This is a genomic window from Amycolatopsis sp. NPDC051372, assembly GCF_040682095.1.
GTDB lineage: Bacteria > Actinomycetota > Actinomycetes > Mycobacteriales > Pseudonocardiaceae > Amycolatopsis.
In genome coordinates this window covers 1-105496 of record NZ_JBFBAF010000005.1, presented here as the reverse complement: position 1 = coordinate 105496, position 105496 = coordinate 1, and the positions used below count along the sequence as shown (strand labels likewise).

Genomic DNA, 105496 nt, shown 5'->3' with positions numbered 1-105496 from the left:
CACGCGGCGACCATGCCGATGCCGCCGGCGCGGGCGGGGCCGGCCAGGCGCGCGACCACGGGCTTCGGGCTGGTCCAGAGCTGCTCGAGGATCTTCGGGAACTCGTTCACGCCCTGGTCGCCGGCCCCGGCGCCGCGGGCCTCCTTGAGGTCCATGCCGGCGCAGAAGACCGGGCCGGTGTGCGTCAGGAGCACCACGCGCACGGCGTCGTCGGCGACGGCTTCGTCCAGCGACCCGGAGAGCTCGCGGCGCAGCTGCGCGGACAGGGCGTTGCGGTTGTGCGGGGAGTCGAGGGTGATCGTGGCGGTGCCGCCCACCACGTCGTAGTGCACCAGTTCGTCAACCATGGCACCACAATCGCACACGGGCCGGGGGGAGGGGCCTGTGACGTGCCTCGGGGCCGCCGGGACGTGGGCGGCCCCCGGGGCAGCCGATGGTGGTGGTCGCGAAGACCGGGCTCGGCGACGGGAAACAGCCGGGGGCGAAGGCGGCGAGCGCAGTTACGGGAACGATCTTGCGCAGCGCTGACTTGTGCCACCCAAAACGCGCATCGGATTCATCTTTATGCGCTGACCCGTGCAGGAGCGTGCTGCTAAAGCGGTATCCGGGTCACGACGTCCGCGTAGCGGTGCAGCACGGCGGAGGCCACGCGCGGGTCGGTGCCCAGCGGTTCGGCGACGAACACGGCGCGGTCGGCCTCGCGGGCGTGCACCGCGATGCGGTCCGGCAGCAGGCCGGGCGCGAGGAACCACGACGCGACGGCGATCCGCCGCACGCCCCGCGCCCGCAGCCGCGCCACGGCGGCGGGCACGTCGGGCTGCGCCGCGCTCGCGAACGCCTCGGTGACCGGCAGCCCCAGCTCGCCTTCCCAGCGCGCGGCCAGGTCGGCGACGGCAGCGTTGGCTCCGGCGTTCGACGAACCGACGGCGCTCACCACGACCCCGTCGCCGGGGCCCAGGCCGGCTCCGGACAGCCGGTCGAGCGCGACGCGTTCCAGCACCGGGTCGACGCCCAGGACGTCGGACACGCGCACGTCGAACCCCGGGCATTCCGCCCGGACTTCAGCCACCAGCGCGGGCAGGTCCACACGCGCGTGGAACGCGCTGCCGAGCAGGAGCGGCACCACGACGGCGGCGCGGTGCCCCTGCGTGTAGAGGCGCCGCAGGACGTCGGTGACCCGCGGTTGCGAGAGGTCCAGGAAGGACTCGTAGACCTCGATCCCCGGCGCCTGCGCGCGCACGCGCTCCACGAGCCCCCGCACGGTCGCGGCCGAGCGGGGGTCGCGGCTGCCGTGCGCGACGGGGACGAGAGGAGCCGTCACGGGAGCCGTTCGCCGACCAGCCCGGCGGCGAGCGTGTCGCCGTCCTTCGGGTCGATGACGAGGAACGCGCCGGTGCGGGGGCTGTCGGTGTAGTCGTCCACGCCCAGCGGTTCGGCCAGACGCAGCTCGACGCGGCCGATGTCGTTGAGGTCCAACGAGTCCGGATCGTCCACACTGGACAGCGTCTGCTCGTCGAAGCGGGCGGTGAGCTCGGTGACGATCGCCTGGACTGTGCGCGTGCCGTGCTTCACGAGCACGCGCGCGCCCGGCTTGAGCTGCTTCGACGAGAGCCAGCACAGTGTCGCGGTGAGCTCGTCGGTGACGCGGGGCTGACGGCCGGCCACGGCGATGAGGTCGCCGCGGGAGATGTCGAGGTCATCGGCCAGCAGCAGCGTCACGGACGTGCCGGCGCCCGCCTCGTCCAGCGGCCCGTCGGCGGTGTCGATGCGCTCGACCGTGCTGCGCAGCCCGGCGGGCAGCACCACGATCTCGTCGCCCGGCCGGATGGTGCCGGCGGCGATCTGCCCGGCGTAGCCGCGGTAGTCGAGGTACTCGGGCGTGCGCGGCCGGATCACGTACTGCACCGGGAAGCGGAACGCCGCCTCGTGCGGGTCCGACGCGACGGGCACGGTTTCCAGGTGCGCCAGCAGCGTCGGCCCGTCGTACCAGGGGGTGCGCTCGGAGGTGGTGGCGACGTTGTCGCCTTCCAGCGCCGAGACGGGGATGGTGACGACGGAGCCGTGGTCGTAGCCGAGGGATTCGGCGTGGGCGGTGAATTCCTTGGCGATGACGGAGAAGGTCTCTTCGTCGAAGTCGACGAGGTCGATCTTGTTCACCGCCAAGACCAGCCGCGGCACCCCCAGCAACGCGAGCACCGCGGCGTGGCGGCGGGTCTGTTCCACGACGCCCTTGCGCGCGTCCACCAGCAACACCGCCAGCTGCGCAGTCGAAGCCCCGGTGACGGTGTTGCGCGTGTACTGCACATGCCCCGGGGTGTCGGCCAGCACGAACGAGCGCCGCGGGGTGGCGAAGTAGCGGTAGGCGACGTCGATGGTGATGCCCTGCTCGCGCTCCGAGCGCAATCCGTCCACGAGCAGCGACAAGTCCGGTGTGGACAGTCCCTTGTCCACCGATGCGCGGGTGACGGCGTCGAGCTGGTCGGCCAGCACCGACTTCGTGTCGTACAACAGCCGCCCGACCAGGGTGGACTTGCCGTCGTCGACGCTGCCCGCCGTGGCGAGCCTCAGCAGCGAACTCATCAGAAGTAGCCCTCCCGCTTGCGGTCTTCCATGGCCGCTTCCGACATCCGGTCATCCGCCCGGGTCGCACCGCGCTCGGTCAGCCGCGACGCGGACACCTCGGCGATCACCTCGGCCACCGTGACCGCGGTCGACTCGATCGCACCCGTGCACGAGCCGTCGCCCACGGTGCGGTAGCGCACCGACAGCTCCTGCACCTGTTCGTCGGCACGGGGTCCGCCCCAGGGGCCTTCGGCCAGCCACATGCCGTCACGCTGGTAAACCTCGCGCTGGTGGGCGTAGTAGATCGAAGGAAGTTCGACCTTCTCCCGCGCGATGTAGTTCCACACGTCGGCTTCGGTCCAGTTGGACAGCGGGAAGACGCGGACCTGTTCACCGGGGCGGTGGCGGCCGTTGTAGAGGTTCCACAGCTCCGGGCGCTGCCGGCGCGGCTCCCACTGCCCGAAGGAGTTGCGCAGGCTGAAGATCCGCTCCTTCGCCCGCGCGCGCTCCTCGTCGCGACGGCCGCCGCCGAACACCGCGTCGAACTTGTTCTCCGCGATCGTGTCCAGCAACGGAGTCGTCTGCAACGGGTTGCGCAGGCCGTCGGCGCGTTCTTCGAGGCGGCCGTCGTCGATCCAGTCCTGCACCTTGGCCACCACCAGTCGCAGGCCGTACTTGTCGACGACGCGGTCGCGGAACTCGATGACCTCGTCGAAGTTGTGCCCGGTGTCCACGTGCAGCAAGCGAAACGGCACGGGCGCGGGCCAGAAGGCTTTGATCGCCAGGTGCAGCAGCAGCGTCGAGTCCTTGCCACCGGAAAAGAGGATCACGGGCCGGTCGAACTCACCCGCTACCTCGCGGAAGATGTGAATGGCCTCGGACTCGAGCGCTGCCAGGTTGTCGACCGCCGCGTCAACCGCGGGTTCTACTGTGGTCATCGGTCCCTTCCTCAGCCGTGCAGTCCGCACTCGGTCTTCGACTGGCCGGCCCAGCGGCCGCTGCGCGGGTCCTGCCCGGCCTCGACCTTCGCCGTGCACGGCGCGCAGCCGATGGACAGATAACCCACCGACACCAACGGGTTCTCGAGCACGCCGTGGTCGCGGATGTAGCCGTTGAACTCGTCGTCGGTCCACGCGGCGAGCGGGTTGACCTTCACCAGGCCGTTGCGCTCGTCCCAGGTGACGATCGGGGTGTTCGCGCGCGTCGGCGCGTCCACGCGGCGCACGCCGGTGACCCACGCCGAGTACTTCGCCAGCGTGTCGCGCAGCGGCACGACCTTGCGCAGGAAACAGCACTGGGTGGCGTCGCGCTCGAAGAGGTTCTTGCCGTACTCGGCGTCCTGCTCGGCCACGCTTTGCGCGGCCTGCGCGTTGACGATCGTCACGTCGGGGTAGACGGTCTGCACGGCGTCGCGCGTGCCGATCGTTTCCGGGAAGTGGTACCCGGTCTCGAGGAACAAAACGTCCACATCGGACTTGGCCTGGGTGGCCAGGTCGATGAGCACGGCGTCCTGCATGTTCGACGCGACGATGAAGTCGTCGCCGAACTGCTCGACGGTCCAGCGCAGGGCTTCGGCAGCCGTGGCCTGGGCCAGCTCTTTCTCCGCGCGTTCGGCCAGGGTCCGGTAGTCAGCTGTGGCCGTCATCCGAGCGTCTCCTCCGGTAGGGACAGTCCGTGGAACTTCACCGAGAACCCGCGCCGGCACGCACCGCAGAGCCAGCCGCCGTCTTCGGCGGGGCGCAGGTCCTCATCGCCGCAGAACGGGCAATAGTAGGGCACCGCTCGTTCTGTGGAGGTCACTGCAGCAGGCTTTCGTCGGCACGCCCGACCCACTGCGCGAAACGCTCGCCGGGCTCACGCCCGTCGAGGTAGGCGCGGACCACGCGCTCGACGTAGTCGACCAGTTCGTCGGCGACGACCTTGTGCCCGCGCAGCTTGCGGCCGAACCCGGCGTCGAGGCCGAGACCGCCGCCGAGGTGCACCTGAAACCCCTCGACCTGGCGGCCGTCGGCGTCGGTGACGATCTGGCCTTTGAGCCCGATGTCGGCGGTCTGGATGCGAGCGCACGAGTTGGGGCAGCCGTTGAGGTGCACGCTGACGGGGTTCTCCAGGTCGCCCTGGACGTCGGCGAGGCGCTTCTCGAGGTCGGTGACCAGCGCCAGCGCGCGGGCCTTGGTCTCGACGATGGCGAGCTTGCAGAACTCCAGCCCGGTGCACGCCATCACGCTGCGCCGCCACGGCGAGGGCTTGGTGTGCAGGCCCAGCTCCTTCAGCTCCGTCTCCAGGCCCGGGACCTCGGCCTCGGGCACGTCGAGGACCACGAGCTTCTGCTGCGGCGTCAGGCGCACGCGCTCGGACCCCGCGCGTTCGGCCGCCTTGGCCACGGCCAGCAGCGTCTCGCCGTTCACGCGGCCGGCGACGGGCGCGGCGCCGACGTAGAACTTGCCGTCGACCTGCTTGTGCACGCCGACGTGGTCGATCGGGGCGGGCGGCACCTCCGGTGCGGGGCCGTCGAGCAGCGGGCGCTTGAGGTACTTCTCCTCCAGCACCTCGCGGAACTTGGCGGCGCCCCAGTCCTTGACCAGGAACTTGATGCGGGCGCGCGAGCGGAGGCGGCGGTAGCCGTAGTCGCGGAAGACGCTGATCACGCCTTCCCACACGTCCGGCACCTCGTCGCGCGGCACCCAGGCACCGAGGCGCTGGCCGATCATCGGGTTGGTGGACAGGCCGCCGCCGACCCAGACGTCGAAGCCCGGGCCGTGCTCGGGGTGGTTCACGCCGACGAACGCGACGTCGTGGATCTCGTGCGCCACGTCCTGCTGGCCCGACACGGCGGTCTTGAACTTGCGCGGCAGGTTCGCGTACTGCGGGTCGCCGATGTAGCGGCGCTTGATCTCCTCGATGGCGGGGGTGCCGTCGATGATCTCGTCGGCCGCGATCCCGGCGACGGGCGAGCCCAGGATCACGCGCGGGCTGTCGCCGCACGCCTCCATGGTGGTCATGCCCGCGTTCTCGAGCTTCTGCCAGATCGTGGGGACGTCCTCGATCCGGATCCAGTGGTACTGGATGTTCTGCCGGTCGGTGATGTCGGCGGTGCCGCGCGCGTGCGTCTGCGAGATCTCCGCCAGCACGGCGAGCTGCTGCGTGGTGAGCAGGCCGCCGTCGAGGCGCACGCGCATCATGAAGTAGCGGGCGTCCAGCTCTTCGGGCTCGAGCGTGGCCGTGCGGCCGCCGTCGATGCCTTCCTTGCGCTGGGTGTAGAGGCCGAACCAGCGGAAGCGGCCGCGCAGGTCACCCGGGTCGATCGAGTCGAAGCCGCCGCGGGCGTAGATGTTCTCGATGCGTGCGCGGGCGTTGAGCGGGTTGTCGTCTTTCTTCGACCGCTCGTTGGGGTTCAGCGGCTCTCGGTAGCCGAGCGCCCACTGTCCCTCGCCGCGCTTCTGCCGCGGGCGGCTCTTCGCGGGGGTTTCGCGCGTGGGTGAGGCCATGAGGAGTCCTCCGGTTCGTGGCTCCGGACGCCGCTCCTGCCGGGCCGCTTCGTGGCGGGCAACGGGGGATCGCGGCGGGTCCGGCGCCTGCGGTCCAGCTTCGAGGGCTGAGCGTGGTGGGCTGGGTCGGGCGTCGGGAGTCAGTGGACAGGCCGGCAGAGCGCGCTCGCGACCCGCAGAAGGTCGACGTGGCGGCGCGCCACGAGAAGGACACCGGCAGGACTCACCGGCCCAGATAACCACGCGTCCAGAACGTGGTCCAAGCGCGTCCGGATCGTGGGAGGGCTCTTGCGGAGGGCTTGCGGGTGGGTCGCCGGTGTGGGTGATCGAGCTCGCTGCCTGCGGTTTTGCGGCGCGGCGGGGATTCTCTGGGCGGTCCCTCGGCCGGGGTTCGGGCCGGGCGGGGTGCCGGTGTGGTTCGTTCGGCCGCCGAACTTCCGCCCGGGTGGCCCAGGGCCGGGGGAACACCGCGGCAGGGCGAGGGACAATGGACGTCGTGCCTGACGTAGCCGAGCTGCCTGCCGAGACCGGATTGCCCGAAAGCGCCCTGGAGGGGCTGGGGCGGCGGCCGTTCGGCGTCTACGTGCACGTGCCGTTCTGCGCGACGCGCTGCGGGTACTGCGACTTCAACACCTACACCGCCGGTGAGCTGGGCTCCGCGGCGTCGCCCCGGTCGTGGCTCGACGGGCTGCGCCAGGAGCTGGACCTGGCCGCGCGGGTGCTGGGCGAGCCGCCGGCGGCCGACACGGTGTTCGTGGGCGGGGGCACGCCGTCGTTGCTGGGGGCCGACGGGCTGGCGGAGGTGCTGGACGTCGTGCGCGGCGCGTTCGGGCTGGCCCCGGGCGCCGAGGTGACGACCGAGTCCAACCCCGAGTCGACCTCGCCGGAGTTCTTCGAACGCATCCGGGCGGCCGGGTACACGCGGGTGTCGCTGGGGATGCAGTCGGCCGCGAAGCACGTGCTGCAGGTGCTCGACCGCGTGCACACCCCCGGCCGGCCCGTGGACGCCGCGCGCGAGGCCCGGGCCGCCGGGTTCGAGCACGTGAACCTCGACGTGATCTACGGCACGCCCGGCGAGCGCCCGGAGGACCTGCGGGCCTCACTCGACGCCGTGCTGTCCGCGGGCGTGGACCACGTGTCGGCGTACGCGCTGATCGTGGAGGAGGGCACCGCGCTCTCCCGCCGCGTGCGCCGCGGCGAGCTGCCCGCGCCCGACGACGACGTGCTCGCCACCGACTACGAGATGATCGACTCCGTGCTCTCGGCCGCCGGCCTGCGCTGGTACGAGGTGTCCAACTGGGCCACGAACGACGCGGCCCGCTGCCGGCACAACCTCGGCTACTGGCAGGGCGGCGACTGGTGGGGCGCGGGCCCCGGCGCGCACAGCCACGTGGGCGGCGTGCGCTGGTGGAACGTCAAGCACCCGGCCAAGTACGCGTCGCTGCTGGCCGAGGGAAACAGCCCGGAAGCCGGCCGTGAGCTGCTCACGGAAGAGGACCGGCACCTCGAACGCATCATGCTCGAACTCCGTGTCGCGGAAGGACTCGCGCTCGACGCACTCGACGCCGCGGGCATCGCCGAAGCCCGTGCCGCGGCGGCGGAAGGACTCCTGGAACCGTCCGTTCTGGACAGTCGCGGCCGCGCCGTGCTGACGGACCGCGGGCGGCTGCTCGCCGACGGTGTGGTCCGGCGCCTGGCCGGCTGAATTTTCGCTCAGCGGGCATAAACCCGGCGGATGGTTCGTTGGTCGAAGTATCGACGAGCGAGGGAGTCGCGCATGCCGCAGGCGGTCAGGTACAGCGAACACGGCGGGATCGACGTCTTGCGGGTGGAAGAAGTCGCCGGTCCCGTGCCCGGCCCCGGCCAGGTGCTCGTGGAGGTCAGAGCCGCCGGGATCAACCCCGGTGAAGCCGCCATCCGCGAAGGCGTGTTCGCGCAGCAATTCCCCTCGACGTTCCCGTCCGGGCAGGGCAGTGACCTCGCCGGCGTCGTCGCCGAGCTGGGTGCGGACGTCGAAGAGATCCAGGTCGGCGACGAGGTCATCGGCTTCGTGCACACGCGCGCCAGCCAAGCCGAGTTCGTGCTGGTCGACGCCGAAAACCTGACGCCGAAGCCCAGTGGCGTGTCGTGGGAAGCGGCGGGCGGGCTGTTCGTCGCCGGCACCACCGCGTACGCCGCGGTGCGCGCGACCGGCCTGCACGAGGACGACACCCTCGTGGTGTCCGGTGCCGCGGGCGGCGTCGGCTCCCTCGTCGTGCAGTTGGCGAAGCTCACCGGCGCGACCGTGGTCGGGATCGCGAGCGAGGCCAACCACGCGTGGCTGCAGGAGCAGGACGTGTTCCCGGTGGCCTACGGCGAGGGTCTCGAAGAGCGCATCCGCGAGGTCACCGAGGGCAAGGTCGACGCGTTCATCGACACCTACGGCGACGGGTACGTCGAGCTGGCGCTGCGCCTGGGTGTCTACACGGGACGGATCGACACCGTGATCGACTTCGCCGCCGCGCAGAAGTACAACGTGAAGACCGACGGCAACATGGCCGCCGCGAGCGCCGAGGTCATGCGCGACCTCGCCGCGCTGGTGGACAAGGGACTGCTCGAGGTGCCGGTCGCGGCCACGTACCCGCTGGCGCGGGTGCAGGACGCCTACCGTGAGCTGGAGCAGCGCCACACGCGCGGCAAGATCGTGCTCAAGCCCTGACGAGGCTCTGCAGTCCGCCCACGAACATCGCGAGGGCGAACTCGAAGCGGTCCTTGCTCGTCTCGCCGGTGAAGAACTGCCCGGACCGCAACAGGTTCGGGAACGCACCGGCCGGCAGGGACCGCATGTAGTCGGCCATCTGATGGCCGCGTTCGGCGACTTCCGCCTCGTCGTAGTCGCCGAACGTCCAGCTGCTCGCCTCGTAGGCGTAGGCCTTGGCGTACAAGCTCAACGCGTCGCCCGCGTACACCGCCTGCTTCAGATCCAAGCCCCCGGCGCGCAGGATCGCGAGCATCGCCTCGCCCTGGCGCAGCGAGTTGGGCGTGACGGGCACCGGCGTGTTCCACGCGACCTTCGCGATGCCGGGGTAGGCCACCATCGCGCGGACCTGCTGCCGCACCTGCTCTTTCACCTGCTCGGCCCAGTTTTCCGGATCCGGTTCCGGCACCGGCACGTCGCCGAGCACCGCGTCGAGCATGAGCTCGTCGAGCTCCTCCTTGTTGGCCACGTGTGCGTAGAGCGACGCGGGCCCGGTCTCCAGCTGCTGCGCGATCCGTCGCATCGACACGGCTTCGAAGCCTTCGGCGGCGAGCATCTGCAGCGCCGTCTTCACCACCAGATCCCGTGACAACACCGGCTTTTTGGCGCGCCGGCGGGGGCTCGGGCTACGGCGCCACGGCGGGGGCGGGACGGTCATGGACAGCAGCCTAGACGAATCGGGCCTTGACTCGAACGGCGTTCGTCGATAGAACGGTGTTCGTTAGAACGAACGCCGTTCGACAAGGAGTTCACCATGGCCGATCGAGAAGAAGTCCTCGCCGTGCTCAGCCGTCTCGCCGGCGCGTGGAACAGCGGCGACGCCGCCGCGTTCGCGAGCCTGTTCACCGAAGACGCCGACTACGTGACGTTCTTCGGGATGCAGCTGCCCGGCCGGGAGCTGATCGAGAGCTCGCACCGCGCGTTGTTCGAGGGGCCGCTGCGGGGTTCGACGATCGGGGGACCCGGCGACGCGTCGGTGCGCTTCCCGCGCGAGGACGTCGCGATCGTCGTGTCCGGCGGCGGTTCGGCGCTCGACGGGGGCGACGCCGTGGCCCAGGGGCGCGAGAGCACGGTGACGTTCGTGCTGGTCCGCGCGGAAGCGGGCTGGTTGATCACGGCGTTCCAGAACACTCGGGTCAGCGATCCGCGCGCGGCGGCGTGACGCGTTTCGCCGGAGGGCTGCGCTACGGTCTTGCCTGTGTTGATCCGTGATGTCCGGCCCTGGGGCGGCGAGCGCAGCGACGTCGAACTGACCGGCGACCGGATCGCGGCGGTCCGCCCGCACGACCCGGCGCCGGCACCCGGTGCGGTGAAGGGCCGGGGTCGGCTGCTGGTCCCGTCGTTCAGCGACGTCCACGTGCACCTGGATTCGACGCGGATCGGCCTGCCGTTCCGTCCCCACACCGGCGGCCCCGGCGTGTGGGCGATGATGACGAACGACCGCGAGAACTGGCGGTCGGCCGAGGTGCCGCTGCCGGAACGGGTGGCGGGCACGCTGGAGCGGATGATCGCGCACGGCACCACCCGGGTCCACAGCTACGCCCAGGTCGACGTCGACTGCGGGCTGGGAAGCTCGACGCCGTGCTGGCCGCGAAGGAGAGGTTCGCGGACCGGGCCGAGGTGCACGTGATGGCGTTCGCCCATGCGGGCATCCTCCGCGAACCGGGCACGCTGGACGTCCTGGACGCGGCGCTGCGTTCCGGCGCGACCGTGATCGGCGGCATCGACCCGTGCACGCTGGACCGCGACCCGAAGGGCCACCTGGACGCGGTTTTCGGCCTGGCGGAGAAGCACCAGGTCGAAGTGGACATCCACCTGCACGAGCCGGGCCACCTCGGCCTGTTCTCGACGGACCTGGTGCTCGAGCGCGTCCGGGCGCTGGACCTGCGCGGCAAGGTGACGATGTCGCACGCGTATGACCTGGGCTCGATCTCCGAGTCGGTGAGCCGCCGACTTCGCCGAACCGGACGTCGCGATGACCACGGTGGCGCCGTCGTCCACCGGACAGCTTTCCTTGCTGGACCTCGTTTCCGCCGGCGTGCGGATCGGGCTGGGCGAGGACGGGCAGCGTGACTACTGGAGCCCGTACGGCAACTGCGATCTGCTGGACCGGACCTGGCAGCTGGCGTTCACGCGCGGATTCCGCCGGGACGAGCACATCGGGCTGGCCTTGGCCGTGGCGACGATGGGCGGGGCGTCGATCATGAGCCACGACGTGTCCCGCCTGGCCGGGGTGTCGGACCGCCCGGGGCTCGCGGCAGGCGATCGGGCGGACCTCGTCCTGGTGGACGGGGAGACACCGACGAGCGCGGTGATGGACCGCGGCCGGGACCGGACGGTCCTGCACGACGGCGTGGTGGTGGCCGAGGGGCTTGCCGTTGCCTGACCTGCGACGTGACCAGTGCCGCTGGTCGGGACCGGGGAGGGGCGCGTACGGTGGGACCCGGATTAGGTAAGCCTTAGTGATTGGGTGGTGTCCGATGGCCGATGCTCCGGCGCGCAAGGGAAACCCGGGCGTGCGCTTGTCGGTTCTGCGCAAGGAGAACCTGACCCCGCACATGATCCGGATCGTGGCCGGGGGCGAAGGCCTGCGCGATTTCCAGCCCAACGCGTTCACCGACGCGTATGTGAAGGTGATCTTCAAGGTGCCGGGCGTCGAATACCCGGAGCCGTTCGACCTGCAGCGCATCCGCGCGGAGCTGCCGCGTGAGCAGTGCCCGCGGATGCGCTCGTACACCGTGCGGTCCTACGACGAAGCGGCCGGCGAGCTCGTGCTCGACTTCGTGGTGCACGGCGACGAGGGGCTGGCCGGACCGTGGGCCATGCGGGCGCAGCCGGGCGACGAGCTGCTGCTCTCGGGCCCCGGTGGCGTGTACGCGCCGCGCGCCGACGCGGGCTGGCACTTGCTCGTGGGTGACGAGGCCGCGTTGCCGGCCATCGCCGCGTCGCTGGAGGTCATGCCGGCCGGTGCCCGGGCGCACGTGTTCCTGCTGGTGTCCGACGCCTCGGAGGAGCAGCCGCTGGTGACGAAGGCCGACGCGCAGATCAGGTGGCTGCACCGGTCGTCCGGCGCGGACCTCGCGGCCGCCGTGAAGGCGCTGCCGTGGCCGGGGGAGGACGTGCACGCGTTCGTCCACGGCGAGGCCGGGTTCGTGCGCGAGCTGCGGCGCTACCTCTTCGCCGAGCGCGGCGTGCCGAAGGATTCGGTGTCGATCTCCGGGTACTGGCGCGAGGGCAAGAACGACGAGGCGTGGCGCGAGGAGAAGGCGGCCGAGCGGGCACGCGAGAGGGCGTAATGTCGCCGGCATGAACCTGGAGACCGACCCGTCTTCGGCGGGGTTCGACGCTGACCGTCTGAAGCGGATCGACCGGCTGTTCGACGCCTATGTGGACGACGGGCGGCTGCCCGGTTACCTCGCGGTGGTGAGCAGGCAGGGGCGGATCGTCCACGTCGCTTCCCACGGCAAGCGGGACGTCGAATCGGGTGCCCCCGTGGAACACGACACCATCTGGCGCATCTTCTCGATGACCAAGCCGATCACCTCGGTGGCGGCGATGACCTTCGTCGAAGAGGGCGTGATCGACCTCAACGACCCGATCTCCCGCTGGCTGCCGGAGTTCGCGGCGCCGCAGGTGTACGTGAAGGGCTCGGCGCTGAGCCCGCTGACGGTGCCCGCGACCGAGCCCATTCGCCTGTGGCACCTGCTCACCCACACCAGCGGCCTGACCTACGGCTTCCACCACACACACCCCATCGACACGATCTACCGCGCGGCGGGCTTCGAATGGGGCACTCCGCCCGGTCTGGACCTGGCCGCCTCGACCCGCGCCCTCGCCGAGTTCCCGCTCGTCTTCCAGCCGGGCAGCGAATGGAACTACTCGGTGTCCACGGACGTCCTCGGCCGCCTCGTGGAGGTGCTCGCGGGCAAGTCCTTGGACGAGGTCTTCGCGGAGCGGATCTTCGGGCCGCTGGGCATGACGGACACGGGCTTCTTCACCAAGGACACGGACCGGCTGGCGGCACTGTATGTCGCGCACCCGCGGACCAAGCTGCCCACCCGCAACGAGGCGTTCGGCTCTATCGGCGTTGCGCGCCCGGACTCGTTCTCGGGTGGCGGCGGGCTCGTGTCCACTGCCGCCGACTACCACCGCTTCACGCAGATGCTGCTGCGCGGCGGCGCTTTGGACGGTGCGCGGATCCTGGGGCCGCGGACGGTGTCGATGATGGCGAGCAACCACCTGCCGAGCCACGTCGACCTGGAGGCCTACGGTCGGCCGCTGTTCGCGGAGATGCCGTTCGACGGGTTCGGGTTCGGCCTGGGCTTCTCGGTGCTCGAGGACCCGGTGAAGGCGAAGACCCTGTCGAGCGCCGGTGAGTACGCGTGGGGCGGGGCCGCGTCGACCGCGTTCTGGGTGGATCCGGATGAGGATCTGACGGTGGCGTTCTACACGCAGCTGCTGCCGTCGAGTACGCATCCGATCCGGCAGCAGTTGCGGCAGTTGGTGTATCAGGCGCTGGTCGACTGACCGGCGTTCACTCGGAGAAATCCCACCGCGTGGCGCCGTGGGGTTCGGCTGTGGCGATGCCGAAGGCGGTGCGCAGGTCGAAGCGGTAGACGTACCAAGGCGGCGGACCCGCGCTCGGTGCGCTGTACGGCGCGGTGAAGGTGTCCCCGTCGGCGGTGACCGGCCAGCCGTTGGCGTGGTAGACGGCGGCGAGGTGGGCGACGGTGGCGGGGTCTGCCACGCGCGTCGCGGAGCCTTCCAGCGTCAAGTCGATGCCCTGCAAGCGAACGCCGACGCTGCAGGCCGCATTGGTTGCCAACAGACGCGACTTCAGGGTGCCCGGGCCGCTGGTGAAGTACAGCGCCTCGGAGTCCCACAGGGCGCCCACGCCGGCCGTGTGGGGGCGGCCGTCGGGGCGGACGGTGGTGAGGAAGAAGGTCAGGTCGACGCTCGCGGAGTCGCGGGCGAGCAGGTCGCGGGCGCGGCTCCAGGGGAGTTCGGCGTGGCCGTAGATGTCCAGGTTTCGGGTGCGGGTGGGTTCAGTCATGTCAACGCGTCGAACGGCGGCACCGAGAATCGACAGCCCTAAGCTGTGAGCTCGCCGACGATCTGCCCGCCGTACGCGGCGAGCGTCTTCTCGCGTTCGTCGTGCATCAGGTACAGGGCGAACTGGTTCACGCCCAGCTCCGCGAGCTCTTGCAGGCGCGCGATGTGCGCGGGGGCGGGCCCGAGCAGGCAGAACCGGTCGACGATCTCGTCCGGCACGAAGTCGGTGGACGGGTTGCCGGCGCGGCCGTGGTGGCTGTAGTCGTAGCCGGTGCGGGCGCGGATGTAGTCGGTGAGCTCGTGCGGCACCGGGCCGGAATCGCCGTAGCGCGCGACAAGGTCCGCGACGTGGTTGCCGACCATGCCACCGAACCAGCGCAGCTGCTCGCGCTGGTGGGCGAGGTCTTCGCCGACGTACGCGGGCGCGGCCAAGCAGATCGTGATGCCACCCGGGTCGCGCCCCGCGGCGCGCGCGGCCTCACGGACCGCGCCGATCGTCCAGCGCGCGATGGCCGGGTCGGCGCATTGCAGGATGAAGCCGTCGGCGTGCTCGCCCACGGTCTTCAGCGCCTTCGGCCCGTAGCCGGCCATCCACATCTCCAGCCGCCCGTTGCGGATCCACGGGATCCGCACGGCCGTGTCGTTCATCGTGACCTCGCGCCCCTCGGCGAGGTCGCGCACCACGCGCATGCAGTCGCGCACCGTGGCCAAAGTGGACGGTGGGTTGCCGACGACCCGGTGCGCCGAGTCGCCGCGGCCGATGCCGCACACCGTGCGGTTGCCGTACATGTCGTTGAGCGTGGCGAAGGTCGACGCCATCACCGACCAGTCGCGCGTGGCCGGCGAGGTGACCATCGGACCCACCACCAGCGACGACGTCTCCGCCAGGATCCGCGAGTAGATCACGAACGGTTCCTGCCACAGCACGCACGAGTCGAACGTCCAGCCGTACCGGAACCCCTGGTCCTCCGCGGCCTTCATCAGCCGCACGACGTCCGACGCCGGCGGGTCCGTCTGCAGCACGATCCCGAAATCCATCCGACCCTCAGCTCAAGTATTGGTTGAGTCCGCGCGACAGGAACTTCCCGTGCCCGGCCGAGCCGCTGAACCCGGCCGGCGACACCACGACCCGGCCCCGCGACAGGACAGTGTGGACCTTCCCGGCCAGCGAAAACCCTTCGTACGCCGAGTAATCCACATTCATGTGGTGCGTCGAAGCCGACAACGTCTGCGTCGCCGCGGGGTCGTAGATCACGATGTCCGCGTCCGACCCCGCCGCGATCACGCCCTTGCGCGGATACAGCCCGAACATCCGCGCCGGCGTCGCCGAGCACGTCTCGACCCAGCGGCCCAGCGTGATCTCGCCCGCGACCACGCCCTGGTGCAACAGGTCCATCCGGTGCTCGACGCCAGGCATCCCGTTGGGGATGGCGCGGAAGTCGTCGCGGCCGAGCTCCTTCTGGTCCTTGAAGCAGAACGGGCAGTGGTCCGTGGAAACCACCGACAGGTCGTTGGTCCGCAGCCCGCGCCACAGGTCCGCCTGGTGCGACTTGTCCCGCAACGGCGGCGACGCCACGAACTTCGCGCCCTCGAAACCCGGCCGCGCCAGGTCCTCGATCGACAGGTACAGGTACTGCGGGCACGTCTCGGCGAACACGTTCTGCCCGTCGCTGCGCGCCTCCGCCACGGCCGCAAGCGCTTGCGACGCCGAGAGGTGCACGATGTAGAGCGGGGCGCCCGTCACGGCCGCGAGCGTGATGGCCCGCGACGTCGCCTCGGCCTCCAGCTGCGGCGGCCGCGTGAGGCCGTGCTGCAACGGGTCGACGTTGCCGGACGCCACCGCCTGCGCGGCCAGCTGGTCGATCGCGATGCCGTTCTCCGCGTGCATCATGATCGTCGCGCCGATCTCACGCGCCTGCTGCATCGCGAGCAGGATCTCGCCGTCGGTCGAGTAGAACACGCCCGGGTAGGCCATGAACATCTTGAACGATCCGACGCCTGCGTCCACGCAGGACTGCATTTCCTTCAGTGTGGAGTCGTTCACGTCCGACATGATCATGTGGAACCCGTAGTCGATCGCGCAGTTGCCGTCGGCCTTCGAGTGCCACTTGTCCAGCGTGGACTGCAACGACGTGCCCTTGGCCTGCACGGCGAAGTCGATGATCGTGGTCGTCCCGCCCCACGCCGCGGCGGTGGTGCCGGTCTCGAACGTGTCCACCGAGTGCGTGCCGCCGAACGGCATCTCCATGTGCGTGTGCGCGTCGATCCCGCCGGGCAGCACGTATTTGCCGGTGGCGTCGATCGTCTCGTCGGCGCTGAGCACGCCGGGCGCGGCGACGGCGGCGATGCGCTCGCCGTCCACCAGCACGTCGGCGAGCACGGCGCCCGACGGCGAGACGACCTGGCCTCCCTTGATGAGCGTGGTCATCAGGCCTCCGTCAGCGGGCCGTAGCTGTCCGGGCGGCGGTCGCGGTAGAACGCCCACAGGTCACGCACCTCGGCGAGGTGGCCCATGTCGAGGTCGCGTACCACGATCTCCTCCTCGGTGTCCGAAGCGGCGTCGCCCACGAGCTGCCCGCGCGGGTCCGCGAAGTACGACTGGCCGTAGAAGTCGTTGTCGCCCAGGGGTTCCACGCCGACGCGGTTGATCGTGCCCACGTAGTACTCGTTCGCCACCGCGGCCGCCGGCTGCTCCAGTCGCCACAGGTACTCCGACAGGCCCCGGCTGGTCGCCGACGGGTTGAACACGATCTTCGCCCCCGCCAGGCCCAGCGCGCGCCAGCCCTCGGGGAAGTGGCGCTCGTAGCAGATGTAGACGCCGATACGGCCCACCGCCGTGTCGAACACCGGGTAGCCCATGTTCCCGGGCCGGAAGTAGAACTTCTCCCAGAACCCCTTCACCTGCGGGATGTGGTTCTTGCGGTGCTTGCCGAGGTACTTGCCGTCCGCGTCGATCACCGCCGCGGTGTTGTAGTAGACGCCCGGCTGCTCCTGCTCGTACATCGGCACCACCAGCACCACGCCGTGGCGCTCGGCCACTTCCTGCATGAGCTTCGTGGTCGGCCCGTCGGGGATGCCCTCGGTGTAGGAGTAGTAGTCGGCGTCCTGGATCTGGCAGAAGTACGGGCCGTAGAACAGCTCCTGCAGACACACGACCTGGGCGCCCTGCGAGGCCGCCTTGCCGATGGCGTCGACGGCGTTCGCGATCATCGAGTCCTTGTCACCCGTCCACCGCTGCTGGATCAATGCGGCTCGAACCAGGTCGCTCACTTGTCTCCTCCTTCTTCTTCGCAGGCAGGGCGAGCAGCACGTACACGAGGAATGCGCTGGCGAAGCCGATCGCCCAGTTGTAGTCGTAGAGCGGTTTGAGGAACGGGATGAGACCGTCCGCGGGGAACGGCCCGCCATAGGCTCCGCCGACGGCGAGCACCGCGCCCACCAGCGTCGCGACGAGGGCACGCCAGTTCCAGCCGCCGCGGAACCAGTAGATCCCGTCGCGGGTGTAGAGGTCGCGCAGCCGAAGCCGCGTCCGGTTGACCACCCAGTAGCCGGCCACGAGCACACCGGCGACGGCGCCGAGCAGGCCGCCGTAGAACCCGAGCCACGCGAAGATGTAGCTGCTCGGGTCGGAGTAGAGCCGCCACGGCTGGATCGCGATGCCGAGGATGCCCGTGATCAGGCCGCCGATCGCGAAGGTGATGCGCTTCGGGAAAGCGTTGGAGAAGTCGTAGGACGGGCTCACGACGTTGGCCGCCAGGTTCGCCGAGATCGTGGCCAGCACCAGCGCCACCAGCGCTACGACGACCACGACCGGGCTCGAGAAGCGGTCGGCGAGCTGCGCGGGGTCCCAGATGTCCTCGCCGTAGAGCACGTGCCCGCCCGACGTCGTGAGAATCGCAACGATCGCGATGAACGTCATCGTGGTCGGCAGGCCCAGGATCTGCCCGCGCACCTGCTTGCGCTGGCTGCCGCCGAAGCGCGTGAAGTCCGGCATGTTGAGCGAGAGGGTGGACCAGAACGCGATCATCGCCATGAGCGACGGCGCGAACACCTTCCAGAAGTCCGCGCCCCAGCCGAGCTTGCCGCCGTCTTCGAGGATCGGGCCGAGGCCACCGGCCTTGACGAGCACGTAGCCGAGCAGGATGAGGAACCCGACCGACACGAGCGGCGCCGTCCAATTCTCGAACTTGCGCACCGCATCCATGCCGCGCCAGATGATCAGCATCTGCACGATCCAGAACACGGCGAAGCTCAGCCACAGCGTCCAGTGCTGGCCCCACACCACCGTCGCGTCGCGCCAGCCGGAACCGGCCAGGCGCCCGATGATCACGTAGATCGCCTCGCCGCCCACCCACGTCTGGATGCCGAACCAGCCGCACGCGATGAACGCGCGCAGCAGCGCGGCCAGGTTCGCGCCGCGCAGGCCGTAGAACGCGCGGGCGAACACCGGGAACGGGATGCCGTACTTCGTGCCGGCGTGGCTGTTGAGCAGCATCGGCGCGAGCACCACGATGTTGCCGATGGTGATCGTGATGAGCGCCTGGACCCAGTTCATGCCGAGCGCGATGAGCGACGCGGCCAGGGCGTAGCTGGGGATGTTGTGCGCCATCCCCATCCAGAGCGCGAAGTAGTTGTACGTGGTCCAGGTGCGTTTGGCGACGGGGACGGGGGCCAGTTCCTCGTTGAAGAACCGGCTGACCGCGAGGGACCGCACATCGGCGAGGTCCACGCGGCCGTCGGCGTGTTCGCGTGTCGTCGGCTCCATTGCGGAATCCTGCGCGCCGGTCGAGGGCACGTGGCAGAGGCAGACTGTTCACTCTTCGCGTGCGCTCGGCGCAGACTGTCGATTGCGCTCCGCCGCCCGGCAGTGCATGACGTGCGTCACAATTTGCTCGTATCTTCGGTGCAAAGTGACCGAAACACGACGGGAGTTCTCCACAAGATCTCCACAGCTCGCCCGGATGGCCTCCACGCTGCTTCCCTAGAGTCAGCGGCATGGACAAAGGGGGACGGCGGGTGCTGGTCGTCGAGGACGACCTCACGATCGCCGCGTCGATCGCGGCCCGGCTGCGGGCCGAGGGGTTCACCGTGGACGTGGCCCACGACGGTCCGGCCGCGGTGGCGGCCGAAGCCGAGTTCGGCCCGGACCTCGTGGTGCTCGACGTGATGCTGCCGGGGTTCGACGGGCTCGAGGTCTGCCGCCGGATCCAGGCGCGGCGGCCGGTGCCGGTGCTCATGCTCACCGCGCGCGCCGACGAGACCGACCTGCTCGTGGGCCTCGGCGTGGGTGCCGACGACTACCTGACCAAGCCGTTCTCGATGCGCGTGCTCAGCGCCCGCGTGAGCGCGCTGCTCCGGCGGGTGGAACGGTCCGCGCAGGTCACGGCCCCGGAGCGGATCGTGCTGGGCGACCTGGAGATCGACATCGACCAGCGCCGGGTGGCCCGTGCCGGCGTGCCCGCGCAGCTCACGCCCATCGAGTTCGACCTGCTGGTGCACTTCGCGCGGCGGCCACGAGCGGTCCAGCCACGGGAACGGCTGCTCAGCGAGGTGTGGGACTGGGACGTGCCGACGGGCGGCGCCGGCACGCGCGCGGTCGACAGCCACATCAAGGCACTGCGGCGCAAGCTCGGCGCGGACCTCATCCGCACTGTCCACGGGGTCGGGTACGCGTTGGAGGTGCCGGCGTGAAGGCGCTGCTGTCGAAGGCCGTCGACTTCCTGCCGCGGCCGCTCGACCCGATCCGGTCGATCAAGCTCAAGCTGGCGATTCTCATGCTGGCCGCGGGGGCGATCGCGTTTCTCTTCTTCTGGTCCCGCATCGGCTGGCTGCCGCCCGCGACCACGATCACGGCCATGTTCATCGCGCTGGTCACGTCGCAGATCCTGGCCCACGGCATGACGCGGCCGCTGCGCGAGATGACCGCGGCGGCCCGCGCGATGGCGAAGGGTGACTACACGCGCCGCATCCGCGCGACGGCCCGCGACGAGGTCGGGTCGCTCGCCCAGGCGTTCAACCAGATGGCCGCCGACCTCGCGACCGCGGACCAGCAGCGGCGCGAGCTGATCGCGAACGTCTCGCACGAGCTGCGCACGCCCATCACCGCGTTGAGCGGCGTGCTGGAGAATCTCGTCGACGGCGTTTCCTCGCCCGACGCCGCGACGCTGCGCACGGCCCTGCACCAGAGCGAACGGCTGGGCCGGCTCGTCACCGAGCTGCTGGACCTCTCGCGCATCGACGCCGGCACGTTGTCGCTGGACCTTTCGCGTGTGGACCTGGAGGAGCTGCTGGCCGAGGTCGCCGCCGAGGCGGAGGCCATGGCCGCAGCGGCGGGGCGCGGCGTGCGCTTCGACGTGTCCGTGTCGCCCCCGGGTGCGTGTGTGCGGGTGGATCGCGAGCGGCTGTACCAGGTCGTGGTGAATCTGCTGGAGAACGCCGCCCGGCACGGTCCCGCGGGTGGTTCGGTGGAGGTCCGCGCCGTCGTGAACGCGGGGGAGACCCGCATCGAGGTCCGCGACGAAGGCCCCGGCATCCCCGCCGCCGACCGCGACCGCGTCTTCGAACGCTTCACCCGCGGTGAACGCGCCGGTGGCGGTGGGACCGGACTCGGCCTGGCCATTGCGCGCTGGGTTGTGGAGCTGCACGGCGGGACCATCGCCGTCGTCGAACCCCCGGCCGACGTCGTACCCGGCATGGCGCCGGGGTGCCGGATCCGCGTGACCTTGCCGACCTGATCTTCCTGGTGCGTCCCGGTGGGGGAGCTGCCACACTCGATGATTTGCCAACGCGAACACGGAGGCTGTTTCGTGACCGAGGAAAAGCCGAGACCGGCCCACGCGGTACCCCCGGAGAACGCGGTGGGTGGGGCAGGCGAGGGGGCTGCCCCACCCACCACGGACGCGGGCGGTGGCGTCGCCGTCGCCGAGCCGTTCACGCCGGTGCTGGTGCGGCCCGTGCCGAAGTCGGCGGTGGTGCCGATGGTGGCCGGGGTGTTGCCGGCCGTCGCGGTGGCCGGCGTGGTGACCGCGACGTTGGTGCCATTGGACCGGCCGGGGATCGGGTGGCTGCTGGCGGCGCTGGTGGTGACGGCGTTGATCGTGGTCGTGGATCGCCGCGCGCGGGCGGAGAAGAAGACCCGGCGGGCGAGCGTCGCATGGGCGGCGCTGGCGCTCGCGCTGGTGGCGGTCGGGGCGCTGCGGGCGTCGGAGTGGCTGTTCGGGCTGTGCGTCGTGGCCGCGTTGGTGGCCGGGTCGCTGGCGGTGGTGGGGCCGCGGTCGGTCAACTCGGCGCTCTACGACGCGCTCGCCGTGCCGCTGGAGGCGTTCCACGCGATCCCGTGGGTGGCGCGCGGGCTGAGGGGCCGGGGGACGCAGCGCGGCCGGGTGCTGGGGGCCACGCTCGGCGCGGCCGCGGTGCTGGCGGTGTTCCTGCCGTTGCTGACGAGCGCGGACGCGACGTTCGCGCACTTCGTCGGGGCGCTCGTGCCCGATCTGCGCGCGGATTCGGCCGTGCAGTGGGGATTCCTGTTCTGCGCCGGCGCGTTCGGCACGGCGGGGGCGTACCACGTGCTGGCCGCGCCACCGCGCCGGGCGATCGACGGCACCCGCAAAGCCCAGGGTGACAGTCTCCTGTGGACGGTCCCGCTCGTGACGCTGGTGGTGCTGTTCGCCGCCTACGTCGTGGTCCGGCTCGTGGAGTTGTTCGGTGGCACGGACTACGTGCTGCGCACCGGTGGCCTCACCTCGGCCGAATACGCTCGCGGCGGCTTCTGGCAGCTGTGCGCGTGCACGGTGCTCACCTTGGGCATCATCGCGCTGGCGTTGCGCTGGGCGCCGCGGGAGACGGCCGCGGAACGGTTGCGGCAGCGGGTGTTGCTCGGTGCGCTGGCGGCGCTGAGCCTCGTGCTCGTGGTGTCGGCGCTCAGTCGCATGTGGACGTACCAGCAGGCCTACGGCTTCACCGTGCTGCGGCTGCTCGTGGAGGTCTGCGAGCTCTGGCTCGGCTGCGTGTTTCTGCTCGTCGGGGCGGCGCTGGTCACCCTGCGCTCGTCCTGGTTGCCGCGCGCGGCCATCGCGACGGCCGCCGGCGCGCTGCTGGCCCTCGCCGTCGCGAACCCGGAAGCGCTCATCGCGGGCGCGAACATCGACCGCGCGCAGCACGGGAAATCGCTCGACCTGGCCTACCTGCGCGGGTTCTCCACCGACATCTTCCCCGTGGTCGCCGAACGGCTGCCGGACGCCGACTGCGTGCTGGGCCCGATGCTGCTGCGGCTGGACGACGACAGCTGGCCCGGCTGGAACCTCAGCCGGGCCAGGGCGCTCGACGTCGAGCTACCGCCGCCGGGACACTGCTAGAAGCCGACTGTGTTTCTAGAGGCCACTGTGTTTCTAGAAGCCACTGTGCTTCTAGAAGCCGAAGACGCCCGCGGTCTGGGCATCGGCCGCGCACTTGTTCGAGAACGTGGCGTGGAACGTGACGGGCTTGCCGTGCCACGTGCCGAAGGCGGCCGCGTCGACCGGCGAGTAGATCATCGTGCAGCGCTGCAGCCGCGGCTTGATGTGGGCGATGTCGCCGTCGACGCCCGTGAGGGTGGCACAGGCGGCGTCGGACTTGGGGTGGCTGCCGCCGGCCGGGTCGCAGGTGAGCGAAACCGAGCTGAGGCGGCCCGTCGTCTCGTGCAGGCTCAGCTGGAGCGTGGACGCGGGCAGCTGCGGGGCCGCGACACCACTGAGGCCGAGCACGCACGCGGCGATCGGAGCGAAGGAAGAAAACACCATACTTCGGCTATCGGCAGCCGGAAGCTGATCACTGTGCTGCACGTCCGGGTGAGTTTTCCTCCCCCGAAAGGGTGGGGTCACCGGTCAGGTCGTGGGCCAGGAGCGCGACGTAGAGCGACAACATCGACTCCGGGTCTTCCAGCCGCACGCCGAGGACCTGCTCGATCCGCGCGAGCTGCTGGTAGTACGCCGTGCGCGAGGTGTGAGCCGCGACGGCCGCCGCCGACTTGTTGCCGCCGTGGGCGCAGTAGTGCCGCAGCGCCTGCACCAGCCGGCTGCCCGAAGCGGCGTCGCGCTGCAGCAGCGGCCCCAGCTCGCGCGCGGCGAAGGACGTCACGCGCTCGTCGTCGGCCAGCAGGTGCAGCAGGCCGCGCAGCCGCACGTCGCGCAGCCGGTGCAGCGGCCGTTCGGTTTCTTCGCTCAACGCGGCCGCGGCCACCTGCGCGGCCTCGACCAGCGTCCGCCGGGCCTCGGCGGGCCCCGTCACGGTCGTGCCGACGGCGAGCACGGCGGGCGCGCTCGCGCGGGCCTCGTGGATGTCGGCGGCCAGCCGCTGCAGCACGGCGTCGGCATGCGCCTCGGGCGAAAGGGCGAGCAAGGCCCGTACGCCCGTCTCGTCGGTCGCGACGAGCGCCGACACCTTCGCCCGCCGCGCGGCCAGCGCCGTCGCCTCGGCCAGCTCCCGCAGCAGCAGCGGCGTCGACAGTGCCTGCCGCGTGGTGGCGGTGATGCGCGGGCGCACCGCGAGGCCGATCAGGCGCCGCCCGGTCAGCGGCACGGCCAGCGCCGACGCCCGCGCGAGCAGTTCCACCGACGGCGCCGGCGAAGCCAGCAGTTCCGTGACCACCGCCCGGTGGGCCAGGCGTTCCAGCGTGTCGGAGTCGCGGGCCACCAGCCGGTGCACGGCCAGCGCCGATGCCGCGCGTTCGGCCACCACGCGGTGGCGGTGCGGCGGCGGTTCCGCGCAGACGAGCACCAGCCGGCCCCAGTCGTGGCCGCGGGCGCCGACCACAGTCACGAGCCAGCCCGCGTTCGCGTGGTAACCCGTGCGTTCACCGAGCTGAACCACGCGCGAGCGCGCCGGCCAGCCCGTGAGCAGCTCGGCGGGATCCGTGCCGGCCGCGTCGTAGGCGAGCACCTCGTGAGCCAGCGTCTCCAGCACCACCGGCTGCTCGGTCAGCCGCGTGACCTCGCCGAGCACCACCCCGGGCTCCGCGCCCGCGACGGTGAGCGCGGTGAACGTCTCGTGCACCCGCTCGGCCGCGCGCAGCTCGGCCACCTGCGCGTCGACGATCAGCCCGTTCACGGCCTCGGTCACGGCGACGTAGCGGGTCTCGCGGGAGAGCGTGATCAGCGGCAGGCCGCGGTGCTCGGCCGCCTCGACCAGGGCGTTCGGCAGGCGGTCGCTCCAATGCCGGACCAGCTCCACCACCACGCCCGAGACGCCGACCTCGGCGAGGTCCGCGACGTAACGGGCGAGCGACGGGCCGTCGTCCGGCAGCGCGACGCCGGTGGTGAGCACCAGCTCGCCGCCGCGCAGGAGGTGGGCGATGTCGGCGACCTCGGCCACGTGCGCCCAGCGCACCGGCCGGTCGAGCCCCGCGCTGCCCGCCACGACGTGCGGCCGGCCCTGGCGCAGGGCCGGTAGCGCGAGCACCTCGGACACGGTCGGGTACATCCGGTTCTCGCCCCTCTTTCGCACACCGGCAGGCACAGACTGTACGGCCGGGCGCGGGACTCCGTACACGTTGCCGATGGCGTCCGCGTGGCGCGCGAGCCGAGACTCGGGAGAGACAAGTGCCCCCCGACGCGAGGAGCCGACGCTGTGACCGACCGCATCAGCCACTGGATCGACGGCAAGCCGTACACCGGCGTGGCCGGGCGCACCGGCGACGTGTACGACCCCGCGACCGGCGAGGTCCGGGCGAAGGTGGACTTCGCGGGCCAGGCCGAGGTCGACCAGGCGGTGGCGGCTGCCGCGGCCGCGTTGCCGGGATGGCGCGGCACGTCGCTGGCCGGGCGCACGCGCGTGCTGTTCGCGTTCCGCGAGCTGCTGTCGGCGCGCAAGCACGACCTGGCGAAGATCATCACGAGCGAACACGGCAAGGTCGAGTCCGACGCGGCCGGCGAGATCGCGCGGGCCATCGAGAACGTCGAGTACGCGTGCGGCGCCGCGCAGCTGCTGAAGGGCGGCTTCAGCGAGAACGCCTCCACCGGCGTGGATGTGTATTCGATCGCGCAGCCGCTGGGCGTGGTCGGGGTGATCTCGCCGTTCAACTTCCCCGCGATGGTGCCGCTGTGGTTCGTGCCCAACGCGCTCGCGTGCGGCAACACCGTGGTGCTCAAGCCGAGCGAGAAGGACCCGTCGGCGGCGCTGTTCATCGCGGAGTTGCTCGCCGAGGCCGGGTTGCCCGCAGGCGCGCTCAACGTGCTGCACGGCGACAAGGCCGCGGTCGACGGGCTGCTGGAACACCGCGACGTCAAGGCGATCTCGTTCGTCGGCTCCACCCCGATCGCGCGCTACGTCTATGAGACGGGCACCCGCCACGGCAAGCGCGTGCAGGCGCTCGGCGGGGCGAAGAACCACATGGTCGTGCTGCCCGACGCCGACCTCGACCTCGCCGCCGACGCCGCGGTGTCGGCGGGATTCGGGTCCGCGGGGGAGCGGTGCATGGCGGTGTCGGTGGTGGTGGCCGTCGACCCGGTCGGCGACGAGCTGGTCGCGAAGATCACCGAGCGGATGACCCGGCTGCGCGTCGGCGACGGCCGCGAACCCGAGTCGGAGATGGGTCCCCTCGTGACGAAGGCGCACCACCAGCGCGTGACGTCCTATGTGGACGCCGGTGTCGCCGAGGGCGCGGAGCTCGTGGTGGACGGCCGGGGGATCGAGATCGCGGGGGACGGGTTCTGGCTCGGCCCGACGTTGTTCGACCGCGTCGGACCCGGGATGTCGGTCTACACCGACGAGATCTTCGGCCCTGTGCTGTCGGTGGCGCGCGCGACGAGCTTCGACGACGCGCTCGGCCTGGTCAACGCCAGCCCGTACGGCAACGGCACCGCGATCTTCACCGGCGACGGCGCGGCCGCGCGGCGCTACCAGAACGAGGTGGAGGTGGGCATGGTCGGCGTGAACGTGCCCATCCCGGTGCCGGTCGGGTACTACTCGTTCGGCGGCTGGAAGGACTCGCTCTTCGGCGACACCCACGCGTACGGGCCCGAGGGCTTCCACTTTTTCACGCGCACCAAGGTGGTCACCTCGCGCTGGCCGGACACCTCGCACGCCGGGGTGAACCTGGGCTTCCCGAAGAACACCTGATCTCCTGGTCCGGGGCAGCTTCGCGGGGTGCTGCACCCGGGCCAGGTTGGCGGGCTCGCCGGAACGGGCGTAAAGTGAACTGTACGTTCAGTTCACTTTTGAAGGAGAACGTTCCATGTCAGCACAGCCCGCGAAGTCGTCCGGCACGTTCGCGATCGGCGGGGACCTGCCCGTCGTGCGGCTCGGGTTCGGCGCGATGCAGCTGCCCGGCCCCGGCGTGTGGGGCGAGTCGCGTGACCCGGAGGGGGCCGTGCGCGTGCTGCGCAGGGCCGTCGAGCTCGGGGTCAACCTCATCGACACCGCCGACTCCTACGGCCCGTTCGTGGCCGACCTGCTCATCCGCGAGGCCCTGCACCCGTACGCCGACGACCTGGTGATCGCCACCAAGGCCGGTTTCACGCGGCAGGGGCCGAACCAGTGGATCCCCGTCGGACGGCCCGAGTTCCTGCGCCAGCAGGTGGAGCTGAACCTGCGCCACCTCGGCCTCGAGCGCATCGACCTGCTGCAGCTGCACCGCATCGACCCGAAGGTGCCCGTCGCGGACCAGGTCGGGGAGCTCGCCACGCTGCAGTCGGAGGGGAAGATCCGGCACATCGGCCTGTCGGAGGTCTCGGTCGAGGATCTCGTCGAGGCCCAGAAGACGGCCACGATCGTCTCGGTGCAGAACCGCTTCAACCTGGCCGACCGCTACTCGGAGCCGCTGCTGGACCACGTGACCGCCGCGGGTATCGCGTTCATCCCGTGGTTCCCGTTGGCCACGGGTTCGCTGGCGGGTCCGGACAGCCCGCTTTCGCAGGTGTCGAAGGAGCATGGCGCGTCGCCTTCGCAGCTCGCGCTGGCGTGGCTGCTCAAGCGTTCGCCGGTGATGCTGCCGATCCCGGGCACCTCCAGCGTCGAGCACCTCGAGGACAACGTGGCGGCGGCCGAGATCGAGCTGACCGACGACGAGTTCGCAGCGCTGAGCGCGGCGGCTTCTCGGTGAGCGTCTGGTTCGTCACCGGCGCGTCGCGGGGTTTCGGCCTCGAGATCGCGCGGGCGGCGCTGGAGCGCGGTGACCAGGTGGTGGCCACCGCGCGCCAGGCGTCGGCCGTGGAGAAGGAGTTCCCCGGCGATCCCTCGGTTTTGGCGGTGGAGCTCGACGTCACCGACTCTGCTCAGGCGTCGGAAGCCGTCGGGGCGGCGCTCGACCGGTTCGGGCGCATCGACGTGCTGGTGAACAACGCCGGCCGCGGGCTGCTCGGCGCGGTGGAGGAGGCGTCGGATGCCGCGGTGCGCGCCGTGTTCGACGCCAACGTCTTCGGCCTGCTCGCGGTGACGCGCGCGGTGCTGCCGGTGTTGCGGCGCCAGCGTTCGGGGCACGTGGTGAACATCAGCTCGGTCGGCGGCTTCACGACCGGCCCGGGCTGGGGCGTGTACGGCGCGACGAAGTTCGCCGTCGAGGCGCTTTCCGAGGCACTGCACGGGGAACTGGCGCCGCTCGGCGTGCACGTGACGGTCGTCGAGCCGGGCTTCTTCCGCACGGACTTCCTCGACGCGTCGAGCCTGCACCGGGCGGACGAGGAGATCGCCGACTACGCCACCACCGCCGGCTCCATGCGCGCCGCGGCCGATTCCCGCAACCACGCCCAGCCTGGCGACCCGCGCAAGGCGGCGTCGGCGATCGTTTCTGTCGTGGCTTCTCCTTCGCCGCCGCTGCGGATCCAGCTGGGCGCCGACTCCGTGGCCCGCGTCGAAGCGAAACTGGACTTCGTCCGGGATGAACTTTCCCGCTGGCGCGAGCTTTCGGTGTCGACAGACCATGGCTGAGCCGGTGCTCTCGCCTCGCAGCGCGCGCGCCCACACGTGCGCGCTCGAGGCGGCGCGCGCCCTGCTCGCCGAGGGCGGCCTCCCGGCCGCCACGGTCGACGCCATCAGCGCCCGGTCCGGGGTCAGCAAGGCGACGTTGTACAAGCACTGGCCCAGCCGCACGGCTCTGGCCGCGGAAGCATTCGGCCGGGAGATGGCAGATGCCCTGCCGCTGCCGTCTTCGGGCGACCCGCGAGCCGACTTGGTCGAGCAAGTGCGGCGGGTCAGTGCTTTCTACGCGGGTTCGAAGGGGGAGGTCTTCGCGCAGCTGCTGGCCGCGTGCGTCACCGACCCTCCGGCCGCCCCGTTTTTTCGGGAGTTCTTTTTGGACGGTCGGAGGGCGGCTATTTCTGTTTTGTGGCAACGCTTGGTGGCCGCAGGTCTGGCTTCCCCGTCGGTTTCTGCGGAAACGGCCACGGACATCCTCTTCGGCCCCTTGATCTTCCGCCGCCTCACCGGACACGCGCCGCTGACCGAATCGGAAGCGGACGCCCTCTCGTCGGCGGCCTTGGAGGGCCTGCTCAGGCGGGAATGACGTTGACGATCTGCTTGCGGTGGGGGATGAGGACGATCGCCTTGTCCTCGTCGGGCCGGATTCGTGCGTGGAGGGTGCTAGGCAAGATCGGGCGCCGGTAGAGGCAGTACCGGGCACACAACGCCATGCCGACCCCGATCGCCACCGCGGCGACGATGATGTCGGTGGTGCCGTAGGGCAGCGTGGCCAATGCGAAGGCGCCGAACACGAATACGATCACCACGAGCCAGAAGGCGATGTTGACGATCTGCCGGTTCTGGGCCGATGCAGTCGGCCTTTGCGGTTGAAGTGGTCGGCTTCGGCCTCCTCGGCATTCACGTCGGGATCACGTTGATGATCAGCTTGGTCTTCGGGTACAGGCACAAAGTGTTGTTCTGCTCCGGCTTGATCTTCTCCCAGGTTTCGCGGTCGGTGAGGTAGGTCTTCCCGCCGACGCGGACTTCCCACCGGGCCAGCGTGCGAGCGCTGCCCGCAACGAAGCGCAAGCCGATCGGGTAGGCGTCGGTCGTCGGTGAGCTGCCGAAGTCGTGGCTCCAGCCGGTGACCACCGCGAGTGGCTTGTGCAGGTCGCGGTAGCGGCGGGCGCACAACCCCAGGCACACGAGAGCGAGCAGCACGATGAAGGGGTACGCACCGATCGACTCGGCGCGCTGCGGCCCTTCGAACACGTTGGTGGCCGTCGGCAACACCACGCACGCCACAGCCGCGATCCCGCCGACGACCAGGCAGAGCCAAAAACCGAAGTTGAGGACGATGTGGCGCTGAGACGGGTGGAGCCGCCCGGCGAGATTGGCCGCGGCGACCTCCGCCGCGCTGACCGGGGCGGTCACTCGCCACCGCCCTCGGGCTTTTCGCCGCCTTCGCCTTTACTCTCGTGCTCCTTCTCGTAGGCCTCGGAGGCCTCCTTGGAGCGGTCGATCTGTTCGTTTTCCTGCCGCCGTGCCTCTTCGCCCACGCCGATGGAGTCGGCCCTGTTCCACTTCGGGACGTCGCCGCCGGCCTTTTCCCACTCCTCGGGGTTGAGGAAGCTGCGCCCGGGCTCGGTGTACGGCTTGACCTTGGTCTGCAGGAAGTCGTGGCCAGGAACCTTGTCCGCAGCGCCGTCCTTCCAACCCTCGGCCTTCTCCTTGACCTTCGTGGCCTTCTCGGCGTCGGTGAGCTTGTCCCAGGCCGCGCCGGTCTCCTTGAGATCGTTGGCCTTCTTCTCGATGCTGACCGCGGCGTCGAGGCTCTTGTCCGAGATCTTGCCCGCGGTCTTGCCGAGCTTGTCGAGGATCTTGGCCGCTTCCTCGATGGCGCCCTTCGCCTTGCCCGCGCTCTGGGCCAGCTTGTCGAGCTTCTCCACGACCTGCGCGATCCGGGTGCTGATCTTCTCGGCGAGGATGCCGCCTTCGACGACCGCGTCCGCGATGAAGGCGGCAATGGTGCCGCCGAAGGTGAACCAGGAGGAGGCGAGCGCGGCGAGCGCCTTGATGATCAGGTTGCCGATGAACGACGAGACCATGTCCCGGATCAAGCCGCGTTCGGTGCCGACCAGCGCCCCGGCGACGTTCATCGCCACCGACGCGGCCTGGGCCTGTCCCGCCGCACCACGCAGCGTGGCGACGTAGCCCTTCGCCATGTTCTGGTACGCCTGGCCACCCGCGCTCTGGAACTCCGGGGCCACCTTCGACGCGGCCTGCTCGTACTGGCCGGCGCTCGTCGTGAGCTGCTTCGAGACATTGGTCCAGGTCACGGCCTTGGCCGTGATCTCTTCGGGGTTGCCGGCCAGCTTGTCCAGGCCGTCCTTCAAGAAGCTGATGTGCTCGATCAGCCAGCCGACTCCCGCGGCGGCCAGCGTGCCGAGCGGGTCGATGGCCGCACCCAGGATGTCGAGGCCGTCGGTGACGACGTCGACGCCCAGGTTGAGCCAGTCGCCGTTGCGGGCGTCGGTGATCGTGGAGGCGACATCGTTGAGCGCGCCGCTGCCGGCGGTCTGCGCGTTGATGTTGTTCATCTCTTTGTCCGACGAGCCCGTGTTCGACCAGAACCCGTTCGAGGGCTCAGCGGTCGCGACCAGCGGGTTCTCCTGCGTCTCGGTCATGCCGGGAGCTCCTTGCCGAACGAGGTGACCTTTTCCTTGGTGTTCTGCTCGTGCGTGTCGTAGTGGTCGTGCGCCTGCTGGAGCTTGTCGGCGATGTCGTCGGCGGATGCCGCGACCTTGTCGATGAAACTGCTCGCGATCGAGAGGTAGGCCTGGAGCGGGAGCGCGAAGACCTGCCCGACCAGCCCGAACGAGGTGTCCCCGAACGCCTGCGCGGACGCGGTCGCCTCGGCGGCGGTCTTCACCCCCGCCCCGATGTCCTGCACCTCACCCTTGTGCGTCTGCAGTGCCGTGAGGTTCACCTGCTGTGTGCCGGCCATCAGTAGCCCCTCCCCAGGATCGAGCCGCCGTTGTAGTAGTCGTCGTCATCGGAGTTGTCGGCCGGGGGGCGGGCCGGGCGCGAGGGCCGAGCGGGCGGCGCAGGCGGGGCCGGCGGACGCATCCCCGGAGCCGGCGGGGCCGGGGGCGGCGGAGGCACCGATCCGTCCTCGTCGCGATTGAAGAATTGTCGCGTATCCGCCGAGGCCGGGGGCTGTTCCTCGGGTACTTCCGGCGTCGGAATCTGCTCGTCGAGGAATTTCATCGCGTCGCTGTTTTCGCCGATGAGCGGGGCCATGATGGCGTGCAGCTGCTGGGCCGCCTGCGCCTGGGCGCGGTGGGCGGTGGCGACGACGGCCGCGGCGAGGGCGCTGCGCGAGATCTCCTCGGCACGGGGACCGAAGCTGAGCTGCTGCAACGCGCCGCTGGTGTTGACCGTCACGGTGACCGCGCCGTCGTTGCTCGTCGCGGTGGCGGCGACGCGCTTGAGACGCTCCTGGGCCTCCGCGGCTCGCTGCCCGATTTCGGCGATATCAGCGTTTTCGGCTGCGCGCCCGTTATTTTCCACGACTACCCTCGGCTCTTGGGGATTCACCACGTTCTTCTGAGGCAGCAAACCGGTTAACGGTTCCCCTAGCAAGCGAAGATTTGAATTGTCCGGTTTACCAGGATTAATGGTCGTTTGCCATTCTTTTACCTTCGGCCGCGCTGGGCCGCCGCAGCACGTCACGAGCCGGGTTGAGCGCCGGGCACTCAGGCTTCCGTAAACTCGTTGTGAGTAGCGGGTCGAAAGCAAGGAGGTGCCGGTGGCGAACACGGACGAGCGTCGCTTCGAGGTGCTGCGCGCGATCGTGGCCGACTACGTCTCGAACCAGGAGCCGGTGGGATCCAAGACGATCGTCGAGCGGCACAACCTGGGCGTGTCGAGCGCGACCGTGCGCAACGACATGGCCGCGCTCGAGGAAGAGGGGTACATCACCCAGCCGCACACCAGCGCGGGGCGGATCCCCACGGACAAGGGCTACCGGCTGTTCGTGGACAAGCTCTCGGAGATCAAGCCACTCTCGGCGGCCGAGCGGCGGGCGATCACCACGTTCCTCGACTCGGGCACCGACCTCGACGACGTGCTGCGCCGGTCGGTGCGGCTGCTCGCGCAGCTCACCCGGCAGGTCGCGGTGGTGCAGTACCCGATGCTGACCAACGCGGCGGTGCGCCACCTGGAAGTGGTCCCGCTCACGCCGGCGCGGCTCATGCTCGTGCTCATCACCGACTCGGGCCGGGTCGACCAGCGCACGGTCGACCTCGGCGACGTGCTCACCGAGGAGAGCGTGCTGCGCCTGCGGACCGTGCTCAACGGCGCGCTCGCCGGACGCCGGCTCGTGGAGGCGGCCGCACGCGTGGCCGAGCTGCCCGAGGTGGCGCCGAAGGAGCTGCGCGACAGCCTCACCCGCATCTGCACGGTGCTGGTCGAGTCGCTGGTCGAGCACCCGGAGGAACGCCTGGTGCTGGGCGGCACGGCCAACCTCACCCGCAACGTCGCGGACTTCCCCGGCTCGCTGCGCCAGGTCCTCGAAGCGCTCGAGGAGCAGGTGGTCGTGCTCAAGCTGCTGGCCGCGGCTCGCAACCCCGGTGCGGTGACGGTCCTCATCGGCGAGGAAAATGAAGACGAGCAGATGCGCAGCACCTCGGTCGTGTCGATCGGCTACGGCCGGGACGACATGCTGCTGGGAGGCATGGGCATCGTCGGACCCACCCGGATGGACTACCCGGGCACCATCGCGGCCGTCCGCGCGGTGGCCAACTACGTGGGGCAGATCCTGTCCGGCCGCTGACGGCGCGGGCAGAGCAGAAGGAGAAGGCAGAAAACGTGGCGAGGGACTACTACGGGATCCTCGGGGTGGCCAAGAACGCGTCGGATCAGGAGATCAAGCGCGCGTACCGCAAGCTGGCCCGTGAGCTGCACCCCGACGTGAACCCGTCGGAGGACGCGCAGCACAAGTTCGGCGAGGTGACCACCGCCTACGAGGTGCTCTCCGACCCGCAGAAGCGCAAGATCGTCGACCTCGGCGGCGACCCGATGGACTCGGCCGCGCGCGGCGGCGGTGGCGGCGACCCGTTCGCCGGCTTCGGCGGGCTCGGCGACATCATGGACGCGTTCTTCGGCGCCGCCGGCGGTGGCGGTGGCGGCCGTGGCCGGGGACCGCGCAGCCGCGTGCAGCCGGGCTCCGACGCGCTGATCCGCCTCGCGCTCACGCTCGAGGAGTGCGCCACCGGCGCCGACCGCGAAATCACCGTCGACACGGCCGTGGTCTGCGACCTGTGCCGCGGCGCTGGCACCGCGGAGGGCACCACCACCAAGACGTGCGACACCTGCGGCGGCGCCGGCGAGGTGCAGTCCGTGCAGCGCTCGTTCCTCGGCCAGGTCGTCACGGCCCGCCCGTGCCCGGTCTGCCGCGGCTTCGGCGAGGTCATCCCCGACCCGTGCCGGCAGTGCGGTGGCGACGGGCGCATCCGCGCGCGCCGCAACGTCACGGCGAAGATCCCGCCGGGCGTCGGCGACGGCATGCGCATCCGGCTCTCCGGCCAGGGCGAGGTCGGCCCCGGCGGCGGCCCCGCGGGCGACCTGTACGTGGAGATCGACGAGCTGCCCCACGAGGTGTTCGTGCGTGAGGGCAACGAGCTGCACTGCAACTTCCGCATCCCGATGACCACGGCGGCGCTCGGCGCGACCGTCCCGATCAGCACGCTCGTCGACGGCGACTACGAGCTCGACGTCGAGCCCGGCACCCAGCCCAACACCGAGCTCGTGCTCACCGGCAAGGGCATGCCGCGGCTGCGCTCGTCCGGGCGCGTCGACGGCCGCGGCGACCTCCACGTGCACATCGACGTGGTGGTGCCGACCAAGCTCGACGAGGCGCAGCGCGACCTGCTCGTGGAGCTGGCCCAGCAGCGCGGTGAAGAGGTGCCCACGCTGGCGTCCAACGGCAGCAAGCACGGCGGCCTGTTCTCCAAGCTGCGCACGAAGCACCGCTGACCCGTGCCCGACACCACGCTGCCGGTCTTCCTCGCCACCGCCGTGCCCGACCGCGGTTCGGCCGTGCTCGACGGCGAGGAAGCCCGGCACGCTGCCACCGTGCGCCGGCTGCGCGTGGGGGAGCAGCTCGTGCTCTCCGACGGCGCCGGCGCCATGGCGCGCTGCGTCGTCGACGCCGTGCACGCCGGGCGAGACGCCTCCCTCACCCTGACGGTCGTCGAACACTGGACGGAGGAGCCGCCGGCGCTGCGGGTCCACGTCGCGCAGGCGCTGGTCAAGGGCGACCGCGGCGAGCTCGCCGTGGAACTCGCCACCGAGGCCGGCGCCGACGCGATCGTGCCGTGGCGCGCCGCCCGCAGCGTCGCGCGCTGGGAAGACGGCACCCGCGGCGACAAGGCACTGGCCCGCTGGCGTGCGACCGCCCGCGCCGCCGCCAAACAAGCCCGACGCGCGCACGTGCCCGACGTCATCGAACCCGTCGGCACCCGAGAGCTCGCCCAGCTGGCCGCCACGATGTCCCGCACGCTCGTGCTCGAGTCCGGCGTGACCAGCCGCCTCACGGAGATCGACCTCCCGGACACCGGTGACATCCTCCTCGTCGTCGGCCCCGAAGGCGGCATCACCGACGACGAGCTCAGCACGCTCGAAGCCGCGGGCGCCACCACCGTCCGCCTCGGCCCGACCGTGCTGCGCACCTCCACCGCGGCCGCCGTCGCCCTCGGCGCCCTCGGTGCGCTGACCGGCCGCTGGAAGTAGCCCCGGGACACGAATGCGGCCACATTTTGCGGCGAGTCATGGCGCGATCACACTCCGAGCAGCTACGCTCGTCACCAACGCGCAACACGACGCTGGGCACAAAAACGTTTGGGCGCGCTACTGGGTGGGTAACCTCTGGTCGCGCGTACCCAAAGAACCCCGCCGGGCACCTCCCCCCTCGGTCCGGCGGAGCCGCGGAGGCGCGGTGGGCCGACCCCCAGGGTCCACCGCCCCCGCGGCGCCTCCTCGTGGTCGGTTGTCTTCGTAGATCCTTCGGATCTTCTTCGCCATCCGAGGAGTCGCGTATTGCCCGGGGGCCGAGCCCCCGGAGCCCCGACGGTGCCATCGGTGACCATTCCTGCACGGCTGACCGTGGGCGGTGACCTGTCTCGGCGTGATGACCGTGGGCGGTGAGCCGGGCGGCGTGATGACTGTGGGTGGTGACCTGTTCCGGTGTGATGGCCGTGGGCGGTGGGCCGGGTGGCTTGATGGCGAGTGGGCGGAAGTGGGTTTGTAGGGTGGGCCCATGAGTGATGCGGAGACGTTGTTCGAGCGGATCATCGCGGGGGAGATCCCGGCGGACGTTGTCTACGAAGACGACAACACGTTCGCGTTCAGGGACATCAATCCGCAGGCCAAGGTGCACGTGCTGGTGGTGCCGAAGAAGCGCTACCGCAACGTGGGCGAGCTGGCCGCCGGGGACCCCGAGCTGCTGAGTGCGGTGATCGGTGCGGCCAAGAAGGTCGCCGAGCTCGAGGGCATCGTGGAATCCGGCTACCGCGTGGTGTTCAACACCGACGGCGACGCGGGGCAGACGGTGTTCCACGTCCACGCGCACGTGCTGGGCGGCGAGCAGCTCGGGTTGTTCGGGCGCCACGCCTAAACCGACCTGCGGCGGAGAGTCGCGAGCAAGTAGCATCGGCAACGTCAGAAGTCCGTCAGGCGAAGCAGCAGAAAGCAGGCCAGAGGCCACGTGGCCGGAACCGCACAGGGTGGAGCCGCCCGACCCGACGCCACCGCCGGCAAGGCGGCGCAGTCGAACAACGAGGACGCCACCCCCGTGGCCCAGTCCCGCTTCCCCATCCCCGAAGCCGCCGTCCTGAGCCTGCTCGGCTCGCGTGACGAGAACCTGCGCGTCGCCGAGGAGCTTCTCGCCGCCGACGTGCACGTCCGCGGCAACGAAGTGACACTCACCGGCGCGCCCGCCGACGTGGCGTTCGCCGAACGCGTCTTCACCGACCTCGTGCAGCTCGCCTCCGGCGGCCAGCAGGTCGGCCCCGACACGGTGCGCCGCACCATCGGCATGCTGTCCTCCGGCGACGCGTCCCCGGCCGAGGTCCTGAGCCTCAACATCGTCTCCCGCCGCGGCAAGACGATCCGGCCCAAGACGCTCAACCAGAAGCGCTACGTCGACGCCATCGACAAGCACACCATCGTCTTCGGCATCGGCCCCGCCGGTACCGGCAAGACGTACCTCGCCATGGCGAAAGCCGTGCAGGCGCTGCAGGCCAAGCAGGTCACGCGCATCGTGCTGACCCGTCCCGCCGTCGAGGCGGGCGAGCGGCTCGGTTACCTGCCGGGCACGCTCAACGAGAAGATCGACCCGTACCTGCGCCCGCTCTACGACGCGCTGCACGACATGGTCGAACCCGATTCGATCCCGCGTCTCATGCAGGCAGGCACGATCGAGATCGCGCCGCTGGCGTACATGCGCGGGCGCACGCTGAACGACGCCTTCATCATCCTCGACGAGGCCCAGAACACCACGCCCGAGCAGATGAAGATGTTCCTCACGCGCCTCGGCATGGGCTCGAAGATCGTGGTCACCGGTGACATCACGCAGATCGACCTGCCCAACGGCCAGAAGAGCGGCCTGCGGGTGGTCCGCGACATCCTCGACGGTGTCAACGACCTGCACTTCGCCGAGCTGACCAGCCAGGACGTGGTGCGCCACCGGCTCGTCGGCGACATCGTCGACGCGTACGAGAAGTGGCAGGCAGTGCAGGACGCCCAGGACCAGCAGCAGGGCGGCTGGAAGGGCAACCGCCGATGAGCATCGAGATCGCCAACGAGTCGGGCGTCGACGTCGACGAGGCGTCGATCGTCTCGGCCGCGCGCTACGCGCTCGACAAGATGGAGGTCAGCCCGCTCGCCGAGCTGTCCATCCTGCTCGTCACGCTCGAGGTCATGGAAGACCTGCACGAACGCTGGATGGACCTGCCCGGGCCCACCGACGTGATGGCCTTCCCCATGGACGAGCTCGACTCGTCGCGCCGCCCCGACGCGCCCGACGCGTCGCCGGCGCTGCTCGGCGACATCGTGCTGTGCCCGGCCTTCGCGAAAGACCAGGCGAAGACCGCGGGCCACGCGCTGATCGACGAGCTGCACCTGCTCACCGTCCACGGCGTGCTGCACCTGCTCGGCTACGACCACGCCGAACCGGCCGAGGAACGCGAGATGTTCGGCCTGCAGAAGCGCATCCTGACGGAGTTCCAGTCGGCCGTGGCCGAGCTGAACCGGAAGAACGCGCAGCGCAACGCCGACGACCGCGTGCTCGGCATCGCGGGCCTCGACGCGTCGGCCGCGCCCGCGGCGCCGAAACCGGTCGAGGAAACCCCCTAGGCAGCGATCATGGGCAGTCCCACGGCACAGCTTGTCGTCGCGGTGGCGCTCGTGCTGCTGGCCGGAGTGTTCGCGGCCGCCGACGCGGCCGTCAGCACCGTCTCACAGGCCCGCACCGAAGGGCTCGTGCGCATCGGCCGGGCCGGCGCGCGCCAGCTCGCCGCCGTCGTCGCCGAACGCCGCCGCCACATCAACCTGCTCCTGCTGCTGCGCCTCGGCTGCGAGCTCACGGCCACGGTGCTCGTCACCGTGTCGTTCCTCGCCTGGTTCGGCAAGCTGTGGCTCGCCGTGCTCGTTTCCGCCGTGGTGATGGTGGTGGTGAGCTACGTGCTCATCGGCGTCGGCCCGCGCACCATCGGCCGCCAGCACCCGTACCGCGTCGGCACGATCGTCGCCGGGCCCGTGCGGGTCCTCGGGTCGATCCTCGGCCCGCTCTCGCGGCTGCTGATCGTGATCGGTAACGCGATCACCCCCGGTCAGGGCTTCCGCGAAGGCCCGTTCACCTCCGAAGTCGAGCTGCGCGAGCTGGTCGACCTCGCGCAGGAACGCGGCGTGGTCGAGGACTCCGAGCGCGAGATGATCCACTCGGTGTTCGAGCTGGGCGACACGGTGGCGCGCGAGGTCATGGTTCCGCGTACCGAGATCGTGTGGATCGAGCGCACCAAGACCGTGCGCCAGGCGCTCGCGCTCGCGTTGCGCACCGGGTTCACGCGCGTGCCGGTGATCGACGAATCCGTGGACGACATCGTCGGCGTGGTCAACATCAAGGACCTGATGCCGGCGTACATGGACCCGGACGGGCCGAGCACGGTCGTGGACCAGGTGATGAACCCGGCGAGCTTCGTGCCCGACTCCAAGCGGCTCGACGACTTGCTCAAGGAGATGCAGCTCACCCACAACCACGTGGCGATCGCGGTCGACGAGTACGGCGGCACCGCGGGCCTGCTGACCATCGAGGACATCCTCGAGGAGATCGTCGGCGAGATCACCGACGAGTCCGACACCGACGAGCGGCCCGACGTCGAGGAGCTCGAGGGCGGCGCGGTGCGCGTGTCGTCGCGCCTGAGCGTCGACGACCTCGGTGAGCTCTTCGGCATCGACCTCGAAGACCACGACGTGGAGACCGTGGGCGGGCTGCTCGCGGAACGACTGGGTAGGGTCCCCCTTCCGGGGGCCGAAGCCGAGGTCGCCGGTCTTCGGCTGTTCGCCGAAGGGGGCAAGGACCGCCGGGGCCGCATGCGGATCACGTCGGTCGTCGTCCACCCGGCCGACGCGGACGCCGTGACCGAGTCCGGCACCCGCCGGCGCACCCGGGTGCCCCAGCCCGAAGAACGCGACAGGAGAGTCGAACATGCCTGACCTCGACGCCGAGGACCAGAAGCTCGTCACGCTGGCCCGGTCGTCGCGCGCCCGCGTCGGCGCCGAGGAGGGCGCGGCCGTGCGCGACACCGACGGCCGGACGTACACCGCGGTGACCGTCGACCAGCCCTCCTTCAAGCTCACGGCCGTGCAGGCCGCGGTGGCCGCCGCGCTGTCGAGCGGTGCCGAAGGGCTCGAGGCGGCGGCCGTGGTGACGGGTGACGCGCTGGTGCAGGAGGCCTCGGTGTACGCCGTGCGCGACGTCGCGAAGACCGCGCCGATCATCCTGGCCGACCCGAAGGGCGACGTCGTCGAGGTGCTGCGCTGATGGCCGACGCGCACCGCTCCGGCTTCGCGTGCTTCGTCGGGAGGCCCAACGCGGGCAAGTCGACGCTCACGAACGCGCTCGTGGGCTCGAAGGTCGCCATCACCTCCAGCAAGCCGCAGACGACCCGGCACGCGATCCGCGGCATCGTGCACCGCGAGGACGCGCAGCTGGTCATCATCGACACGCCCGGCCTGCACCGCCCGCGCACGCTGCTCGGGCAGCGGCTCAACGACGTGGTGCACGAGACGTGGTCCGAAGTGGACGTCGTCGGGTTCTGCGTGCCCGCCAACGAAAAGATCGGCCCCGGTGACAAGTTCATCGCCGCGGAGCTGACGAAGATCGCGCGGCGCACGCCCGTGATCGGCGTGGTGACCAAGACCGACCTGGTGAAACCCGAGCAGGTGGCCGAGCAGCTGCTGGCGCTGCAGGGCGTGATGGAGTTCGCCGACCTCGTGCCGGTGTCCGCTGTGGACGGTTTCCAGGTGCAGACGGTGGCCGACCTGCTCGTGGCGCGGCTGCCGGAGGGCCCGCAGCTCTACCCGGGCGGCGAGCTCACCGACGAGCCCGAGATGACGCTCGTGGCCGAGCTGATCCGCGAGGCCGCGCTCGAAGGCGTGCGCGACGAGCTGCCGCACTCCATCGCCGTGACGGTGGAAGAGATGCTGCCGCGCGAAGGCCGCGACGACCTCGTGGACGTGCACGCGTTCCTCTACGTGGAGCGGCCCAGCCAGAAGGGCATCATCCTCGGGCACAAGGGTGAACGCCTGCGTGAGGTCGGAGCCGCGGCCCGCAAGCAGATCGAGGGGCTGCTGGGTTCGAAGGTGTACCTCGACCTGCACATCAAGGTGGCCAAGGACTGGCAGCGCGACCCGAAGCAGTTGCGCCGCCTCGGCTTTTGAGCGACGGCCGCGGGAGGTAGCGTCAGCACCCTCAGCACACTACGGACAGCAGGGGGACGCGATGACCGGCCCGTACCCGCCACCAGGCGGGCAGTACCCGCCGCCTCCCGGCGGCCCGTACTACTACGGCGGCCCGCAGCCGAACTTCCCGCCGCCGCCGGACAACCGGCTCGTGTGGGGGATCCTCACCACGATCTTCTGCTGCCTGCCGCTCGGGATCGTCTCCATCGTGAAGGCCAATGAGGTCAACTCCCTGTGGTACCAGGGCCGCTTCGCCGAAGCGCAGCACGCCGCGGACCAGGCGGGCAAGTGGGCCATGTGGTCGGCGCTGGCGATTCCCATCGGCATCGTGGCGTACCTGCTGGTGGTGCTGTTCGTGTTCCTGATCGCGGGCACGTCCGCCGGGTTCTGGTCCTCATGAGCACCGTCTACACGGGAGTCCCGGCGCGGGGCGCGCGAGCCACGGCGCGGGCGCTGGCCGGGCCGGCGGCCGTGGTCGCGGGGCTCGGCGTGTGCTGCGCCGTCGTGTGGCTCGGTGATCCGACGACGCCGGGCGGGCCGTTGCCGGTGTGTCCCACCAAGTTCCTCTTCGGTATCGACTGTCCGGGTTGCGGCGGCATGCGGATGGCCTACAGCCTCATGCACGGCGACCTCGCCGGCGCCGTCCACTACAACGCGGTGGCGCTCGTGTTCGTGGCGCTGTTCGTGTGGAGCGGTGTCGCGTGGACCGTCGGGCGGCTGCGCGGACGGGCCGTACGGTCGTGGCTGCACTGGCGCCGCACGCCGCTCGTGGTGGCGGTGGTGTTCGCGATCTGGTTCGTGGTGCGGAACCTGCCTTTCGCGCCGTTCACCGGTTTGTCGGTCTGAGTTTCCCTTCTGCCGGAACCGCCTTCGCTTCCCGTTCGTCGTACGGGTTTCGGGTCGCCACCCGGTGCGGACGCCTACCTGGGCCGACCTCGTCCGGACCGGGTACGCTCCCGCGCACCGGCCCGTCCTCATCGGACTCGGCCGGTTCTCGCGTGCCACCGCGCGCGGGTCAGGACGAGCGAGGGGGAGAACACGATGACCGATCCCTACGGCCGGCCCATGGGGCAGCCGCAGGGCCAGCAGCCCTTCGGACAACCTGGTCCAGGGCAGCAGCCGTTCGGAACACCCGGCGGCTTCGGCCAGCAACCGCCTTCGGGCGGGTTCCCCCAGCAACCCGGCGGTTTCGGGCAACAGCCCGGTTTCGGGCAGCCGGGTCAGGCGCAGCCGGGCTTCGGGCAGCCGGACGCGCAGGGCCAGCCGGGCTTCGGGCAGCCCGGTTTCGGGCAACCGCCCGCCGGTGGTTTCGGCCAGCCGCCCGCGTTCGGCCAGCCCGGTGGGTTCGGTCAGCCGAACCCGTACGGCCCGCCCGGCGGCGCCTACGCGAACTGGGGCCAACGCGCCGGCGCCTACCTGATCGACTTCGGGCCGTTCCTCGCCGCCATCATCATCGCCCTTCTCGTCATGATCGCCTCGCCGACGGCCGGCAGCATCATCTACGGCCTCGCGATCCTCGGCAACCTCGGCTGGACGATCTACAACCGCTGGATCACCGCGGGCAACACCGGCCAGTCGATGGGCAAGCGGATCGTCGGGATCAAGCTCATCGGCGAGGCCACCGGCCAGCCCATCGGCGCCGGCATGGCGTTCCTGCGCGACCTCGCGCACGTCCTCGACGGCTTCCTCTGCGGCCTCGGGTACCTGTGGCCGCTGTGGGACGACAAGTCCCAGACGTTCTCCGACAAGGTCGTCAGCACGATCGTGGTGCCCGCCGACGCCGCGCCCGCGGGCCAGTTCGGGCAGCCGGGCTTCGGTCAGCAGCAGCCCTTCGGCGGCGGGTTCCCGCCCGCCGGGCAGCAGCCGGGCGGGTTCGCCCAGCAGCCCGCCGGGTTCGGGCAGCAGCCGAGCGGGTTCGGTGCGCAGCCCGGCTTCGGTCAGCCGGGTCAGCCGGCCGCCGGCGGTTTCGGTCAGCCCGCCCAGCCGGGTCAGGCGCCGTCGGGTGGCTTCGGCCAGCCGGGTGCCCCGGTCAGCGGCGGGTTCGCGCAGCCGGGCGCCGAGGCGCCCGGCGCGACTGCGTTCGAGCAGGCCGAGCCCACGCAGATGCTCAAGTCTGGCGGCGCCGCACAGCCCGAGAGCGGTGCGTTCGACGGAGCCGAGCGCACGCAGATGCTGCAGCCGGGTTCGCCGGTCGCGGAAGCGCCGGCGCAGCCCGAAGAGACGCAGAAGATCCAGCCGGGCGAGTTCGGCCAGCCGTCGCAGCATTGACCCGAGAAGCCACTGCACTGATCGACAGCGCCGGGCCACGACTTCGATCGGGCAGGGGCGCGGACCAAGACCCGCGGCGGGGGGAGCTCGCCGGAAGCACGAGGAGTTTGGGGAACCAGTCATGACCAATCCGTACGGTCAGCCGCAGCCGCCCTACGGCCAGCAGCCGTCCGGCCCGATGCCGACGCCGTATGGCCAGCCAGGCCAGTACGGCCAGCAGGGTCAGTACGGCCAGCAGGGTCAGTACGGTCAGCAGGCGCCGTTCGGGCAGCCCGGCTACGGCCCCGGCATGGGGATGCCGCCGGGCGGCGACATCAACGCCATCAAGGAGTACAAGGGCTGGGCGATCGGCTGCATCTTCCTGATGTGGATCCTCGCGATCTTCGCGATCATGAAGTCCAACGAGGTCCGTACCTTCAAGATGCAGGGCAACTACGCGATGGCCCAGCAGGCGTCGCAGACCACGAAGACGCTGTGCCTGATCGCCACGATCATCGGCGGCATCGGCTACGCCCTCGCGATCACGTTCCTCATCATCGGGATCGTCGCGGCGACCACGGTCTCCACGTACTGCACCGGCTACTACGGCTGCTGACGCGCTGAACCAGGGTGTCTCCGCCCCGGCATCGCCCGGAAGTGGGACGATGTCGGGGTGGTGAACCTCTACCGCGATACCGGAGTGGTGCTGCGCACGCACAAGCTGGGTGAGGCCGACCGGATCGTCACCCTGCTGACCCGCCGGCACGGGAAGGTCCGTGCCGTGGCCAAGGGCGTGCGCCGCACCTCGTCGCGGTTCGGGGCCCGGCTGGAGCCCTTCGGGCACGTGGACGTGCAGTTCTACACCGGCCGCACGCTCGACGTGATCACCCAGGTCGAGACCGTGGACGCGTTCGCGCTGCCGCTGGTCGCCGACTACCAGCGCTACACCGCGGCGAGCGCGATCGCGGAGACCGCCGACCGGCTCTCGGCCGAAGAGGGCGAGCCGGTCCTCAAGCTGTACCTGCTGGTCGTGGGCGCGTTGCGTGCGCTCGCGGGCGGTGAACGCGACGCCTCCCTCGTCCTCGACGCGTTTTTCCTGCGGGCCATGGCCTACGCCGGCTGGGCGCCCGCCATCACCGAGTGCGCCCGCTGCGGCCTGCCCGGCCCGCACGCCGCGTTCAACGTGGCCGCCGGCGGCTCGATGTGCCCGGACTGCCGCATCGCGGGTTCCGTGCACCCCGCGCCCGAGGTGCTCACCCTGCTCGAGGCCCTGTTGCACGGCGAATGGCCGGTGGCGGAGGCTTCGCATGGCGTGACCCGGCGCGACGCGTCGGGCCTGGTGGCGGCTCACCTGCAGTGGCACCTCGAACGCCAGCTGCGTTCGCTTCCACTGGTCGAACGGCGTGCCCGGGAGACCGTGACACCGGCCAAGTAGGGTCTTGCGCGTAGGAAATTTTCACTCTTCCAGGAGGCGTGAAGTGCTGCGCAGGGGACGCGAGGTCCGGGCGTCGGGGTACGAGCTGCGGGCACCGGATCCGCACCCGTCGGGAGCCCGGCCACCGGAGATCCCGAAGGATCTCGTGCCGAAGCACGTGGCGCTGGTGATGGACGGCAACGGGCGCTGGGCCAACCAGCGCGGCCTGCCCCGCATCGAGGGTCACAAGCGCGGCGAGGCCGTGATGATCGACGTCGCCAGCGGTGCCGTCGAGCTCGGCGTGAAATGGCTTTCGGTCTACGCGTTCTCCACGGAGAACTGGAAGCGCAGCCCGGAGGAGGTGCGCTTCCTCATGGGCTTCAACCGCGACACCATCCGGCGCCAGGTCGACTACCTGGGCTCGATCGGCGTGCGCATCCGCTGGGCGGGGCGCCGGCCGAAGCTGTGGGCCAGCGTGATCAAGGAGCTGCAGGTCGCGGAAGAGAAGACCAAGAACAACACTGCGCTGAACATGACGATGTGCGTCAACTACGGCGGGCGCGCCGAGCTCGGTGACGCGATGCGCCGGATCGCCCAGGACGTGGTCGAGGGCAAGCTCAAGGCCGACAAGATCGACGAGCGCACGATCGCGAAGTACCTGTACCAGCCCGAAATGCCCGACGTCGACCTGTTCCTGCGGCCCTCGGGCGAGCAGCGCACGTCGAATTTCATGCTGTGGCAGTCGGCGTACGCGGAGATGGTCTTCCAGGACACGCTCTTCCCCGACTTCGACCGCACGCACCTGTGGAACGCGTGCCTCGAGTTCGCCAAGCGCGACCGCCGGTTCGGTGCCGCGGTCGACCAGGCGGAAGCCGAGCGCGCAGCCGGGGGAGCGTCGTGAGCACCTCGGAGGCCGCCGAAACGGCGGCGCTGCTCGGGCTCGCGCGCGAGGCCCTCGAGCGCTACCTCGACGTCAACGTGGACGACGACGGTGCGATCACCTTCCGCCACGCCGAGGTCCCGTGCGTCATCCAGGCCACGCGCCTGGCCGACGGCCTCACGGTGCTGAGCCTGACCTGCGTGGTCGCGTGGGATCTGCCCGACAACCCGGCGATCGCCGTCGCCGTGGCCGAACGCGCGGGGCAGGGCCTGTTCGGCACGCTCGGCGTCGGGCACACCGACAGCGGAGTCGACGTGACGCTGCGCTACGCGTTCCCGGCCGAGGGCATGGACCCGTCGGCGCTGGGCACGTTGCTGATGCTCGTGGTCTCCACCGCGTCGCAGCTGCGGACGGAACTGCCGGGTCTGGACTGAGGTTCGCGCCCGGCTTGTCCGGTTGACGGGGGAGCGAACGGCGGATTCGGGCCGAAACCGGTCCGAGCGGTCCCCTCGTGCTGTGTCCCGCTGGGATCGGGCGGGCCCGGGCTGGCATCATCGGGCCTCGTGAAAACCCTTGTCGACAACGCGCCCGAGCAGAAGCGGCGCGCACGGCGGATCCGGATCAGCTCGATCGAGATCCTCTGCGCGGTGCTGCTCGTCGCGATCCTCGCGCAGGGCCGGTTGCAGGACATGTTCGACGTGCCCGCGCTGCGCACCGGCTCCACGGTGTTCGTCGCAGTGTGCGTGCAGGCGCTGCCGTTCCTCGTGCTCGGCGTGCTGATCAGCGGTGCGATCGCCGCGTTCGTGCCCGCGCGGGTGCTGGAACGCGTGCTGCCCAAGCGCGCGGGCGCGGCGGTGGGGGTGGCCGGGCTCGCCGGCGTCGCGCTGCCCGGGTGCGAGTGCGCGTCCGTGCCGGTGGCGCGGCGGCTGATCGGCCAGGGGGTCGCGCCGGCCGCGGCGCTCACGTTCCTGCTGGCGGCGCCCGCGGTGAACCCGGTGGTGCTGGTGGCCACGGCGGTCGCGTTCCCCGGACGGCCGGAGATGGTGCTGGCGCGGTTCCTGGGTTCGCTCGCGACGTCGATGGTGATGGGCTGGATCTGGGCCCGCTGGGGCAAGCTCTCGTGGATCACCGAACGCGCGCTGCGGCGGCTGCCCGACGTGGAGCCGGGGCAGCGGTGGAAGGTCTTCGCGGAGACCGCGCGCACGGATCTCGTTGAAGCGGGAGGGTTCCTGGTGCTGGGGGCGCTGATCTCGGCGACGCTCAACGTGCTCGTGCCCGCCAAGTGGTTCGGGGTGCTGGCGGACCAGGTCGTGGTCGGCGTGATCGTGATGGCGGTGCTGGCCGTGGTGCTCGCGCTGTGCAGTGAGGCCGACGCGTTCGTGGCCGCTTCATTGACCGCGGTGCCGCTGCTGCCGAAGCTGGTGTTCCTCGTGGTCGGCCCGGCGATCGACGTGAAGTTGTTCGCGCTGCAGGCCGGCACGTTCGGGAAGTCGTTCGCGGTGCGGTTCGCGCCGGTGACGTTCGTGGTCGCCCTCGCGTGCGGCACGGTCGTGGGCGCGCTGCTGCTGGGCGGTGCGCGATGAGGCGCGAGACGCAGAACGTGCTGCTGATCCTCCTTGGCGGGGCGCTGGTGAAGATCGCGGTGAACGGCGACTACCTGCGTTACGTCAAGCCCGCGCAGCAGCCGTGGATCATCGCGGGCGGCGTGGTGATGCTGGTGCTCGGCGCGGTCGCGATCCTGCGTGACCTGGTGGCGGCGCGGGCCGCGGCGAAGGCGGCGGCGCTCGAGTCCGAGGCGGCCGTCCACCAAGCCCCCGAAGCCCACGACCACGTCGACGACGGCCACGGGCACGCCCACCCCGCGCGCTCGGCCTGGCTGCTCGTGGTGCCGGTGCTCGCGGTGTTCCTGGTGGCCCCGCCCGCGCTCGGCGCCGACTCGGTCACGCGCACCGCGGCTCGCGTGCCGCAGAGCGCCGCGACCACGTCGGCGGCCGCGTTCCCGCCGTTGCCGGCGGGCAAGGTCGTGGAGCTGGCGATGAACGAGGTCGTCACGCGCGCGGGCTGGGACTCCAACGGGACGATGAACGGCCGGACCATCGGCATGTCCGGGTTCGTCGTGCACGAGGGCAGCACCACGCTGCTGGCGCGTCTGGTGATCAGCTGCTGCGCCGCCGACGCGGCACCCGTCACCGTTCACCTGAAGGGCGGGGCCGCCGACCGGTTTCCGAGCGACACGTGGCTGCGGGTCACCGGGCAGGTCGTGCCGGGCACGGCCGACGAGAACAACTCGTACACGCCCGATTTCGTGCCCGCGACCGTCGAGCGGATCGCCGCGCCGAAGGACCCCTACGAGTACTGAGCGACCTCAGCTCGCGTGCTCGGCGCAGGTGCCCGTGATCTCCACGGTGTGGCTGATTTCGGAGAACCCGTGCTCGGAGGCGATCTTCTCGGCCCAGCGTTCCACGGCGGGGCCCTCGACCTCCACCGTGCGCCCGCACACGCGGCACACCAGGTGATGGTGGTGGTGCGTGGAGCAGCGGCGGTAAATGGCCTCACCGGAGTCGGTGCGCAGCACGTCGATCTCGCCGGCCTCCGACAGCGATTGCAGCGTGCGGTACACGGTGGTCAGGCCGATACCGTCGCCGCGCTTGCGCAGCTCGTCGTGCAGCTCCTGTGCCGAGCGGAAGTCGTCGACGGTGTTGAGCAGATCGACCACCGCCGCGCGCTGCTTGGTCGAGCGGCGGCCGGGCACGGGGGCCGAGTGGGGGCTGGGGCTGGGGGCCGAAGCCGAGGTCATGGTCACTTCCCTTCCTGCACGTGGGCGACCGCGTCGACGACGATGTGGGCCAGGTGGTCGTCCACCAGGCGGTACACGACTTCCCGGCCCCGGCGTTCGCCCTGCACCACACCCGCCGTCTTCAGCACCCGCAGGTGCTGGCTGATCAGCGGCTGAGCGACGTCGAGGGCGTCCACCAGCTCGTGGACGCACCGGTCGGCCTCGCGCAGCTGAAGCACGATGGCGATCCGGACGGGGGCGGCGAGCGCGCGCAGCAGGTCGCCGGCGTCGGCGAGCGCGGCGCCCGACGGACCCAGCGGACCTGCTGTGGGACCGGAAGCCTCGAGCGGGCCGGCCGGCGCCGTCACCGGGTCACCGGACGTGCCGGTGCCGGCCGAAAGAGCGCCAGTGCTGGCCGGTGCCATCGTTGCCTCCCCTTGCGCGCGAAGCCACCGGACGAGCCGGCGAGTTCCGAAGTCGGATGTCATTGTCGACAACGGTCACGGTCATCGTAGTGTTCCCCTCAGTGGCCCCTGTCGGTCACCGGCCACTCACACCATCCTCACCCGACCGGGTGAGTTCGTCAGTAATCGGCACTTCGGCTTCGCAACCGGTGGCCGACGGTGCAAGGTTGGCGTGGGGCGTTTCGTCGCTTCTCGTACGCTGACGATCCGCCCGAATCGAGGCGGAGGCAGTGGGGAGACAATGACTCGTTTCGTTACGAAGGCAGCGATCCTGGCGGTGGCGGCGTTGCCCGCGCTCGCTCCGGTGGCAGCTGCTCAGACGACGCAGACCGTGAAGGCCGTCGACGAGAAGACGGGTCCCGTGTCGTTCGCCAACGTGGCGTCGGTGCGGCTGGGCTCCGACCCGCAGCACGGCGGCTCGCTGATCACCGAGACGCAGCGTTCACCGCTCACCCCCGGCCAGTCGAAGCTGTCGGCCGACCGCGTGGCCGTGCCGAAGAACGACGGCGAGCGCTCGACGTTCGGCGGCAACTGGGAGGTCGACCTCGGCAAGTTCGGCGGGGCGGCCACGAGCCCCTACCCGGCCGGGATCGCGAGCCGCGACCACAACGTCGTCGCCGCCCTGCAGGCGACGAACGTGCCGACGGCCGTCGCCGAGACCAACTACGCCCTGCGTGACAACGCCCGCGGCAAGGCGCGCCCGGTCGACAACACGATGCTGGTGCTGGAGAGCGCGCGCAGCGCCGCCGACTGCTCGGCCCCGAACAAGGCCACCGGAACCACCACGCTCACCCGGCTCTGGGTGCGCGGCGAAGACGACACGCTCAAGCAGGTCACGATGCCCGCGGGCGCGGCCTCGCTGAGCGTGAAGAACCTGCGCATGGGCGCCCCCAGGGTCATCGACGGGGCCGACCCGGCCAAGTCGCTCTCGGATGTCGTGGTGTCCCGCGTGTCCTCGTTCGACCAGCTGATCAAGCAGGACGGCTGGCGCAACGGCGACGTCACGGCTCAGGCCGGCTGGCGCGTCGACGTGACCACCCACGTGCGCGACGAGGCGAACGAGGTGCTGCCCGACGTGAGCACCACGCTCGTGCTCGGCGGCGTGAGCTGCTCGATCCCGAAGAACTTCGTGGCCGTGTCCGGTGGCAGCGGCAACGGCAACGGCGCGACCGCGACGCAGCCGCCGGTGCCCACCGAGGTCCCGGCCGGTTACCTCGGCACGACCGCGGCCGCCCCGTCGAGCGACTACCGGCTGCCGTTGGGCCTCGGCCTGCTGGTCGCCGGCCTGGTGTTCGGCGGGCTCGCGATCGGGCTGGGCCGCCGACGCACGGCGCGCTCGCGCGGCGAGTAGGTCCCCGTGCTGCGCACCGCGCTGGCCGTCGTGTCGGCGGTGGTCGCCGTGCTCGCGTTGGCCGCGGGCGTGGTCGTGCTGACCTGGGGCCCCGCGCCCGTGCCCGCCGCCGCGGCGGAACCCCCACCCGGCTCGCTGCCGGGTGAAGACGGCGCGCCCGCCGAGTTGCCCGCGGACGGCGCCGCTGTCGGCGTGCAACGGCCCGGCAGCGTCCGGCTGCCCGACGGGTCGGAAGCCCGGCTCGTGCGCACCGAGGTGACGCGCGACGGGATCCTGCCGATCCCGCGCGGCCTCGGCGACGCCGCGTGGTGGGGCGCGCGCCTCGGCGCGAAGCAGGGTGCGGCCGTGCTGTCCGGTCACGTGAACTGGGCCGGCACGAAGGGACCGTTCGACGACCTGTGGCGCGTGCGCACGGGCGACAACGTGAGCATCGTCGACTCCTCGGGCGGGCGGTGGCTCTACCGCGTGACCGGCGCGGCGACCGTGCGCAAGGAGCAGCTCCCGGAGCAGGCGCCGCAGTGGTTCGCGCAGACCGGGCCGCATCGGCTGGTGCTCGTGACGTGCGGCGGCGACTACGTCGGCGGCACCGAGGGCTACGACGAGAACCGCATCGTCACGGCGAATCTGGTCTCGCGTCCGGACTGAGCCCGATCGGGTGCAACCCCGGCCGCGTCCCGCGGCATGTCTTCCTGCGCACGACACACCGGAGCAGGGAGCACGATGCAAGGGACACAGGAACGGCCCGCGAGGACCAAGTGGGTTCTGGCCGCCGTCGGGGCCGTGGTGGTGGCGCTCGTCGCCGCCCTCCTGATTTTCACACGAAACGATGAACCCGGTCTCGCCAGTGGCGCGGCCTCGGTACCGGTACCGGCGGCGGTAGCCGGTGCTCCGCAGCAGTCGGCGCAGAAGCAGGCCGACCCGGGGCAGACGCCCGGCACTGTGCTGCTGCCCGGTGGGGGAACGGCAAAGCTCGTGCAGGAACCGGTGGGTGACGACGGCGCGCTGGTGATCCCGCAGAGCCTCGCCGAGGCCGCGTGGTGGGGCTCGGGCTTGGGCGCCGACCAGGGCGTCACGCTCTTCTCCGGCCACGTGAACTGGAAGGGCCGCACCGGGCCGTTCGACCAGCTGTGGCAGGTGAAGCAGGGCCAGACCGTGACGGTCACCGACACTTCGGGCGGCAAGTGGAACTACCGCGTCGACGAGGTCCGCACGATCCACAAGTCGGGGCTCGCCGCGGAGTCCGCGAAGCTGTTTTCCCCGGACGGGGCGCACAAATTGGTGCTCGTCACGTGCGGTGGCGACTACGTCGGTGGCACCGAGGGCTACGACGACAACCGGGTCGTCACGGCGTCGCTGACGGGCCGGCCCTGAGCCCTGCTCACCTCGCCGGAAGCGCCGCGGGGGCGGCCGGATACGCTGAACCTCCTAGTCCAACCGTCCCCGCATGCGTCCGGAGCGTGGAGTGCCCGCCAACACCATCGAAACCGTCGTCAGTCTGTGCAAGCGCCGTGGCTTCGTCTTCCCGTCGGGAGAGATCTACGGCGGCACCAAGTCGGCGTGGGACTACGGGCCTCTCGGCGTGGAGCTGAAGGACAACATCAAGCGCCAGTGGTGGAAGACCATGGTGCAGGGCCGCGAAGACGTGGTTGGTCTCGACTCGTCCGTGATCCTGCCGCGCCAGGTCTGGGTCGCCTCGGGCCACGTGAACGTTTTCACCGACCCGCTGATCGAGTGCCTCCACTGCCACAAGCGCTTCCGCGCCGACCAGCTCGCCGAGGACTACGAAGGCCGCACCGGCAAGGCGACGTCGGAGGACGACCTGTCCGACGTGCCGTGTCCCAACTGCGGCACGCGCGGCAAGTACACCGCGCCGCGCGACTTCAACATGATGCTCAAGACCTACCTCGGCCCGGTCGAGTCCGAAGAAGGCCTGCACTACCTCCGCCCGGAGACCGCGCAGGGCATCTTCGTGAACTTCCTCAACGTGCAGACGGCTTCGCGCAAGAAGCCGCCGTTCGGCATCGGCCAGGTCGGCAAGTCCTTCCGCAACGAGATCACGCCGGGCAACTTCATCTTCCGCACGCGCGAGTTCGAACAGATGGAGATGGAGTTCTTCGTCGAGCCGGGCGAGGACGAGCGCTGGCACCAGTACTGGATCGACGAGCGCACCAAGTGGTACACGGACCTCGGCATCAAGCCGGAGAACCTGCGCCACTTCGAGCACCCCAAGGAAAAGCTCTCGCACTACGCGAAGCGCACCGTGGACATCGAGTACCGGTTCGACTTCAACGCGGGCCAGGAGTGGGGCGAGCTCGAGGGCATCGCCAACCGCACCGACTTCGACCTCACCACGCACTCGAACCACTCGGGCGTGGACCTGTCGTTCTTCGACCAGGCCTCCGGCCAGCGCTACCGCCCGTTCGTGATCGAGCCGGCGGCCGGTGTCGGCCGCTCGATGATGGCGTTCCTCGTGGACTCCTACGACGAGGAAGAGGTGCCCAACGCCAAGGGCGGCACCGACAAGCGCACCGTGCTGCACCTCGACCCGCGGCTCGCGCCGTTCAAGGCCGCGGTGCTGCCGCTCTCGCGCAACGCCGACCTCTCGCCCAAGGCGCGCGACCTCGCCGCGACCCTGCGCAAGCACTGGAACGTCGACTTCGACGACGCGCAGGCCATCGGCCGCCGCTACCGCCGCCAGGACGAGATCGGCACCCCGTACTGCGTCACCGTGGACTTCGACTCGCTCGAGGACCAGGCCGTCACGGTCCGCGAACGCGACAGCATGACCCAGGAACGCATCGCGATCGACAAGGTCGTGGATTACCTGGCGCCTCGGTTGCTTGGCTGCTGAGGTTTTCGCACCGCGGCCCTTCCCCGGTTTTCGGGGGAGGGCCGCGGTGCGTTGCGGCCGACCACTGGCACCTGACCCCTGTCACGCTCACGACGTGACGCTCGGCCTGACGCCCGAAGACTCCGGCGTCAGACTTCCCGCCATGGCACGGTTTCAGGCAGCTTTCCGGTGCGCACGAATTCCTGGACGGCTGTGACCACCTGGGCGATGGGCAGCCCTGTCCCGACGGAGAAGTCGGCGTCGCCGGGCGCGGCAGGCGAGGCCGGGTCGCCGTCGGTGACGACGAATGTCGCGTCATCGGCGTATTGCAGGTAACCCCAGCCGTCGCGGATGGCGACGTCCAGCACGACGTCGTCGGTTTGGATCGACCCGCTGTCGGCCCACGGTTGCGCCAGCAGCTCGGTCAGTCGTGCCACGTCGGCGTCATTGTTGAGCGGGAGCCGTTGGCCGCCCGGTACGCCGTCGCGGAGGGTCGGGACGCTCGTGTGAAGGGTCATCGCTGCTGCTCCTCAACGCCAAGCCGTTGCGCCGTCGCGCGGCCAGGTCGTCGACGAAGGGCACGGAGGGGAGCCTACGGGCGGTTGGAAGTTGTAGGCGCTTCGTCAGAATCGACGGAGCCCCCCCTGACACCTGTCACGGTCACGACGTGACGCTCGGCCTGCGGACCGACGCCGAAACCCCGGCAGTCTTCACCGCATGGAAACCACACAGGCCACGCGCGGGGCGCGGGACGTCGCGGCGGGGGCCGCCGTCCGGTTGAGCGGGTTGAGGAAGCACTACGGCGAGGTGCGGGCCGTTGACAGGGTCGAGCTGACGATCGCGCCGGGCGAGGTGGTGGCGCTGCTCGGGCCCAACGGGGCCGGCAAGTCCACCACCGTCGACATGATCCTGGGGCTCAGCAAGCCCGACGCGGGCGAGGTCACGGTGTTCGGCAAGACGCCGGGCGACGCGGTGCGCGCCGGGATGATCGGGGCGATGCTGCAGGGCGGGGCGCTGCTGGAGGATCTGACCGTGCTCGAGACCGTGCGCATGGTCGCGAAGCTGCACCGCACGCCGATGCCGCTCGACCAAGCGCTGCAGCGCGCCGGTATCGAGGACATCGCCGATCGGCGGGCCAACAAGCTCTCCGGCGGGCAGAAGCAGCGCGTGCGCTTCGCCGTCGCGCTGGTTTCGGACCCCGACCTGCTCGTGCTCGACGAGCCGACGGCCGCCATGGACGTGGGCACGCGGCGCGAGTTCTGGAAGTCCATGTACTCCTTCACCGACAGCGGCCGCACGGTCCTGTTCGCGACGCACTACCTGGAAGAGGCCGAGGAGTTCGCCGACCGCGTGGTGCTCATGCGGGCCGGGCGCGTGGTCGCCGACGGGTCCGTCGCGCAGGTGCGGGCGCTCGCCGGCGGACGCACGATCCGGGCCGTGCTGCCCGGCGCCGGCGAGGAGACCGAGCGGCTCGTGGCGACGCTGCCCGCGGTGACCGACTTCGAGCTGCGCGGCGAGCGCGTCGCGATCTCCAGCAGCGAGTCGGACGCCACGCTGCGCGCGCTGATGGCCGCCGTGCCGGCCGTGCACGACATCGAGATCGGCGCCGTCGGCCTCGAAGGCGCGTTCCTTTCCCTGACCTCCGAAGAAAACACCGAACCGGGAGCAGCCCGATGAACCCGTCCTACCTCGCCGTCGAGATCCGGCGGCTGTTCCGCTCCATGCGGTTCCTCATCTTCGTCGTCGCCTTCCCCGTGGTGATGTTCCTGTTGCAGGCCAACGTCTTCACGAAGGCGACCGACCCGGACCACGCCGCGGTGGTGGCCGTGGTGATGGTCAACATGATGGCGTTCGGCCTCTTCGCCGCGGCGACCACCAACGGCACGCGCCTGGCCCTCGAACGCGCCAGTGGCTGGCAGCGGCAGCTGCGGCTGACCCCGCTGTCGGGTACGTCCTACCTCGGCGGCAAGGCCGTGGCGGGCATGCTCGTGGGCCTGCCCGCGCTGCTGCTGGTGCCGCTCGTGGCGATCTTCGTCGAGGGCGTGCACCTCGACGGGGCCGGCTGGCTGCGCGTGATCATGGGCCTGTGGCTCGGCACCATCCCGCTCGTGCTGCTCGGCCTGCTGATCGGCCAGATCGCGACGCCGGAGTCGATGCAGCCGATCTCCATGATCGTGATGCTCGGCATGGGCTTCCTCGGCGGCCTGTGGATCCCGCTGGAAGGCATGCCGGCGTGGATGCAGGACGTGTCGCAGCTATTGCCCACCTACTGGCTGATCGGGCTGGTGCGCCCGGCCGTGACGAACGAGCTGCTCGTGAGCTTCCCGACCGCGCTCGCGGTGCTGGCGGGCTGGGCCGTGGTCCTCGGAGCGCTCGTGATCAGGCGATACCGTAAGGACAGCGCCCGGGTCTGACCGGGACAGGAGGGAACGAACAGTGGAGCCGACGAAGGACGAGGCCTCGTCGATCGCCGTCACGAGGTTCCGGTTCGCGTTGAACGACCGGGCCTCGTGGTGGGACGACCCGATGATCGGGCACCGGGGCGGGCCCAACAAGATCGGCTGGCCGATCTTCGCGGTGCTGTTCCTGCTGCCGTTCCTGATCCCGGCCACGCACGGGCTGGTCGAGAACTCCGACCCGATGTGGGCGCGGGTGCTGATGGGCGTGCTCATCTTCGGCTACAGCGCGTGTTACGTCGTCTTCCCGGTCGTGTTCGGCAAGGAGCGGCGGGTGAAGCTCACGTTCGGCGCGGTGATGCTCGCGCTGGGCCTGCTCTCCACGCTGCTCACCGACGCTAGCCCGTACATCCTGCTCTACGCCACCGCCACGCTCGCCTTCCTCTTCCCGGCCGGCTGGGCGGCGATCCTCGACACGCTGGCGCTGGGTGCCGTGGCGCTCGTGCTGGTGGCCGACGGCAGGCTCGACCAGAGCGGCGGCGACCTGATCTCCGTCGCCTCGATCACGCTGGCGATGTTCTTCATGGCCAACCTGATCCGCGCCATCCGCCGGCTGGAGCTGGCCAACCAGGAGATCGCCACGCTCGCCGTGGCCAACGAACGCCAGCGCGTGGCCCGCGACCTGCATGACCTGCTGGGCCACAGCCTCACCACGATCACCGTGAAGGCCGGCCTGGCGCGGCGCGTGCTGGAGAGCTCCGGCGACGTCGGACGCGCGGTGGAGGAGATCCGCGAGGTCGAGGGCCTCACTCGCAGCGCGCTGTCGGACGTGCGGCTGACCGTTTCCGACTACCGCGAGGTGTCGCTGGCCGCGGAGCTGGCGGGGGCGCGCGCGGCGCTGCGGGCCGCGGAGATCGAGGCGGACCTGCCCTACGCCGTGGACAACGTGCTGCCGCGGCTGCAGAGCACCTTCGGATACGTGCTGCGCGAAGGGATCACCAACGTGCTGCGCCACTCCGGGGCCGGACGCGTGCGCGTGCGGCTGGGCCGGGACTGGCTGGAGATCGACGACGACGGCACCGGTGCCGAGGCCGCGCCCGGCAACGGGCTGCGCGGGCTCACCGAACGCGTCGGCGGCGTCGGGGGGACGCTGCACAGCGGGCCGCGGTCCGGGGGAGGATGGGCGGTCCGGGCGGAGGTTCCGGAACCGGAGCCGCCGGCCGTGCAGGCCGTGCGCGCCGAACCGGCGGGAGGACTTGCGTGATCCGCGTTCTGCTGGCCGACGACCAGGCGATGGTGCGAGGAGCCCTGGCCACCGTGCTCGGGCTGGAGGCCGACATCGAGGTCGTGGCGCAGGTCGGGTCGGGGGACGAGGTGCTGGCCGCGGCGAAGGAATCCGCGCCCGACGTCGCGCTGCTCGACGTGCAGATGCCCGGCAAGGACGGCCTCGCCGCGGCCGCCGAGCTGCACACCGCGCTGCCCTCGTGCCGCGTGATCATCTGCACGACCTTCGGCCGGCCCGGGTACCTGGCGCGCGCGATGGCCGCGGGCGCCGCGGGGTTCGTGGTGAAGGACGCGCCGCCGGAGCAGCTCGTGGAGGCCGTCCGGTGCGTCCACAGTGGACTGCGCGTGGTGGATCCCGCGCTGGCGGCCGAATCGCTGGCGACCGGGGCGAGCCCGCTCACCGCGCGGGAGCGCGACGTGCTCTCGACCGCGCGCGACGGCAGCACTGTCGCGGACATCGCGAAGGCGCTGTTCCTCTCGGAAGGCACTGTGCGCAACCACCTTTCGGCCGCGATCGGCAAAACGGGCGCCCGCACGCGCGCCGAGGCCGTGCGGCTGGCGGAGGAACGCGGCTGGCTCTGACGCCCGGGGTGCCTGCGCCGGAATCGCGTGCGGCTCTGAAAAGATGGCGGGCATGAGAACACCACCCACGCCTGTGAGCTGGCTGCGCCGCATCGCGTTCGGCGCGGTGCTCGTGGTGCTCGCCGTCGTCGGCGGCACGGCGTTTCGCGTGTGGCAGGTCGCGCGCGAGAACGACCGCACGCAGGCCGACGTGATCGTGGTGCTGGGGGCCGCGCAGTACAACGGCAAGCCGTCGGACATCTTCACCGCGCGGCTGGAAAAGGCGCGCCAGCTCTACGACGCGGGCGTCGCGAAGACCGTGGTGACCGCCGGGGGCAAGAAGGCGGCCGACAACTTCACCGAGGCCGCGGCCGGCGCGCGGTGGCTGAACCAGCACGGCGTGCCCGCGTCGGCGACGCTGGCCGTCGGCGAGGGCAGCGACACGCTGCGGAGCCTGCGGGCCGTGGCCGACCAGGTGCAGGCGCGCGGCTGGCACACGGCGGTGCTCGTGAGCGACCCGTGGCACTCCTACCGCGCGCGGACGATGGCGTCGGACCTCGGTCTCGACGCGTGGACCGCGCCGACGCACAGCGGCCCGATCGTGCAGGAGCGCGTGACGCAGGTCCGCTACATCTTCCGCGAGACGGGCGCGCTGCTGTTCTACGAGCTCACGAAATCGCCGGCCGACGAGCTGTTCGACACCTTCATGGGCTGAACTTCCCCGGGGAATTTGTCGGTGGCCGCGCTTAAGCTGACCGGGTGAGCGACGGGTACTCCGAGTACGACCGCGCCCGGGTGCTGGCCGAGGCACCCAAGGGCGCGGCGCTGGCCGGCGCGCGGCCCGACGGGCGCAGCGACTTCGCGCGCGACCGCGCCCGGGTGCTGCATTCGGCCGCGCTGCGCCGGCTGGCGGGCAAGACGCAGGTGGTCGGCCCCGGCGAAGGGGCCGAAGTCAACGGGGCGCCGCGCACGCGGCTCACGCATTCGCTGGAGGTCGCGCAGATCGGGCGCGGCATCGCCGAGGAGCTGGGCGCCGACCCGGACCTCGTCGACACGGCCGGGCTCGCGCACGACATCGGGCACCCGCCGTTCGGGCACAACGGTGAGCAGGCGCTCGACGACGTCGCCCAGGCGTGCGGCGGGTTCGAGGGCAACGCGCAGACGTTGCGCATCCTCACGCGCCTGGAGCCGAAGTCCCTCGACGACGCCGGCGCGGCGGCGGGCCTCAACCTCACGCGCGCCTGCCTCGACGCGACCACCAAGTACCCCTGGCGGCGCCGGCCGGGGCAGCAGAAGTACGGCGTGTATGCCGACGACGTGCCCGTGTTCGAGTGGGTGCGCTCCCGGGCGCCGGGCGAGCGGCGGTGCCTCGAGGCCCAGATCATGGACTGGTCCGACGACGTGGCCTACTCCGTCCACGACGTCGAGGACGGCGTGCTGGCCGGGCGCATCTCGCTGAGCGTGCTGGCGGATCCGGACGAACGCGCGGCCGTCGCGGAGGCCGCGGCGCGGCACTTCTCCACGCTGTCGGCGTCCACTTTGGAGGGCGCGGCCAAGGAACTGCTCGACCTGCCCGTCGTGGCCGCCCTCGTCCGCACCGCCCCGGACGGTTCGCTGCGCGCGCAGGTGGCGCTGAAGCAGCTGACGAGCGAGCTAGTGGGCCGCTTCGCCTCCGCCGCGGTCACCGGCACCCGCAGCGTCTACGGCGAAGGCCCCCTGCTGCGCTACGGCGCCCGCCTCACCGTCCCGGACCAGGTCGCGGCGGAGGTCGCGCTGCTCAAGGCCCTGGCCCTGCGCTACGTCATGAGCGACCGGCGCCGCCTCGCCATGCAGGACGGCCAGCGCGAGCTGATCGCGCAGCTGGTCGCCGCACTGCTGCGCCGCGCACCGGAGTCCCTGGACCCGCTCTTCGTGCCCCCGTGGCACGCGGCCGCCGACGACGCCGCGCGCCTGCGGGTGGTCGTCGACCAGGTTGCCTCGCTCACCGACGCGCAAGCCCACGAATGGCACCGCTGGCACGTGGGCCGGCACGTCTGACCTGCCGCTGTCTTGCTGCTTGGCGGGCGCAACGGGATGGTGACGGCTGACCGGCCACGCAGCGAACCGGCGCGCGAGCCTTGGCTTGGCTCACGGTCCGATCGCCGGCTCCCCTGCACGAGGCGCGGGCGGTGCATCGGCATGCCCGAAAGCGGCGTAGCCCGGCGCCCCTCGCCATTCCTCGGTTGCCGTGATCCCGGCGCGCCGGGATCACGCCGCGGAGCTGCTCGTGGGTACCGGTGACCTCGGGCTTGGACCAGAGCCGTCGAGCGGCCAGGAGACTGCAGCTTCGGCGAACGGGCGGCGAAGGTGTCGCCCAGGCTTCGGCTGATCGGTTCCGTGCCGCCGGAACCACCCGGTCGGGTACGGTCGCCGCATGGCCGTGGACAGCCACTTGGACTTCACGCTCGCCCTGGGACGCACCGCCGCGGTGGGTGGGGGCGACGCGTGTTTTTCGCCGTACTCAGCGGCCAGCGCGCTGGGCCTGGCGGCCCGGGCGGCGCGCGGGCGGACCGCCGAGGAGCTGCGCAAGCTCCTGGCCACCAGCGACGCCGACCTGGACGCGCACGCCACGGCGCTGCGCGACGCCGCGACGCTCGGCGACGAAGCCCAGCTGGCCGTGGCCAACACGCTGTGGGCGTCCGACGCCATCACCGTCGAGAGCGCCTTCCTCGACCAGCTCGTCACCTGGCCCGGCGGCAAAGCCGAGACCGCGCCCTTCACCACCGACCCCGAAGCCGCGCGCGGGCTGATCAATACCGACGTGGACCGGATCACCCACGGCCTGATCCCGGAGCTGCTGCCCTCGGGCACGATCAGCGCCGACACCCGCGCCAGCCTTGTCAACGCGCTCTACCTCAAGACCGCCTGGCGCCACCCGTTCCCCGACGGCGCCACGGCCCGCGCCGATTTCCACAGCCCCGGGGCCACCCGCCGGGTACCGACCATGCACCTCGAAGAGACCGTCGGCTACCACCACGCCGACGGCTGGCAGGTCGTGAGCCTGCCCGCGCAAGGCGGCGTCGAAGCCGTGGTCCTGCTCCCGGATGGCGACCTCGCACCCGCCGAAGCCGCGCTCGACACGCGGAACCTCAAGAAGCTCCTCGACGGCCCGAAGCGCCGCAAGGTGCGCCTCTCGCTGCCCAAGATCAAGCTCGACGTCCGCACCGACCTCGACGGCGCCCTCCGCGCGCTGGGCGTGCGCGAGGTGTTCACCACCGACGCCGATCTCACCGGGCTCACCGCCGCGCGCCCGCTGTGGGTCGACAGCGTGGTGCACCAGGCCGTGCTGCGACTCGACGAGCAGGGCCTCGAAGGCGCGGCCGCCACGGCGATCCAGATGCGCACGTTGTCCCTGTCCACGGCCGAGCCGCTCGAAGTCGCGGTGGACCGGCCGTTCCTCCTGCTCGTCCGGCACGCCGGCACCGGCGCGGTGTACTTCTTCGCGCGGGTGGTGCGCCCGTAGTGAGTCTTTTCCAACCGGAAGCGAGGACCGAGCTGATCCCCGCCGTTCCCGGGCCGTCCGCGCCCGCCGTCACGCCGAAGCTGCGCCCGTCGTGGGCTGACGCCGGCATCGTGGCGGCCTTTGTCGCGTTCGCCTTCATCCTGTACGGCGGGCTCTGGGGCGACCTCGGCACGGGCTACCTGTGGAACAGCGCGTCGGACCAGAACCTCTGGGAGTGGTTCTTCGACGTCACCGCGAAATCCGTGCTGCACCTGCAGAATCCGCTCAGCTCGGACCTGCAGAACTGGCCGCTCGGCGTGAACATGATGGCCAACACGGCCATGCTCGGCGTCGGGATACCGCTCACGCCGATCACGCTCGCCTTCGGCCCCACGGTCACGTGGGCCATCGCGCTCACCGGCAGCCTCGCCGGCACCGCGGCTGCTTGGTACTGGGTGTTCTCGCGCCACCTCGTGCGCCACCGCGCGGCGGCGGCGATCGGCGGCGCGGTGGCCGGGTTCGCGCCGTCGATGATCTCGCACGGCAACGCGCACCCGAACTTCGTCGCGTGGTTCGTGCTGCCGTTCCTGGCGCTCAAGGTGATCCACCTGGCGCAGGGCCGCAAGCTCGTGCGCAACGGGATCTGGCTCGGCGTGCTCACCGCGTACCAGATCTTCCTCGGCGAAGAGCCGCTGCTGATCTTCGCGCTGGGCTTCGTGATCTTCGCCGTCGCGTACCTCGCGTCGCGCCCGCGGGAGATCAAGGCGATGGTGCGGCCGCTGCTGCTCGGCGGCGGGCTGGCCGTGGTGATCACCGGCGTGCTGGTGGCTTTCCCGCTGTGGTGGCAGTTCTTCGGCCCGCAGAGCTACTCCGGCCTGGAGCACGGCCCGGTCGGCAACGACCTCGCCGCGTTCACGCGGTTCGCCACGCAGTCGATCGCCGGCCAGCCCGACGCCGCGGCCGACGTGTCGATCAACCGCACCGAGGAGAACGCGTTCTTCGGCTGGCCGCTCATCGTGCTCATGGCCGTGGTCACGATCTGGCTGTGGCGCGAGGCCGTCGCGCGCTCGCTCGCGATCGCGATGTTCCTCATGGCCTGGCTGTCGATGGGCGTCGAGCTCATGGCGGTGCACGTGGACACCGGCGTGGCCGGGCCGTGGAAGCTGCTGGCCGACCTGCCGCTGTTCGAGTCGCTGCTGGAGTCGCGCCTGGCGATGGCGTGCGTGCCCGCGATCGGTGCGCTGCTGGCGATCGCCACCGAGCGCGTGTTCGCGACGGCCGAGACCCTGCCGGACCCGGAAGAGGGCAAGCACCGGCTGCCCCTGCGCCTGCTCTGGGTGGGCGCGGTGATCGCAGTGCTCCTCCCGATCGCGCCGACGCAGCTGCTGGTCAAGGACCGCCCGCCCACGCCGGCCTTCTTCGCCGACGGCACCTGGCGCACCTACGTCGCCCCTGGCGGCACCGTGGTGCCCGTCCCGCTGCCCGGCTCGGGCGAGTCGGAGCCGCTGCACTGGCAGATGGACGCCGGCCTGGGCTACGCGATGCCCGAGGGCTACTTCGTCGGCCCGAGCGGCCCCGACGACAAACGCGGCCGCTACGGCTCCTACCAGGTCCCCACGTCCACCCTCCTCGACCGCGTCCGCGACTCCGGCGAGGTCCAGCCCGTCACCGACGCCGACCGCGACCAGACGATCAAGGACCTGCGCTACTGGAACGCCAGCGTGCTCGTCCTCATCCCGCGCGAGCACGCCGACGCCTACCGCGCCACCGTCGAGCTGCTGCTGCGCAAACCCGCGCAGTTCGTCGACGGGGTGTGGATCTGGGACGTGCGGGCGGTCACGGCCCGCCGCTAGCCGATGGCCCAGTACCCGTGCCCGTGCTGTGGGCACCTGGTGTTCGAGGAACCGCCGGGCTCTCATGCGATCTGCGCCGTGTGTTTCTGGGAAGACGACGCGATCCAGCTGCGGTGGCCCGACTGGCGTGGCGGTGCGAACCGCTCTTCCCTGATCGAGGCCCAGCGGGTGTACGCCGAGCTCGGGGCGATGGAGCCTGGCTTCACCGGCCGCGTACGCCCGGCCACTGCGTCCGAACCGATCGACCGAGGCTGGCGCCAGGTTGATCCCGCCGTCGACGACTTCGAGCCTCGGGATGTCAGCGACGAGCCGTGGCCGGCCGACGGAACCTCGCTCTACTGGTGGCGGCCGGACTACTGGCGTCGACGCTGACGGCCGCTGTCACATCCGCGCGGCCCGTCTCGTTCCTCCGTCAGCACCGACGAAGAGGAGACGACCATGCCCCGCATCCCGGCGAAGCGCACCACCGAGGCCGGCCCGCTGCTGAAGCTGATCTACCGGTTCGCCGGGAAGCGCTTCGGCGCCGTGCCCGAGCCGATGGCCGTGGTGGCCCACAACCCCGGGCTGCTGCGCGCGACCGTGGTCCACGAGCTGATGGCCGAGAAGGCGTCGAAGCGGCTGCCCGCCAACGTGCGCGAGCTGGCGGTGTACCGCGTCGCCACGCGGATCGGGTGCTCGTGGTGCGTGGACTTCGGCACGATGCTACAGCGCCACGAAGGCCTCGACATCGAGCGGCTGCGCCACATCGACGACTACGCGACCTCACCCGCGTTCTCCCGCACCGAGCGGCTGGCCGTGGCCTACGCCGACGCCATGTCGGGGGCGCAGGTGAGCGTGACCGACGAGCAGGTGGCCGAGCTCGAAGCCGAGTTCGGCCGCGCCGGCGTGCTGGAGCTGACCTACCAGATCGCGCTCGAGAACTCCCGCGCGCGCATGAACAGCGCGCTCGGCATCGTCGACCAGGGCTTCACCTCGGGCGACGCGTGCCGGGTGCCGATGCCGTGACCGCCAGGTGTCCCGGCCCGGCAATTCGAGTGCCCGCTCCGGCCTGAAGGTGTTTCATCACCACCGTGGCCGTCGAACTGAGCACACCGGACGCCGGCCGGCTCGGCGACGTCGTCCGCGCCCTTCGCGCCTGGCAGCGCGACACCGCGCCGATCCAGCTGCACCCGGGCGACCTGGGCTGGCACTGGCAGTTCGGCGCGGACGCGATGGCGGCGGCGGTGCGGACCTGGAGCCGGGACGGACAGCTGCTGGCCATCGGGTTCCTGGACGGTCCCGACGTGGTTCGGATGACTGTCTCGCCCCGGCCTGGCGCGAGGAGGAGCTGGCTCACCAGGTCGTCGCGGACGTGTCCGAACCACGACGTGGCGTCCTGCCGGCGGGAAAGGCCTCCGTCGAGGCACCGGACGGCACCCGGGTGCAGGAGCTGTTGTCCGAGGTCGGCTGGAGCGCCGGCGAGCCGTGGACGCCGCTGCGCCGCGACCTCACTGCGCCGGTGGACCAATCGGGTCTGCGGGTCGAGGTCGTCGGGCTCGGGCAGGAGTCCGAGTTCACCGCCGTCCACCGGTCGGCGTGGGGCCGCCCGCGGTTCACCGACGAGCTGTGGCGCGCGATGACGGCCGGGCTGCCGTACACCGACGCACGATGTCTGCTCGCCCGCGACGGCCAAGGGGTTCCGGTGGCGGGGGTGACGATCTGGTCGGCCGGTCCGGGGAAGCCGGGGTTGCTCGAACCGATGGGCGTCCACGCCGACCATCGCGGGCGCGGCTACGGCCGGATGATCTGCGTCGCCGCGGCGGCCGAGCTCAATAAGCTGGGTTCGTCGAGCGCGCTGGTCTGCACCCCGAGCTCCCGTGCCGCCGCCGTCGCCACCTATGAGTCGGCCGGTTTCCGGCGCCTTCCCGAGCGGCTGGACCGAACGCGAGGCGCCTGAAGCCCGATGACGCTCAGTCGCTCGAGTTCGCCGACCCGGGACGCGTGATGTGCGTGAGCTTGTCGGGGTTCACGATGTCGTAGATGGCCACGATGCGGCCGTCGCGCAGGCTCATGGACTGCACGTGCTCGTCGACGGAGAGGAACCCGTCGTGCCCGGGCATCGGCGGGAGCCAGAGGCCGAGGTCGCCGTTGACGAGGATCGGGGCGCCGCGGCTGATCACGCCGGGCTCGTACTTCTGGATCAGGCCCAGGAAGAAGCGCGACAGCTTGTCGGCGCCCACCATGATCTGGCGTGTGGTGCGGCCCTTGCCGTCGGAGTCGCCGATGAGCACGACGTCCGGGTGCAGCACCTCCGCCATCGCCCGGATGTCGCCGGCCAGCAGTGCGGTCACGAACTTCTCCAGCACCTGCTGCTGCTCCGTGAGCTCGGCGCGCGGCGGCGGGTCGGCGCTCTCGAGCGCGCGCCGGGCCCGGGAGCCGTGCTGGCGGGCGGCGTCGGGGGAGCAGCCGAGGATCCCGGCGATCTCCGCGAACGGCACGGAGAACGCGTCGTGCAGCACGAACGCCACGCGCTGCTCGGGCGTGAGCTTGTCGAGCACCACGAGCGCGGCCATGCGGATGCCGTCGTCGCGCACGGCTGCGTCGAGCGGATCCTCGCTCACCGGCGCGCCGAACGGCGTCACGATCGGCTCGGGCAGCCACTGGCCCACGTACTGCTCGCGCCGCGCGGGCGCCGAGCGCAGCCGGTCGAGGCAGATGCGGCCGACGACGGTGGTCAGCCAGGCCCGCAGGTCGCGGATGCCGGCGCGCCCGGCGTCGTCGAGCGCGGCCAGGCGCAGCCACGCTTCCTGCACGGCGTCTTCCGCGTCCGAGCGGGTGCTCGTGAGCCGGTAGGCCACCCCGATCAGGTGGCCGCGGTGGGCGGCGAACTCCGCAGCGAGGTCGTCGAGTGCCGTCGGTGTGCGCATGAGGCCGAGTGTGCCGCAAAGCCACCGGGGAGGGAGAACTATTGTGGATACCGTGGCAGGACGGATTCGGGAGAGCGACATCGCGGAGGTGCGTGAGCGCAACCGGATCGACGAGGTCGTCGGGGAGTACGTCGCGCTTCGGCGCGCCGGGGGCGGCAGCCTGAAGGGGCTGTGCCCGTTCCACAACGAGAAGACCCCGTCGTTCAACGTGCGCCCCACTCACGGCACGTTCCACTGCTTCGGCTGTGGCGAGGGTGGCGACGTCATCAAGTTCATCCAGAAGATCGACCTCGTCTCGTTCGTCGAGGCGGTCGAGCGGCTGGCGGACCGCGTCGGCATCCGGCTGAACTACGAGGGTGGCGGCGGGAGCGTGCAGCGCGACCGCGGCACGCGTTCGCGGCTCATCGAGGCGCACCGCGCGGCGAGCGAGTTCTACATCGAGCAGCTGGTGACCGATGAGGCCCGCGCCGCACGCGACTTCCTCTCCGAGCGCGGGTTCGACGCCGCCGCGGCCAAGCAGTTCGGCTGCGGCTTCGCCCCGGGCGGCTGGGACAAGCTGACGAAGCACCTGCTCAACCGCGGGTTCGAGGTCAAGGAACTGCTCGCGGCGGGCCTGTCCAAGGAGGGCCAGCGTGGCCCGATGGACCGCTTCCACCGGCGGCTGGTGTGGCCGATCCGCGACGTCGGCAACGACGTGGTGGGCTTCGGCGCGCGGCGGCTGTTCGACGACGACCGCATCGAGGCGAAGTACCTCAACACCTCCGAGACGCAGATCTACAAGAAGTCGCAGGTCATGTTCGGCCTCGACCAGGCCAAACGCGAGATCGCGAAGCGCCACCAGGTGGTGGTGGTCGAGGGCTACACCGACGTGATGGCGATGCACGCGGCCGGGGTGCCGACGGCCGTCGCGTCGTCGGGCACCGCGTTCGGCGAGGACCACATGAAGGTGCTGCGCCGGCTGATGATGGACGACGACGCCTTCCGCGGCGAGATCGTCTTCACCTTCGACGGCGACGCGGCGGGCCAGAAGGCCGCGCTCAAGGCATTCGAGGGCGACCAGACCTTCGCCGGGCAGACCTACATCGCGGTGGCGCCCGACGGCATGGACCCGTGCGAGCTGCGCATCGCGAAGGGCGACGCGGCCGTGAAGGACCTCGTCGCGCGCCGGACGCCGCTGTTCGAGTTCGTGATCAAGAGCACGCTCAAGCAGTTCGACCTCGACTCGGTCGACGGCCAGGTCTCGGCGCTGCAGAAGACCGTGCCGATGGTCGCGGCCATCAAGGACCGCGCGAGCCGCGACGGCTACGCCTCCAAGCTCGCGTGGTGGGTCGGCTGGCAGGACGTGGCGCAGGTCGTGAACCGCGTGCGCGGCGCCGCCGGGACGGCGGCCAAGCGCGGCGGCCAGACGCCGCAGCTGCGTCAGCCCGCCTCCCGGCAGGCCGCCGCGCCGGAGCCGGCTCCGGAGAAGCAGGACCTGCCGCGGCCCGCCCCCGGCGACCCGCGGTTCATGGGCCAGCGCGAGGCGCTCAAGGCCGCACTTCAGCAGCCCGCGATCGCCGGGCCGGAGTACGACTCGCTGCCCGAAGAGGCGTTCACGCACCCCGTGTACGTGGCCGTGCACCTGGCGTTGCTGAAGGCCGGCGGCGCCGCGTCGGGGCTCACCGGCTCGGCTCTGCTCGACGCCGCGACGCAGCACTGTCCGGAAGGGACGGTGCGGCGCGTGCTGAGCGAGCTGGCCGTGGAACCGTTGCGCGCCTTGGGAGAAGTGGACTCGCGCTACATTTCCGGCGTGCTCGCGGGAGTGCAGGAGAGCCTCGTCGGCCGCCAGATCGGCGAGATCAAGTCGAAGCTGCAAAGGCTTTCGCCGGTCGAGGCGCCCGACGACTACCGCGCGCTGTTCGGCGACCTCGTGGCGCTGGAGCAGTACCGCAAGTCGCTGCGCGAGCAGGCCGCGTCCGGATGGGACTGACATGGGCTGGCTGAACCGTCTGATGGGCGGGGGACTCCCCGCGGACTACCCGGGCGAGCTCGCTGCGGGCGAGAACGTGATCGCGGTCGCGGGCGTCGAAGGCGGCGGCGAGCTCGTGGTGACCAGCCTGGGCCTGTGGATCCCCACCGAGGGCGCCCCCCGGCGCGTCTACTGGCACCTCGTGGCCAAGGCCGCGTGGGGCGAGGGCGTCTTCGAGCTCACGGAGTCCGAGGAGACCGGGGAGGCCGGCGCCGTGATGGTGGTCGTCGACCGCCCGCCCGTGCGGTTCCGGCTGCCGGCGCCGGGCAAGGTGCCGCCGCAGGTACGCCTGCGCGTCGACGGCTCAGTGCGCTCGCGCCACCGCCACGACTTCGGCACCGGCGGCGGCGCGTGGTTCGTGCAGCGCAAGGTCCCCGGCCGCGACGGCACGGTGCTCCAAGTGCGCCCCGACCCGGGCACCGACCCGGCGCTGGTGGAGGCGATCGCCGGGGAAGTCGCCGAGAAGCTGGCCAATCCGGGGGAGTAAGCAGTACGCTCGTACTCAGTACGGGCGTACGGTTTAGCTTTCGGGAGGTTCGCCATGTGGGATCCGGCCAAGTACCTCGACTACGCGGACCTTCGGGCCCGCCCCTTCTATGACCTGATCGGGCGAATCTCGTCCGACGCGCCCCGCCGCGTCGTCGACCTGGGCTGCGGCCCGGGCAACCTCACGCTCGACCTGGGCCGGCGCTGGCCCGGCGCCACGCTGGAGGCCCTGGACAGCTCGCCGGAGATGGTGGACGCCGCCCGCTCTCGCGGAGTGGACGCGCACGTCGCCGATGTGCGCGAGTGGGCGCCGCACCCGGACACCGACGTGGTGGTCTCCAACGCGGTGCTCCAGTGGGTGCCGGGCCACGACGACCTGCTGCGCCGCTGGGTCTCGCAGCTGCCCTCGGGTGCCGTGCTGGCCGTGCAGGTGCCGGGCAACTTCGGTGCCCCGTCGCACCGCATCACGCGCGAGCTGGCGGCCTCCCCGGCGTGGTCCTCGCGCCTGGCTTCCCTCGTTCTGCGGGAGAACGAGGCGGTGTCGTCGCCCCTGGAGTACGCCTCCCTGCTGGCCGACGCGGGCTGCCTCGTCGACGCCTGGGAGACCACGTACATGCAGCGCCTGGCCGGCGAGAACGCCGTGCTGGAGTGGATCACCGGCACCGCCCTGCGCCCCATCCGCGCCGCCCTCCCGGACGACGACTGGACGTCCTTCCGCGCCGAGCTGGCCCCGCTCCTCGACGAGGCCTACCCGCCCCGCGCGGACGGCACGACGTGGTTCGAGTTCCGTCGCATCTTCTTCGTCGCGCGGATCCTCTGACGTTTCCGGGCGCGCTCACGGACCCCCTTGGGCGGTACGCGTGCGGCTCAGCGCCCCCGGCCGAACTTCTCGCCGACCTTGGCGCGCGCCACTCCCGCGGCGCCCTGGACCATCGGGTGGTCGATCACCTTGCGGTAGGTGCGCACGATCTGCTCGTACCGTCCCCGGCCGGCCTTGGTCCCCAGCACGTATCCCAGACCCACGCCCAGCAGGAACTTCTTCATCAGCGGCCACGCCTCTCGTTCGTCGGACTCCCGACTCTCCATTGTCCAGCAATCCGGCGCCCCCTGGGCGTGATCCGCGAAGAGGGGCCCCCTGTTCGGGTGGCGCAGGCGGTGCGCTAAAGTTCTTTCCATCGCGCCGGACCTCCGGCGCACAACTGAATACGATCCCCTGTAGCTCAACTGGCAGAGCATTCGGCTGTTAACCGGAGGGTTCTTGGTTCGAGTCCAAGCGGGGGAGCATAGGCCCAGGTCACAGACCTGGGCCTCTTTACTTTTCTAGGGGTTCGCGGGCGTGCTGTCCAGGAACTGTCCAGGAATCCGCGCGTCATCAGCCGGTGGCCCTCGTGTCCAGCTCTTCCATCGCTTCCGCCGTTCGGGTGTTTCCCACGCGCTTCCGGCGGTAGTGCCGCTCGACCACCGCGGGGGTGTTTCCGAGCTGGTCGGCGATGTCCGTTGTGGGAAGGCCGGCCTCGTCCAGGATCGTCGCCACGGTCTTCCGGAACACGTGCGAGGTGACCCATCCGTAGCCGACTGCCGTGAACGCCTCCTGGATCCGGTTGACCATCGTCGACGGGTCGAGCCACTCGGCGCCGAACGCCGGGAACAGCGGACCCGCCCCGGCGGTCAGCTTCAGGCGGCGCCAGATGAACGCCGACCAGTCGGGCACTGTGAGCACCAGCTCGCCGTTGTTGCCCTTCCGGTACCGCATTCGCACGATGCCCTTGCCCGGTTCGCGCACGAGGTGCCACCGGATCGTGACTGTCTTGGCATCGGGGTCGATGTCCTCGCCTGTCAGTGCGAGCAGCTCGCCGAGCCGCACGCCGGTCGAGAGCATGGTCTGCACGAGCTCCGGTAGCTGGAACCAGATCCGCGCACGGGCGCCGAGCGACCGCCCCTTCCGGTCCACGCTGCGCTTCTTCGCGAACGCCGCCAGCTTCACCACCAGGTCGACGCGCTGCTCCGCCGTCAGGGCGACGATCTCCTTCTTTTCCGGACGGTGCAGCCGGCCGACGTTCTTGAACGGGTTCGAGGTCAACGCCCCGTACAAGATCCCAAATTCGCAGATCTTCGTTCCCACCGTGCGGAGACTCTTGGCCGCGTCGTAGCTGCGCTCGGTCAGGCACCGCTTCACCAATCGGTCGCATGCCCGCGGGTTCTGCTCGACCTCCCACGCCTGCAGGCTCCCGAGCGCTGGTTTGATCCAGTTCCGCACGTAGCCCTTCCACTGCCGGGGCGTGTCCGGCGATCGACCCGCGAGCCGATACTCCGTCTCCAGATCCGACATCCACTGATCGGCGAGGGTGCCGAAGCGGATTTCCCGGGTGATCTCGTCGCTCTTGATCTCCGTTGAGATGTCGGCGAACTTTGCCTTCAGGTTGTTCCGTGCGTTCGTGGCTGATGTGCCCATCGCGCGCACACGCTGAGACTCGCCGTTTGCCAGTCGGATCCGGCCAGAGGCCTCCACCCGCTTCGGCCCGACCTCCCGTGTGCTGATGGCGCCATACGTGCCGACCGGCGCCGGTCGTCTCGGCACGGTCAGCTCCGTTCGCCGCGGCGACGGAGGAAATCAGAAATCCGGACCGGCCCTGTGCACAGTGCGGAGTCCTCGTCCTTGCGTTGCTCGGGCGCGGTGAACCCGAACTCACGGAACATATCGTTGATCTCCTTGTGTTTCTTGTCGTCGACAACCCTGAGCACGGCGGCTGTGCATTCGTGGATCACAGTGCGTAGTTCTTTCGTCTGCTGGGCTGCACGCGCGTCGGCGGCGTCCTTGACCTCGCGAGTCGCCAGCGCAATCCCGGCTAGTACCCACAGGCCAAGCCCGGAGACGCGTGCGATCGCTTGGAAATCGCCCGGCAAGATCAAGAATCCCTTGTCCTCCAAGCGAACCGCGGCGTCCGCGATCACGACGGCGGAAGTGGCCGCAGCGAGGACTACGAACCAGAGGAAAAGTCTGGACATGGGGGGCGCTCCTGTCGTACGTCGTGCCAGATGTCGCATCCCCGGAGATACTTCTTACTCCGTTCCAACACGGAGAGTCGGAATTGCCGCCCAAATGGACTAGATGACTAGCTCGCGTGACGCGGAGAGTTATTGTGAGGATTTTTCGGAACTGAAGCGTCGGCAATCCGCCTTTGCAACGCCGCCATTTCTTCGCTGAGCCTCTGCACAGCGGCGCGCGCAGCGTCGGGACCGTAGTCTGAGTAGACATCGGGGATGAGGTCCAGGCGCCGGCGGATCTGCTCCGCCAAAGCTGTCAGGTCGTCCTCTGTCGGTTCCTCGACCAACGGCGCTGGCTGTTCGACGTGCTGCTCGGTGGGCTTGCCGCCTGCGTACATCTCATCGATACTCCCGTGTTCCCAGAGTAGGGCGCGCTCGAGCCGCACCTTCGTCTTCGATCCGACTGGGATGCCGCGCTCGGCGTCGGCAACCATGCGAGTCGAGCTGGCCGCGGCTGTCGCCAGTGCTTCCTGGCTTGTGTAGCCCAGCGCGATACGCCGGGTACGGATCATCCGTCCGGCGTCAGCGTGCGGGAAGTGGGGCACGCCGACAGTCTTCCGCATAGTTTCGCGAAGTCCAAGTGTGCGCGTGGGCGGCCGTGTGTCCGCTGGCCTGCTAGATCGCATAGTTCCGCACATTAACGCATGGCGTAAGTCCTGACAAGCGGTGCAAGTTCCGACTTTCGCGAAGTCCGACCTTGCGAAACTATGCGAAACCGCATACTCTTGCCGACATGCCGAAAGTCAACGGACCCCTCCTCCGGCGGACCCGCCGCAGCCGTGACATGTCGGTCGACGACGTCGCTCCTCACCTCGAAATCTCGCCCGGAACGCTGCGCAACATCGAGAACATGCGTGCCGTGGCCTCGGAGCGACTCATCGGCCGCATCGCCCGCTTCTACGACCTCGACGAGGTCGAAGTTCGCAAGGTTCCGCAGAGCCCCCGCCTGCCCTGCGTCAGGAAGTCCGCGCCGATCAAGACACAGGAGGTGGCATGACCACCAGCCAGGCGGAAGACGAGCCCAGCGGCTCCACCACCCACCCGACAGGCGGAGCGGGCTCCGGTCCGAAACGCGACAACGACCACGCCGTCGACTTCGCGCTCACCGCCGAGGAGGCCGCGAAGGCGTTGCACATCCCGTACCGGACGTGCCTGGCCGCTATCCACTCCGGCCGTCTCGGCGCTGTGAAGGTCGGCCGCTACTACATCGTGCCGATCCCCGAAATCCATCGGCTGCTCGCGTCGGCAATCCAGGCCGACGCCGCGTAAATGTGCAGGGAGAAATCATGCAGCACACCGTCACCCTCGAACCGTTGACCGCCGACCTCCGCCGTGCCGCCGCGTTGCAGTCCGCGCCGCACCCGCTCGCCGTCGTCGAGCGCACGGACGGCCACCTCGTTCGGGTCTGCGGCACGTTCGCCGATTCCGACACGGGCCGCGACGTCGCCCGTTCCTACGCCCGCACGCTCGGCGCCACGTTCGACGACGCGAACTCGGTTCCCGTGCGCCGGCCGCTGCTCGCCCGCCTGGCGGCGTTCCTCGGCCGTAACCGCGAGGCCGCCCCGATCACCAGCCGCGAGGCCGAGCGCGCCTACGAGCGGGGCGGCATCGGCTTCTTCACCTTCTGACCAGCAGTACCAGCACAAAAAGAAGCCCGGTGCTGTGAACACCGGGCCCGATCAAGAGGAGTAGCCCTCATGACCAGGAAGCATTCTGCCAGACGGTACGGGCAGCACAGCCTGTCCGTGGCTGGCCGGGTGGACTTCTACCGCCTGTACCAGCGCGAGTGCGGCCAGCTGTTCTCGACGGCGGGCCTGTTTGGCGTGCTGCGCGCGGTTTGGCGGGCCGCCTGATGGCCGAGTTGACCGCAGCGCGCGACCTCCCCGCCCGCGGGGACCTACTCGCCGCCATGCTCGCCGCCTTCCGCGCCGACGTCGACAGCGTGCCGTTCCCGGAGTTCCCCGGGCATATGCCGACGCAGCCGACGTTCCGCGTCGTCGTGCCTCGCTTCCCGCGCCTGGCCGCGGCTACGCGGTGGGTCACGACGGTGGGTGCGGCGACGGCTGCCGCCGGCTGCTTCGCCGCGGCCGCCGTGCTGACCGTCGCCTCGGAGCTGGGGGTGCGGCCGTGAACGACTTCGACACCGTGCGCGCCGTTCTCGACCACGCCGCTGCGCACATGGGGATCCCGAACCGGGCCGCCACCGTCGCCATCGCGGGCGCGCCGACGGTTCGGCTGCGCGACGACGACGTGTCCGCGTTCCGGGCGTGGGTCGCGAGCCTCTCGCAGCACTCGCCGGTGCACAGCGAGCTCGGCGCGAACCGCGCGGTGCTCTCCGTGGTTGGTCTGATCCGCTGCGGCCGGCGCGTGTCCGTGACCGTGGATGTCCGCGCAGATCTGTTGCGACGCAACGAGTTGCAGGGGTTCGTGTCGCCTCACGAGCTGGCGCTGTTGGCGCCGATGGGGGTGTCGTGATGGGCCGGATCGAGCGGATGGCCGAGCACGCGAAGCAGGACGTCAAGACGTCGAACGCGTTGGAGCGCGAGGCGAAAGAGGCCGAGGCCCAGAACACCGAGCAGCCGGAGGACACCCCGCGATGACCGACAACCAGAAGCCGCTGCACGTCCGCCAGGCCGAGGGGCTGCGCGTGCTTGCCGACATGATCGAGCAGAACCCGGAGATCGCTGAACTGGCGTCGTACGGCCTTCGCCAGTTCTACACCTTCCACTCGCACACAGCCGCCGACCACGCGCTGCTGGCGAAGCTCGGCCTGCGGTACGGCGCGAAGGTCGACAAGGACATCAGCGACAAGCAGTACAACCTCGAACTCAGTTTCGCCGACGGCGCCGTAGTCGCACATTCGTTGGCGTCACGGGAAGACGTGTGCGAATGGGTCGAGACCGGCACAGAGACGGTGACGAAGTCGGTGCCCGACCCGTCCGTCGAGGTTCCGATGGTCGAGGTGACCGAGACGATCACGATGGGCGAGTGGCGTTGTCGCCCGCTGCTGGCCGCACAGTCTGATGCGGCGGTGACGGCGTGAGCGAGGAGCGCGAGAACTACCGCAGGGCCGTGCTGGACAACCTTCGGGCGGGGCTGATTCCGGCGCCGACTGAGCCGTCACTTGCGCGGTGTGTCGACGAGTACGTGATGCTGACGTACGACGTGCTGCTCGCCGATGTTGCTTCGTTGGCGGCGCAGTTGGCGGATCGGAACCGCGCGTACGGGCGGGCGTCGGCGACGATCGGCCAGTTGCGTGCGGAGAAGGCGCGGCTGCTTGTCGAACGCGCCCAGGAGCACCACGCCGTTCCGGGCTTCCTGGACGGTGACTTGCTCGCCGATGTGTTGGCGACCAGCGCACCGCCGGAGTGGACGGTGGAGGCGGCGCGGACGCACGCGGAGAGGAATCTGCGCGCGGTTGCGCAGGCCGGGTTCCGCGTGCTGCGCGGCCCGGCGCACGAGGTGTGGCCGGCCGCCGAGTCGGAGCAGCGCGAAGAGGTGGCCGACCCGCCGTTCGCGCCGGAGATGGGCATGATCCTGGCCCGCCGGGGCAGCTTCGGCGGCGCACGCAAGGTGACGTCCGTGTGGCCGAACCCGGATGCGCGGCACGGCCTCGACGTGTTTCTCGACGAGGGCCGGGTGACGGCAATCGGGCCGATCGACCTCGACGAGTGGGAGCCCGTCCGGCTCGCGATGACGCCGGAGCAGCTAGACGAGGTGCGGGAGGTCTCGGAGCGGAACGCTGCCCAGCAGCTGGCCGAGCTGTCCGGAAAGGACGGTGCGGCGTGAACGACGACATCGGCGCGCGATTCGAGCGGAACACAGCCGACCACGCGATGACGGTGCTGCACGACGACGGGCTGTATCGGCACCTGCGGTTCCAACAGGAGGTGTGGCGCCCGCCGTTGGCGAAGCCGCGGCTGTCGTCGATCTACTGGTTCGACCTGATCACCGTGCCGGGCGCGCTGATCTTCCAGGGAGACGGCGAGAGCTTTACCTTCCGACGTGCCGAGGACATGTTCGACTTCTTCCGTCGATCCGCGTGGGAGGGGCGGCCGAACCTCGGCTACTGGGACGAGAAGGTCACCAGTGCCCAGAGCGTGCTGAAGAAGTACGACGAGGACCTGTTCGTCCGGATCATGCGCGAGCACTACGTCGAGTTGATCCGGGACGGCAAGGTGCCGTCCGGCACGAGCAAGGCGCTGCTCGCCCACGCCGAAGACTACGACCTGATGTTCGAGGACCAGGCCCGCGGGATGCTTGACCACTTCGAACACAAGGGGTTCCGGTTCCACGACACGTGGGAGTGGAACTTCCGGGACTACGACTGGTGGTTCGTGTGGGCCTGCCACGCGATCGTGTGGGGCATCCGCCAGTACGACGCGGTGAAGGCCGGCCGCCCGGCGCCCGGCCACGCGCCGCGCGAGGTCTCTGTCGAGCTGCCAGCGGCGGTGGCGTGATGTCGCAGAACAGCAAGATCGAGTGGACGGACGCGACGTGGAACCCCGTCACCGGGTGCACGAAGGTGTCGGCCGGCTGCGACCACTGCTACGCCGAGACGCTGCACGAGCGGTTCAACGGCAAGGGCAGCTTCGCGACGGTGACGCCACACCCGGAGCGGCTGGAGAAGCCGTTGGGCTGGCGGAAGCCACGCCGGGTGTTCGTGAACTCGATGGCTGATCTGTTCCACGACGACGTGCCCGACGAGTTCATCGCGATGGTGTTCGCGGTGATGGCGCTCGCCCCGCAGCACACGTTCCAGGTGCTGACGAAGCGGCACGGCCGGATGCGCAGCTTGCTCAGCGACCGGTGGTTCATCGACGGTGTGCTCCCGCACGCGGTCGACCAGCGCACGACGGACGACTACGAGTTCCGGTATCCGCTGCCGAACGTGTGGCTCGGGGTGTCCACCGAGGACCAGAAATGGGCGGACATCCGGATCCCGGCGCTGCTTAACACGCCGGCCGCGGTGCGATGGATCTCCGCTGAACCGCTGCTCGGGCCGATCAACCTGTCCGCGTACTGGCTGCACGGTGAACCTGGATGGGGCCCGGAGTATAGGGAGCCCACCAGCCCAACCGGGCTCGTCGTGCAGGACCTCGTGTCGATCAAACCAGCCCTGGATTGGGTGGTCGTCGGCGGCGAGTCTGGGCCGGGTGCCCGACCGATGCACCCCGCGTGGGCACGGTCGTTGCGCGACCAGTGCGAGGCGCCGCGCGTGCCGTTCCTGTTCAAGCAGTGGGGCAAGTGGTGCCCGCCGGCGCGCGAGTTCGGGCAGTCACAGTACGACCACGTCACCAACGAGGACGCGTGCCAGGTCGTCTCGATGGCCGGTGACCTGCTGGGCCGCCCGTGGCCCGGCTGGGCCGTCCAGGACATCACCCGCGACGCGCACGTGATGCGGAGCTACCGCAAGACAGACGCCGGCCGTGTGCTCGACGACCGCACCTGGGACGAGTACCCGGCGGTGATCGCGTGACGACCACCGAGCGGCCGCACGGCCGCACAAAGTACCTGAAGGAGCGTTGCCGCTGCTCTGTCTGCCGTGCCGCGAACAGCCGCTACGAGAACATGCGGAAGCTTCGGCCGACAACGCTGGTCGATGCCGGGCCCGTGCGCGAGCACGTCAACATGCTTCGTGAGCACGGCCTCGGCACGCGCCGGATTGCCACACTCGCCGGGATGCCGCGGCAGAACATCCAGGCACTCCTGTACGGCAAGCGGCCGACGAAGCGCATGCGACCGGAGGGCGCCGCGCGGATCCTCGCGATCAAGCCTGGTACCGACGAGCCGACGTCCGGCGCTCGGATGGACGCTTGCGGGGCTCGCCGCCGACTGCAGGCACTGGTGTCTAACGGATGGTGCTATCGCGAGTTGGCTGAGCGTCTCGGCTGTAACGCTGGCCACGTCGGAAAGCTGATGCGCGCGGGTCGCCTCCGGTACTCCACCGTGACCCGCATCAAGCGGATGTTCGACGAGCTGTGGGACGTGGCTCCGCCGGAGAACACAGTGGAGCAGCGCAGGGCCGCCGCTCGTGCACGCAGCCACGCGGTTGCTTGTGGCTGGGCACCGGCGATGGCCTGGGATGACGACACCATCGACGACCCCGATGCGGCGGCGGAGGGTGCTGGCTTCATCGCCCACGGCAGGAAGTTGCCTCCGCTCGACGAACTTCAGTGGCTGCTCGAAAGCGAATCGGAACGGGCGATCGCACATCGCTTCGGAGTGACGGAAGCAGCCATCTACCACGCGTTGCGGAGGGCCGCATGACCAGCACACAGCTGTCGCTTGTGGTCGTCGCCGGACTGGCCGGCGTCACGTACCGACAGGCTGACTACTGGTGCCGCAAGGGCTTCATCGTGGCGCCGTCTCTGGGTTCTGGGAACCACCGCGAACTCAGCTCGGACGAAGCCGCGGTGCTGCACACCATGGCGCGGCTCGTCGCGGCCGGTCTAGCGCCCGACGCCGCCGCCCGGGTGGCGCGCCAGGGCGACGGGCGCGGCCGCTACGAGCTCGCTGACGGAGTCCACATCACTCTCGTCCCTCCAATCCTGAAAGGACCGTCCGTTTGACCGGCCACCCCGCTGTCCTGCTCGTCGTCGTCGCCGTTGCGCTCGCCGGCCTCGCCGTCCTGGTGCTCGTCGACAAGCGCCGCCCGCTGCGCCACCTCGACGACCAGCCGCCCACACAGGTCAGCACCGACCTCGACCAGATGACCAATGAACGCATCGCCGCCGAATCACGGCTTCACCGGAAGGCCCGCTGATGACCCACCTGTTGCACGCCGTCGATGTGCCCGCAGCAGAGTTCCCGCGGTTCGTCGGAATGCTCAGCCGCAACGGCTACACGCTCGCCGACGTCGAAACCGCGCCGAGCCAGGCGCCGCACCACCGCGTCGTGTCCGTGCGCACGGTTGCCGACGAGTCGGGTCTTTCCGAGCGCGAACTCGAGGTGCTCACCGGGATGGCAGAGGGCAAACGGAACAGGGAGATCGCCAGGGCCCTGTTCCTCTCCGAGGACACCATCAAGACCCACGCGCGGAAGATCTTCAAGAAGCTCGTCGTCTCCGACCGCGCCGCGGCCGTCGCCGAGGGGTACCGGCGCGGCATCCTCGGCGGTGTCCGATGACCGCACCCGACCAGCCGACCGTGACGTTCGAGGCGGCCGTCGCCGCGTCCCTCGCCGGCCGCGACCCGGGCCGCGAGTTGACGAAGGCTGAGCGCAAGGCCGTGGCCGAGACGCTGCACGGCAAGGGTTTCACGAACCGGGCGATCGCGTTGCACCTCGGCGTCACCGAGAGCTACGTGAACCGCGTCCTCGCCGGTCGGCCCGTCAAGAAAGGCCACCAGTGAGCCTCATCGAATACCCGGACGTGATCCAGGGCTCCGACGAGTGGCACGAGCAACGCCGCGGGATCGTCACTGCGTCCGTCGTCGGGCAGCTCGTCACGCCGAAGGCCTTGAAGATCGCGGCCAACGACAAGAGCCGCAGCATCGTCGCGCAGCTCGTCGCCGAACGAATCACCGGTTACACCGACCCCACCTACGTCAGCGACGACATGCTGCGCGGCGTCGAGGACGAGCTACGAGCGCGCGACCTGTACGCCGAGGTGTATCAGCGGCCCGTCCGCGAAGTCGGGTTCCTCCTGCGCAAGGAGGACACGTGGCAGTTGGGCTACTCGCCCGATGGGCTCGTCGGTGACGACGGGCTGATCGAGGTGAAAGCACCGCGCGCCAAGGGACACCTGTCCACGATCCTCGCCGGCCAAGTGCCCCCCGAGTACATGGCGCAGTGCCAGGCCGGGCTGCTCGTGTCCGGCCGGGAGTGGCTGGACTTCATCTCGTTCTCGGGCGGGATGCCGATGTGGCACAAGCGAGTGCACCCGGACCCGGCGTGGCAAGAAGCAATCGTCGCAGCCGTCGAGCAGTTCGAGGCGACGGCCGCCGAGATGGTCGCGGACTACGCCGGCAAGACCGAGGGACTGCCGGCCACCGAGCGCATCGTCTACCAGGAGATGAGGATCTGATGGACCTCTCCGACACCATCGCCCCCACCAGCGACCAGCTCGACGCGGTCGACCTGCTGGCTGGGCCGCGCACGTTCACCATCGAGCGGGTCAGCCCGGGCAACGCCGAGCAGCCCGTCAACATCAAGCTCGCCGAGTTCCCGCGAGTCTGGCGGCCAGGGAAGAGCATGCGACGCGTGCTCGTGGCCTGCTGGGGACCCGACGCGACAGGGTACGTCGGGCGTCGCGTCACCCTGTACTGCGACCCCACGGTTCGGTTCGGCGGGCAGGAGATCGGCGGGACACGGATTTCCCACCTGAGCCACCTGGAGAAGCGGAAGCAGGTGCCGCTGCTGGTGTCGCGCGGGAAGAGCGCGATGTTCGTGGTGGAGCCGCTCGGCGAGACGCCCGATATGCCGGAGCAGGTCGACTGGGACGCCAGGATCGCCGAAGCCGCTGGCGATGTCGATGCGCTGAAGGCGCTCTACAAGCTCGCTGGCCGTCTGGAGCCGAACAATCGCGCGCTCGGCGAGCGGATCGCGAAGGCCGGCAAGGACGCGGCTGCCGCGACGAGTGCATCCGCCGATGGCGAGCCGAACGACTACCTCCCGAACGATCCCGACCTCACCGCGCCGTGAGCGCACACCAGATCACTACCGAAAAGGACCACCACATGAAGCTCGAACTCGACCTGAACCAGCTGCTCGGCATGGAGTACGACGAGGACGGCGAGCCCGTCGGTCGCCGCCAGCTTCGCGACGAGGTCGTGGCCATCGCCGCCGCGACGCTCGTCAAAGAGGTCCGCGACGACGCGAAGCGCAGCGTCCGCGAGAACGTCGAGTCGACCGTTCGCGACGAGATCGGCGCGATCGTCCGCAAGGCGCTCTCCAAGCCGATCCAGCAGATGAGCTCATGGGGCGAGAGAAAGGGCGAGCCCACCACCGTCCTGGAACTGGTCCGCACCCAGCTCGAAGCGTTCCTCTCCAACACCACCGAGAGCCGTGATCGCTACGGCAACGAGAAGCCGGCGAACCTGCGCCAGCTCGTCGAGCAGGCCACGCGCGAAGTGATCTCGAAGGACATGCGCGAGGCCGTCAACGAGGCGAAGGCGGGCGTCACCAACGAAGTCACGCAGCGGGCGCTCAAGGCCGCCGTCGAGACGCTGACGCAGGGGCTGAAGCCGTGAACGCGCAGGAGCACGTCCAGGAGTCCGAGTGGTGGCTCGTGCACGGCGAGGCCGCATACAAGGAGTTCGAGCGGGACACGGCGCCGCGTGATGCGTCGCTGCTGCGCCGCGCCGAGATCGCGGCCAAGTTCGCCGCGGCGCACGCCGCCCTGGCCGCGTCCCTCGCGGTCGACGATGTTCCGCCCTACGAAGTGCCGGCGCCGAACGGCGCCCCGATCCCAGTGTCGCCCGCCCCCTTCCCCCCGCCACACCACGGCGGGCGGCACTGACGTGGCTGGCCGGGGGCGGGCTCACCCCTCGCCTGGAGCCCCCGGCCGGCCACACCCCAACGAATTCGAGAGGAGGCGAGATGGGCTACCGAGTTCACGGCCGAACCGTTCCGGCCGAACCGCCGGGCGTCGCCCCGATCTCCTACCGCAAGTTGCTCGCAGCCTGCTGGTCGGGGGACCTGCCCGCCGAGCAACTAGAGCCGGTGGACCGCGAGACCCTCGTGTACGACCTGTGGTCGGCGGGCTGGACCGATGTGGAGATCGCGACCCACACCCGCCTCACGACCTACACCACGGCCCGGATCCGCGATCGTCTCGGACTGGTTCCGCGCCTTCCTCGTCTAGTGCGGACGGAGCCTGTCGCTCGTGGCGCGTAGTCATGCCCGTCTGCTGTTCACCGTCTGGCAGGGACTGTCAGATGTGGACGGTGACGCCGCGAAGCTCGCCTACTTCGCGGTGATGACGGAACCGCACACCACCCAGTGCGGCAGCGGGCCCGTCCGGCTGGGCCGGTGGATGAAGAGCCTCGGGTGGTCCGAGGAGGAGACGTTGAGGGACGCGCTCGACGAGCTGGAGAAGAAGCGCAAGGTGTTGATCGACTGGGATACGGACGAGTTCCTGCTGCGTTCATTCATCCGCTCCGACGAGGTGTGGCGGCAGCCGCAGGTGCTGCGCGGAGGGTTGAAGTCGGCGCGGCAGATCGAGTCCCCTCGGCTACGGCACGAGTTGGCGATCGAGTTGCGCCGCGTCCGCGACGAGTTCGTCGGCGAGGTCGACGGGCTGACGTGGGAAGTTCTGGCCAACGAAGTCCCGCGAGCAGCGGACCTGCTCGACGGCGGGAGCACCGAGGTCGCCCTCGACGAGGAGATCGCCGGCCGTGCCGCTGTGTCTGCGCCGCGGGCGGTGGAGGGCCGGCCGCCGGAGCGGTGCCCGAAGCACATGGCGAAGCCTGCGGCGCGCGCCTGCCGAGCCTGTGGCGCAGCGCGCGACAAGGCGCGTGAGTGGTCGCGCGCGAAGGACGACGAGAACGCGGCCGAGGCACGAGCCCGCGCGGAGGTTCGGCGCGTCGCGATCGACGCGTGCGCGCGCTGCGACTCGGAGGGCTACGCCGGCAAGGCGTTGTGCGATCACGCGCCGCGGCCTGTGCTGATCAGGAGGTCGTCGTGAAGCTGGACCGCACCGGCGACGAGGTCGTCGAGGACGAGCACGAGTGCGACGGCGGGTTCGTCGATCGTGACGCTGACCCGCCGCTGCGCCCGTGCCTGATTTGCCGCCCGCAGCTGGCCCCGCACCGGCTGCGCGCGAGGACATATGGACTGCATGACCCGATCGCTCGCGACACGCGCGAGCGCAACGAACGAGACGAGGAAGCATGAGCAACCTGGTGGAGCACGCCCGGACCGAGCTGGAGTTGCTGGGCGAGGACCCGGTCTACAGCGCATCCCTGGTGGCGACGGTCGCGGCGTTCGCGTCTTTCGGGCACAGCGGCGGATCGGCGGCGTGCGCTCGCGAGCAGCTGCACGCGCTGCTCGCATTCGAACCGCTCACGCCGCTGACCGACGACCCGGATGAGTGGTGCGACGTCGCCGAGTACGGGCCCGGTACGCCTCTGTGGCAAAACCGCCGCAACCCGGCCGCGTTCTCCAACGACGCCTGCAAGCACTACTGGCTCACTACCGACCCGAAGAACGATCACGACGAGCTCCCGACGTACGCCTCTGTGGCCAAGCGAACGGTGAGATCGTGATCGCCGCAGACCTGCGCCGGTCGTGGTCGCACGCCGTCGCGGTCGCGCTCGGCCACGCCTGGCGCACCTGCGCCGGGTGCGGCCGCGGCTTCAGTGACCGTGAGAACCCCACCACGGGCCACATCGAGACCATTCCAGGCGGCGAGGACGACAACCGCCTGCTTTGCCCGACGTGTACCGACGCGGGTGTCGGCTGCCGCGCGCACGGCGGCGTGTGGTGGCACGAGGGCTGCGAGTACGTGTCCGACGCCGAGGTGTGGCCGGCCGACGACGCCGACGAGGAGCCGCACCGGTCGGGGCCGTACCGGATGACGGACGCACCGACGAACCCGAACCTGCGGGCCGTCGTGAGCGCAGCCCTCGTGTCCGCCGAGGCGGCCGACTGGTCCGCCCTGCGCGAGTACTCCTCGCAAATCGTGCCTCCCGTGCCGTCGTTCCGCGTGGTCAGTGATCGGCCGGGACGAGGACCGGACGTGTTCATCCCCATGCGGTCGCGTGACTTCGAGGTGCTGCGCCGCGTTCTCGATCCCTCGCCGGAGGAGGTGGCCGAGACCCGGACTCGTGCGCAGGAACGCGAGGCCCGCCGCGCCGACGAGCGCCAGGCCGTGCTCGACCGGCACCGTGACGTCCTCGCCGCCATCCCGGACGTCGACCAGAACGTTCTGATCCGTGACCTGCTCCGCGCGCACGCACCGGTGCTGGGCGGCGCCGGCGAACTGGAGTGCCGCGGATGCGCGCAGGTGCCGGGCTGGGACAGCGAGGACGGCGAGTACGAGGCGCGCTGGCCGGAGGCGCCGTGTCCAACGTGGACGACGATCACGCGCCTTCACGCTGATGGCTCAAGCCCTACGGAGGAGAACCACTGATGCCTGAGCAGATCTTGAACGCCATCGAGCGGCCGCACGCGGACATGGAGGCCGCGATCGAGTGGCTCGGCCGCGAGCAGCAGCGGCAGTGCGACGTGGTCATGCTGACGCTCGGCCCGCTCTACAACGACGAGCACCACCACTGGTCTGTCGAGAACCTCGCGCAGAAGGCCGCGGCGGACATCACCAGCGGGACGAAGCGGGATGCGTCGATCGACCCTGGCACGGTCGGTGCGATGGCCCGGATCATCGAGCTTGCTGGGGCGGAGAAGCGTCGCGCCGACGCCGCAGAGGCGAACTACCAATACTGGCGGACACGTTCCACCAACGTCGAAGCCCGTGCCTCGTCGTGGTGGGAGGCAGCGAAGACGTGGTGCGAGGCCGCCACCGGCCACAACAAGCGCGCCGACGAGTTCCGCGAACAGCGCGAGGATCAGAAGCGCCGCGCCGATGCCGCGGAGGCGGAGCTCGCCGAGACGAACCGGCTGTTGACCGACTACCAACGCGACGTCGTTGCCTGGAAGCGCGAGCGTGACGAGGCCCGGTCGAAGCTCGACGAGATCCGCGCCGTTGTCGACATGCCGGCTCAGAAGCTGGCGTCTCACTGGACCAACTGGACAGAACTGGCCGAGCAGGCCGACGCCGAACGGTCCCGTCGCATCCGCGAGATCGTCGAGCGCACCACCACGGAGGCCGGCCGATGAGCAAGCGCGAGTACTACATCCACCTGAACTGCATCCCGGGCTGCAAGGAAACCAGCTTCTCCGTGGTGCCGAACATGCGAGAGCGGGCCGAGGCCATGGCCCGCTACGCCAAGAACCCGTGGCGCTGCTTCCGGCACGGCAAGCCGGATGAGGTGCTGTCAGCCGACAACGCCAAGACGACAGCAACCGTCGTCGTGTGCGAAGAAACCTACGGCAAGTTCTGGCGCGAGGAAGGCCAGGAGCGCGGAGGCAACGGCATCAGCTACGGCCCCGGCTTCCGCGCCATCGCGAAGGACTTCCCGGCCGGCACCAGGCTGACGATCACGGCCGTGGTCGAAACCCCGGAAGAGAGCGAGGCAACCCGATGAGCGACCAGACGCCCCGCGTACCCGACCAGCCGGACGGCATCGAAGACGACTCGTACGACCTTCCCGACAAGGCGCGCGCCGCAGGCAGGGTGAACGAGTTTCTGGCGTGGTACGGCGACGGCCGCCTCCATCCGTGCGTGCTTCCGGGAACTGAGGACGAGATGCCGCCGCTATTCGCCCGCGATTTGCAGGCTCTGACCAATGCGGTACTTGCCCCACCCGTTCTCGCCGCTCACGGCTCAGTGGTGGAGCACCAGCCGGCACTGGACAGCGGGCCGTGCGAGGTCGAGCCGAAGCACGGCGGGCGGTGCACGATGATCGGCGACCGGTGCGTCTCGATGCACTGCCTCCGCTGCGGCGAACCGACAGGGCCGCAGGGCCACCTGGGCTGCACCACGGAGGCCGGCCGATGAGCTACTGCCGCTGGTCCACTGACGACTTCCAGTGCGACCTGTACATCTACGAAGACGCCCGCGGCGGCTGGACCATCCACGTTGCCGGGAACCGGGTGGCGTACACGCAGCCTCTGCCCGAACCGATCGAACTGACGGACACGAACTTCGACGAGTGGTGGGCACGCCACAAGCTCGTCGGGGAGATGGTCGACCGGGCCGACCGTGTCCCTATCGAGTTGCCGCACGCGGGCGAGGCATTCAACGAGTTGACCGCGGGCGCGGCAGCAGACCGAGTACGCGAACTGCGCAACCTCGGTTACCACTGCCCCGATCGCGTGGAGCAGTCACTCCGCGAGGAAGCCCAGGAGGACGGCCGTGGCTGACCAAGAGTTCACGCCCGACCAGATCGAGCACGGCATCGCCTGCGCCGTGTCCGAGCGCAATTTCGACGTGATCCCGAGCCTCGTGAAGCTGCTCGCGATCCAGGACCCGTCGCGCGCGCAGAAGGTGCTCGACGCACTCCGGGGCCGCGTCACGCTTCACCTGGCGATCACCGGAGAGGAATCCGACCGTGACCGATGACTTCTACGCGCGCGCCGAGCAGCAGTGGCGCGGCACCAACCAACGTCGAGACGCCGTCACCGGCCGCGTCGTCCCGCTCAGCGCAGGCGACCGCGTCGACATCGCGCAACTCGCGGAACGCATGCGCGCCGCCGACGTCGCGGCCACGCCGGCCGATCGCTGCGAGCGCACCGAACTGCCGAAGGACTCGTGCGCGCACTGCCGGCCTGGTGGCGACCGACGGCCGCCGACCGTGGACAACCGGGCCCGCCTGTTCACCGCGTCCTACCCCGGAAAGTGCGTCGCGTGCGGCACTGCCTTCCGCCCCGGCACCACCATCGAACGCCTGCCCGACAAGCAGGGCTTCGCGGGTCCGTGCTGCGCCGAGGTGAACGCGTGACCGTCCGCACCCGCCCCCAGGTCGGCCCCGGCCCGGCGCCGATCCAACCGATCCCGTGTGAAGTCTGCGGCCAACGCGGACTCATCTTCCCGCGCGGCGAGATGCCGACCTGCATCTTCTGCACGCCCCGCCCCACCCAGAAACGAGCCGCCGCATGACCCGCAACCGCGCCTCAGCCAAGGCCGCCGGCACCCGGTTCGAGACCAGCATCGCCGCCTACCTCGCCGAGCACGTCGACGACCGCATCGAACGCCGGACCCGCAACGGCGGCAAGGACCGGGGTGACATCGGCGGTGTCCGCGCACCCGGCGGCGGCCGTGTGGTCCTCGAGTGCAAGGACGTCGCGCGCACGGACCTCGCCGGGTGGACCAGCGAAGCTGACGTCGAGCGCGCCAACGATGACGCCATCGCTGGGTTCGTCGTCCACAAGCGACGCGGCGTCACCGACCCGGCGCGCCAGTACGTCACCGGGACGGTCGCCGACCTCGTCGCGCTGCTCACGGGGGAGAGACGTTGAGCGCGCGCTGCCGCCGCCCGAAGTGCGGCCGGCTGCTGCGCACTGAGGAGTCGATACGCCGTGGCTACGGTCCGGTGTGCTGGCGCCGCGAGCACCCTGCCGAGCCAGCTGCCGCCTCGACCGTGGCCCACCCGGTCGACCCCAACCAGATCCCCCTACCCCTGGAGACCCCGGTGGATGACGTCAACAGCTTGATCAACCAGCGGCTCGGCGAGTTCCAGAAACTCGCCGACCAGACATCCGAGGCGATCATCTCCGGCGCGACCGAACCGCCTGCCGCGTTCGCGTTCATGCTCCGCAACTTCGTCGAAGCGACCTACCTGGCCGTGCTTGCCCAGGTCAAACCGGACCTCGCCGAGGCCACCGCCGCGTGGCTGAAAGACGCGACGGAAGCTGCCGACGGGACTGTGCTGGAAGTCGCCTACGAGTGGCGCCAGCAGATCGCCGCCGGGGACACGCTGTGGCTGCCTCACCTGATCCTCGAGCGCCTGTAACCCGCCCCCAACCACCGTCCAGGAAGGACACGGCCAGTGATCGACATCGTGGACCGGATCGACGAGGTGACGGCGCCGGCGTGCGGCTGGTGCTCAAAACCGCTGTCCCCGATGGGGGCTTCGCTCTACTTCTGCGACATTGACCCGAGCCGGTCGAGTGAGCAGCAGTGCCAATACCGTTGGCACGCCGAGCGCTCCGATCGGCTGGTCGGCTATCGGGAAGCTGGGCACGACTTTTTTGCGGACGCCGTCCGCACGCTTGGAAACCGTACTCAGCCGGTGCCGGGCACCGAGCGTGAGTGGCGGGAGTTCGGACACGTCGTCGACGGACCGCCGAGCCTGATGTTCACGCCTGCAGGACGGCCCGGCCGGTCACCCGCGGAAATCCTCTGCGACATCACCATCGACTTGCGCCCGTTCATCGAGGCGATCAATCGGGCCACAGCGCAGCTCGCACGCGCGGTCGCTCTGCCGTTGCCGTTGCTGCTTGGCCAGCCCGTCGACGACGAGACCGCGATGCTGGGCGCGGAGCCCAGCGAGTTCGTGGTGGACGAGCCGTACCGCGCGGAGCAGATGCGGGCCGCGCTCGAAGCACGCCGGAACCGGAACACCGGGCCACGACAGCAACCCCGCGCCCCGAAGCGCATCGACGCGAGGAGGACCCGTTGAACAACCAGTGCGCCACCGGGTGCGGCCGGCCGGCCGACACCGGCCTGTGCCGCAGCTGCCTCGACACCCTGCTGCGCGCGCTCCGCGACGTCGAATGGCTGCTCCCCGAACTCGACGTGACTGTCGCCCGCCAGTCGAAGGCATCCCGCGGCAGCATCGGGTTCGTCACCGGAAGCGGAGGACAGGTCATGCCGCTGCACCTCGGCGCGTCGAACCTAGTCGACGACCTGCGCGATTTTCTCTCCGGCTGGGTGCACAACCTGTGGGAGGACTACAGCGTCCGCTGGTGGGTGTGCCAGGGCTGTGGCGCCGAGGACCAGACCGGCGAACGCCAGCACGCCGCGCCGTTCGAAGGCACGGCGTGCGGCAGTACGCGATGGGAGCCGCACCGGCACCCACTCGACCTCGCCATCCACCCGCTGCCGCTCTCGCGGTGGCTCCTGCGGCATCCGTCGTGGCTTGCCTCGGCCCCCTACGCCGAGGAGCTGAACAGCGAGATCCTCGGCCTCGTCGAGCGAGGGAAGCGGATCGTGTCCGGCCCGGTCGACCGCGTGTACCTCGGCATCTGCTCGGCGGACCTGCACCTCGGCGACGACGAAAACGGTGACCCGATCGCGTTGTGTCAGCGGGACTTGTACGGGCTCGCGAACCGCGCGTACGTCGTGTGTCCCGACTGCGGTGTGGAGTGGGAGATGCAGGCCCGTAGGGACCACATGCTCGAAGCGATGCGCGAGCAGTTGCTCACCGCGACCGAGCTGTCTCGCGCGCTGCCGAACTACCTCGACCGGCCCGACGACAAGCCGGTGACCGCCGCGATGATCCGCGGGTACGCCAAACGCGGCCGGCTCGTCGCGCACGGCGAATCCGCGGCATCCGAGGACGACCTCATGGACGGCGTCGAGCAGCTGCGCCGCGGCCGCGCCTACGCCCCGCGGTACCGCGTCGGGGACCTGCTCGACTTGCTCGAGGCCCAAACCATCGCGGAGGCTTCGTGAACCAGCGCAGCCCGAGCGTGAGGAACTCAGCCTCGACGTGGCCGCGCGATCAGCCGTCCCCGCGCAACCCTCGGCGAAGCCGGATGACCATGACGGCCGAACTACGAGCAGTGGGTGACCGACGGTCAGCGCGTCGAGGCCGCATGCCGCCATGTGCGGTCTCAGGTCGGCATCGGTCGGCGGGTGGCCGTAACGGATGTGTCCCTTCTGGGGATCATCCACGTGCTCGGTCGCGATACGGAGGGGGACGCGTGTGACAGGTCGGCGCTCGTACGCCATGGACGGCGTCGGCGGCACGTGGAACTGGTACACCCGCGACGGGGTCAACATCCCGAAGAAGGAGATCGGCGAACAAGTCGAACGAATCCGTGCCCGCGACAGCGGTGACGCTAAGTTGTTCCTCGCAGCGGTCGTTGAGCAGCTCGAGCGTGCCAAACGTGGACAACTTGTCGAGCCCGACGAAGTCAAGATCGCCATGTGGCGTGCGCGGGGTATCAACGAGATCCGCTGGGCGCTCGACAGCGGGGCGTGGCGGATGTACTTCTGTGAGCCCCTGCGCCTACAGCGCGATCGGGTGATGGTGGCGCTGCTGTTCGGGCGGAAGGTCACGCTTGACGAACAGGATGAGGACATCGACGAGGCAAACGAGCGCTACGCCTGGTGGGGACGAGCGGCCAATGGCTAGTATCGGCTGTAACCGATATGGAGGGTTCTGATGAGCGAGCTCGACGAGCTGTTCGGCATCGATCTGAACGACCCGGAACAGCAGCTTGCCCGTGAGCTCACCCGCGGCGACTTCGCGTGGATCGACCAGCTGGTCGGTCTCCGTAGGCGACTCGGCCTGAGCCAAGCTCAGGTCGCTGAGCGTATGGGACGTTCACAAAGCGTGGTCTCCGACATCGAGACGATGAGCACTGATCCGCGCCTCTCCACCTTGCGGCGCTACGCGATGGCGCTCGGAGCGGTGGTCAAGCACCGAGTGCTTCCTCACACCGCCGTCCGTGTGGTCTCCTCGACGGCAGGCATTCAGGCCTCCAGCCCCGTTGACACAGGCTCGGCGATCGGCAGCGGCTCAACCCAGGAGAGCCGGCGAACCGGTCTACTGGCGTCCACGCGATGAGGCTCTACCTGGCGATGGTGGACTACGCCCAGGGATCGTCGAATGCCAAGGTGAATGCGATCGGACTCGGGTGGTCCCAGACGATCACGCCCCTTCCGCACCATGGGCTGGCGCTGTTCATTGACTTCGACGCCAGCGAGATCGGCGAGATCGAGGCAGACTTCGTTCTTCTCGACGATGCAGGTGAAGTGGTGAAGGACCCCGACGGCTCTGAGACCAGGGTCAAGCTCGGCATGAGGCCCGACGTAAACCCGGATGCTGAGCCCGTCGCGACGACGGTTCCACTGACGCTCGACATCGGCGCGGGGATGCCGCTACCGGCCGGCAAGTACCGGTGGCGGGCCACGGTTACTCGAGGCAACGACGTCAGCGAGACGGAACGGCCATTCACCGTGAGAGACCAGGTCGGCGGCCAGGACGCCACGCCGTAACCCGCCCCTGCTTGCCGCTGACCAGCGGCGAACGTTCCATTCTGACGGCCCTGACATCTGCGTGATCCAACTTCCCAGCGTTGATCTCCGGCGGCCGGTGTGCGACGGTGGAAACGCAACGCCCACAACTGAATATCGTCAAGTCGACGTGTGGCCCGGCATCCCGTAGGTGCCGGGCCGTTCGTCTGAAAGCGAGCACCGATGCACCAGCTCCACCACGGGGATGCGCTGTCGCTCCTGTCCACTCTCGACGCCGGCACCGTCGATGCGGTGATCACCGACCCGCCGTACAACTCCGGCGGCCGCACAACCGGCGAGCGCACTACGAACAGCGCGCGCGGCAAGTACGTCAGCAGCGACGCGAAGCACACCCTCGCGGACTTCGGCGGCGACAGCCGCGACCAGCGCTCCTACACCCACTGGCTCACCCTGATCCTGACCGAGTGCCTGCGCGTCTCCCGCGAAGGCGCGGCCGCTCTCGTCTTCACCGACTGGCGCCAGCTGCCGACGACGTCCGACGCGCTGCAGGCCGCCGGGTGGACATGGCGAGGCGTCGTCGTCTGGCACAAGCTGATCGCCCGGCCGCGCCGAGGTGGGTTCAGTCAGAACACCGAGTACCTGCTGTGGGGCAGCAACGGGCCCGTGTTGGCCGACCGCAACCCCGTGTGCCTGCCCGGCCTCGTGTCGGGTTCGCAGCCGCGCGGCGATGCCCGCCAGCACATCACGCAGAAGCCTGTCGACGTGATGCGGCAGCTCGTGCAGATCTGCCCGCCCGGCGGCACCGTGCTCGACCCGTTCGCGGGCGCCGGCACCACCGGGGTCGCCGCGCTCACCGAAGGCCGGCGCTTCGTCGGCATCGAGCTGTCCGAGCACTACCACAGCGTCGCCGCACAGCGGTTGTCCGACAGCGACTCGCCCGATCTTGACCGGGAGGACTAGACCGTCTCGCCGTAGCCCTCCCACCTCAACCGTGGAACGCCTCGAGGGGCCGCCTCATGTGAGGATGCGCTGTGGCTCGCCGTTGCGGATGCGCCTCCACCGCCGGCCCCGGACGTCCGTGAAGGAGAACGCGATCTCGACATAGCTCGGATCCATTTTCACGCTCTCGTCATCTTTTTTGAAACTGATTGCGACGTTCTCCTCGGCGCTGGGGCCTAGTATCGCGAGCTGGCGGGCGCCGTCGAGGATCGCTTTGATCGCTGTCGACTTCGGCGAAACGGCCTCGATCTCGACCTCCAAGACGGCGTCGTGGCCGTGGTTTGAGAGGACCACGGTCTGACGAGGAACCGACGCGACCTTCCCGGCCCAGGTGATGTAGTGAGATCGTTCCGCGAGTACGGCGGTCACTGTTCGGGCCTGGGCCCTCTCCTCGTCGCGCCGCTCGCGGTTGCGCAACCTGGCTTCGCGAACCGCCAAACCGAGAGCGACCAGGACGGCGAGGACGGACGCGACCGCGCCGGCCCACTGACCCCAGCCGGCGAAGACGTCAGCGTCAATGCCCCAAACAGTGGCGGAATGTGCAGCCTGCCCAGTGAAGAAGTGCTCGTGCATTGACGGATGTTCGCACCTGTGGAGCCGGGGCGGTGGTCACGATCATGTCAAGCCGTCGCCTCTCCGGTAACAACCGGCGTGCACCGGCCGACTGACGGTCGGCCACACGTCGAGGGGAACCCGCCGCAATGATCTACCCACCGGAGGACGTACTCCTCGAGCTCGGACGCGTCACGTGGGCAGCGATGGCGCTGGAAGGCGACGTGCTTCGAGTTGCTCGCCGCGTGGACCCGAAGTTGCAGGGCGAGTGGCGCGTCGGCGAGTGCGTGAAGAACGCTCGCAACGCGATGGCCGAGTGGCCGGCTAGCACAGAACGCGACGAGATCAGCGCATGGCTCGCCGACTCCAAGACCGCGCTCGATGAGGAGCGCAACGAGTTGTTCCACGGCGAGCAGCTGACGCTCATCAACTTCGCCGCTGGGACCTACACGCCGATGGTTGGCGTCATGCCGCTCGAAGCGACGAAGAACCGGGCGGCACGGCCGTACCGCGAGCGGCCGCTCACCGCGGCCCACTGGCAGGAAGCGCACGCGCGAATCGTGCAGCAGCACGAACTGTGGACGCACATCTTGCTGCTCCTCGAAGTGGTCCCTCGCTAGCGGGGAGGGCGAATGGCGAGGGTTTGCCGAACCCTTCGCCATACCCTTCGAATGGGGGATGCCGACCACAACATCTTGTGGTGCCGAACCCTTCGCGAACCCTTCGGAACATTCACCCATACGAAGGATTCGGCGAACCCTGAGTGGTAGTGGTAGTGGAAGTGGTTCTGTTACGTCTCGTAGATGGTTGAGTTTCTGGGTCGCGCACGCGCGCGTGCATGCGCGAGGCCCGACCAGATCGCCACAAGATCACACCAACGGGGAATTGCCAGCGACCAGCGCGAACGCAAAGATTCCCTAAGATCCACAGGATTGCCACGGTCAGAGCCCAGCTCCCAGCGATCCAACCCAGGGGCTAAACCAGGCGCCTAACGTCCACGCCCCGGACGCCACCCCGGTCGCGCCGCTCCCGCGATGCACGCCCCATCCACCACGGCGGTCGGTCAAATGCAGGGCAGGCCGCCCAGCAGCCCACCTCCGGGAGGCGAGCACCGTTGGCAGGCCACCCCACCGCCACTACGAACCAGCCCGCCGACCACACCCACGTCCCCGGCGCGCCGTACCACGACGACCACCTGTGCGACGCCGTGCTGTGCAGCATCTGCGGCATCCCCGGCCGCGTCCTCGACGACGGCACCTGGGCAGACCTCGACCTCACCTGACCCAGCCGGAGGCGACACCGTGCCGGTCCACACCTGCACCCGCCCCGGCTGCGGCGAACCATCAGACACCCCCGGCCGGCGCGGTCCCTGCGAACGCCACCGCGCCGCCGACCAACGCCACCGCGCCCGCACCACACCGACCAAGCGCACCCGCGACTGGACCGAGATCAACCGCCGACGCGCCGCCGTCAAAGCCCACGTCGACGAGCACGGCTGGAACTGCCCCGGCTACGGCCGGCCCAGTCACCCCAGCCACGACCTCACCGCCGACCACGTCACCGCCATCGCACGAGGCGGCGACCCACGCGGCCCGCTCGCCGTCCTCTGCCGCGGATGCAACGGGCGCAAGGGTGCACGCTGAGCGGGCCTGAGCGCGACGCACCACCGATCACCGGCCAACCACACCAGCCGACCCGCACGACGCGGCACACGGCACACGTGGGCCGCACCACCACGGGCAGCACGGGGCGGGCGAGCACCAGCCACCCCGGCCAGCGCCCATGGCTCAGCACCCGAACCTAGATCAACAGCACGGGCACGTACACCGCGCTGACCAGCACGAACAGCGCGAAGCAAGATCGAAAAGCGAAGTCGATCAAGGCTCTGACCTGCATAAACGCGGTGGGGGGAGCCCCCTCCCCCCGGGCCAAACGCCCTTCGCCTCGGGCAAGGGCAGATCTCGCGCGGACGACTTTTCCGACTTTCCCCCGAGGCGGTGATCATCGATGCGGCCTGCCCCGATTCCCCACGACGCGGTGTGGCCCGGTGCCCGGCGCGTGGTGCTCTCCGCTCCGAACGGCGACCTGACCGACCCGGACATCGCGCCGGTCGAGATGGTTGCGGACTGCCCTCCGTCGCTCGGCGCCGTCCGGTACAGCGCGCGGTGCATGCTCGAACCGGGCGACCTCGAGAAGCTCGTCGACGGCGGCCACGTGTGGGTTTCCTTCTACGGCCGGGTCCCGCCGTTCTGCGTGGACGTCACCGACAAGGACGGGCGGTGAGCACGATGAGCGATCACAGTCCCCGCAGCGCGTCCGTGCTGCTGTCCGGCGCTCTGGCCCATCTCGACGTGATCCAGCCCCCGGACCTTCGTGGCCCGGTGCGGGACATTCTGCGTGCCGGCATCGAGCTCTGCGTCACGTCCCGGTCGCTGCTGGGCAAGCCGATCCTGCCGGCCCTCAACCTGGCGCAAGCGGTGATGAACGCGGCGGCGTTCCAGGACGACGACGATGTGCTGCGGGAACGTCCGTGAGCAAGTTCGATCCCGCCGAGTTCCGGATCGCCGACGACGGCGAGCACGTCGAGTTCCGGCACCCGTGCTCGGCGAACGGTGGCCTCGACCCGGACCCGGCGTTCGCCGCACTCCCGATCGGCAAGAACGGCTGGAGCATCGAGCAGCGGGAGCCGCTGACCGTGCGGCCGTCGATCAACTGCAAGCGGTGCGGCCTGCACGGTTGGATCACCGACGGACGGTGGGAGTCGGTATGAGCAGGGACGGCCGCTGATGGGCAAGCGTGGCATTCCACCGGCACCGACCGCGCTGAAGGTGCTGCACGGCGTGAAGCCGTCCCGGATCAACCACACCGAGCCGAAGCCGGACACCGGCGAGGTCGTTCCGCCGCGGCAGCTCGATCCGCGTGCTCAGGCGATCTGGGATCGGCTCGCGCCGGACATGATCCGCAAGGGCGTGCTGACGCCGTGGGACGTCGACTCGTTCGCGACGTTCTGCTCGATGGTGGTCGTCAACCAGGACGCGATTGCCGACGTCGAGCAGAACGGCACGAGCATGACGACGGTCGTCCGCGAGCTTCAGAACGGCGAGGTGATCTACGACCTGCGGAAGAACCCGGCGTGGCAGGTGGCCCGGGAGTCGGCGGCGCTGATCGTCACGCTCGGCGGCCGGTTCGGGCTGAACCCCTCCGACCGCTCCCAGCTGTCGATGGGGGAGGCGTCCGGCGATGCAGACGACGACCTCCTCACCGGTTAGCGTCGACCTCGACGCGCGCTGGCGCCCGGACGACCCGACCGGGCCGGTATGTGGCTACAAGTTCCGCGAGAAGACCTGCCCGAAGTCGGGTGCGCACTACTGCGAGCCTCGCGCCGACCGGGTGGTCACGTTCTTCGCGCGAATGCTCGTTCACGTCAAGGGCCCGCTGAAGCGCACGCCGTTCCTGCTGCTCGACTGGCAGGAGTTCGAGATCATCCGCCCGCTCTTCGGCGAGGTGGAGTGGTCGAGCGAGTGGGGCACCTACGCGCGCCGCTACCGGATCGCGTACATCATCGTCGCCCGGAAGAATGGCAAGTCCGAGATCGCGGCGGCGATCCAGCTGTACATGCTCGTCGGCGACGACGAGGAGTCCGCGGAGATCTACTGCGCGGCCAAGGACACGAAGCAGGCCGGGAAGGTCTTCGAACCGGCCCTGCGCATGGTCCAGCTGTCGCCGAAGCTCTCGAAACGCCTGCAGCACATCAAGAACGCGCGCCGGCTGATCGACGAGAAGTCGGGTTCGCACTACGAGATCCTCACGGCGGACGCCGAGGGCGAGCTCGGCCACAACCCACACGCGTTCAACCTCGACGAGGTGCTGTCGCAACCGAACGGCGACATGTGGGAGGCCATGACCACCGCGGCCGGCGCCCGGCTGCAGGAGCTCAACTTCGCCACGACGACCGAGACCAACGATCCCTCGTCGTTCGGCGCCGACCTGATCGACGAGGCGGAGAAGACGCAGGAGGACCCGGCCCGCGCGCCGCACGTCTTCGCGTTCGTGCGGAAGCTGCCGAACTCGCAGGACGAGCTCGACCGGCTACACGCGACGTTCCCCGGCCACCCGCACCTTCCGGTCAATCTCGATCCGTTCGACGAGCGCAACTGGAAGTGGCCGAACCCGGCGCTCGACCAGTTCAAGTCGCGTGCCGCCATGCACCGGCAGAAACTCGACGCGCAGAACGACCCGGCGAAAGAGAACTCGTTCCGGCAGTTCCAGACCAACCAGCGGGTACAGCAGAAGTTCCGCTGGATGCCGATGCACCTCTACGGCGCGTCGGGCGGGGAATCGAACGACATCTGGCTGCGCCCGGACTACCACCGCGAGCGCCTGCGCGGAAAGCAGGCGTGGGGCGGATTCGACCTCGCGGCCACTTCGGATCTGACGGCCTGGTGCACGCTGATCCCCGAGGGCGGATGGATCCACGCTCTCTGGCGGTTCTGGCTGCCGGAAGCGGCGCTCCGGGACCTGGACAAGAAGAACGACGACAAGTTCTCCCGTTGGGTGAAGCAGGGCTGGATCGTCGCCACACCGGGCACGGTGCTCGACTACGAGCGGGTGTACGGCGACATCGCCGAGGAAGCGCGCGACTTCGACCTGCTCGCGGTCGACGCGGACAAGTGGTCGTCGGCGCCGGTGATCCAGCGCATCGAGCAGGACACCGGGCTGTGGGAGATCGAGGCGTACGCCAACGACTTCAGCTCGATGTCGCTGGGGATGAAGGAACTCATGGCGCTGGTCACGACCGGCCGTCTCCTGCACCACGGTAACCCGGTTGCCGAGTTCTGCTTCGACTCGGTCGAGGCACGGAAGGCTCCGTACAACCCCGATTTGCTGCGTCCGGACAAGCCGGACCGCGGTAAGACCGGGAAACGAATCGACGGTGTGGCCGCGGCGATCATGGCGTGCAACGCGAAGCTCCGCGAACCGCTCGACGACGCCCCACCAGCCGCCGAACGCAAGATCGTGATTTCGAGCCGGGGGAGGTCCGCATGAAGCTGTCCGACCTGACCCCGAAGGAATGGTACGACCGCCTCCGCTCGAAGATCTTTTGGCAGCGCAAGAGCGCGCTGCAGTGGTGGCAGTACATGGACCTCGAGCAGCCGCTCGTGTACGTCGCCCGGATCCTCGCCGAGCAGGACGACCGGTTCCCGCCGCTGCTGGTGCCCTGGCCGGAACTGGTGATCGAGACGTGCGTCGAGCGGATGAAGCTCGAGGACTTCCTGCTCGCCGACGAGAACCCGGTCGAGGAGCTCGGTTCGTGGTGGACCGCGAACGAGATGCCGATGCACTCGTCCGAAGCGTGGACTGCGGCCAGCGTCGGCGGCGAGCACTTCTTCATGATCGGACCGGACGGACCGGCCGGCACGCCGATGCTCACGGGCGAGTACGCCGACCAGGTCGCTGTCGAACTCGATCCGCGGACTCGGCAGCCGATCGCCGGGTTGAAGCTGTGGGTCGAGGAGGAGAGCGACGGCAGCCTCACAACCTACGGTGCGCTGTACCTGCCGAAGTGGCCCGGTCCGACCGAGCGTCGCTTCGGAAACGGCGAGGTGCACGAGTTCGAGGACGGCGAGCTGAAGAGCTCGCGCACGTTGGAGGCGTGGTCGGCGACGATCGCGAACGATCCGACGTTGCCGTCCGTGCCGTTCGTGTCGATCCTGACGCACCCGCGGCGCGGTGAGGGCCGATCCGACCTCAAGCAGGTCAAGCACCTCGTCGACGGCGTCAACCAGTTCGCAACGAACATGATGGCCGGCGGGGAGCATCACTCGGTGCCTCGGAAGTACGCCGTCGGTGTGTCGAAAAAGGACTTCGTCGACGAGCAGGGCAACGAGATCCCGCTGTGGAAGGTCGCCATGGGCGACGTCTGGGCCGTTCCCCACCCGAAGCGCGAAAACCGCAACGAGACTCCGCTTCCGGTCCAGGTTGGTCAGTTCTCCGCATCGGACCTTCGGAATTTCCACGAGAGCATGAAGGTGCTCGCCCAGTTCGTCGCCTCCAAATACGGGCTGCCGCCCGGGTACATGGGCTACACCTCCGACAACCCGCCGTCGGCCGAGTCGATCCTGTACTCGCTGGAGCGGCTCGTGCTACGTACCGAGCAGCACCACACCTGGTACGGCGGATCCGCGGTGCGCGCGGGCAGGGTCGCGTGGGCGATCATGGGCGAGGATCCGAAGAAGCTGATCGGGATCGAGTCGAAGTGGAAGAGCGCCGCCACGCCGACGATCGCGTCGGCGATGGACGCTGCGGTCAAGGGCTTGCAGGGCGGCGTCTTCGATGATGAGGAGGCGTGGGACATCCTCGGGTTCTCCCCGCAGCGAAAGGCCAGGCTCCGCGCGCGGATGGCGAAGCGTTCGGCGACGTTCCAGCGCACTGCGCTGAACCTGCGCAACATCGACGTCAACGCCGGTGCTGGCGCGGACGCTACGGCCGGCGCCGAGGTGGGCGATGGCACTGCCGTCGTCGGCGCGTGACATCGTCCAACGCGAGGCCGACGCACAGACCGCGCTGACGCAGGAAGCCCTGGCCCAGCTCGAAGCCGCGAGCCGCGCTGGCGCGACGAACCCCGAGCGGTGGCGCGACGCCATCGCCGACGCCGCCGAGGCGCTCCTTTCGCTGCAGGTGCAGATGGTCGAGGGCGCCGACGACTACGTCACTGCGCTCCTCGAGGAGCAGGGCGCGAAGATCCTCGACGCGCCGGCGCTCAACCCGGACGGGTTCGCCGACATGACCGCCGGTGGTGGGTCGTGGCTGAAGAACCTGATCTATGCGCCGATCTCCGTCGGCCGGCGGACGCGTGAGCTCGGCGTCGACGAGGCGCGGCGGCACGCCGACCTGGTCGCGATGTCGATCGTCGCGAGCGGGATGCAGGACGCTGGCCGCGCCGCGGTGACGGCGATGGGCACCGGCCGCGGTGCGACCCGGTACGTGCGCATGCTCAACGGCAAGTCCTGCGCCCGCTGCGCGATCTTGGCCGGCCGCGTGTACCGCGTCTCGGCGTTCCCGCGGCACGACCGGTGCGACTGCAAGAACGTGCCCACTGTCGAGGACACCGCCGACGACTGGCGTACGGACCCGAAGCAGTACTTCCGCTCACTGTCCACCGAGGACCAAGACGCGGTGTTCGGCGAGGCCGGAGCGCGGGCGATCCGCGACGGCGCGGATATGTCGCAGGTCGTCAACGCCTACGACGGGATCACGGTCGCGACCGCGTTCGGCCGCGAGGTGCAAGCCACGACGACGGGCACGACGCGGCGCGCGCTGTTCGGCGGGTACGAGATCCGCGCGGACGGCACGCTGCGCAAGCGCACCGACGCCGAGCTGCAGAAGGTCAAGGGCTCTCGGTACCGGCGCGCGAAGGCGCCGCGACTGCTTCCGGACGAGATCTACTCGCTCGCCGAGGAGTTCGGCTGGGACCGGGACGAGATCCTTCGCCAGCTACGGCGCTTCGCCTACGTGCTGTGAGGTGAGCGATGCGCCGGTTCGCGATCTCGACCGACCGAATCGGCCCGTCGCGGTGGTGCTGGGTCCGGGTCCATCCCGACCTCGGCGACTTCCGCGCCGCGGCGCAGCGGACGGCCCCGTGGCACGGCGCCGGGTACTGGGACGGCTGCCTCGGCTGCTTCCAGCCGGTGTCCTACCGCGAGCGCCTGGTCGACGACGAATGGGTCGGCCGGTGGCCGGCCAACGGCTACGCCGGCGTGCTGCGACTCATCCACGGCCATCTGACCTCGGAGATCGTTGCCCACGAGCTCGTCCACGCCGCCGCGCAGATCTACCGGATGAACGTCCGCGCCGACGTCCGCCTCGGCAGTGGCTGCGGCGAGCACGAAGAGCAGTTCGCCTACATCTACGGCGAGCTCTACGGCTCACTGATGAGCCGCCCCGACTTCCCCTGAGCCGCGACGGCCGGGGGAGAACACCCGCTCTGACACGCGACGTGCAGGGCAGCATCCTCGACGCGCGACGCGCGAGGACGTCACCACGGAGGAGCGCGCCATGCGCACGAACACCCTGCCCACCATGACCGATCGGGATGGCAATCCCGTGCTCCATCCCCTCACCGGGGAGCCGATCACGGCGATCGCATGGAAGAGGAACGGGCAACCGCTCTGGCCCATCATGGGCGGATCCGGCCCGATCCCCGGCGGCGGCCAGCCCCCGGTGGCGCCTGCCGCGCCGGGAACACCGCCACCCACCCCGGCCGCGCCCGGCACCCCGCCGGCCGCGCCCGCCGCCCCGCCAGCCGCCCCGGCGCCGGCGACGCCACCCGCAGCACCGGCCGGAGGCGCGACGCCCACGCCGCCCGCCGCGGGAGACACGCCGCTCGGCCCCGCCGGCGAGAAAGCGCTCGAAGCCGAACGCGCCCGGGTGGCCGAACTGACGCGGCAGCTCGCGGCCGCGAACGGGAAGGTCACCGAGTTCGAGCAGGCCGGCATGAACGACCTGCAGAAGGCACAGGCCGAAGCGGAGAAGCTGCGGACCGACCTGGCGACCGAGAAGACGGAGCGACTCCGCCTCCAGGCCGCCACGGACCACGGCATCCCCTCGACGCACCTGCACCTGCTCACCGCCACCGACGAGGCCGCGCTGAAGGCGCAGGCCGCGTCGGTGCAGGAGCTGCTCACGAAGGCCGGTGTCGCCGCGACGGCGCCCGCGCCGCTCCCCGGGCAGGGGACACCTCCGGCTGCGCCCGCGCCGACCCTCGCGGCGGGTGCGGCGCTCTACAAGTCGCCCTACAGCAAGCCCACCACCTGATCCCGGAAGGGGAATCATGGACCTCAGCATCAAGACTGAGGCGTTCCAGCAGGACGACCAGTCCTGGCTGGGGTCGGCGCACGGCACCAATGCCACGCGCACGGTCACCCTGGACGCCTCCACGTTCACCGGCCTCTACCCGAACGGCTACATCCCGTCGGGCACCGCGCTCGCGTACATCGTGGGCAGCACCACGAAGCTCGGCCCGTACGACCCGGCGAACACCACGACCGAACCGGGCGTGTTCATCGGTCACCTCTTCACCGCGGTGAAGGTCCCGACCGACACGTCGAAGCCGATCGGCGCCGCTCTCTACGAGCACGGCCGCGTCCGCGCGGCGAAGCTCCCGTTCACGTCCGGCAAGGGCTCCGTCGACGCCGCCGCAAAGGCGGACGTCAAGGGCCAGATCATCTACGTCTGAGAGGGGTGAAATAGATGCTGATCAACACCGACTACATCACCCCGGTCGAGCTGACGGGGTTCGTCCGCACCGCCTTCGCGGACCTGCAGGTCAACCAGTTCACGCTGAGCCAGTACCTGCCGAACCAGATGGTCGACGACCTCGACTTCCGCCTCGCGCGCGGCGGCGCCGGCCTGGTCGAGGCCGGCGAGTTCCGCTCGTACGACGCCGAGTCGCCGATCGGCTCGCGGCCCGGTATCGCGCGGATCTCCGGCGAGCTTCCGCCGCTGTCCCGCAAGATCCGGCAGGGCGAGTACGACCGGCTCCGCCAGCGGAAGCTCGACGGGTCGATCCGACAGGCGATCCTCGACGACGCGCTCGCGATGACCCGCGCTCTGTCCGCGCGGATGGAGCTCGCGCGCGGCGACGCCCTCGTCAATGGCTCCGTCACGATCAACGAGAACGGCCTCGCCGGGTTCGTCGTCGACTTCGGCCGCAAGGCCGGCCACTCGGTCACCGCCGGCACGCTGTGGAGCAACGTCGCGTCCGCGACCCCGGTCACGGACATGATGTCCTGGCGCGACACCTACGTCGCCACGAACGGTACCGAGCCGGGCGTCGCGGTCACCTCGCGCCGCGTCGTCGCATACCTGATGCAGAACCAGCAGTTCCGCAACCTCGTGTTCCCCGGGGCGAACCAGCCGTCGCTGGTCACGCAGCAGATGCTGCAGGATGCTCTCGCCGCGTTCGGCCTGCCGCCGATCGAGGTGTACGACGCCCAGGTGTCGGTGAACAAGACCGCGCAGCGCGTCATCCCCGACGACCGGTTCCTGTTCCTTCCGCCGAAGGACGGTGCCACGCAGCTCGGCCGCACGATGTGGGGCACGACCGCGGAGTCGCTCGAGGCCGACTTCGGTCTGGCTGGCAGCGAGCCGGGCATGGTCGCCGGTGCCTACACCGAGAAGGACCCGGTCGCGCTGTGGACGAAGGCCGCGGCGATCGGCCTGCCGGTCATGGCGAACCCGGACCTGTCGTTCGTCGCCGACGTGGCGTGAGGGGACGGCTGACATGGCGGAGCTGAAGAGCTACGTGCACGTGTCCGACGAGGACGGTCGCCACGGTGTGTTCGGGCCGGGCGACGAGGTGCCCGAGTGGGCGGCCGCGCGCATCACGAACCCGAAGGCGTGGGTCGACGGCGAGGTGCCGGCGGCCGATGCCGATCAGGGCGGTGGCGAAGGTGATCAGGTCGAGCCACCGCGCAGCGGGAAGGGATCCGGCCTCGACGCGTGGACCGCGTACGCCAAGGCCCTCGGCTACGAGGTGGCCGAAGGCACCAGCCGCGACGACATCATCGCGGCGATCGACGCCGAAAAGGAGTGATGCCGGGTGGCCACGTCCTACGCCACGGCCGCTGACGTGGCCTCCCGCCTCACCGTCGAGTTCACCGACGCCGAGAAGACGCAAGCCGCGCAGCTGATCCGCTACGCCTCAGCGATCATGCGCAAGCGTCTCGCCGACGTCGGCACGAACCTCGACACCGGGATCGCCACGGGCACGATCGAACCCGACCTCGCCGAGGCGGTATGCGTCGACGTCGTCACGCAAGCCGTCACGGTGAAGCAGGGCGTGAAGTCCGAGGCCCACCCCGAGTACACGATCGTTTTCCAGGACGCCACCGACGCCGGTTACGACCTCACCGACCGGCAAATCGAACTCCTGACCCCGGTCGCGGAAAGCGCGGACGCGGTGCGCGGCAAGGCGTTCTCCATCCACCCCGGTTAGGAACCAGCGATGGCTGACGAAACCAGCGGCGACGTCGAGATCAAGCCCACCACCAGCGAGCTCTACGGCACTGACGGCCGTACCTACTACACCGCGGCCGGCTCCGAGTTCGCGGTCAACGGGCTGCGGGACGGCACGCTTTCCGAGCGGCCGACCGCGCAGGACGGCGAGGAGGTGGCGCCCGGTGGCGCCGAAGTACGACCAGGTGGTGACGGTACGGAACCCGGGTCCGGGAGCACCGACGACGGATCCGGTGACGGGGCTCCCGATTCCATCGGCACCGGTATCGATGAGGACTCCGGCACGGCTTAGCCAGAAGCCTGTCGCGGACATCGGATCGCAGATCGAGATCGCCGGCCAGCAGTCCACTGTGGTGTCGGCGTGGACGATCCTTGTCCCGCCGTCGACGCCGCTGACGGCCGACTCGGTCGTGATCGACGAGTCCGGGCGCCAGTTCGAGATACAGGGCCAGGTCGCGCGCCGGCCCGAACATCGTCCCGAGTTCCTCGCCGCGTCCGCGCGGCTCGTGTCCGACATGCAGCAGTAGGAGAGACCCATGCCCGCAACCGCGAAGACGGTTTCGCCGGTCGGCTACCGGTCGGTGCTCACCGACCCGACCCCGACGGCGATGGACAACACCAACGGAAACAGCTTCGTCAACGGCGGCAGGCTGCTCCTGAAGATCACCGCGCCCGCCGGCGGCGGCACGGTCACCGTCGCGTTCAAGGACAAGGTCGACGGCCAGGCTGTAACGCCGCGGACCTACACCTTCGCTGCGAACCAGGTCGCGTGGATCGGCGGCTGGCCGGTCCAGTACTACGGGGCCAGCCTGGTCGCCACTCCGTCGGCGACCGGGTTTACCGTCGCCGCGCTTTCCCTGTAGCCCGTGACCAGCTCGATTCGCGTCACGGTGTTCCCGGACCAGGCTGTCGCCGAGGTGCGGCACGTGTCCACTCCGGACCGGATCGAGATCGCGCACAGCGCCGCAGGGGACGCGATCGCCGCCGCGCCCGTCCTGACGGGCGAGTACCGCGACGGCATCTCCGTCGAGGTCGCCGGTGACCAGGTGTCCCTCGTGGACAACGACCCAGACGCCTTCTACAAGGAGTACGGCACGTCGGACACCCCGGCGCACGCCGTGCTCACCGAAGCGGCCAAGGCGTACGGCAAGTACACCGGCTACCAGCCACGCGGGAGGCGCTCGTGACCGCTCCCGTCCTGCCGCACCTCGCCGGCGCCGTGCGAGCCCTGCTGCTCGCCGACGCCACGTTCGCCGCGCTCGCGCCCGGCGGCGTGGCCCCGGCGGCGCCGGCCGAGGTCACCGTGCCGTACGCGGTGATGCTGTGCTCGGTCACGCCGATCAACGCCGCGGCGGGCGCCTACCGGGGCACCGTGGCGCTCAACGGCTGCGCGGCCCGGCCTGTCGGATCGAAGCAGCCGCTGACCGCGGCGTGGGACATCGCCGCGCGCGCCGCGGCCGTGTTCGCCTGCGTCCGCAACACCGCATACGAGAACGTGCGCTACACCGCGCGTGTCACCGACGGGCCGATCGAGCTGCGACCCGATACGTCCCGCGGCGAGGCGACCCCGGTGTACGGCGCGCAGATCCGCGTCGAGCTCACGCTCCACGCCCACTAGACCCCGGCCCGCCGTGGGGCGGGGCGCCCTGCGCGGCGGGCCGGGCCACACCACATCGCCCCATGCGCCCCGAATCCCTATCCAGACCCGCACTCGCGGGACTACAGCAGGAGGACACCCCATGTCCGACTACGCGAGCCCGGCCGACGCGCGGCTCTGGCTCGACGGCGACGCGTTCCGCGCGCCCGCCGGCACCGAACTTCCGGACGACATCTTCGCGAGCGCGCTGCCCGGCTGGGACGCTTTCGGCGGCATCAAGGCCGGCTTCAGCCGGGAGCCGTCGCAGGACAACACCAACCTGACGATCTGGAACAAGCGCGGCACCTACCGGCAGAAGAAGGGCGAGAAGACCGAGTCGATCAAATTCCGCCCGGTCGACGTCTCGAAGGCCACCGCTCTCACGCTGCTCACCGGCGGCTCGATCGCCGAAACCTCGACCGGCTCGAACATCTTCGAGTGGATCGAGGGCGACGAGGAGACGTTCGCTCTGATCATCCGCGTGCAGGACGGCACCGAGTGGAAGGCGTTCTACCTCAAGAAGTCCGAGCTCGCCAGCAAGCCGCCGGAGACGATGGACGGCGAGGACATCGAAGGCTGGGATCTCGAAGTCATCGACCTCGTCCCTGACGACGGCTCGAAGTCCATCCGCAAGTTCACCTCGAGCAACCCGCTCGCCTGACCCACGGAGTAGAAAATGACGCAGGGCGCCCCCGCCAACATTCTCGACATCGACGCGTTGTTGGTCGAACGCTCGACTGACCCCGTTGTGGCGCGGCTCGGCGGTCGCGATTGGACGATCCGTCGCGACTTGACCGCCGAGGAGGTCATCGACTTCTGGAAGTTGAGCGACACGGAGACCGCAAAATCGTGGGCTCTCCTCCTCGGATCCGAAACGGACGGTCAGGAGCTGCACGACACGCTGACCGCGTTGCCGGCCCCGGTCTACGTGAACGTCTCCCGCCAGATCATCCGCGCTGCCGGACTCAGCATCGACGACGCCGACGTGTCCGCCCGCGGCGGCTCGGGAAACTCGAAGGCGTCCTGACCGCGGTCCTTGCGACCCGGTGGGACGCCGTTCTCGCGGACCTCCGACGCTTCTACCAGATCGACCTCCGAGAGGCGTGGCGGACGATGCCCGCCGTCGACCTCGTCACCCTCATCCGGCAACTGCCCGCGGAGTCACGGCTTGCGCAGCAGGAGACCGACGGGTGGGGACCCGACCAGGAGAACCAGGCTCGCCTCGTCGACCTGGCGTACTACCAGGTCGAGCGTGCCTACATTGCCGCCAACACCGACCCCGAAGATCCCGAGCTCCGGTACCAGCGGGCTGAGGCGAAACGCCGAGGGATCAAGCCGCCACCCGCGCCGATCATCGCTCCGGTCGCTCTCCGGCCGGCGCGCGTGGCTGAGCGAATGTGGGCTGAGTACCACGCCGAGGTAGAGAAGTACTCCATCCCGGATGATCGTCCACAAGGGACATTAATTCCGCTCTCCGAATATGAACGCGCTCGCGGGATCGTGACCGAATACCAGTAGCCACGGGGGTGATCACGTGGCGGGTGGGCGTATCGACATCCTCGTCGAGCCGGACACACGAGGGTTCCCGGAGAAGCTCGGCGGCAAGCTCAAGTCGGCGGCCGGACCGCTGGGCGCCGTCGCAAAGGGGATCGGTGTAGCGGTCGCCGCCGGCACCGCGCTCGCCGCCGTTGGCCTGAAAGAGGTCATCGACAAGGGCATCGAGTACCAGAACAACCTGAACGAGCTGCAGGCCGTTTCCGGTGCCACTGGTGCCCAGATGAGCCTGGTCGCGCAGACCGCGAAGGCTCTGGGGTCGGATCTCACCTTGCCGGCTACCTCGGCGGCCGACGCCGCGGCGGCGATGGTCGAGCTGGCCAAGGGCGGGCTGTCTGTCGATCAGGCGATGACGGCGGCGAAGGGCACGTTGCAGCTCGCCGCTGCGGCCCAGATCGACGCGGCCAGTGCCGCCGAGATCCAGTCGCAGGCGCTGAATGCGTTCGGCCTGTCCGCGGACAAGGCCGGCCACGTCGCGGACGTTCTCGCCAACACCGCCAACGCGGCGTCCGGCGAGATCACCGACTTCGCGCAGGCCATGGGGCAGGTCGGCGCGGTCGCGCACCAGTTCGGCCTGTCCCTCGACGAGACCTCGACGGCCCTCGGTCTGTTCGCGAATGCGGGCATCAAGGGCTCCGACGCCGGCACACTGCTGAAGTCGGCGCTCCTTGCCCTGGCGAACCCCTCGAAGCCGGCGCAGAAGGCGATCGAAGAGCTCGGCCTGAAGGTCTACGACGCGCAGGGACGCTTCGTCGGTCTGAAGTCGCTGTTCGACCAGCTGCGCACGGCGTCGGACAAGATGACCGACGCCCAGTACCAGCAGGCCACTGCCACGGTCTTCGGCAGCGACGCGGTCCGACTGGCCGGTGTTGCGGCCGGTACCACGGCGGACCAGTGGAACCAGATGTCGACCGCGGTCGGACGGTCCGGTGGAGCGGCGGACGTCGCGGCCGCGAAAACCAAGGGGCTCGGCGGCGCGATCGAGGGCCTCAAGTCCCAGGTCGAGACAGCTGGGTTGGAGATCTTCGACGCCATCGCACCGCCGTTGGAGTCGGCGACTCGTGCCGGGGCGACAGCGGTGCAGAAGCTCACCCCCGTGATCGCCAACGGCATCAAGAACGCGGTCGCCGCGGGCGAGGCGTTCGGTCCAGGCATCGCGCAAGCGCTGCAGGCGAAGGCGTCGAACCTCCGGGACATCGCGCGGCGCCTCCTGGAGCCGCTAGCTGTAGTGCCCTGTGAGGTTGTTGACCCGGGTGATGGGTGGGTGGCCGTTGAGGGCGGTGTGGGCTCGGTGGTGGTTGTAGTGGTGCAGGAATCCG

General features: G+C 70.1%; 143 protein-coding genes, 1 tRNA gene and 3 pseudogenes (1 of these 147 cut by a window edge). 117 read left to right on the top strand and 30 right to left on the bottom strand.

All coding sequences use genetic code 11. The features are described from left to right. The 8 genes from AB0M56_RS09755 to AB0M56_RS09720 all read right to left on the bottom strand — a co-directional run. On the bottom strand, positions 1 to 347 hold the 5' end (the start) of the coding sequence (locus tag AB0M56_RS09755) for an enoyl-CoA hydratase-related protein (protein WP_364172977.1). 436 nt of this gene lie to the left of the window's left edge; the window shows 347 of its 783 coding nt (coding positions 1-347); it begins with the start codon at positions 345 to 347; its stop codon lies off the left edge, out of view. 245 nt (positions 348 to 592) lie between these two features. Further along, positions 593 to 1321, bottom strand: a complete 729-nt coding sequence (locus AB0M56_RS09750; RefSeq protein ID WP_364172974.1) for a sirohydrochlorin chelatase — start codon at positions 1319 to 1321, stop codon at positions 593 to 595. Beyond that, positions 1318 to 2580, bottom strand: coding sequence for a GTP-binding protein (locus AB0M56_RS09745; protein WP_364172972.1), 1263 nt, complete (start codon positions 2578 to 2580; stop codon positions 1318 to 1320). The genes AB0M56_RS09750 and AB0M56_RS09745 overlap by 4 nt, the downstream gene beginning before the upstream one ends. Then, positions 2580 to 3500 (bottom strand): sulfate adenylyltransferase subunit CysD, encoded by a 921-nt coding sequence (gene cysD, locus AB0M56_RS09740; protein ID WP_364172969.1) that lies wholly within the window; start codon positions 3498 to 3500, stop codon positions 2580 to 2582. The genes AB0M56_RS09745 and cysD overlap by 1 nt, the downstream gene beginning before the upstream one ends. A gap of 11 nt (positions 3501 to 3511) precedes the next feature. Further along, the gene (locus AB0M56_RS09735) at positions 3512 to 4207 is read right to left on the bottom strand and encodes a phosphoadenylyl-sulfate reductase (protein WP_364172967.1); all 696 of its coding nucleotides are present in this window, start codon (positions 4205 to 4207) and stop codon (positions 3512 to 3514) included. Further along, positions 4204 to 4362 carry an Insertion element protein gene (locus AB0M56_RS09730; protein WP_354874043.1) on the bottom strand — a complete coding sequence of 53 codons (159 nt, stop codon included), beginning with the start codon at positions 4360 to 4362 and terminating at the stop codon, positions 4204 to 4206. The genes AB0M56_RS09735 and AB0M56_RS09730 overlap by 4 nt, the downstream gene beginning before the upstream one ends. Continuing rightward, complete coding sequence (locus AB0M56_RS09725; protein WP_364172964.1) at positions 4359 to 6050, bottom strand: nitrite/sulfite reductase; 1692 nt, start codon at positions 6048 to 6050, stop codon at positions 4359 to 4361. The genes AB0M56_RS09730 and AB0M56_RS09725 overlap by 4 nt, the downstream gene beginning before the upstream one ends. A 140-nt stretch (positions 6051 to 6190) precedes the next feature. Next, positions 6191 to 6277: a putative leader peptide gene (locus AB0M56_RS09720; RefSeq protein ID WP_364173493.1), complete on the bottom strand. Its 87-nt coding sequence runs from the start codon at positions 6275 to 6277 to the stop codon at positions 6191 to 6193. Positions 6278 to 6546: 269 nt separating this feature from the next. Here AB0M56_RS09720 and hemW point away from each other — a divergent pair, with 269 nt between their 5' ends. After that, positions 6547 to 7755 carry a radical SAM family heme chaperone HemW gene (hemW, locus tag AB0M56_RS09715; protein WP_364172961.1) on the top strand — a complete coding sequence of 403 codons (1209 nt, stop codon included), beginning with the start codon at positions 6547 to 6549 and terminating at the stop codon, positions 7753 to 7755. 72 nt (positions 7756 to 7827) lie between these two features. Next, positions 7828 to 8748 (top strand): NADP-dependent oxidoreductase, encoded by a 921-nt coding sequence (locus AB0M56_RS09710; protein ID WP_364172958.1) that lies wholly within the window; start codon positions 7828 to 7830, stop codon positions 8746 to 8748. On the opposite strand, the gene AB0M56_RS09705 is transcribed toward AB0M56_RS09710, so the two are convergent. Continuing rightward, entirely contained in the window at positions 8738 to 9445 is a 708-nt protein-coding gene (locus tag AB0M56_RS09705; protein WP_364172956.1) for a TetR/AcrR family transcriptional regulator, read from the bottom strand. The two genes, AB0M56_RS09710 and AB0M56_RS09705, sit on opposite strands and share 11 nt — an antisense overlap. Positions 9446 to 9541: 96 nt before the next feature. Between AB0M56_RS09705 and AB0M56_RS09700 the strand changes: the two genes are divergently transcribed. From AB0M56_RS09700 to AB0M56_RS09675, 6 genes are all read left to right on the top strand, one after another. After that, positions 9542 to 9949, top strand: a complete 408-nt coding sequence (locus tag AB0M56_RS09700; RefSeq protein ID WP_364172953.1) for an SgcJ/EcaC family oxidoreductase — start codon at positions 9542 to 9544, stop codon at positions 9947 to 9949. 36 nt (positions 9950 to 9985) lie between these two features. Further along, the gene (locus AB0M56_RS09695; RefSeq protein ID WP_364172950.1) at positions 9986 to 10417 is read left to right on the top strand and encodes a hypothetical protein; all 432 of its coding nucleotides are present in this window, start codon (positions 9986 to 9988) and stop codon (positions 10415 to 10417) included. Then, on the top strand, positions 10417 to 10860 hold the full coding sequence (locus AB0M56_RS09690) for a hypothetical protein (RefSeq protein WP_364172948.1): 444 nt from the start codon (positions 10417 to 10419) through the stop codon (positions 10858 to 10860). Before AB0M56_RS09695 ends, AB0M56_RS09690 begins: the two co-directional genes overlap by 1 nt. Continuing rightward, positions 10826 to 11173 (top strand): hypothetical protein, encoded by a 348-nt coding sequence (locus AB0M56_RS09685; protein WP_364172945.1) that lies wholly within the window; start codon positions 10826 to 10828, stop codon positions 11171 to 11173. The genes AB0M56_RS09690 and AB0M56_RS09685 overlap by 35 nt, the downstream gene beginning before the upstream one ends. Positions 11174 to 11267: 94 nt before the next feature. Then, complete coding sequence (locus AB0M56_RS09680; RefSeq protein WP_364172943.1) at positions 11268 to 12083, top strand: siderophore-interacting protein; 816 nt, start codon at positions 11268 to 11270, stop codon at positions 12081 to 12083. A 10-nt stretch (positions 12084 to 12093) separates the two neighbouring features. After that, the gene (locus AB0M56_RS09675; RefSeq protein WP_364172941.1) at positions 12094 to 13314 is read left to right on the top strand and encodes a serine hydrolase domain-containing protein; all 1221 of its coding nucleotides are present in this window, start codon (positions 12094 to 12096) and stop codon (positions 13312 to 13314) included. Positions 13315 to 13321: 7 nt separating this feature from the next. Here the strand turns inward: AB0M56_RS09675 and AB0M56_RS09670 are convergent, their stop codons facing one another. From AB0M56_RS09670 to AB0M56_RS09650, 5 genes are read right to left on the bottom strand one after another with little or no spacing between them, the layout of a single operon-like run. Beyond that, positions 13322 to 13840, bottom strand: a complete 519-nt coding sequence (locus AB0M56_RS09670; RefSeq protein WP_364172939.1) for a pyridoxamine 5'-phosphate oxidase family protein — start codon at positions 13838 to 13840, stop codon at positions 13322 to 13324. 38 nt (positions 13841 to 13878) lie between these two features. Further along, entirely contained in the window at positions 13879 to 14877 is a 999-nt protein-coding gene (locus AB0M56_RS09665; RefSeq protein ID WP_364172937.1) for a TIGR03842 family LLM class F420-dependent oxidoreductase, read from the bottom strand. A 7-nt stretch (positions 14878 to 14884) separates the two neighbouring features. Further along, positions 14885 to 16267: a dihydropyrimidinase gene (gene hydA / locus AB0M56_RS09660; RefSeq protein ID WP_364172934.1), complete on the bottom strand. Its 1383-nt coding sequence runs from the start codon at positions 16265 to 16267 to the stop codon at positions 14885 to 14887. Next, positions 16267 to 17109, bottom strand: coding sequence for a nitrilase-related carbon-nitrogen hydrolase (locus tag AB0M56_RS09655; protein ID WP_364172932.1), 843 nt, complete (start codon positions 17107 to 17109; stop codon positions 16267 to 16269). The genes hydA and AB0M56_RS09655 overlap by 1 nt, the downstream gene beginning before the upstream one ends. Beyond that, on the bottom strand, positions 17060 to 18604 hold the full coding sequence (locus AB0M56_RS09650; protein WP_364172929.1) for an NCS1 family nucleobase:cation symporter-1: 1545 nt from the start codon (positions 18602 to 18604) through the stop codon (positions 17060 to 17062). Before AB0M56_RS09650 ends, AB0M56_RS09655 begins: the two co-directional genes overlap by 50 nt. Positions 18605 to 18834: 230 nt before the next feature. Between AB0M56_RS09650 and AB0M56_RS09645 the strand changes: the two genes are divergently transcribed. The 3 genes from AB0M56_RS09645 to AB0M56_RS09635 all read left to right on the top strand — a co-directional run bounded on the left by AB0M56_RS09645 (position 18835) and on the right by AB0M56_RS09635 (position 22193). After that, positions 18835 to 19530, top strand: a complete 696-nt coding sequence (locus AB0M56_RS09645; protein ID WP_364172926.1) for a response regulator transcription factor — start codon at positions 18835 to 18837, stop codon at positions 19528 to 19530. Further along, positions 19527 to 20573 carry a HAMP domain-containing sensor histidine kinase gene (locus AB0M56_RS09640; RefSeq protein WP_364172924.1) on the top strand — a complete coding sequence of 349 codons (1047 nt, stop codon included), beginning with the start codon at positions 19527 to 19529 and terminating at the stop codon, positions 20571 to 20573. Before AB0M56_RS09645 ends, AB0M56_RS09640 begins: the two co-directional genes overlap by 4 nt. Before the next feature lie 72 nt (positions 20574 to 20645). Further along, the gene (locus tag AB0M56_RS09635) at positions 20646 to 22193 is read left to right on the top strand and encodes a DUF4173 domain-containing protein (protein ID WP_364172921.1); all 1548 of its coding nucleotides are present in this window, start codon (positions 20646 to 20648) and stop codon (positions 22191 to 22193) included. Between the two features lie 51 nt (positions 22194 to 22244). Here the strand turns inward: AB0M56_RS09635 and AB0M56_RS09630 are convergent, their stop codons facing one another. After that, positions 22245 to 22616 (bottom strand): SSI family serine proteinase inhibitor, encoded by a 372-nt coding sequence (locus AB0M56_RS09630; protein WP_364066719.1) that lies wholly within the window; start codon positions 22614 to 22616, stop codon positions 22245 to 22247. A gap of 28 nt (positions 22617 to 22644) precedes the next feature. After that, complete coding sequence (locus AB0M56_RS09625) at positions 22645 to 24294, bottom strand: PucR family transcriptional regulator ligand-binding domain-containing protein (RefSeq protein WP_364172919.1); 1650 nt, start codon at positions 24292 to 24294, stop codon at positions 22645 to 22647. A 147-nt stretch (positions 24295 to 24441) separates the two neighbouring features. Here AB0M56_RS09625 and AB0M56_RS09620 point away from each other — a divergent pair, with 147 nt between their 5' ends. The 4 genes from AB0M56_RS09620 (at position 24442) to AB0M56_RS09605 (ending at position 28312) form a co-directional block, all read left to right on the top strand. Next, positions 24442 to 25932 carry a CoA-acylating methylmalonate-semialdehyde dehydrogenase gene (locus AB0M56_RS09620; protein ID WP_364172916.1) on the top strand — a complete coding sequence of 497 codons (1491 nt, stop codon included), beginning with the start codon at positions 24442 to 24444 and terminating at the stop codon, positions 25930 to 25932. 115 nt (positions 25933 to 26047) lie between these two features. Continuing rightward, positions 26048 to 26914 carry an aldo/keto reductase gene (locus tag AB0M56_RS09615; RefSeq protein WP_364172913.1) on the top strand — a complete coding sequence of 289 codons (867 nt, stop codon included), beginning with the start codon at positions 26048 to 26050 and terminating at the stop codon, positions 26912 to 26914. Beyond that, positions 26911 to 27738, top strand: coding sequence for an oxidoreductase (locus tag AB0M56_RS09610; RefSeq protein ID WP_364172910.1), 828 nt, complete (start codon positions 26911 to 26913; stop codon positions 27736 to 27738). Before AB0M56_RS09615 ends, AB0M56_RS09610 begins: the two co-directional genes overlap by 4 nt. Beyond that, complete coding sequence (locus tag AB0M56_RS09605; protein WP_364172907.1) at positions 27731 to 28312, top strand: TetR/AcrR family transcriptional regulator; 582 nt, start codon at positions 27731 to 27733, stop codon at positions 28310 to 28312. The genes AB0M56_RS09610 and AB0M56_RS09605 overlap by 8 nt, the downstream gene beginning before the upstream one ends. Here AB0M56_RS09605 and AB0M56_RS09600 read toward each other — a convergent pair. The 5 genes from AB0M56_RS09600 to AB0M56_RS09580 all read right to left on the bottom strand — a co-directional run bounded on the left by AB0M56_RS09600 (position 28299) and on the right by AB0M56_RS09580 (position 31329). Beyond that, positions 28299 to 28535 (bottom strand): hypothetical protein, encoded by a 237-nt coding sequence (locus tag AB0M56_RS09600; RefSeq protein ID WP_364172904.1) that lies wholly within the window; start codon positions 28533 to 28535, stop codon positions 28299 to 28301. The two genes, AB0M56_RS09605 and AB0M56_RS09600, sit on opposite strands and share 14 nt — an antisense overlap. Before the next feature lie 91 nt (positions 28536 to 28626). Next, entirely contained in the window at positions 28627 to 29142 is a 516-nt protein-coding gene (locus AB0M56_RS09595; RefSeq protein WP_364172901.1) for a hypothetical protein, read from the bottom strand. Further along, positions 29139 to 30395: a hypothetical protein gene (locus AB0M56_RS09590; RefSeq protein WP_364172898.1), complete on the bottom strand. Its 1257-nt coding sequence runs from the start codon at positions 30393 to 30395 to the stop codon at positions 29139 to 29141. Before AB0M56_RS09590 ends, AB0M56_RS09595 begins: the two co-directional genes overlap by 4 nt. After that, the gene (locus AB0M56_RS09585; RefSeq protein ID WP_364172895.1) at positions 30392 to 30715 is read right to left on the bottom strand and encodes a type VII secretion target; all 324 of its coding nucleotides are present in this window, start codon (positions 30713 to 30715) and stop codon (positions 30392 to 30394) included. The genes AB0M56_RS09590 and AB0M56_RS09585 overlap by 4 nt, the downstream gene beginning before the upstream one ends. Further along, positions 30715 to 31329 carry a YbaB/EbfC family nucleoid-associated protein gene (locus AB0M56_RS09580; protein ID WP_364172892.1) on the bottom strand — a complete coding sequence of 205 codons (615 nt, stop codon included), beginning with the start codon at positions 31327 to 31329 and terminating at the stop codon, positions 30715 to 30717. Before AB0M56_RS09580 ends, AB0M56_RS09585 begins: the two co-directional genes overlap by 1 nt. A 190-nt stretch (positions 31330 to 31519) precedes the next feature. Here AB0M56_RS09580 and hrcA point away from each other — a divergent pair, with 190 nt between their 5' ends. The 18 genes from hrcA to AB0M56_RS09490 all read left to right on the top strand — a co-directional run bounded on the left by hrcA (position 31520) and on the right by AB0M56_RS09490 (position 46632). After that, positions 31520 to 32545 (top strand): heat-inducible transcriptional repressor HrcA, encoded by a 1026-nt coding sequence (gene hrcA, locus AB0M56_RS09575; RefSeq protein WP_364172889.1) that lies wholly within the window; start codon positions 31520 to 31522, stop codon positions 32543 to 32545. A gap of 35 nt (positions 32546 to 32580) precedes the next feature. Next, positions 32581 to 33747: a molecular chaperone DnaJ gene (dnaJ, locus tag AB0M56_RS09570; RefSeq protein WP_364172886.1), complete on the top strand. Its 1167-nt coding sequence runs from the start codon at positions 32581 to 32583 to the stop codon at positions 33745 to 33747. A gap of 3 nt (positions 33748 to 33750) precedes the next feature. Continuing rightward, the gene (locus AB0M56_RS09565) at positions 33751 to 34503 is read left to right on the top strand and encodes a 16S rRNA (uracil(1498)-N(3))-methyltransferase (protein WP_364172883.1); all 753 of its coding nucleotides are present in this window, start codon (positions 33751 to 33753) and stop codon (positions 34501 to 34503) included. A 526-nt stretch (positions 34504 to 35029) separates the two neighbouring features. After that, a complete protein-coding gene (locus AB0M56_RS09560; RefSeq protein WP_364172880.1) occupies positions 35030 to 35386 on the top strand; it encodes a histidine triad nucleotide-binding protein in 357 nt (118 codons plus the stop codon). A gap of 90 nt (positions 35387 to 35476) precedes the next feature. Then, positions 35477 to 36556, top strand: a complete 1080-nt coding sequence (locus tag AB0M56_RS09555) for a PhoH family protein (RefSeq protein ID WP_364172878.1) — start codon at positions 35477 to 35479, stop codon at positions 36554 to 36556. Further along, the gene (gene ybeY, locus AB0M56_RS09550) at positions 36553 to 37125 is read left to right on the top strand and encodes an rRNA maturation RNase YbeY (protein ID WP_364172875.1); all 573 of its coding nucleotides are present in this window, start codon (positions 36553 to 36555) and stop codon (positions 37123 to 37125) included. The genes AB0M56_RS09555 and ybeY overlap by 4 nt, the downstream gene beginning before the upstream one ends. A 9-nt stretch (positions 37126 to 37134) precedes the next feature. After that, positions 37135 to 38484 carry a CNNM domain-containing protein gene (locus AB0M56_RS09545; RefSeq protein ID WP_364172872.1) on the top strand — a complete coding sequence of 450 codons (1350 nt, stop codon included), beginning with the start codon at positions 37135 to 37137 and terminating at the stop codon, positions 38482 to 38484. Further along, entirely contained in the window at positions 38477 to 38812 is a 336-nt protein-coding gene (locus tag AB0M56_RS09540; protein ID WP_364172869.1) for a cytidine deaminase, read from the top strand. The genes AB0M56_RS09545 and AB0M56_RS09540 overlap by 8 nt, the downstream gene beginning before the upstream one ends. Next, the gene (gene era, locus AB0M56_RS09535) at positions 38812 to 39711 is read left to right on the top strand and encodes a GTPase Era (protein ID WP_220242784.1); all 900 of its coding nucleotides are present in this window, start codon (positions 38812 to 38814) and stop codon (positions 39709 to 39711) included. Before AB0M56_RS09540 ends, era begins: the two co-directional genes overlap by 1 nt. A gap of 61 nt (positions 39712 to 39772) precedes the next feature. Next, positions 39773 to 40132, top strand: a complete 360-nt coding sequence (locus AB0M56_RS09530; RefSeq protein ID WP_220242783.1) for a CD225/dispanin family protein — start codon at positions 39773 to 39775, stop codon at positions 40130 to 40132. Next, positions 40129 to 40578, top strand: coding sequence for a DUF2752 domain-containing protein (locus AB0M56_RS09525; RefSeq protein ID WP_364172864.1), 450 nt, complete (start codon positions 40129 to 40131; stop codon positions 40576 to 40578). The genes AB0M56_RS09530 and AB0M56_RS09525 overlap by 4 nt, the downstream gene beginning before the upstream one ends. A 195-nt stretch (positions 40579 to 40773) precedes the next feature. After that, a complete protein-coding gene (locus tag AB0M56_RS09520; protein WP_364172861.1) occupies positions 40774 to 42000 on the top strand; it encodes an RDD family protein in 1227 nt (408 codons plus the stop codon). A 121-nt stretch (positions 42001 to 42121) separates the two neighbouring features. Then, positions 42122 to 42595, top strand: a complete 474-nt coding sequence (locus AB0M56_RS09515) for a CD225/dispanin family protein (RefSeq protein WP_364172858.1) — start codon at positions 42122 to 42124, stop codon at positions 42593 to 42595. Between the two features lie 57 nt (positions 42596 to 42652). Next, the gene (gene recO, locus AB0M56_RS09510) at positions 42653 to 43414 is read left to right on the top strand and encodes a DNA repair protein RecO (RefSeq protein ID WP_285973984.1); all 762 of its coding nucleotides are present in this window, start codon (positions 42653 to 42655) and stop codon (positions 43412 to 43414) included. Positions 43415 to 43457: 43 nt separating this feature from the next. Next, positions 43458 to 44294 (top strand): isoprenyl transferase, encoded by an 837-nt coding sequence (locus AB0M56_RS09505; protein ID WP_364172855.1) that lies wholly within the window; start codon positions 43458 to 43460, stop codon positions 44292 to 44294. Beyond that, positions 44291 to 44707, top strand: a complete 417-nt coding sequence (locus tag AB0M56_RS09500) for a YbjN domain-containing protein (protein WP_220242778.1) — start codon at positions 44291 to 44293, stop codon at positions 44705 to 44707. Before AB0M56_RS09505 ends, AB0M56_RS09500 begins: the two co-directional genes overlap by 4 nt. 129 nt (positions 44708 to 44836) lie before the next feature. Then, entirely contained in the window at positions 44837 to 45856 is a 1020-nt protein-coding gene (locus AB0M56_RS09495) for a permease (protein WP_364172851.1), read from the top strand. Beyond that, positions 45853 to 46632 carry a TIGR03943 family protein gene (locus AB0M56_RS09490; RefSeq protein ID WP_364172849.1) on the top strand — a complete coding sequence of 260 codons (780 nt, stop codon included), beginning with the start codon at positions 45853 to 45855 and terminating at the stop codon, positions 46630 to 46632. The genes AB0M56_RS09495 and AB0M56_RS09490 overlap by 4 nt, the downstream gene beginning before the upstream one ends. 6 nt (positions 46633 to 46638) lie before the next feature. On the opposite strand, the gene AB0M56_RS09485 is transcribed toward AB0M56_RS09490, so the two are convergent. Beyond that, positions 46639 to 47070, bottom strand: coding sequence for a Fur family transcriptional regulator (locus AB0M56_RS09485; RefSeq protein ID WP_364172846.1), 432 nt, complete (start codon positions 47068 to 47070; stop codon positions 46639 to 46641). A 2-nt stretch (positions 47071 to 47072) separates the two neighbouring features. Further along, positions 47073 to 47474: a metalloregulator ArsR/SmtB family transcription factor gene (locus tag AB0M56_RS09480; RefSeq protein WP_364172843.1), complete on the bottom strand. Its 402-nt coding sequence runs from the start codon at positions 47472 to 47474 to the stop codon at positions 47073 to 47075. Between the two features lie 280 nt (positions 47475 to 47754). On the opposite strand from AB0M56_RS09480, the gene AB0M56_RS09475 reads away from it, so the two are divergent. The 4 genes from AB0M56_RS09475 (at position 47755) to AB0M56_RS09460 (ending at position 51715) form a co-directional block, all read left to right on the top strand. Further along, the gene (locus AB0M56_RS09475; protein ID WP_364172841.1) at positions 47755 to 48864 is read left to right on the top strand and encodes a hypothetical protein; all 1110 of its coding nucleotides are present in this window, start codon (positions 47755 to 47757) and stop codon (positions 48862 to 48864) included. A 6-nt stretch (positions 48865 to 48870) separates the two neighbouring features. After that, the gene (locus AB0M56_RS09470; protein WP_364172838.1) at positions 48871 to 49509 is read left to right on the top strand and encodes a class F sortase; all 639 of its coding nucleotides are present in this window, start codon (positions 48871 to 48873) and stop codon (positions 49507 to 49509) included. A 75-nt stretch (positions 49510 to 49584) separates the two neighbouring features. Then, entirely contained in the window at positions 49585 to 50235 is a 651-nt protein-coding gene (locus AB0M56_RS09465; protein ID WP_364172835.1) for a class F sortase, read from the top strand. Between the two features lie 91 nt (positions 50236 to 50326). Next, positions 50327 to 51715 carry a glycine--tRNA ligase gene (locus tag AB0M56_RS09460; protein ID WP_364173490.1) on the top strand — a complete coding sequence of 463 codons (1389 nt, stop codon included), beginning with the start codon at positions 50327 to 50329 and terminating at the stop codon, positions 51713 to 51715. A 128-nt stretch (positions 51716 to 51843) separates the two neighbouring features. Here AB0M56_RS09460 and AB0M56_RS09455 read toward each other — a convergent pair whose 3' ends face one another. Next, the gene (locus tag AB0M56_RS09455) at positions 51844 to 52212 is read right to left on the bottom strand and encodes an Imm1 family immunity protein (RefSeq protein WP_364172832.1); all 369 of its coding nucleotides are present in this window, start codon (positions 52210 to 52212) and stop codon (positions 51844 to 51846) included. A 199-nt stretch (positions 52213 to 52411) separates the two neighbouring features. Here AB0M56_RS09455 and AB0M56_RS09450 point away from each other — a divergent pair, with 199 nt between their 5' ends. The 11 genes from AB0M56_RS09450 to AB0M56_RS09400 all read left to right on the top strand — a co-directional run bounded on the left by AB0M56_RS09450 (position 52412) and on the right by AB0M56_RS09400 (position 63205). Further along, entirely contained in the window at positions 52412 to 53371 is a 960-nt protein-coding gene (locus AB0M56_RS09450; protein ID WP_364172829.1) for an ABC transporter ATP-binding protein, read from the top strand. After that, the gene (locus AB0M56_RS09445; RefSeq protein ID WP_354874136.1) at positions 53368 to 54108 is read left to right on the top strand and encodes an ABC transporter permease; all 741 of its coding nucleotides are present in this window, start codon (positions 53368 to 53370) and stop codon (positions 54106 to 54108) included. Before AB0M56_RS09450 ends, AB0M56_RS09445 begins: the two co-directional genes overlap by 4 nt. Positions 54109 to 54130: 22 nt before the next feature. Further along, positions 54131 to 55354, top strand: coding sequence for a histidine kinase (locus tag AB0M56_RS09440; protein ID WP_364172825.1), 1224 nt, complete (start codon positions 54131 to 54133; stop codon positions 55352 to 55354). Next, on the top strand, positions 55351 to 55956 hold the full coding sequence (locus tag AB0M56_RS09435; RefSeq protein WP_364172822.1) for a response regulator transcription factor: 606 nt from the start codon (positions 55351 to 55353) through the stop codon (positions 55954 to 55956). The genes AB0M56_RS09440 and AB0M56_RS09435 overlap by 4 nt, the downstream gene beginning before the upstream one ends. A gap of 52 nt (positions 55957 to 56008) precedes the next feature. After that, the gene (locus tag AB0M56_RS09430) at positions 56009 to 56650 is read left to right on the top strand and encodes a YdcF family protein (protein WP_364172819.1); all 642 of its coding nucleotides are present in this window, start codon (positions 56009 to 56011) and stop codon (positions 56648 to 56650) included. A gap of 44 nt (positions 56651 to 56694) precedes the next feature. After that, positions 56695 to 57972 carry a deoxyguanosinetriphosphate triphosphohydrolase gene (locus AB0M56_RS09425; protein WP_364172817.1) on the top strand — a complete coding sequence of 426 codons (1278 nt, stop codon included), beginning with the start codon at positions 56695 to 56697 and terminating at the stop codon, positions 57970 to 57972. 376 nt (positions 57973 to 58348) lie between these two features. Continuing rightward, positions 58349 to 59437 (top strand): serpin family protein, encoded by a 1089-nt coding sequence (locus AB0M56_RS09420; protein WP_364172814.1) that lies wholly within the window; start codon positions 58349 to 58351, stop codon positions 59435 to 59437. Positions 59438 to 59472: 35 nt separating this feature from the next. Beyond that, positions 59473 to 61269, top strand: coding sequence for a glycosyl transferase (locus tag AB0M56_RS09415; protein ID WP_364173487.1), 1797 nt, complete (start codon positions 59473 to 59475; stop codon positions 61267 to 61269). Positions 61270 to 61272: 3 nt separating this feature from the next. Next, positions 61273 to 61641 carry a CPCC family cysteine-rich protein gene (locus AB0M56_RS09410; protein ID WP_364172811.1) on the top strand — a complete coding sequence of 123 codons (369 nt, stop codon included), beginning with the start codon at positions 61273 to 61275 and terminating at the stop codon, positions 61639 to 61641. 66 nt (positions 61642 to 61707) lie between these two features. Continuing rightward, positions 61708 to 62274: a carboxymuconolactone decarboxylase family protein gene (locus AB0M56_RS09405; RefSeq protein WP_364172808.1), complete on the top strand. Its 567-nt coding sequence runs from the start codon at positions 61708 to 61710 to the stop codon at positions 62272 to 62274. Positions 62275 to 62620: 346 nt separating this feature from the next. After that, entirely contained in the window at positions 62621 to 63205 is a 585-nt protein-coding gene (locus tag AB0M56_RS09400) for a GNAT family N-acetyltransferase (RefSeq protein WP_364172806.1), read from the top strand. Positions 63206 to 63218: 13 nt separating this feature from the next. On the opposite strand, the gene AB0M56_RS09395 is transcribed toward AB0M56_RS09400, so the two are convergent. Beyond that, entirely contained in the window at positions 63219 to 64175 is a 957-nt protein-coding gene (locus AB0M56_RS09395) for a sigma-70 family RNA polymerase sigma factor (RefSeq protein WP_364172803.1), read from the bottom strand. Between the two features lie 43 nt (positions 64176 to 64218). Between AB0M56_RS09395 and dnaG the strand changes: the two genes are divergently transcribed. From dnaG to AB0M56_RS09380, 3 genes are read left to right on the top strand one after another with little or no spacing between them, the layout of a single operon-like run. Beyond that, entirely contained in the window at positions 64219 to 66144 is a 1926-nt protein-coding gene (gene dnaG / locus AB0M56_RS09390) for a DNA primase (RefSeq protein WP_364172800.1), read from the top strand. 1 nt (position 66145) lies between these two features. Beyond that, positions 66146 to 66670 (top strand): hypothetical protein, encoded by a 525-nt coding sequence (locus AB0M56_RS09385; protein ID WP_364172797.1) that lies wholly within the window; start codon positions 66146 to 66148, stop codon positions 66668 to 66670. 54 nt (positions 66671 to 66724) lie between these two features. Continuing rightward, positions 66725 to 67489 (top strand): trans-aconitate 2-methyltransferase, encoded by a 765-nt coding sequence (locus tag AB0M56_RS09380; RefSeq protein WP_364172795.1) that lies wholly within the window; start codon positions 66725 to 66727, stop codon positions 67487 to 67489. A gap of 47 nt (positions 67490 to 67536) precedes the next feature. Here the strand turns inward: AB0M56_RS09380 and AB0M56_RS09375 are convergent, their stop codons facing one another. Next, positions 67537 to 67755 (bottom strand): hypothetical protein, encoded by a 219-nt coding sequence (locus tag AB0M56_RS09375; RefSeq protein WP_364064724.1) that lies wholly within the window; start codon positions 67753 to 67755, stop codon positions 67537 to 67539. A gap of 123 nt (positions 67756 to 67878) precedes the next feature. Here AB0M56_RS09375 and AB0M56_RS09370 point away from each other — a divergent pair. Beyond that, positions 67879 to 67951, top strand: a tRNA-Asn gene (locus tag AB0M56_RS09370). Positions 67952 to 68041: 90 nt separating this feature from the next. Here AB0M56_RS09370 and AB0M56_RS09365 read toward each other — a convergent pair. The 3 genes from AB0M56_RS09365 to AB0M56_RS09355 form a co-directional block, all read right to left on the bottom strand. After that, entirely contained in the window at positions 68042 to 69121 is a 1080-nt protein-coding gene (locus AB0M56_RS09365; protein ID WP_364172792.1) for a tyrosine-type recombinase/integrase, read from the bottom strand. A gap of 128 nt (positions 69122 to 69249) precedes the next feature. Then, positions 69250 to 69675 (bottom strand): hypothetical protein, encoded by a 426-nt coding sequence (locus tag AB0M56_RS09360; RefSeq protein ID WP_364172789.1) that lies wholly within the window; start codon positions 69673 to 69675, stop codon positions 69250 to 69252. Positions 69676 to 69782: 107 nt separating this feature from the next. Continuing rightward, entirely contained in the window at positions 69783 to 70259 is a 477-nt protein-coding gene (locus AB0M56_RS09355) for a hypothetical protein (RefSeq protein ID WP_364172787.1), read from the bottom strand. A 188-nt stretch (positions 70260 to 70447) separates the two neighbouring features. On the opposite strand from AB0M56_RS09355, the gene AB0M56_RS09350 reads away from it, so the two are divergent. The 40 genes and pseudogenes from AB0M56_RS09350 to AB0M56_RS09155 all read left to right on the top strand — a co-directional run bounded on the left by AB0M56_RS09350 (position 70448) and on the right by AB0M56_RS09155 (position 89380). Next, positions 70448 to 70711, top strand: a complete 264-nt coding sequence (locus tag AB0M56_RS09350; RefSeq protein ID WP_364172784.1) for a helix-turn-helix transcriptional regulator — start codon at positions 70448 to 70450, stop codon at positions 70709 to 70711. Continuing rightward, the gene (locus tag AB0M56_RS09345; RefSeq protein ID WP_364172782.1) at positions 70708 to 70983 is read left to right on the top strand and encodes an excisionase family DNA-binding protein; all 276 of its coding nucleotides are present in this window, start codon (positions 70708 to 70710) and stop codon (positions 70981 to 70983) included. The genes AB0M56_RS09350 and AB0M56_RS09345 overlap by 4 nt, the downstream gene beginning before the upstream one ends. A gap of 17 nt (positions 70984 to 71000) precedes the next feature. Beyond that, complete coding sequence (locus AB0M56_RS09340; RefSeq protein WP_364172779.1) at positions 71001 to 71342, top strand: hypothetical protein; 342 nt, start codon at positions 71001 to 71003, stop codon at positions 71340 to 71342. A gap of 69 nt (positions 71343 to 71411) precedes the next feature. Continuing rightward, a complete protein-coding gene (locus AB0M56_RS09335) occupies positions 71412 to 71567 on the top strand; it encodes a hypothetical protein (protein WP_364172776.1) in 156 nt (51 codons plus the stop codon). Continuing rightward, a complete protein-coding gene (locus tag AB0M56_RS09330; RefSeq protein WP_364172773.1) occupies positions 71567 to 71845 on the top strand; it encodes a hypothetical protein in 279 nt (92 codons plus the stop codon). The genes AB0M56_RS09335 and AB0M56_RS09330 overlap by 1 nt, the downstream gene beginning before the upstream one ends. Continuing rightward, positions 71842 to 72189 (top strand): hypothetical protein, encoded by a 348-nt coding sequence (locus AB0M56_RS09325; RefSeq protein WP_364172770.1) that lies wholly within the window; start codon positions 71842 to 71844, stop codon positions 72187 to 72189. Before AB0M56_RS09330 ends, AB0M56_RS09325 begins: the two co-directional genes overlap by 4 nt. Further along, the gene (locus AB0M56_RS09320) at positions 72189 to 72314 is read left to right on the top strand and encodes a hypothetical protein (protein ID WP_364172768.1); all 126 of its coding nucleotides are present in this window, start codon (positions 72189 to 72191) and stop codon (positions 72312 to 72314) included. The genes AB0M56_RS09325 and AB0M56_RS09320 overlap by 1 nt, the downstream gene beginning before the upstream one ends. Continuing rightward, the gene (locus AB0M56_RS09315) at positions 72311 to 72757 is read left to right on the top strand and encodes a hypothetical protein (RefSeq protein ID WP_364172765.1); all 447 of its coding nucleotides are present in this window, start codon (positions 72311 to 72313) and stop codon (positions 72755 to 72757) included. The genes AB0M56_RS09320 and AB0M56_RS09315 overlap by 4 nt, the downstream gene beginning before the upstream one ends. Continuing rightward, positions 72754 to 73503: a hypothetical protein gene (locus AB0M56_RS09310; RefSeq protein WP_364172762.1), complete on the top strand. Its 750-nt coding sequence runs from the start codon at positions 72754 to 72756 to the stop codon at positions 73501 to 73503. The genes AB0M56_RS09315 and AB0M56_RS09310 overlap by 4 nt, the downstream gene beginning before the upstream one ends. After that, positions 73500 to 74174: a hypothetical protein gene (locus AB0M56_RS09305; protein ID WP_364172760.1), complete on the top strand. Its 675-nt coding sequence runs from the start codon at positions 73500 to 73502 to the stop codon at positions 74172 to 74174. The genes AB0M56_RS09310 and AB0M56_RS09305 overlap by 4 nt, the downstream gene beginning before the upstream one ends. Continuing rightward, positions 74174 to 75193: a phage Gp37/Gp68 family protein gene (locus tag AB0M56_RS09300; RefSeq protein ID WP_364172757.1), complete on the top strand. Its 1020-nt coding sequence runs from the start codon at positions 74174 to 74176 to the stop codon at positions 75191 to 75193. The genes AB0M56_RS09305 and AB0M56_RS09300 overlap by 1 nt, the downstream gene beginning before the upstream one ends. Continuing rightward, entirely contained in the window at positions 75190 to 75984 is a 795-nt protein-coding gene (locus tag AB0M56_RS09295; RefSeq protein WP_364172754.1) for a hypothetical protein, read from the top strand. The genes AB0M56_RS09300 and AB0M56_RS09295 overlap by 4 nt, the downstream gene beginning before the upstream one ends. Beyond that, on the top strand, positions 75981 to 76286 hold the full coding sequence (locus tag AB0M56_RS09290; protein ID WP_364172752.1) for a MerR family transcriptional regulator: 306 nt from the start codon (positions 75981 to 75983) through the stop codon (positions 76284 to 76286). Before AB0M56_RS09295 ends, AB0M56_RS09290 begins: the two co-directional genes overlap by 4 nt. Further along, entirely contained in the window at positions 76283 to 76480 is a 198-nt protein-coding gene (locus tag AB0M56_RS09285; RefSeq protein ID WP_364172749.1) for a hypothetical protein, read from the top strand. Before AB0M56_RS09290 ends, AB0M56_RS09285 begins: the two co-directional genes overlap by 4 nt. Before the next feature lie 164 nt (positions 76481 to 76644). Continuing rightward, positions 76645 to 76842 (top strand): annotated as a pseudogene (locus tag AB0M56_RS09280) (LuxR C-terminal-related transcriptional regulator); the annotation flags it as partial. Next, positions 76839 to 77066, top strand: coding sequence for a hypothetical protein (locus AB0M56_RS09275; protein WP_364172746.1), 228 nt, complete (start codon positions 76839 to 76841; stop codon positions 77064 to 77066). The pseudogene AB0M56_RS09280 and the gene AB0M56_RS09275, both read left to right, overlap by 4 nt. Then, the gene (locus AB0M56_RS09270; RefSeq protein ID WP_364172743.1) at positions 77063 to 77740 is read left to right on the top strand and encodes a lambda exonuclease family protein; all 678 of its coding nucleotides are present in this window, start codon (positions 77063 to 77065) and stop codon (positions 77738 to 77740) included. Before AB0M56_RS09275 ends, AB0M56_RS09270 begins: the two co-directional genes overlap by 4 nt. Beyond that, positions 77740 to 78357: a hypothetical protein gene (locus tag AB0M56_RS09265; protein ID WP_364172741.1), complete on the top strand. Its 618-nt coding sequence runs from the start codon at positions 77740 to 77742 to the stop codon at positions 78355 to 78357. Before AB0M56_RS09270 ends, AB0M56_RS09265 begins: the two co-directional genes overlap by 1 nt. A 35-nt stretch (positions 78358 to 78392) precedes the next feature. Beyond that, entirely contained in the window at positions 78393 to 78905 is a 513-nt protein-coding gene (locus tag AB0M56_RS09260) for a hypothetical protein (RefSeq protein ID WP_364172739.1), read from the top strand. Further along, positions 78902 to 79174, top strand: a complete 273-nt coding sequence (locus AB0M56_RS09255; protein WP_364172736.1) for a hypothetical protein — start codon at positions 78902 to 78904, stop codon at positions 79172 to 79174. The genes AB0M56_RS09260 and AB0M56_RS09255 overlap by 4 nt, the downstream gene beginning before the upstream one ends. An 80-nt stretch (positions 79175 to 79254) precedes the next feature. Further along, entirely contained in the window at positions 79255 to 79551 is a 297-nt protein-coding gene (locus AB0M56_RS09250; RefSeq protein ID WP_364172733.1) for a hypothetical protein, read from the top strand. Then, positions 79541 to 80341, top strand: coding sequence for a hypothetical protein (locus AB0M56_RS09245; protein WP_364172730.1), 801 nt, complete (start codon positions 79541 to 79543; stop codon positions 80339 to 80341). The genes AB0M56_RS09250 and AB0M56_RS09245 overlap by 11 nt, the downstream gene beginning before the upstream one ends. Continuing rightward, the gene (locus tag AB0M56_RS09240) at positions 80338 to 80550 is read left to right on the top strand and encodes a hypothetical protein (protein WP_364172727.1); all 213 of its coding nucleotides are present in this window, start codon (positions 80338 to 80340) and stop codon (positions 80548 to 80550) included. Before AB0M56_RS09245 ends, AB0M56_RS09240 begins: the two co-directional genes overlap by 4 nt. Continuing rightward, positions 80547 to 80921: a hypothetical protein gene (locus AB0M56_RS09235; protein WP_364172724.1), complete on the top strand. Its 375-nt coding sequence runs from the start codon at positions 80547 to 80549 to the stop codon at positions 80919 to 80921. Before AB0M56_RS09240 ends, AB0M56_RS09235 begins: the two co-directional genes overlap by 4 nt. Next, positions 80918 to 81787 carry a hypothetical protein gene (locus AB0M56_RS09230; protein ID WP_364172721.1) on the top strand — a complete coding sequence of 290 codons (870 nt, stop codon included), beginning with the start codon at positions 80918 to 80920 and terminating at the stop codon, positions 81785 to 81787. The genes AB0M56_RS09235 and AB0M56_RS09230 overlap by 4 nt, the downstream gene beginning before the upstream one ends. A 44-nt stretch (positions 81788 to 81831) precedes the next feature. Next, positions 81832 to 82491 (top strand): hypothetical protein, encoded by a 660-nt coding sequence (locus AB0M56_RS09225; protein WP_364172718.1) that lies wholly within the window; start codon positions 81832 to 81834, stop codon positions 82489 to 82491. After that, a complete protein-coding gene (locus AB0M56_RS09220) occupies positions 82488 to 82859 on the top strand; it encodes a hypothetical protein (RefSeq protein WP_364172715.1) in 372 nt (123 codons plus the stop codon). The genes AB0M56_RS09225 and AB0M56_RS09220 overlap by 4 nt, the downstream gene beginning before the upstream one ends. Next, positions 82856 to 83272, top strand: coding sequence for a hypothetical protein (locus AB0M56_RS09215; protein WP_364172712.1), 417 nt, complete (start codon positions 82856 to 82858; stop codon positions 83270 to 83272). The genes AB0M56_RS09220 and AB0M56_RS09215 overlap by 4 nt, the downstream gene beginning before the upstream one ends. Next, positions 83269 to 83637, top strand: a complete 369-nt coding sequence (locus AB0M56_RS09210) for a hypothetical protein (protein WP_364172709.1) — start codon at positions 83269 to 83271, stop codon at positions 83635 to 83637. Before AB0M56_RS09215 ends, AB0M56_RS09210 begins: the two co-directional genes overlap by 4 nt. Further along, positions 83630 to 83836, top strand: coding sequence for a hypothetical protein (locus tag AB0M56_RS09205; RefSeq protein ID WP_364172707.1), 207 nt, complete (start codon positions 83630 to 83632; stop codon positions 83834 to 83836). The genes AB0M56_RS09210 and AB0M56_RS09205 overlap by 8 nt, the downstream gene beginning before the upstream one ends. Further along, complete coding sequence (locus tag AB0M56_RS09200) at positions 83826 to 84215, top strand: hypothetical protein (RefSeq protein ID WP_364172704.1); 390 nt, start codon at positions 83826 to 83828, stop codon at positions 84213 to 84215. The genes AB0M56_RS09205 and AB0M56_RS09200 overlap by 11 nt, the downstream gene beginning before the upstream one ends. Positions 84216 to 84369: 154 nt before the next feature. Continuing rightward, a complete protein-coding gene (locus tag AB0M56_RS09195; RefSeq protein WP_364172701.1) occupies positions 84370 to 84732 on the top strand; it encodes a hypothetical protein in 363 nt (120 codons plus the stop codon). Further along, positions 84729 to 84782: pseudogene (locus AB0M56_RS09190) on the top strand (hypothetical protein); the annotation flags it as partial. The gene AB0M56_RS09195 and the pseudogene AB0M56_RS09190, both read left to right, overlap by 4 nt. A gap of 24 nt (positions 84783 to 84806) precedes the next feature. Continuing rightward, positions 84807 to 85226 (top strand): hypothetical protein, encoded by a 420-nt coding sequence (locus AB0M56_RS09185; RefSeq protein ID WP_364173516.1) that lies wholly within the window; start codon positions 84807 to 84809, stop codon positions 85224 to 85226. A gap of 36 nt (positions 85227 to 85262) precedes the next feature. After that, entirely contained in the window at positions 85263 to 85895 is a 633-nt protein-coding gene (locus AB0M56_RS09180) for a hypothetical protein (RefSeq protein ID WP_364172698.1), read from the top strand. Continuing rightward, positions 85892 to 86890 (top strand): hypothetical protein, encoded by a 999-nt coding sequence (locus AB0M56_RS09175; RefSeq protein WP_364172695.1) that lies wholly within the window; start codon positions 85892 to 85894, stop codon positions 86888 to 86890. Before AB0M56_RS09180 ends, AB0M56_RS09175 begins: the two co-directional genes overlap by 4 nt. A gap of 277 nt (positions 86891 to 87167) precedes the next feature. Continuing rightward, positions 87168 to 87575, top strand: coding sequence for a hypothetical protein (locus AB0M56_RS09170; RefSeq protein WP_364172692.1), 408 nt, complete (start codon positions 87168 to 87170; stop codon positions 87573 to 87575). Positions 87576 to 87605: 30 nt separating this feature from the next. Next, positions 87606 to 88010, top strand: a complete 405-nt coding sequence (locus AB0M56_RS09165; protein WP_364172689.1) for a helix-turn-helix transcriptional regulator — start codon at positions 87606 to 87608, stop codon at positions 88008 to 88010. Continuing rightward, positions 88007 to 88441, top strand: a complete 435-nt coding sequence (locus AB0M56_RS09160; protein ID WP_364172687.1) for a hypothetical protein — start codon at positions 88007 to 88009, stop codon at positions 88439 to 88441. The genes AB0M56_RS09165 and AB0M56_RS09160 overlap by 4 nt, the downstream gene beginning before the upstream one ends. Positions 88442 to 88642: 201 nt before the next feature. Then, positions 88643 to 89380, top strand: a complete 738-nt coding sequence (locus AB0M56_RS09155) for a site-specific DNA-methyltransferase (protein WP_364172684.1) — start codon at positions 88643 to 88645, stop codon at positions 89378 to 89380. Positions 89381 to 89434: 54 nt separating this feature from the next. Here the strand turns inward: AB0M56_RS09155 and AB0M56_RS09150 are convergent, their stop codons facing one another. Next, a complete protein-coding gene (locus AB0M56_RS09150; protein ID WP_364172682.1) occupies positions 89435 to 89992 on the bottom strand; it encodes a hypothetical protein in 558 nt (185 codons plus the stop codon). A gap of 128 nt (positions 89993 to 90120) precedes the next feature. Here AB0M56_RS09150 and AB0M56_RS09145 point away from each other — a divergent pair, with 128 nt between their 5' ends. The 25 genes and pseudogenes from AB0M56_RS09145 to AB0M56_RS09025 all read left to right on the top strand — a co-directional run. Beyond that, positions 90121 to 90591 (top strand): hypothetical protein, encoded by a 471-nt coding sequence (locus AB0M56_RS09145; protein WP_364172679.1) that lies wholly within the window; start codon positions 90121 to 90123, stop codon positions 90589 to 90591. A 494-nt stretch (positions 90592 to 91085) separates the two neighbouring features. Next, positions 91086 to 91253, top strand: a complete 168-nt coding sequence (locus AB0M56_RS09140) for a hypothetical protein (RefSeq protein ID WP_364172677.1) — start codon at positions 91086 to 91088, stop codon at positions 91251 to 91253. A 19-nt stretch (positions 91254 to 91272) separates the two neighbouring features. Next, positions 91273 to 91614, top strand: a complete 342-nt coding sequence (locus AB0M56_RS09135) for a hypothetical protein (protein WP_364172674.1) — start codon at positions 91273 to 91275, stop codon at positions 91612 to 91614. 364 nt (positions 91615 to 91978) lie between these two features. Then, positions 91979 to 92254 (top strand): hypothetical protein, encoded by a 276-nt coding sequence (locus AB0M56_RS09130; RefSeq protein WP_364172671.1) that lies wholly within the window; start codon positions 91979 to 91981, stop codon positions 92252 to 92254. Positions 92255 to 92259: 5 nt separating this feature from the next. Then, complete coding sequence (locus AB0M56_RS09125) at positions 92260 to 92505, top strand: hypothetical protein (RefSeq protein ID WP_364172668.1); 246 nt, start codon at positions 92260 to 92262, stop codon at positions 92503 to 92505. Continuing rightward, positions 92502 to 92741, top strand: a complete 240-nt coding sequence (locus AB0M56_RS09120) for a DUF6527 family protein (protein ID WP_364172665.1) — start codon at positions 92502 to 92504, stop codon at positions 92739 to 92741. Before AB0M56_RS09125 ends, AB0M56_RS09120 begins: the two co-directional genes overlap by 4 nt. Positions 92742 to 92757: 16 nt before the next feature. Continuing rightward, a complete protein-coding gene (locus AB0M56_RS09115; protein WP_364172662.1) occupies positions 92758 to 93240 on the top strand; it encodes a phage terminase small subunit P27 family in 483 nt (160 codons plus the stop codon). Next, complete coding sequence (locus AB0M56_RS09110; RefSeq protein ID WP_364172659.1) at positions 93212 to 95017, top strand: terminase TerL endonuclease subunit; 1806 nt, start codon at positions 93212 to 93214, stop codon at positions 95015 to 95017. Before AB0M56_RS09115 ends, AB0M56_RS09110 begins: the two co-directional genes overlap by 29 nt. Beyond that, positions 95014 to 96501, top strand: a complete 1488-nt coding sequence (locus AB0M56_RS09105; RefSeq protein WP_364172656.1) for a hypothetical protein — start codon at positions 95014 to 95016, stop codon at positions 96499 to 96501. Before AB0M56_RS09110 ends, AB0M56_RS09105 begins: the two co-directional genes overlap by 4 nt. Beyond that, positions 96476 to 97492, top strand: a complete 1017-nt coding sequence (locus AB0M56_RS09100) for a hypothetical protein (protein WP_364172654.1) — start codon at positions 96476 to 96478, stop codon at positions 97490 to 97492. Before AB0M56_RS09105 ends, AB0M56_RS09100 begins: the two co-directional genes overlap by 26 nt. A gap of 8 nt (positions 97493 to 97500) precedes the next feature. After that, positions 97501 to 97926, top strand: coding sequence for a hypothetical protein (locus tag AB0M56_RS09095; protein WP_364172652.1), 426 nt, complete (start codon positions 97501 to 97503; stop codon positions 97924 to 97926). Between the two features lie 100 nt (positions 97927 to 98026). Beyond that, positions 98027 to 98785, top strand: a complete 759-nt coding sequence (locus AB0M56_RS09090; RefSeq protein ID WP_364172650.1) for a hypothetical protein — start codon at positions 98027 to 98029, stop codon at positions 98783 to 98785. Positions 98786 to 98801: 16 nt separating this feature from the next. Next, positions 98802 to 99206: a hypothetical protein gene (locus tag AB0M56_RS09085; RefSeq protein WP_364172647.1), complete on the top strand. Its 405-nt coding sequence runs from the start codon at positions 98802 to 98804 to the stop codon at positions 99204 to 99206. Positions 99207 to 99220: 14 nt separating this feature from the next. After that, on the top strand, positions 99221 to 100240 hold the full coding sequence (locus tag AB0M56_RS09080) for a major capsid protein (RefSeq protein WP_364172644.1): 1020 nt from the start codon (positions 99221 to 99223) through the stop codon (positions 100238 to 100240). Between the two features lie 13 nt (positions 100241 to 100253). Then, the gene (locus tag AB0M56_RS09075; protein WP_364172641.1) at positions 100254 to 100565 is read left to right on the top strand and encodes a hypothetical protein; all 312 of its coding nucleotides are present in this window, start codon (positions 100254 to 100256) and stop codon (positions 100563 to 100565) included. Positions 100566 to 100571: 6 nt separating this feature from the next. Continuing rightward, entirely contained in the window at positions 100572 to 100967 is a 396-nt protein-coding gene (locus AB0M56_RS09070; RefSeq protein WP_364172639.1) for a hypothetical protein, read from the top strand. Positions 100968 to 100976: 9 nt separating this feature from the next. Beyond that, complete coding sequence (locus AB0M56_RS09065; protein WP_364172636.1) at positions 100977 to 101279, top strand: hypothetical protein; 303 nt, start codon at positions 100977 to 100979, stop codon at positions 101277 to 101279. Then, the gene (locus tag AB0M56_RS09060) at positions 101257 to 101514 is read left to right on the top strand and encodes a hypothetical protein (RefSeq protein ID WP_364172634.1); all 258 of its coding nucleotides are present in this window, start codon (positions 101257 to 101259) and stop codon (positions 101512 to 101514) included. Before AB0M56_RS09065 ends, AB0M56_RS09060 begins: the two co-directional genes overlap by 23 nt. A 9-nt stretch (positions 101515 to 101523) precedes the next feature. After that, positions 101524 to 101850 (top strand): hypothetical protein, encoded by a 327-nt coding sequence (locus AB0M56_RS09055; protein ID WP_364172631.1) that lies wholly within the window; start codon positions 101524 to 101526, stop codon positions 101848 to 101850. Between the two features lie 3 nt (positions 101851 to 101853). Then, on the top strand, positions 101854 to 102174 hold the full coding sequence (locus AB0M56_RS09050; protein WP_364172629.1) for an HK97 gp10 family phage protein: 321 nt from the start codon (positions 101854 to 101856) through the stop codon (positions 102172 to 102174). After that, positions 102171 to 102605 (top strand): hypothetical protein, encoded by a 435-nt coding sequence (locus AB0M56_RS09045; protein ID WP_364172627.1) that lies wholly within the window; start codon positions 102171 to 102173, stop codon positions 102603 to 102605. The genes AB0M56_RS09050 and AB0M56_RS09045 overlap by 4 nt, the downstream gene beginning before the upstream one ends. Before the next feature lie 121 nt (positions 102606 to 102726). Continuing rightward, positions 102727 to 103284 (top strand): hypothetical protein, encoded by a 558-nt coding sequence (locus tag AB0M56_RS09040; RefSeq protein ID WP_364172624.1) that lies wholly within the window; start codon positions 102727 to 102729, stop codon positions 103282 to 103284. A gap of 15 nt (positions 103285 to 103299) precedes the next feature. Next, positions 103300 to 103650, top strand: a complete 351-nt coding sequence (locus tag AB0M56_RS09035; protein ID WP_364172621.1) for a hypothetical protein — start codon at positions 103300 to 103302, stop codon at positions 103648 to 103650. A gap of 86 nt (positions 103651 to 103736) precedes the next feature. Next, positions 103737 to 104141, top strand: coding sequence for a hypothetical protein (locus AB0M56_RS09030; RefSeq protein ID WP_364172619.1), 405 nt, complete (start codon positions 103737 to 103739; stop codon positions 104139 to 104141). A 16-nt stretch (positions 104142 to 104157) separates the two neighbouring features. Beyond that, a pseudogene (locus AB0M56_RS09025) lies at positions 104158 to 105225 on the top strand (phage tail tape measure protein); the annotation flags it as partial. Positions 105226 to 105496 lie beyond the last annotated feature (271 nt).

Excerpts from the sequence above, each read along its gene's own strand:
- AB0M56_RS09745 (WP_364172972.1), bottom strand. The coding sequence starts at position 2,580 with ATGAGTTCGCTGCTGAGGCTCGCCACGGCGGGCAGCGTCGACGACGGC.
- cysD (WP_364172969.1), bottom strand. The coding sequence starts at position 3,500 with ATGACCACAGTAGAACCCGCGGTTGACGCGGCGGTCGACAACCTGGCA.
- AB0M56_RS09735 (WP_364172967.1), bottom strand. The coding sequence starts at position 4,207 with ATGACGGCCACAGCTGACTACCGGACCCTGGCCGAACGCGCGGAGAAA.
- AB0M56_RS09725 (WP_364172964.1), bottom strand. The coding sequence starts at position 6,050 with ATGGCCTCACCCACGCGCGAAACCCCCGCGAAGAGCCGCCCGCGGCAG.
- AB0M56_RS09710 (WP_364172958.1), top strand. The coding sequence starts at position 7,828 with ATGCCGCAGGCGGTCAGGTACAGCGAACACGGCGGGATCGACGTCTTG.
- AB0M56_RS09705 (WP_364172956.1), bottom strand. The coding sequence starts at position 9,445 with ATGACCGTCCCGCCCCCGCCGTGGCGCCGTAGCCCGAGCCCCCGCCGG.
- AB0M56_RS09700 (WP_364172953.1), top strand. The coding sequence starts at position 9,542 with ATGGCCGATCGAGAAGAAGTCCTCGCCGTGCTCAGCCGTCTCGCCGGC.
- AB0M56_RS09690 (WP_364172948.1), top strand. The coding sequence starts at position 10,417 with ATGGCGTTCGCCCATGCGGGCATCCTCCGCGAACCGGGCACGCTGGAC.
- AB0M56_RS09680 (WP_364172943.1), top strand. The coding sequence starts at position 11,268 with ATGGCCGATGCTCCGGCGCGCAAGGGAAACCCGGGCGTGCGCTTGTCG.
- AB0M56_RS09675 (WP_364172941.1), top strand. The coding sequence starts at position 12,094 with ATGAACCTGGAGACCGACCCGTCTTCGGCGGGGTTCGACGCTGACCGT.
- AB0M56_RS09670 (WP_364172939.1), bottom strand. The coding sequence starts at position 13,840 with ATGACTGAACCCACCCGCACCCGAAACCTGGACATCTACGGCCACGCC.
- AB0M56_RS09665 (WP_364172937.1), bottom strand. The coding sequence starts at position 14,877 with ATGGATTTCGGGATCGTGCTGCAGACGGACCCGCCGGCGTCGGACGTC.
- hydA (WP_364172934.1), bottom strand. The coding sequence starts at position 16,267 with ATGACCACGCTCATCAAGGGAGGCCAGGTCGTCTCGCCGTCGGGCGCC.
- AB0M56_RS09650 (WP_364172929.1), bottom strand. The coding sequence starts at position 18,604 with ATGGAGCCGACGACACGCGAACACGCCGACGGCCGCGTGGACCTCGCC.
- AB0M56_RS09645 (WP_364172926.1), top strand. The coding sequence starts at position 18,835 with ATGGACAAAGGGGGACGGCGGGTGCTGGTCGTCGAGGACGACCTCACG.
- AB0M56_RS09630 (WP_364066719.1), bottom strand. The coding sequence starts at position 22,616 with ATGGTGTTTTCTTCCTTCGCTCCGATCGCCGCGTGCGTGCTCGGCCTC.
- AB0M56_RS09625 (WP_364172919.1), bottom strand. The coding sequence starts at position 24,294 with ATGTACCCGACCGTGTCCGAGGTGCTCGCGCTACCGGCCCTGCGCCAG.
- AB0M56_RS09615 (WP_364172913.1), top strand. The coding sequence starts at position 26,048 with ATGTCAGCACAGCCCGCGAAGTCGTCCGGCACGTTCGCGATCGGCGGG.
- AB0M56_RS09605 (WP_364172907.1), top strand. The coding sequence starts at position 27,731 with ATGGCTGAGCCGGTGCTCTCGCCTCGCAGCGCGCGCGCCCACACGTGC.
- AB0M56_RS09590 (WP_364172898.1), bottom strand. The coding sequence starts at position 30,395 with ATGACCGAGACGCAGGAGAACCCGCTGGTCGCGACCGCTGAGCCCTCG.
- AB0M56_RS09585 (WP_364172895.1), bottom strand. The coding sequence starts at position 30,715 with ATGGCCGGCACACAGCAGGTGAACCTCACGGCACTGCAGACGCACAAG.
- AB0M56_RS09560 (WP_364172880.1), top strand. The coding sequence starts at position 35,030 with ATGAGTGATGCGGAGACGTTGTTCGAGCGGATCATCGCGGGGGAGATC.
- ybeY (WP_364172875.1), top strand. The coding sequence starts at position 36,553 with ATGAGCATCGAGATCGCCAACGAGTCGGGCGTCGACGTCGACGAGGCG.
- AB0M56_RS09545 (WP_364172872.1), top strand. The coding sequence starts at position 37,135 with ATGGGCAGTCCCACGGCACAGCTTGTCGTCGCGGTGGCGCTCGTGCTG.
- AB0M56_RS09540 (WP_364172869.1), top strand. The coding sequence starts at position 38,477 with ATGCCTGACCTCGACGCCGAGGACCAGAAGCTCGTCACGCTGGCCCGG.
- era (WP_220242784.1), top strand. The coding sequence starts at position 38,812 with ATGGCCGACGCGCACCGCTCCGGCTTCGCGTGCTTCGTCGGGAGGCCC.
- AB0M56_RS09530 (WP_220242783.1), top strand. The coding sequence starts at position 39,773 with ATGACCGGCCCGTACCCGCCACCAGGCGGGCAGTACCCGCCGCCTCCC.
- AB0M56_RS09525 (WP_364172864.1), top strand. The coding sequence starts at position 40,129 with ATGAGCACCGTCTACACGGGAGTCCCGGCGCGGGGCGCGCGAGCCACG.
- AB0M56_RS09520 (WP_364172861.1), top strand. The coding sequence starts at position 40,774 with ATGACCGATCCCTACGGCCGGCCCATGGGGCAGCCGCAGGGCCAGCAG.
- AB0M56_RS09515 (WP_364172858.1), top strand. The coding sequence starts at position 42,122 with ATGACCAATCCGTACGGTCAGCCGCAGCCGCCCTACGGCCAGCAGCCG.
- AB0M56_RS09490 (WP_364172849.1), top strand. The coding sequence starts at position 45,853 with ATGAGGCGCGAGACGCAGAACGTGCTGCTGATCCTCCTTGGCGGGGCG.
- AB0M56_RS09485 (WP_364172846.1), bottom strand. The coding sequence starts at position 47,070 with ATGACCTCGGCTTCGGCCCCCAGCCCCAGCCCCCACTCGGCCCCCGTG.
- AB0M56_RS09480 (WP_364172843.1), bottom strand. The coding sequence starts at position 47,474 with ATGGCACCGGCCAGCACTGGCGCTCTTTCGGCCGGCACCGGCACGTCC.
- AB0M56_RS09475 (WP_364172841.1), top strand. The coding sequence starts at position 47,755 with ATGACTCGTTTCGTTACGAAGGCAGCGATCCTGGCGGTGGCGGCGTTG.
- AB0M56_RS09465 (WP_364172835.1), top strand. The coding sequence starts at position 49,585 with ATGCAAGGGACACAGGAACGGCCCGCGAGGACCAAGTGGGTTCTGGCC.
- AB0M56_RS09455 (WP_364172832.1), bottom strand. The coding sequence starts at position 52,212 with ATGACCCTTCACACGAGCGTCCCGACCCTCCGCGACGGCGTACCGGGC.
- AB0M56_RS09450 (WP_364172829.1), top strand. The coding sequence starts at position 52,412 with ATGGAAACCACACAGGCCACGCGCGGGGCGCGGGACGTCGCGGCGGGG.
- AB0M56_RS09445 (WP_354874136.1), top strand. The coding sequence starts at position 53,368 with ATGAACCCGTCCTACCTCGCCGTCGAGATCCGGCGGCTGTTCCGCTCC.
- AB0M56_RS09430 (WP_364172819.1), top strand. The coding sequence starts at position 56,009 with ATGAGAACACCACCCACGCCTGTGAGCTGGCTGCGCCGCATCGCGTTC.
- AB0M56_RS09420 (WP_364172814.1), top strand. The coding sequence starts at position 58,349 with ATGGCCGTGGACAGCCACTTGGACTTCACGCTCGCCCTGGGACGCACC.
- AB0M56_RS09410 (WP_364172811.1), top strand. The coding sequence starts at position 61,273 with ATGGCCCAGTACCCGTGCCCGTGCTGTGGGCACCTGGTGTTCGAGGAA.
- AB0M56_RS09405 (WP_364172808.1), top strand. The coding sequence starts at position 61,708 with ATGCCCCGCATCCCGGCGAAGCGCACCACCGAGGCCGGCCCGCTGCTG.
- AB0M56_RS09395 (WP_364172803.1), bottom strand. The coding sequence starts at position 64,175 with ATGCGCACACCGACGGCACTCGACGACCTCGCTGCGGAGTTCGCCGCC.
- AB0M56_RS09385 (WP_364172797.1), top strand. The coding sequence starts at position 66,146 with ATGGGCTGGCTGAACCGTCTGATGGGCGGGGGACTCCCCGCGGACTAC.
- AB0M56_RS09380 (WP_364172795.1), top strand. The coding sequence starts at position 66,725 with ATGTGGGATCCGGCCAAGTACCTCGACTACGCGGACCTTCGGGCCCGC.
- AB0M56_RS09375 (WP_364064724.1), bottom strand. The coding sequence starts at position 67,755 with ATGGAGAGTCGGGAGTCCGACGAACGAGAGGCGTGGCCGCTGATGAAG.
- AB0M56_RS09365 (WP_364172792.1), bottom strand. The coding sequence starts at position 69,121 with ATGGGCACATCAGCCACGAACGCACGGAACAACCTGAAGGCAAAGTTC.
- AB0M56_RS09360 (WP_364172789.1), bottom strand. The coding sequence starts at position 69,675 with ATGTCCAGACTTTTCCTCTGGTTCGTAGTCCTCGCTGCGGCCACTTCC.
- AB0M56_RS09350 (WP_364172784.1), top strand. The coding sequence starts at position 70,448 with ATGCCGAAAGTCAACGGACCCCTCCTCCGGCGGACCCGCCGCAGCCGT.
- AB0M56_RS09345 (WP_364172782.1), top strand. The coding sequence starts at position 70,708 with ATGACCACCAGCCAGGCGGAAGACGAGCCCAGCGGCTCCACCACCCAC.
- AB0M56_RS09340 (WP_364172779.1), top strand. The coding sequence starts at position 71,001 with ATGCAGCACACCGTCACCCTCGAACCGTTGACCGCCGACCTCCGCCGT.
- AB0M56_RS09335 (WP_364172776.1), top strand. The coding sequence starts at position 71,412 with ATGACCAGGAAGCATTCTGCCAGACGGTACGGGCAGCACAGCCTGTCC.
- AB0M56_RS09330 (WP_364172773.1), top strand. The coding sequence starts at position 71,567 with ATGGCCGAGTTGACCGCAGCGCGCGACCTCCCCGCCCGCGGGGACCTA.
- AB0M56_RS09320 (WP_364172768.1), top strand. The coding sequence starts at position 72,189 with ATGGGCCGGATCGAGCGGATGGCCGAGCACGCGAAGCAGGACGTCAAG.
- AB0M56_RS09315 (WP_364172765.1), top strand. The coding sequence starts at position 72,311 with ATGACCGACAACCAGAAGCCGCTGCACGTCCGCCAGGCCGAGGGGCTG.
- AB0M56_RS09300 (WP_364172757.1), top strand. The coding sequence starts at position 74,174 with ATGTCGCAGAACAGCAAGATCGAGTGGACGGACGCGACGTGGAACCCC.
- AB0M56_RS09290 (WP_364172752.1), top strand. The coding sequence starts at position 75,981 with ATGACCAGCACACAGCTGTCGCTTGTGGTCGTCGCCGGACTGGCCGGC.
- AB0M56_RS09275 (WP_364172746.1), top strand. The coding sequence starts at position 76,839 with ATGACCGCACCCGACCAGCCGACCGTGACGTTCGAGGCGGCCGTCGCC.
- AB0M56_RS09265 (WP_364172741.1), top strand. The coding sequence starts at position 77,740 with ATGGACCTCTCCGACACCATCGCCCCCACCAGCGACCAGCTCGACGCG.
- AB0M56_RS09260 (WP_364172739.1), top strand. The coding sequence starts at position 78,393 with ATGAAGCTCGAACTCGACCTGAACCAGCTGCTCGGCATGGAGTACGAC.
- AB0M56_RS09250 (WP_364172733.1), top strand. The coding sequence starts at position 79,255 with ATGGGCTACCGAGTTCACGGCCGAACCGTTCCGGCCGAACCGCCGGGC.
- AB0M56_RS09235 (WP_364172724.1), top strand. The coding sequence starts at position 80,547 with ATGAGCAACCTGGTGGAGCACGCCCGGACCGAGCTGGAGTTGCTGGGC.
- AB0M56_RS09225 (WP_364172718.1), top strand. The coding sequence starts at position 81,832 with ATGGAGGCCGCGATCGAGTGGCTCGGCCGCGAGCAGCAGCGGCAGTGC.
- AB0M56_RS09220 (WP_364172715.1), top strand. The coding sequence starts at position 82,488 with ATGAGCAAGCGCGAGTACTACATCCACCTGAACTGCATCCCGGGCTGC.
- AB0M56_RS09215 (WP_364172712.1), top strand. The coding sequence starts at position 82,856 with ATGAGCGACCAGACGCCCCGCGTACCCGACCAGCCGGACGGCATCGAA.
- AB0M56_RS09210 (WP_364172709.1), top strand. The coding sequence starts at position 83,269 with ATGAGCTACTGCCGCTGGTCCACTGACGACTTCCAGTGCGACCTGTAC.
- AB0M56_RS09195 (WP_364172701.1), top strand. The coding sequence starts at position 84,370 with ATGACCCGCAACCGCGCCTCAGCCAAGGCCGCCGGCACCCGGTTCGAG.
- AB0M56_RS09170 (WP_364172692.1), top strand. The coding sequence starts at position 87,168 with ATGGACGGCGTCGGCGGCACGTGGAACTGGTACACCCGCGACGGGGTC.
- AB0M56_RS09165 (WP_364172689.1), top strand. The coding sequence starts at position 87,606 with ATGAGCGAGCTCGACGAGCTGTTCGGCATCGATCTGAACGACCCGGAA.
- AB0M56_RS09160 (WP_364172687.1), top strand. The coding sequence starts at position 88,007 with ATGAGGCTCTACCTGGCGATGGTGGACTACGCCCAGGGATCGTCGAAT.
- AB0M56_RS09155 (WP_364172684.1), top strand. The coding sequence starts at position 88,643 with ATGCACCAGCTCCACCACGGGGATGCGCTGTCGCTCCTGTCCACTCTC.
- AB0M56_RS09150 (WP_364172682.1), bottom strand. The coding sequence starts at position 89,992 with ATGCACGAGCACTTCTTCACTGGGCAGGCTGCACATTCCGCCACTGTT.
- AB0M56_RS09145 (WP_364172679.1), top strand. The coding sequence starts at position 90,121 with ATGATCTACCCACCGGAGGACGTACTCCTCGAGCTCGGACGCGTCACG.
- AB0M56_RS09130 (WP_364172671.1), top strand. The coding sequence starts at position 91,979 with ATGCGGCCTGCCCCGATTCCCCACGACGCGGTGTGGCCCGGTGCCCGG.
- AB0M56_RS09125 (WP_364172668.1), top strand. The coding sequence starts at position 92,260 with ATGAGCGATCACAGTCCCCGCAGCGCGTCCGTGCTGCTGTCCGGCGCT.
- AB0M56_RS09115 (WP_364172662.1), top strand. The coding sequence starts at position 92,758 with ATGGGCAAGCGTGGCATTCCACCGGCACCGACCGCGCTGAAGGTGCTG.
- AB0M56_RS09110 (WP_364172659.1), top strand. The coding sequence starts at position 93,212 with ATGCAGACGACGACCTCCTCACCGGTTAGCGTCGACCTCGACGCGCGC.
- AB0M56_RS09105 (WP_364172656.1), top strand. The coding sequence starts at position 95,014 with ATGAAGCTGTCCGACCTGACCCCGAAGGAATGGTACGACCGCCTCCGC.
- AB0M56_RS09100 (WP_364172654.1), top strand. The coding sequence starts at position 96,476 with ATGGCACTGCCGTCGTCGGCGCGTGACATCGTCCAACGCGAGGCCGAC.
- AB0M56_RS09095 (WP_364172652.1), top strand. The coding sequence starts at position 97,501 with ATGCGCCGGTTCGCGATCTCGACCGACCGAATCGGCCCGTCGCGGTGG.
- AB0M56_RS09090 (WP_364172650.1), top strand. The coding sequence starts at position 98,027 with ATGCGCACGAACACCCTGCCCACCATGACCGATCGGGATGGCAATCCC.
- AB0M56_RS09085 (WP_364172647.1), top strand. The coding sequence starts at position 98,802 with ATGGACCTCAGCATCAAGACTGAGGCGTTCCAGCAGGACGACCAGTCC.
- AB0M56_RS09080 (WP_364172644.1), top strand. The coding sequence starts at position 99,221 with ATGCTGATCAACACCGACTACATCACCCCGGTCGAGCTGACGGGGTTC.
- AB0M56_RS09075 (WP_364172641.1), top strand. The coding sequence starts at position 100,254 with ATGGCGGAGCTGAAGAGCTACGTGCACGTGTCCGACGAGGACGGTCGC.
- AB0M56_RS09065 (WP_364172636.1), top strand. The coding sequence starts at position 100,977 with ATGGCTGACGAAACCAGCGGCGACGTCGAGATCAAGCCCACCACCAGC.
- AB0M56_RS09060 (WP_364172634.1), top strand. The coding sequence starts at position 101,257 with ATGAGGACTCCGGCACGGCTTAGCCAGAAGCCTGTCGCGGACATCGGA.
- AB0M56_RS09055 (WP_364172631.1), top strand. The coding sequence starts at position 101,524 with ATGCCCGCAACCGCGAAGACGGTTTCGCCGGTCGGCTACCGGTCGGTG.
- AB0M56_RS09040 (WP_364172624.1), top strand. The coding sequence starts at position 102,727 with ATGTCCGACTACGCGAGCCCGGCCGACGCGCGGCTCTGGCTCGACGGC.
- AB0M56_RS09035 (WP_364172621.1), top strand. The coding sequence starts at position 103,300 with ATGACGCAGGGCGCCCCCGCCAACATTCTCGACATCGACGCGTTGTTG.
- AB0M56_RS09030 (WP_364172619.1), top strand. The coding sequence starts at position 103,737 with ATGCCCGCCGTCGACCTCGTCACCCTCATCCGGCAACTGCCCGCGGAG.